Origin of the sequence: Treponema putidum (assembly GCF_024401155.1) — a bacterium.
GTDB classification, from domain to species: domain Bacteria; phylum Spirochaetota; class Spirochaetia; order Treponematales; family Treponemataceae; genus Treponema_B; species Treponema_B putidum.
Map to the genome: position 1 here is coordinate 1,498,797 of NZ_CP038804.1, position 115,343 is coordinate 1,614,139.

Below are 115,343 nucleotides of genomic sequence, written 5' to 3' on the forward strand. Positions count from 1 at the left end.
GAGCTTTGTTTTACTCCGCTTGTCATACCGCTGACATCCTTAATCATTCCCCAAATAGCCTTTCCGTTTTGCTCTTGTTCTTCCATAGCGTGGACGACGCTTTCAATCGAATCGGTTACATCGGTTGAATACTTGGAAATAAAATTGAATTTTTCAACTGCGCTTGATGCGGAATTTGCAAGCATTTCGATTTCACCGGTTAAATCCTTAAGCGTTACTGAAATTTTCTTTCCCTGAGTGCTTGACTCTTCGGCGAGTTTTCTGATCTCGGAAGCAACTACGGCAAAACCTTTTCCGGTTTCACCGGCATGGGCTGCCTCTATTGCCGCATTCATCGCAAGCAAGTTTGTTTGGCTTGCAATATTTTGTATAACAGATCCGGTTTCAATCAATCCGCCTGAAGCTTCTGAAATTCTTTGCGAGATTTCGTTTGCTTTTATCAGCGTTGCACGCCCGTCATCGGTAGCCGAAGAAAGATTCATAATCGCTTCGCGTGTTTCTTTTACACTTCCACCTACGCTGCCTATACTTAGCGTCATCTTGTCAAACGATGAAAAAGATTGCTCAACGATTGTTGCCTGCCGCACAATGCTTTCATTCAGCTCTTTTAAAGCCGTAATTATCCGGTTGATAGCGGTATCGGTTTCTGCAATACTTTTTTCCTGCTCGGTAAAGCTGGCTTGCAAACCGTCAATACCGCCCGTAATTTCCGTAACGAATTCGCTTACCGAAATCATATTACTTTCAAGATCGGAACCTACTGCCTTCATTTCTTTGGAATCGGAACCGACTTTTTGAATTGAGTTTTTTAATTTCAAAATAGTTTCGTTAAAATACGAAGACAAAACGCTCGTTTCATCGCCGCCGTCCGTAGGAAGTTTAATTGTCAAATCGCCTTCTCCCTGCGAAATATTTTTAAGAGCAAAAATTATCATGTTAATCGGTTTTACAATTCTATGTGCAACAAAAAAACCTACGGCAACGGCCATTATTAAACCGGCTAAAGCAATCACAATAAAAATACGTATTAAACTTAAAACGTTTTCCGAAATAAATTCCGATGAAGGAGCGGTAATCAGCAGCGTCCATCCGGAATAGCGCATAGGAGCCGCTGCCGAAATATACTGTACTCCGTCTATATTTGAAACATTAACCGACGTACTTTCGGAAGCGAGAGCATCTTTTAAAAAAGAGGTAAAGCCGCTTTTTTCATCTCCGGCGATTTCGGTAAAAATACTTTTATATAAAATTTCCGGCCTGCGGTTCCCTATTATAAGACCTTCGGGACTGATAAGATAGGCGGTACCCGTTTCGCCTATAATAATATCGCTTATTAAATTGGAAAGAGAATCGCTTAAAATATAAGAACTTATAACGCCCACTATTTTTCCTTGTAAGTCGCGCATCGGAATCGCCGCTATAGAAATATATTTATTTTCTTCGGCGGACATCTTAGGTTCCGTAATTACATATTTTCCTTTTAGTGCGGTTTTAAACCATTCGGTGCCGAGTACGTTTTCAACTTTATTATCGGTTCGGTATAAAAGACCGTCGGTACCGCTTATGCCGAAATGAATCCATCCGTACAATTTTTGCATTTGTATTTCGTTTTTAAAGAGGTTTATTTTTTCTTTATAGGAAATATCATCTTCCTGCATTGTAGGAGTATTTGAAAAAGCTTCAAGTTTTCCGAAAATGGAAGATGCCCGCTCATTTAAGATTTTTGAAGAACCGGAAACCAGTTCCCGTAAAAAATATTCGGTATTGCGCATTAAAAAATATGACGCAAGGTTTATCGAAACTATACACAAGACAGTTAAAATCGAAACTGAAAAAAGGGCAAAAGCCACTATCATTTTATTCTTTATAGAAAATAATTTTAGTTTTTTGTCTGTAGATAAGGTTTTATTTTTCATTCTATCTCCATGATTAAATGTACTTTAGTTTTTCAATGTATTGTCGGAATTGCGTACAAAATTATTCAATACATCCTGAACATTTTTGCCTGAAGCGGCTTCTTTTAAGGCGGAGTTCCAATATCCCCGCATTTTTGAAAAACCGGTTATATTATTATAATATTGTCCGAAAAACCGTTGTAAAACGGAATTATAAAGTATTTCATCATCATTTATTTCAAGTTCTATTTTTGAGCTTGCAGGAAAACCTCCGGTAGCCGCAACCAAACGCGGTGCCCACACTTTATCGACAGCCGCAAAATGTAAGAATTTTTTTGCGGCTTTTACTTTATCGGGATTTCCGTTTTTAAAAATACAGACACCGCCTACAAGAAATTCCAAAGAAGGAGAGCCCGCATCATTCGGAAAAGGCATATAAATCGGCGTAAAATTTTTTCCCTTATAGCTGCGCTTTCCGTTATTCATTTTATCCAGTTGAGGTGAATACAAAATTGTGTGAGCCGCATCGGATTCTACAAACATTTTAATGGCATCGTTTGATGTCAGCTCCGCTCCGTCGGCAAGAAGGCCTTCTTTTATAGCCGCCATTGTCCATTCAAGGTTTTTTACGGCATTCGGAGAATTATAAATATATTTTGAATAATCCCCGTTTAAAAGGTTTGCGTCCCCGTAAAGGTTTACCAAAAATGCACGGGTACCTTGGTCTCCGCCTTGAGTTTTATAATAAAAAACGCCGGGAGTTTTTCCGGCCGGCAGTTTTTCTTTCAATGCTTTAAGAAGTTTTTCATACTCGGCTACCGTCCAGCTTCGGTCACGGCGTTTGTACGGCAGTAAATCTATAAGATTTAAATCTTCAAGCATTTCTTTATTAAACGCCATCGAAAAAGGAACTTGGTGCATCGGATACATATATGTCCGCCTGTCTTTTCCTGCCGAAACAGCCAAAAGTCCCGTTGTTATATACGGTTTTTCGGTTGCAAGAACATCATCTAAAGGCTCAAGCAAATTATTATCAGCCCACACGATAATGCGGCCGGGTGCATCATAAATAATATCGGGAGGATTTCCCTCTGCGATAGCTTTTTCAATTAAAGCAGGGCCTTCTGTAAAATCGATAAGAGTGAAATTTATTTTTATTGAAGGGTTTTCCTTTTGAAAAGCATCGATAAGGCTTTTTTCGAAGCCGCCGTCGGTACCCTTTTCCGAAGAAAAATTGGGAAATGACCAAAATTCAATTTCAGTCTCGGCACTTTTGGAATTTTTACCGGAACAGCCGATAAAAATTAGCAGAATTAAAAGCAAAATTACCGTTTTTTTCAAACCGTAAAAAAAAGCGTTTTTCATAAAAAATTTTTCCTTTGTTCATATCAAATCTTTATCATTAAGAGGCTGGCATTTTCACGCACTTAGCAACCGGCATAGTAGAGAAATGCTATCCGCCATACATAAAGGGGATAAAGCGGATGATGGGAGTCGAACCCACGTCACGAGCTTGGGAAGCTCGGGTAATAGCCGTTATACGACATCCGCAATAACAAAACTATTATAGTAAAAAAACAAAAAAAAAGCAAGCGATTGTTATTGACAGCGATTCTTATTGACATCGATTGATATGGGCCGGGAATACCGAAATATACAGGGGCCTTGCATTAAATATAAAAAAAGAATATACTCTGTCTCATTGGAAAATAGTTTCCTTAAAATTAAACAACCGAATTCGCATTAAGGTTCGGCGTAATTGCCGATTAAAAAGGAAATAGGTGAAAATCCTATGCAGTCCCGCTGCCGTAACTGAAGAGTTCTTTTCAATATGCCACTGATTTTTTGGGAAGGCGAAAAGAATGAAGACTCATAAGCCGGAAGACTTGCCTTAATGATTTTAGCTTTTGCTCCTTGCGAGAGACGGGGAGGATTGCAGATACTTATCGGCATTGTAATGTGCTTCATTGTATTTACAAATCCTCTTGCGGGTTTTTCCTGTGAGAGGATTTTTTGCATTAAAGCGGATATCGGTAACATTAATCAATTTTTGGAGGAGTTATGAAAAACTCATTTTTTAAAATTTTGTCGGCTGCATTTGCAGCTCTTGTTCTGTCCGCCGCTTGTTCAAAAGCCGATTTAAGCCAGCAAACTCAAAAAGGCGGGCACGTCGAAAACCTTGTTATCGGTACTAATTTAGTTCAGCAAAACGATTTTAGCACGCAAAGGCAGAGACCGGATGCCTTACAGTACAACGCTTTAACACAGGCAAATTTCGTATATACCGACAAAAACGGAAAAATCCAACCGTATTTTTTTAGGTCCTTTACCATTTCGAAAGATGCAAAACAATTGGTTTTTACTTTTCCTTTGACGGCAGTCTGGCATGACGGAAAGCCGGTTACAAAAGACGACATTCTTTTTACATTCGATTTTATGAAGAACGTAAGAAAAACGGGCTCTTTAAAAAACTTGGAAAAATGGGAAATTACCGGAGAAAACGAGTGTACACTCACCTTTTCGGAACCCGATGCTTATTATTGGATTAACAGTGCTGTTTTAAGCTCTTTTGTTCTCCCTAAACATGTTTGGGAAGGTGTTGAAGATTATCGGCAATATAACGGAAAGGATGCTACACTAGGCTGCGGACCTTACCGTCTTGTTTCTCATGATAAAGATTCCCAAACTTCCGTTTATGAAGCGGTTCCTCAAAATGCCTTTTTGGGTGAGCTTACCATTGACAAAATTACCGTACAGACTTATTCGGGCGAAGATACGCTTATGTTCGCAATGGCAAACGGAGAAATCGATGCAATGTTCAATTATGCAAATTCCATTGACGTTACCGTAATCGATTCTTTTAAAGGAACCGAGGGTATAAATCTCGGTGAAAGCGACTATGCCGGAAACTATCAGGTTACATACGGAATGGAAAGAAAACCTTGCACGGATATTGCTTTCCGCAAGGCTTGCAGGCTTGCATTCGATTACGGTAAACTTGCAGCAGTTATCAACGGACAGTACGGCACGGCACCGGGTGCGGGCATTATACCGCCTTCCTGTAAAGGCTTTGACCCATCCCTCCCCATTCTTAAAACCGACATAAAAGAAGCTGCTCGGCTTTTGGATGAGGCAGGCTACAAGGATATTAACGGGGACGGATTTAGAGAATATCCTGACGGCTCAGAATTAAAAGTTATGGTAACGCAGCAATTTTCAACTAGAAATAAGGAACTGTTTAACCGGATGTCCGATGTAATTATGGCTTCTTTAAAAAACATAGGTGTTAAGACCTATGTCGATGAAGAGAGTTTACGGAATGCTGAAGTTTGGGAACAAAATATAATCGACGGAAATTATGATATTTCAATCGGGTACACCACTTCAGGAATAGCTCAGTACACAAGTGCTTTTAGGTATTTTTTAGCCGATCCCAGATTTGAAGGCGAAAATACATGGATATGGGGGACCTTTCATAATGACGAATTTAAAGACACCTTTTTTGCCATGCAGCGAGCATCCGATGATGAGACCTACATTAAAAATGTAAGAAAACTTCAAGCTATGGCAAACGATGTAGCCTTTGCCCAAGCACTCTGTTGGGAAAAATGTTTTTTCCCGTATCGAACGGATAAGTATGAGGGCTGGGATAACTATCCTTCTTGGGGCGTCATCCATCCTACAACATGGTTTGAGCTTAGAACAATAAAAAAATAAACTTCCAAAGAAAAAATGAGATCGACGGGAAAAAAATTTCTGTACGCAGTCTGTACGGTTTATATGATAATATCGCTCAGCTTTTTGCTCATTCATATTATGCCGGGGAAACCAATTATGTATTTGGTCGGGCAAGAAGAATATTATTATCTTTTGGATCAATACCCTGCCGAACTTGAAGCATTAAAAATGAAATTCGGACTTGATGATTCGCTGTGGGTGCAATATAAAAAATATTTAAAATGTATTGCGACGCTCGATTTCGGGCGGGCCTATTCGAATCATCAGCCCGTTTCAGAAAATGTTTTGCGGGCGGCAAAAAGCACTTTACTGCTTTCGATACCTACGTGGATTTTAGGCGGAATTTTAGGGGCGGTTTTGGGAACTCTTGCAGGCTGGCGGCCGAAAGGAATTTTTGACCGCATTACAACTCCGTTTTTTTTGTTTGTAAACACAATTCCATCAAACTGTATAGGCTTAATTTTTCTTATTATATTTTCTTATAAACTTAAAATATTTCCTATAAACGGGATGGTAGGCCCCGAACTTTCGGGGGCTGAACGGTTTTGGAGTTTATTAAACCATATGGCATTACCTCTTATCATTTTAATTCTTTCGCGTACGTCAGGAAATTTTATGCTTATGAAAAGCTCCGTCTCTCAAATCCGTAACGAGGATTATTTAATAACAGCGGAGTCAAAAGGATTGGAAGATAAAAAAGTGTTATTCCGTCACGTTTTATGTAATGCATTGCTTCCTTATTCAACATCGATTTCAATTCAGCTGGGCTGGTTATTATCGGGATCGATGATAGTTGAAGTTATTTTCGGCTGGAAAGGGATGGGCTCTCTTATGTTCGATGCGGTAAGCAGGAGGGATTTTCCGACAGCGCAACTGTGTTTTTTAATTTCGGCAGTAAGCGTTGTAGCCGCAAACTGGATCAGCGACATTGTAAATATCATAATAGACCCGCGTGTAAGGAGTGAGCAATGATACAATTTTCCGATATAAAAAAAATGCCCTCTTCTTTTAAAGCGGGGCTGATTATTGTTTTGACGGCGGTGATTATTGCAATTTTTGCGCCGGTTATCGCTCCATATGATCCGTATGAAATGGGAAATATTTATGAAAAGCCCGGCTTTAATCACCTTTTGGGAACTAATGATGTCGGACAGGATATTTTAAGCGAGCTGGTGTACGGTGCACGTGTTTCTCTTTTTGTCGGCTTTTTTGCGGCAATTATTATTACCGGCATCGGCGTTGTCTTTGCCCTGCTTTCAGGATATTACGGGGGGCTTATCGATAGACTTATAACAGTACTTACCAATATTGCAATGTCAGTTCCGGGACTGCCGTTAACGGCCTTATTGGTGGCGTTTATGAAGCCCGGAAAATGGAATCTGATTATAGCTATGAGCATTACTGCGTGGACGGGAACCGCACGGATACTGCGTGCAAAAACAAAAGAAATTGCAGAACAGCCCTTTATAAAAATAGAAAAAGCCTTGGGAGTTTCAAATCTTATCATTATGTTTAAACACATATTGCCGAACCTTAAAGATATAATACTTATACGGGGTGTGCTTTCCGTTTCGGCAGCGATGGTAACGGAATCGGGCTTAAGTTTTTTAGGACTAGGAACCTATGGAGAAAAATCATGGGGTGCAATTTTGCGCTACGCTTTTTTTAGGCACAGCATTTTGCGCGGACAAATATGGTGGTACCTGCCTCCTATTATATGCATCTCGGTTACCGTTTTAGGTTTTATGCTTATAGGATATTACGGCACAAAAAATGAATAATATTGAAATAAACTTAACAGAGGCTCCTATTCTCAAAATAGAAAATTTAAGCGTTTCATTCGGTGCAAAAAATGCTCCGCAAGTTCTTCAAGATTTTAATTTAGATATTTTTGAAAGAGACAAAATTGCGGTTATAGGTGAAACGGGGAGCGGAAAAAGCGTTATGCTTTTAGCGGTATTAAAACTTTTACCTAAAAATGCAGCAGTACAGGGTTCCGCTTTTTTTAAGGATCGGAACCTTTTAAATCTTGACCGCAAAACTTTAAATTCCATTAGAGGTAAAGAAATATCCTACATTCCCCAAGGCAGCGGAAACTCTTTAAACCCTCTTCTTAAAGTGGGCTATCAAGTCGGAGAACCTCTTATAATTCATTACGGGTATTCTAAAAAAAATGCGGAGGCAGAAGCAGTAAACCTTTTGCGCAAATTCAATTTAGGCAATGAACAAGAACGGGCAGTTCAGTATCCTCACACTTACAGCGGAGGAATGAAGCAGCGGGCTATGATTGCGATGGGCATTTCAGCCGGAGCGCATTTAATATTTGCCGATGAGCCTACAAAGGGCTTGGATTCAAGACGGCTTAAAATGGTTGAACAAGCATTTAAACTCCTAAAAGAAGAAACCTATCTTTGTGTTACTCACGACCTTAATTTTGCAAAAAACATAAGCAAAAAATTATGCGTTATGCATTCTTCATACAGTGTAGAAATAGGACTTACCGAAGAAGTATTTGCAAAACCTTATCACCCGTATACCGAGGATATAATAAGGGCGATGCCCGAAAACGGACTACAGTATAAGGCAAAAAGTATGCAGCGTCCCGTTTATGAAACAGGATGCAGATATGCACCTAACTGTGAATACGCCTTTGACAAATGCAAACAAACCCCTCCCATGATCGAGATCGAAAAAAATAGAAAAGTAAGGTGCTGGAAATATGCTTGAACTTAAAAACATTTCTAAAACATATAAAAATACCCGTAAAAAAGATTTTGAAGCAGTTAAAAATATCAGTTTTTGCATAAATAAAAAAGAAACACTCGGTTTGATTGGGGACAGCGGAAGCGGCAAAACAACTATCGGACAAATTATAACCGGCTTAATAATGCCGTCAAAAGGAGAAATGTTTTTTGAAAACGCCCCTCTCAAATATCCCGTTAATAGGGAAACAAGACGCAAAATTCAAATCCTTTTTCAGCATCCCGAAATATCTTTTAATCCCAAGCTGCACATCATAGATAGCTTAAAAGAACCCTACCGTATTTATTTAAAAGAAAAAGGAATGGAGAAAATTATTCGGGATATAAAAGGATTGGGTTTAAGAGAAGAACATCTTTACCGCTACCCGCGGGAATTGAGCGGAGGAGAATTGCAGCGTTTGGCTTTGGCAAGAATTCTTTCCATTACGCCTCAACTGATTGTCTTGGATGAGCCGACGGGAATGTTGGACAGCGTAAGCCAAGCACAGATTATCCGCTTGTTAAAAGAATATCAAAATACACATCAATCAAGTTATCTTTTTATAAGCCACGATATAGTTTTAGCGGAACAATTTTGTGACAGGCTTCTTTATATAAAAGAAGGACAGCTGGATTTTCAATGACCGGACAAGCTGCAATTTTCAACCTAGACTAAACTGAAATAGGAATGATTGCCGCAAGGCACTTGCCGTAAGGTACTTGCCGTAAGGTACTTGCTTCTATATTGACTCAAGAAACTATTTAAGCTAGAATAAGTCATATGAAAAAGCGTATTTTTTTAGATAATGCGGCCGGCGCTTTTCCTAAGGCACCCGGCCTTGAGCAAGCTCTTGCAATGGCAGTCAACATAGGCACTGGAAACATTAACCGCAGTACTTATAGTGAAACCGAAGAAGCCGGTCTTGATATCATAGAAACAAGGGAACTCTTATGTAAACTCTTTAATTTTAAGCCCGCCACTCACGTTATTTTTACATCAGGGGTTACGGCAAGTCTAAACTATATTATAAAAGGTTTTCTCAAATCAGGCGACAGAGTTTTAACAAGCTCCTTTGAGCATAATGCCGTAATGCGTCCTTTGGTTCAAATGGAAAAATTAGGCGTAAAGATTGACCGTGTTCCTTCAATCGTAAAAAACGGAGGAGCTTTTGTAAACACCTCCTTAATCGAATCTATGATAAGACCTGAAACCCGCCTTGCCGTTTTTTCACATGCTTCAAATGTAACGGGCTTTATTCAACCTATCGAAGAAATTGCCTCAATTCTAAAAAAACACAATATTCCTCTGGTAATAGACGGAGCTCAAAGTGCAGGCCACATTCCCGTCGACCTTGCACAATTAAAACCGGCAGCATTTTGCTTTACAGGCCATAAGGGCTTACTCGGCCCGCAAGGCACCGGAGGCATCTTATTCGATAAGGATTTTGCAAAAGAGGTTGAACCTCTTATCACAGGCGGAACCGGAAGTGCATCCGATTCGGAAGTAACGCCCTCCTTTATGCCGGATAAATTTGAAGCCGGGACTCAAAACATAATAGGAATTGCAGGTCTTCACCACAGCCTAAAATGGCTGGATAGTTTCGGGATTCAAAACATTCATAGCCGTGAACAAAAATTGCTTAAACTCTTTTTGGACGGAATAAAGGACATCCCTGTAAAAATAGCGGGAGGAGATTCAGCGGAAAACAGGGTCGGAATTATTTCGATAGATTTTTCCGAATTTATGGACAATGCGGAAGCCGGTGCAGCTCTCGAAGAAGAATACGGAATTCTTACCCGCTGCGGCCTCCATTGTTCACCTGCTGCTCATAAATCGATAGGAACCTTTCCGCAAGGAGCGGTAAGATTTTCGACAGGCCCCTTCACAATAGAAGAAGAAATTGAAACGGCAATAAGGGCAGTAAAGGAGCTTTGCTCAAGAGCTTAACTCACCCTAAGAATTTTTTCTTCCCGCTTGGTAACAAGGCCTATAATGGCAGGCTTTCCGCAAGGCGTATTTTCCAAAGCTTGGGACAGTTCTTCGTAAAGAGCGGCAGCATCTTCCTTGTCTACCGAAATCAAAAGTCCTCCCGAAGTTTGAGGATCGAACATCAGGTCTTGGTAGGCAAGGGGAACATTTTCAAAGACAACATTATCTCCCACAAAATTTCTATTGGAGTAAACTCCTGCCGGCATCAAACCCATTTGGGCGCTTTCAATTACGGATTTATAAATAGGAACGGATTTATAATCGACTTCAATGCTCATGCCGCTTCCCTTTCCCATCTCGTAAAGATGACCGAGTAGGCCGAAACCGGTAATATCGGTACAGGCGTTTATCTTGTATTTTACCATGATGTTACGAGCCTTCGCATTTAAAAAAGCCATAGCTTTATAACAGCGGTCAAGCTCTTCCGGCGGCGACATGTCGGCTTTTGAAGCCGTAAGTAAAGTACCCGTACCGATGGGCTTCGTCAAAATTAAAACATCGCCTTCCTTTGCGGTAGAATTTTCTAAAATCTTTTTAGGATGAACAAAGCCGTTTACAGCCAAACCGTACTTGGGCGAATCATCATAAATAGTATGGCCGCCGCAGACTATAGCACCGGCCTCATAAACCTTATCAAAACCGCCTCGTAAAATTTCTTTTATCATATCTTCAGGCATATCCTTGGTAATACAAAAAAGATTTAGGGCGAGCTTAGGCTCCCCGCCCATCGCATAAATGTCGCTTAAAGAATTTGCGGCGGCAACTTGCCCGAATATATAGGGATCGCCTGAAACGGGCGGGAAAAAATCTATAGTAGATATAAGAGCCGTTTCATCGTTTATCTTATAAACGGCCGCATCATCCGAAGTATTAAAACCTACGAGTAAGTTATCGTCATTCCTTACGGAAAAGTTTTTTAAAAGTTTATCGAGTGCACCCGCACTCAGCTTTGCACCTCAGCCGGGATTCTTTGCAGCTTTTAATAAATCGAAATTTTCGTTAATAAATGAACAGCCCATATCAACCCTCCTTAAACCTATTTGCGATGTTTAAAATTGAGTCATCGAAATATAAGGCCTTAATTTTAAACTCACCGGCCATCTTTAAAAATCCGGCAAGATTTTTAAAGATGGTCATAGTATCTCATAATTTTAGATTATAGTCAAGCCAAGAAAAAAGGTATTGAAAATTCAATTTAATAATAGTATACTCTTTCTAACAAAATTTTATTTACGGAGAAAGATTATGAAAATAAGTAAAAAGATAAAAGCTATAGGGTTCTTTATAACGGCTCTTTTAGTATTTGCTTTTGCTAGTGAACCGGAGCTGCTTTATGGTACTTCAAAAGTAGCAGGCTCATCCTCTACCGGTTCTAATTATGAGTACGGATATTCGGTATGTATTGATGTAGCCATTGATGAACAAGGTAAAGTTATAAAAGTAAGCGATGACGAAAAAAACACGGAGGCATCTATCGAAGCCGATGTTATAGGAACTGCAGCAAGCAACAAAGTTTACTGGAAAAAATATTTATCAGGAAAAGGCTTTGAAAAGTATAAAAACTTGACATTAAAAGACATAAAAAAAATGGATGTAGGCTTTCCAGGCAGCCCGGGAGCCGATGCAGTAGGAGGAGCGACGGCTTCTTCTCTAGCGGTAAAAGAGGCTGTTCTTCAAGCATTGGCCTTAGATGCTTCAATTAAGGAGCTTGAAAACTACAAAAATCCCGACAACTATAAAAAGGGAGAACAAAAAAAATTGGAAAAAATAGTTAAAGAAGGAAAAGCGCATCTGGAAACTTTAGAAACTTATGAAGAAATAGAAAATGCCCTTGCAGAATTAAAACAAAAATTGGATGCGTTAAAAACAAAATAGACTTTTAGACAATACAACGACGCACGAATAAAAAAGCGGCGGCAGTATTTATAGAAATGCTCCAAACCGGAAGGTTTCCGTAACACTGCCGCCTTTAATCGCACTATTGGAAGCCTCTAAAAACATCAGTTTTTAGAGGCTTTCCTCAAATTTAATTTACGATGTTTTTCATAAGTCATTGATATATAAAGACTTATGAAAAACTCGTTGGTCATCTCTAAAATCCAACAAGATTTTTAGAGATGACCGATCACACTTCAACATACTTACCGTTTTCACTTAAAGAATAAAAAGCGTCGTAATCAAATTGACTAAAATAATCTTTATCGAAGATAACCCCTTCTTTAAAAACTAATTTTAATGCAGTGCCGCAGCTTGAACTTACCGAGCGTGGCACAGGAATTAATTTTGCAGTCAATTCTCCTACCGCAGCATTATCCGTTTTGTTCACGGCTCTCATGCAGACAAGAGAATCATAATGAGTATGAAAGGTAATTAAATACTCTTTCATTACTTTGATACGGCAATTTTCCAGCCGTCATCACTGGGCTCAATTTTTGTTTGTGCTTTTGAGTTATCGCAAAAGCGTTTTACATTTTCTTTTGCAGTTTCGTTATCTACCAACACAACAAACGCAGAATTTACTGCAAGAGCTTTTTTAGTTAAAACCACAGGCTCAGGACAAGCAAGCCCTCGAGCATCTACAATAATATCAGACATAATCTTCTCCTAATCGATAAATAGCGAAGCAGTATTTCTGCTGAGCTATTTATCGCTTCTCCTAATAAAACCTTATTTATTTTTCAGCGAATAATAAATACTTACAAAGGCCGTAAAAGCAAAACCTACAACAACAGCTATCATTCCGGCACTTGTCGGCCCATTACCGGAAGAAGCTAGACCGAAGTTATGAGCGAAAGCAGCACCGGCTATAAGGCCTGCAACGGTAACTGCGGAATCACTGTTTCCTTCGCCCGTCAAAATAAGCTGTCTTAAAGGACATCCTCCCAAAAGAACACTTGCCCATCCGACTAAAACCATTCCGAGAGCGTTCCATAAGCCGTCTGTGTGGGCTACGGGCTGACCTGCAAAAGCAGGATTGAATTTTCCCAAAATCAAAGAACCGATCAATACCGTAACAAGAATTGTAAGGCTTCCCCATAATAGGTGGAAATCTTTAAGCATAATTGCATCTCGAATACCGCCGGCTGTACATATCCTGCTCCTTTGTGCAAAGCCGCCTACAACAAGGCCTATACCAAGAGCCAAGAAAATCGGAGCCTTCATAGAACCGGGACCTTTTTCACTAAAGGCAAGAACTGAGGGGAAGGCAACCAAAAGTATAAAGAAAACAACCATAAATATGATGGGGATGATTCCTTCTTGTTTGGATTGATTATAAGCCCTGCTAAGAGAAAAGTTTTTATTTAAGAAGAAGATACCTATTACAATTCCTGCAACAAAGCCTACCAAACCGAAAATTGCATTTAAATCGCCAGCCCCTAACCTCAAAAACATTCTTAAAGGGCAGCCCAAGAAAACCAAAGCTCCTATCATTACAAAAAAGCCGAGTGTAAACCTTGTAAAGGCAGCCGAACCTCCTCTTGGTTTAAATTCCTTTTTTGCAAATGCCATAAAAAAGGCTCCGATTATAAGACCGATTATCTCAGGTCTCATATACTGCACAACACCTGCGTTATGCAGTTTTAAGGCCCCTGCAATGTCCCGCAAAAAACATGCAATACAAAAACCCATGTTTCCCGGATTTCCGAACCTAACCAATACGAGAGCCGCAATACCGATCACGGCACCTGTAACAATAACCATGAGATGTTTTTTCATAAACTCTCCTCCATAAAAAAAGATTTAGAGATAACGAGTTTTTTAAAATAAATTTACAAAAGGGCTAAAGAGAATCTTGGAAAGAATCAAAAAGAAGGAGCATGAAAAAACAAAATTCGTAAAAAGTCCTTCACTTTTGTTTCCGTATTATAAGCCGGAAGTAAAATTACTTCAAAGATATAAACTCATTTACGCATTTTGATCTCCAATAAACATTACAGTTTACTTGAGTATATTCTAGCAAAAAGAAAATAAAATGTCAACATATTAAAAAAAATTAAGATTTATTATTTAATTTTTAATTTAAAAAAGCGGCCAGAGCCGTACCCAAGGTAACGGATTCTTCATTTGTTTTTAGAACAAAGAAAATTCCTTTTTTTTCATTCAAAAAAGAGTGTAGACTGTTAAAGATTCTTTCCTTGATTAAAAAGCCTTTTAAGAACATAGAACCGTCCGCACTTATACAGATAGGTTTATCCGCTGATTTACCTTTGCCGGTTTTTATACAGGCTGCAGCTATAACAGCAGCTGAAAGCCTTCCTGCCCTCTCAAAAAAACATTTACAGATGGAATAGATTTTAACATAGTCTTCCGAAACCGAATGAGCTTCGATTATACCGGAAAAAATATTTTTATCGTGATTTTGCTCCTTTAAAAATAAAGAAATTTCTTCGCTTGAAAAATTACGCGAATTTAAAAGCATCTTATTTGACAGAGGCGAAAAAATTCCCTCGGCAGCACCCGTCCTTAGCGCAATAGAACAAAGCTCCCCCAAATAACGACCCGAACACATTCTTTCCAAAAAATATTCATTTTTTAGATTGGAATTTTCGGATAAAATTTTATCGAATTTACTTTGAAGAATTTTATTACATTTTCCGGACTCACAAACAATTATCTGAGGTTTATCGTAAAATTCGGTAGTTTTGAGTTTTTCAATTTTTCCGTATTCGATATATGCAGAATTTAGACCCGTTCCTAGAACAAAGCCTATGTGAGAGTCAAAGCTCTGATCGTCGGTTTCAGAAAAAATTCCGGACTGAAGAACTGCTGCGGTATCGTTTACCATTATAATTTTTTTTACTTTTTTCCAACCCTTACGAGATAAGGCTTGCAAAAGCCCCTCATTTATTTTACAGTCGCCGATATAGGGCAGCTTTATCTCTTTTGAAAGCTTAATAGCCTGCCCTCCTCCATCGGGAAAAATCTTTATGGCATAGGAAAAACAAAAAGAAATCACATCAGCCTCATCCTTTAAAGGCTCTAAGTATTCTGCGATGTTGTCAAAAAATTCTTCATTAGTCATTTCCCTGTCAAGGGCAGGCATAGGGTGCTTAAAAAAAGAAAGAATTTCAGCCATTCCTTTTTTGTCAAAATAAACAAGTCCCGCTCTAAAATTAGTACCTCCGGCATCGATTATGATTACTCTTTTATCCTTAGGAAGACTGTCGGGAAGGTTTTTCCATAAGGGAATCATATCCATAGAAGAAACAGACTCAACTTCGCTTTCCAATCCTTTTTTCATATCTTCCAAAAGGATTGAAGCTGCATATTCGATATCAATTTTATAATCAAAATTATTTCTTTCAAAAAAATCATCTATCTCTTTCACTTAAATAATTCCCTTAAAATCAATACAAAAACCTGAAATCTTTATTTTATAGCTTTCTTTAAGGCTTCAGTTTTGTCGGTTTTTTCCCATGAGAATTCGGGGCGGCCGAAGTGTCCGTAGGCTGCCGTTTCTTTATAGATAGGGCGTTTTAAATCGAGGGCCTTTATAATGCCTGCCGGGGACATATCAAAAACTTCTTTTATTGCCTTTTCTATTTTTTCCTCAGGAACTTCACCTGTACCGAAGGTATCTACCCTGACGGCAACAGGGAATGGAACACCGATTGCGTAGGCTAACTGAAGCTCACAGCGGCGTGCAAGGTCTGCGGCTACTACGTTTTTTGCAATATATCGAGCCATGTAGGCAGCAGAGCGGTCAACCTTTGACGGATCTTTACCCGAAAAAGCTCCTCCCCCATGTCTTCCCATTCCGCCGTAGGTGTCTACGATTATTTTCCTGCCGGTAAGCCCCGTATCTCCGAAAGGGCCTCCTATAACAAAGCGGCCTGTAGGATTGATAAAATACTTGGTATCATCGGCCAAAAGTCCGGTCGGTCCCAAAACAGGCTTAATAACCCGATTGATTAGAGTATCTTTTAATTCGTCATATTGAACATCGGGATAATGCTGATGAGAAAGCACAACCGTATCTATCTTAATAGGTTTAAAACCTTCATATTTTACGGTAATCTGTGTCTTTGAATCGGGGCGAAGCCAAGGGATAACCTTTTCTTTTCTGAGTTTTGCAGCATACCTCAATACAGAATGAGAAAACATAATGGGAGCAGGCATCAGTTCAGGAGTTTCCTTGCAGGCAAAACCGAACATCATACCCTGATCTCCTGCCCCCTGCTGGCCCTTATATTCATCAAGTCCCGTACCGTCTACCCCTTGCGAAATATCGGGGGACTGTGAGTGAATCATATTCATAACGGCCATAGAATGACAATCCAAGCCGAAATCGGTATTTGTATACCCTATTTCTTCAGCTATAGTACGTGCAATGTCTTGTATATCGACATAGGTATCGGTGGTTATTTCTCCGCCAACAAGGACCAAGGCAGTCGATGCAAAGGTTTCGCAGGCTACATGACTTTCAGGGTCATCCCTTAAACATGCATCTAAAACGGCATCCGAAATCTGATCGCATAGCTTATCGGGATGTCCCTCGCTTACCGACTCTGATGTAAAATAACTTATATTATTTTTCATATTAACCTCTCCTAAAAATTGTAAGAATACAACAGGTTATTATATATACAATCATAGAATATTTCAAGATATAGATAGGCAGAATATCAATGATAATTTAGATTACGATCCGAGTTTTTTTATAAATGAAGAAATACGTGAATTTTCTCCTAAAGAAAACATACTTTGAGGAGAAGAATCTTTTATTATAGTTCCATCATCAATAAAAATAATTCTATCAGCCACTTCTTTTGCAAACTGCATTTCATGAGTTACAATAAGCATAGTTGATTGATGATTTTTTGCAAGAGCCAGAATGATTTCCAATACTTCATTAACAAGCTCGGGATCCAAAGAAGATGTCGGTTCATCAAACAAAAGAACACTTGGGTTTACAGCCAAAGCTCTAGCTATTCCAACACGCTGTTGTTGGCCTCCCGATAGTTTTGATGGATAAACGTTTTTTTTATCGGATAAACCAATTTGATTCAGTAAATCCAGTGCACGTAATTCAGCCTCTTTTTTGGTATTTTTTTTGGCTGATATCATTGGGAGCATAATATTCTGAATTACGGTCTTATTTTTAAAAAGATTATAATTTTGAAAGACCATAGCAGTTTTTGCACGCAGGTCTCTAATAGTCTGATGTTTTTTTTCACCGGCAGTAAATTTTACACCGTCAATTTCAATACTTCCGGAATCAGGTTCTTCAAGTAAGTTAATACATCTCAAGAGAGTTGATTTTCCCATGCCGGAAGGACCGATAATTGCAATAACTTCTCCTTTATCTGCAGAAAAACTTATTCCGTTTAAAACTTTCAGAGAACCAAAACTTTTATAAATATTTTCAACTTTCAACATATTTTATTCCGTTTTTATTCCGTATTTCAGTTTATCATATTCTGACGGACGAACATATTCCTTCCCCATCTTACCATAGTGAAGGTTATCATCGATAACTATACCTAATTCATCAGGAGAATTAAGCCTAATACGAATTTCTTTTTTATGTTCAGGATATTCAATATAATTAAGTGTATTTATTACGCCATCAACAAGCGGTGCAAACATCTGTATGGGTACACCGACTCCCATTTCTTCTACACCCCATTTGCACATTTTCCTTGTACCTGCACAAAGAACGGAAAAATTCATATCGTTTTTTTCAAATGGAGCAGCACATAAATCGGCGCAAACCCCTTGATTCCCGGCCATTGTAATATTTTGAGGTGTACCGAATTTGTATGAGTAGCCTTGAACTATGCGCATAAGTTGGTATGCGTTTGTCATAAAAATAACAACATCAGCTTTGTCCATATTTTCCAAGGGACCCAGTACAACTCCGAAAGCATGTTGTTTAATACGGCAGATCATTTTGGTAACTGCCTTTGCAACAGCACGTGATTCGTATAGTCCAATACTAAAATAACGCTGTCCGGATTCTACACATTCCATTTCTTCTTCAATACCTAAGGCTTCTATAGCACATTTACAACCGAAATTATTTGCAGAAGCCTTAAATACATCGCCATCCATAGCCGCTTTTACCATCATACAAAAACTAGTTTTTTTATTATAATCAGGAATATCTAAAGCTTCATACTCCGACTTAAAATATACAAATTGAACACCAATAATATGCCTTTTAAGCCCAAGAGATTTTTCTAATTTACTTACATTTAAGTTTTCCATAAAAATATACCGTCCTTTAAATTTCTACATTATCATAAGTATTTGTATACTCGTTTTTCTAATATTTTTTGAAGATGATCAATTACAATAATAATTAACCAATAAACTATACCTGCCGCAACATAAGATTCAAAAAAATTAAAAGATGCTGCCCCCATAATTTTAGCCTGTGATAAAAGCTCAACAACTCCTATGGTAAAACCTACAGCCGTACTTTTTATCATTCCGACAAAAGCATTTCCTAAAGACGGCAGTGAAGCAACAAAAGCCTGAGGTAAAATAATTTCTTTCATCATATCAAAAGAACTCATTCCAATAGACAAAGCAGCTTCTTTTTGTCCTTTATCTACCGATAAAAGGCCGCCTCGGATTGTTTCTGCGATAAAAGCAGAAGAATTCATCGCTATTGTAATAACCAATGCACTTTCTGCAGAAACTGCCCGCAAGGGAATAATTACTTGCGGTAATCCATAATAAAAAATAAACAGCTGAGTAACATATGGTGTTGAGCGAAAAAACGATATATATACCGATGTAAGATGCTTTATTACTTTTATTTTTGAGTTGCGTAATATTTCAAGTAATAAACCTAAGACAAAGGCACACAAAAAAGCAATACACCCCAAAAAAAGAGTAAAGGGTATTTTTAAAAATAGACGAGGGAAACAAAAGAAAAAAAAGTCAAAATCAAACCGCATAATTAATATAACACAAAAAGCGGTAAGCTATAAATTAAATTTTATAGCATAACCGCTTTTAATTAAAAATCGAATCTACTATTCAGCTTTTGTTGCATCACATTTAAAATATTTTTGAGATAATGCGCTTAATGTACCGTCCTTATGCATCTCTCTAATTGTTTTGTTAAAAGCTTCAACCATTTTAGGATCTGCATTTTTTGAAAAAGGATATGCTATTGGGCCTATAACGATCGGCTCTCCAACCATTTTAATATTATATTTTTTTCTTTCCATCAATCTATTAAATGATAACACCGATAAAGGGTAAGCATCAAAGCGGCCCAATTCCAAATTTTCACGAGGAGACCCTTCTATCGTTATAGTTTTAATTTTTTTATCTTCAGGTAAATTTTTATTGTATTCATCAAAGAAAGGCTGATTTATACCTCCCAATTCAACACAAACTTTCTTACCTTGAAAATCATCAATCCCCTTTGCAGGATTATCAGCAAGTGTAACTAAGCGATTTTTATCGTAAAGATAAATTTCCGAAAATGTATATACTTTTTTTCTTGCTTCACTCACAGAAATTGAAAGAGCAATCGTATCGGCTTTTCCGGCATCAATACTTCCGAACATAGCAGCAGGGTCTCCGGCAAATAACCACTTTGTTTTATAACCTGTCCTTTTTGCTATTTCTTCTATAACCTCATATTCAAATCCGGTTAAATTGCCGCTAGAAGTGTCTCTATAAATATAGGGATAGAAACTCTCAGCAGTTATGACACGCAATATTTTTTCTTGGCTGTCTCCGGATTTTTCTGCACTACCTGCTGCGAAACAGAAAAAAGGAACTGCAAATAGCAGCAACAGAACAACGAATACTCGTCTTTTCATACAATAAATCTCCTTAATTTTAAATCACGCAAAAGCATGATTTATTATAATATATTTATATATATTATAATTTTTTAAAAATGTCAATACCCTGTACGGCAGCATAAACGGAGAAATTAAATTATCAATTTATTAAAATAATTTAGTTAGGTTCTAGGCTTTTTCTTTTTTTAAAAATGAAAGCTTTGTTTCCGAAATTATTATGGCTATAAAGATTAAAATAAAACCGAAAACCGAATAAACATCAAGACTTTCACCCTTAAATATAACCGAAAAGATAATTCCGAAAATTGATTCAAGCCCTAAGATAATGGCGGCACTCGAAGCATCGGTGTGCTTTTGTCCTATATTTTGTAAAAGAAGAGCCAGGCCCGTACAAATTGCAGCAAGGTACAGCACAGAGCCGATAGATGAATAAGACCAAATTATTGTACTATTATCTTCAAAAATAAGGGTTACAAGCCATGAAAGTATTGCAGCCGTTCCGAACTGAATAATCGTCATAAGAATCGGATCCATTCTTTTGCTTAATCGGGTAATACTTATAATGTGGCTTGCAAAAAGAAGCCCGCTTAAAAGAGCATAAAAATCGCCCATGGTTATGCCTACTCCCGATGAAAGCACCAGATCCTTAAATGAAACAAAGCCTATACCCAAAATGCACAAAATTGCAGCTGAAGCATTGTACCTATCGGGACGAACTTTGTTTACAAGCCACCCCAAAAAAGGAACTATTACACAATAAGAAGCCGATAAAAAGGCACTTCGTCCGGGAAGGCCTCCTGCGGTTGTAACACCGAAAGTTTGGCTGGAATAAGCTATATAAAGGAAGAAACCTACAATTCCTCCGTTTATGAGATAATCTTTGTCTATGAGTTTTAATTTTTTATAAAAAATAAGACAAAGCAAGATACAAGCAATAGAAAACCTTAAACCCAACAAAAAATTAGGTTTAAAAAAATCCGTAGTTCCGCTTACAACAACAAGAGAACTACCCCATACTACGGCGACAATTAAAAGAGCCATGCGTGATAAAAAATTAATCTTGGTATTAGTCAAAATAAATTCCTTTGCATCGTCAGTAAAACGGCAAATGCAAAATGCCTCAAAAAATCCGGAAACGAGCTTTTCTTTTTGAAAAAGATTTGTTACATACTAAGGCCGGAATTATACAGTAAAACAAAAAAAAAGGCAAGCCGGCGACAGCCGGCTATTGACAACAGGCGGCGACAGCCGGCGAATTGCACAGGTGCATTGCACAGCCGGAGCATTGCCGGCAATGTTCCGGAATTTTTCGTATTGATTTATGTGAGGTGTAAATTGCTTTTTACATACTTAAACTTAGGGATAAAACGCTTTGCTCCATATCGAAATTTTACCGGATATTTTTTTACTTCTTTCAAAAATAATTCCGTTCGTTGTTCAATAAAAATTTGCTCCGGGGTTTTATCCTCATTCAAATTTTTATCCCCAACGGCCTTTCGGTTAGACTTAAATTCGGTATACATGCTTGACCTACAACTTTTTGTTTATGTACAGTAATTAGCTTGGAGATTTTGCATCATTTTTTGGTTGGAAGGGTTTTATTGTACAAACTTAAATACACTTACTTTTAATTATAGTACAATATCGGCAGTAAAAGAGTTTTTTTTAGTCTTTTTACAAAATTCTTGACAATTTTTCGTCTTAACCTTTACACTTTTATCATTTTATGATATAATCACCCTCTGGTAATTCTTTATTACCAACTAAAATACTTGGAGGACACTATGAAAAAAATCGTGGTGCTAATTGTAACACTGGTGCTGGCTTTTTCCGTAATAGCATGCGGCGGAAACAATACGGCAACAACTACTACCAACGAAAAACCATTCGTTGTAGCTTCAGCTGAGTTTAACGGAGATTTTTACTCAGGCTGGACAAATTCAACTTATGACAACGATATCCGAAAGTTGGTTTGGGCATTCGGTCTTATGAATGAAAATTCCAAAGGCCAAGTTGAAGATTCTCTTCTCGTTGCAGAAAAAAAGGTAAGCGATGACCTTAAAACGTGGACATTTAAGCTTGTAAAAGGTGCAAAATTCCACAACGGCGAAGCCCTTACTGCAAAGGACGTAAAGTTTACCTATGACTTTTACATGGACACAAAGGCTTTAAGCGATACGGGAGGATCGTCAACACTCAACGACTATGTTAAAAGTATTGAAATTGATGAAGCTGCAAATACCGTAACTTTCCATCTTAAAAAAGTCAGCTATACCATTGACACAGCCGTATTCAGTACTTATTACCTCTTCCCCGAAGAAACCTTCACAAAGGGAGCAAAGGAAGAAGGCCTTACCGTACAGCAATATGTAAAAAAACATATTTCAAACCCGATCGGCTACGGCCCCTACAAGATGACCGAGTACAAGGAAGGCGAATATGTTAAGTTGGAAGCTTACAAAGATTACCTCGGCAAAGTACCTGCCATCAAGGAAGTAATCGTTAAAGTTGTTCCCAGCGAAACCGAACTTGACCAGCTAATCCAAGGCGAAGTAGATATGCTTACAGGCCAAGGTCAAGCCGAAAAAATCGATCCTATTAAAGATAAGCCCGGTTTTTCATACACAAACTACTACAGGCACGGAGGAGGAACCATAGCCCTTCACTGTAACTTCGGTCCCACTTCTCTTACGGAAGTAAGACAAGCCTTTGCCTATGTTCTTAACAGACCGAAAATCATTGAACTTTTCTTAGGTCAATACGGTATTTCTTCTAACGGCCCCTACTCCAAAAACGACTGGACATTGTGGGATGATGATGAAGCAAACCTTATCGGTACTTCTGCCGTTGGTAGATTCGAAAAAACCTTAACAAGCTATGATATCTTGGATGCCAACGGAAAATTCGATGAAGCTGCAAATATTGCAAAAGCTCAGGAGCTTCTTGATGCAGCAGCCAAGAGAACAGACGGAAACTATGCAAAACTTACAGGTAATGCAAAATCAGGCTACCTTTGGGAAGGAAAACCACTTGAAATCAAGATTACTTACACACCTTTCTGGTCGGATACATATAACCTAGTATTCAATGATGCTTATGTTTCAAAGCTCGGCTTCAAAGTAACTTTGACAGGTCTTGATTGGCCCGTAATGTACAGCCACTGGACAGGGGATACTCAAGAAGAAAGAACATACCATGCCTTCGTAGGCGGTGTAGGCTATGTACTTAAAGCCAACCCCAAAGCCGACTATGCAACTAACCTCATTATGCCTTGGGGACAGCCCTCAAGCAATAATGTAATGTTCTCTGGAGGTTCTACCTATACACCTGCAGAATGGGATCAACTGCTTGATGACATCGAAAATGCTCACCCTGTAACGGGAAGAGAAGAGTACAGAAAAAACTGGAGAAAGTTCGTAACCGTTATGAATAAAGAAGTTCCCGTTATCCCTGTTTACTCAAATAATTACTTTGACCTGTTTACTGATAAATTGGAAAACTTCCATACCACAGCTTTGTGGAACTGGGCAAGAGCTTTACCTGAAGCAAATTGGAAAAAATAATCGGCATGACGCTGATTGTTTAAGTTAATTTTTAAGACCTCTTGTTTATTTAACCGGAGGTCTTAATTTTTTGTGATTATGTGATTAAAGGAGATTTTATGGCAGATAATAGTGTCAGCGGTTCAAAATCGCTGTTTGAAATCCTTTTTCCCTATATTCGGTATATCTTCAAGCGTTTAGTGTCTATGATACCCGTACTAATAATTATGTCGATTGCCATCTACATTCTTATTAACATGATGCCGGGAGACCCGATACTTGCGATGCTCGATCCTGAAAAGACAAAAGCTATGACACCTGAAGAAAAAAGTCTTTATATCGAGAATATGAGAAGATTTTTGGGATACGATAAAGGCCCTGTAGAAAGGTATTTTTTATGGATGGGAGATACTTTTAGGGGAGAATTCGGTTATTCCGTAAAATACAATAAACCCGTAAACGAGTTTATAGGAACATATATCGGACGATCTTTTAAGATAAATATTTGGGGTTTTCTTTTAGCCTTTTTAATTTCAATTCCTTTAGGGATTACGGCGGCGGTAAAAAAGAACAGCCTTTTTGATAAAACCGTAACGGTACTGACAATAATAGGAATATCGCTGCCCTCATTTTTCTTGGCATTGCTTTTAATAATGGTATTTGTTATCTTTATGAAAATTCTGCCTTTTTCCGGCATGTCGGATCCGAGAGGTATATTACCTGACTGGCATTATATCATATTACCTGTTACGGTAGTTGTCCTTACCTCTCTTGTAGGCCTTATCCGGTATGTAAGATCTGCTATGATAGATATCTTAAAAGCAGATTATATAAGAACGGCAAGAGCTAAAGGTCTTTCAGAAAAGGTAGTTATATACCGCCATGCTTTCCAAAACGCTTTGATACCGGTTGTAACCCTCATCGGTTTATACATACCGGGACTATTCGGCGGTTCCATCGTTGTAGAAAAAATATTCGCTTATCCCGGAATGGGATTATTGATGAATTATTCATACAATTTTAAAGACAGGGCTGTCTTACAGACTGTACTTTTGTTTTTCGGGCTTCTTACATTATTAGGTAATATATTTATAGATGTAGGATATATGGTTGTAGATCCGAGGATTCGGGAAGGAAAGGTTTAAATGGCTAAAGAAGAAGATAAAAATTTCAGTGAAAAAGATGAAGTTATTCTATCCCCGACACAACAGATAAGGATCAAATTCAAAAATAACAGACTGGCTATGATAGGCTTTTATATGTTTGTTACGATAGTTCTCCTTGTTGTAGTAACTCATTTCTATACCAAGTTCACAGGTTATGATTTTGCAAAAACAGATCCTACAATAAGAAATAATCCGCCCTCTTGGGCTCACCCTTTTGGAACGGACAAGTACGGACGGGACACTTTTATGAGAGTTCTCGAAGGAGGATGGATTTCTTTACAAGTAGGCTTTTTATCCACATTTATGGCAATAACCATAGGCTTAACTATGGGTGCAATCGCAGGTTTTTTTAGCGGACGGGTAGATAACATCATTATGAGACTTATCGAAATACTTTCCTCATTCCCCTTCTTGGCGATTGCCTATACAATTTCCGCTATATTTAGGGAAGAAGCGCCTGAATTTAGGCTCTATGTAATAGTTATAATTCTAGGCTTTTTAAGCTGGACAGGTTTAGCCCGCTTGATAAGGGGGCAAATCTTAGCTCTAAGAGAACAGGAATTTATTGTAGCTACAAGAGCTCTTGGCATAAAAAGAAGAAACCAAATTTTACGCCATCTGGTTCCCAATGTATTACCTACCGTTGTAGTATCTGCAACTCTCACTTTTGCATCCGCAATTTTAAGTGAAGCTTTCTTGTCATTCTTAAACCTATCGGTAACTGAACCTATCCCGACATGGGGAGCTCTTTTGTCAAAGGCGGCCGAAAACAGTACCAGCCTTAGAGCCTTTTGGTGGATTTGGATATTCCCCGGCACAATGCTCTTTTTGTTTATAATGAGTGTCAACCTCATAGGCGAGGGGCTTAGGGATTCTATAGATCCGAAAGCCGAATATACTACCAAAAAACAGCGAAAAGAGGCAAGGGCAAGACGAAAAGAAGAAAAAATTCTTGCAAAACAGGCTAAGCAAGCAGCAAAGGAGGCGGCTGTATGAACAACCCTCTACTTGAAGTTAAAAATTTGCATACATACTTTTTTACAAATAAGGGTACGGTAAAGGCTGTCCAAGGTGTAGATTTTACAATCGAAGCCGGTAAAACTTTGGGAATAGTAGGAGAATCAGGTTCCGGTAAGTCCATTACTGCTTTTAGTATTCTTAATTTATTGGAATACCCGGGCCGCATTGTTGAAGGCGAAATAATTTTCGGCGGCAAAAATATTGTAAATTTAAACCGGCACGAAATAAGAAAGATCAGGGGTAACGATATATCTATGATATTCCAAGAACCCATGACATCTCTTAATCCGGTGCACAGGGTAGGCAGACAACTAAGCGAGCCTCTTATTCTTCATCAGCACATGTCAAAAAAAGAAGCATGGACTGCTGCTATCGAACTTTTGCGCGAAGTAAAGATTCCTAATCCAGAAAATGTAGTTTATAACTATCCCTTTCAGCTTTCGGGAGGAATGAGACAGCGTGTAATGATTGCTATGGCCTTGGCTTGTGAGCCACGTCTTTTAATAGCCGATGAACCTACAACGGCCCTTGACGTTACAATACAGGCACAGATATTTAAATTGATGAACGATTTAAAGAAAAAACACAACACTGCTATCATGTTCATAACCCATGACTTAGGTGCCATTGCGGAATTGGCCGATGATGTTGCCGTAATGTACACAGGCGAAATCGTAGAAAGAGCCTCGGTAGACGTTATCTTTGACAGAAATACACAATTTTCTCATCCCTACAAGGAAGGCTTACTTGAATCAATCCCTCTCTTAGATCAAGAAGTAGAATATTTAGCTCAAATTCAAGGAAGTGTGCCTCACCCTCTTAAACTTCCCAAGGGCTGCAGATTTTCGACAAGGTGCGAGTATGCAACCGAAAAATGCCGAAATGAAAAACCCGAATTGGTTGAAGTTGAAGAAGGACACTTGATCAGATGCTTTTATCCTAAATCAGGAGGTAGACATGAGTAATATATTATTGGAAACTCGTGGCCTTAAACAGTATTTTCCTACGGGAAAGAAACGTAATGAAAAGAAAAGACTTAAAAGAATTGCCGATGAAGCTATTAAACTTTACTCAGGAATGTCTGATACTAAGGTTGACATAAATCAGCTATTGGATGTGTATAAAAGCGGTAAAGACCTCAGCAAGGAGCTTAAGGATATGCTTTTTGAGTATGAAACATATTCTGCCTTGCACGGTCAAAACTTGTACGTAATAGCCAATGACGGTATAGACCTCGCTATCCATGAAGGAGAAACCGTAGGCCTTGTAGGAGAGTCCGGCTGCGGAAAATCAACTTTAGGCCGCACGATCTTAAAACTTTACAAGCCCACTGCAGGCGAAATCTTTTTTGAAGGAAAAAACATAACGAATTATACTGTGCCTCAAATGATGCCTTTAAGAAAAAAGATGCAGATTATCTTCCAAGACCCCTACTCCTCTCTTAATCCTAAGATGACTGTAGGACAGATCATAGGCGAGGCCTTGCTTGAACATGGAATGTTCAATAAAAAAGACCCCGCATATGAAAAGTATGTAAAAGAGATAATGAATACCTGCGGATTGGCAGACTATATGATTTACAGATACCCTCATGAATTTTCAGGCGGTCAAAGGCAGCGAATCGGTATAGCACGAGCCCTTGCCTTAAAACCTAAATTCATAGTATGCGATGAAGCCGTTTCGGCCTTGGACGTATCGATTCAGTCCCAGATCATCAACCTCCTCAATGACTTGCAAAAAGAATTTCACCTGTCGTACCTGTTTATTTCGCATGACCTTTCGGTTGTAAAACACATAAGCGATAGAATTGGTGTTATGTATTTGGGAAATATGGTTGAATTTACCGATAAACACGAAATGTATGCTAATCCTCTTCATCCTTATACAAAGGTTCTTCTTTCAGCCATCCCTGAAACGGACTTACAGAAGATGAGGACAAAGAGGCGAATCTTATTGGAAGGAGATATTCCGTCCAACATCATTACGCCCACAGGCTGTAAATTCCATACACGATGCCCAATTGCAAAGGATATATGCAAACGCGAAATTCCTCAATTTAAGGAAGAAAAGCCGGGGCATTTTGTAGCCTGTCACTTTAGCGGAGCGGAGCTGTAATGTTTTTTAGAAACGATGAAGATAGTTTAAAATCCGGTAAACAGAAAGCTATAGAAGAAATGGAAGAATTGAATGAGCTTAGGGAAAATCAGCCTCTCGAAAAAGGGGATGTTCCGGCCTTGATAATAGCGGCTATTACAACCTTGCTGCCTATCGGAGCCATAATTGTATTAGCCTATTATCTGATATCAATGTTCATCTTCGGCTAGACACTTAAACAAAAGGGATGTTCCTTTATGGATCATCCCTTTTTTAATTTAATGACATAAGGATTATAAAATATAATTTTCTGAACCTTGAAAAAATATATAAAAAGTACTAGAATTGTTGAAAGGTTTTGCATAACTGATTGAAATAGACAAAATCATGTTTATTTTAGGAGTAGATGGCAATGAAACTTATTATAACCGACATTGAAAATTTTAATATTCCGATAAAAGGCGAATACAAGATCATACAACCTAATAAAAAAATCCACCACTGTATCGGCTGTTTCGGGTGCTGGATAAAAACTCCGGGGAAATGTGTCATCCATGACGGTTATGAAAAAACAGGTATCGACATGGGAAACTGCTCGGAATTAATTTTAGTCAGCCGCTGTTATTACGGCAGCATAAGTCCTTTTGTAAAAAAGGTACAAGATCGGGCACTTTCTTACATCCATCCGGACTTTGTTATTCGGAAAGGAAAAATGCATCATAAAAGAAGATATAACAATATCATTACAATGTCATCCCACCTTTATGGTGAAAATATTACCGATATAGAAAAGAAAACTGCCGAAGAACTGTTAAAAGCCAACGCAGATAATTACGATGCTTTAGTAAAAGGAGTTTACTTCTATAAAGATGCAAAAGAATTGGAAGGTGTTTTTTTATGAAAATTGCGTTAATCAATGGGAGCCCGAAAACAAAAAATAGTGCGAGCGGAATCCTTTTAGAAGATTTAAAAAAATATTTGGAAAAAAATGCATAAGTAGTAAATTTCGAACTTCATTTATCGGAGATTCCCAAAGAAGTAATTGAAGAATTAAAAAAGATAGATACATGGGTATTTGCCTACCCTCTTTATGTGGATGGAATTCCGGGACATCTCCTGTCTTGCTTAATTCAATTGGAAGAAGCATCTATACACAAGTCTGATCTACATATTTACGGAATAGTGAATTGCGGTTTTTATGAAAGGATACATGGAAAATTAGCATTACAAATTTTAGAAAATTGGTGCTTAAAAGCCGGTTTTATATGAGGCGGAGGTATCGTAGTCGGATGCGGAGGTGCCTTGGTAGGGATGCCTAAAACAGCTGCAGGGCATGGTCCAAAAGCAGCAATTGACAAGGCTATTGCAAAACTTTCGGATATCATTATAAAGGGAGAAATACAAAAAAATAATTATGTATCCCTTGCCTTTCCGCGTTTTTTATATAAAATTGTCGGGCAGATGAGATGGAGAAAGTTGATTAAGGCAAATGGCGGAAAAGCAAAGGACTTAGGGAAAAAATATAGTGAGTAAAACAAACGGCTATTTTAAGCAAGTACCATACCAATCTTTACCGTTGTTAAAAACAACAGTAAAGATTTTATTCTGAAAAACCTGTAATCGGCCTAGCCTGCTTCTCCGGTTTTTACCTTTTCAAGCTTCATTTCTTTTCCGGCAACCAAGAGCTTTTTACCCTCAATTTTTGGAATATAATCTTCTATTAATATGGGAGCGGCAAAGAAAGTATCTGCATCTATCGCTGCCGGTTTTTGTGCGTAAAAGGCTTTTACGGCCTCAGGGTCGAAAGAATCGGCATCGCCTTCAAGGATTACGGGCGTTCCGGGAGCAGCCCACGGAGCTTGAAGAAGCTCAACATGTTCTTTTTCTTCTTCATCATACCAGCTTGCCGCCAAAAGCATACCTTTCGATTCGATTCCGCGCATTTTCCTAGGTTTTAGGTTGTCTGCAATTATGACGGTTTTTCCCAATATTTCATCTTCCTTCAAAAATGGCACAAGACCTGAAAGGATTGTTCTTTCTTCGCCGGAGCCGTCATCAAGCTTTTCGATGTAAAGCTTGTCGGCATCGGGATGTCTTTCGACGGATATAATCTTGGCGGTTTTTAAGGCAATCTTTTTTGAAAAAAGCTCGGCCGGGGAGAGTTTAACTTCCGGCTTTGCAGAAGAAGCTGCTGCATCGGACTTTGAAGAACCGCCGTCCTTACAAGCTAAACAGCCTTTTTCCGATTTTTTTCTGTCCTTTTGACTTCCCGAATAACGTTCACGATAGGCATCGATGACCTTGTTGTCGAGGGTCTTAAAGATTATTACGGGGTTTTCTACCGTTTTAAGCCCTTCCCTTTCGCCTAAATTTTTCCATGAAAAGAAGTAGCCTTCCGGTTTATTAAATTGCGGGGCATTACCGTCAAAGATATTTCCCGACCAAATCTTTTGTCCGAAAAAGCCTGCGGCCTGATCGGCGTATTGGGGCATGTAGGGATGAATTAAAATTAAAATATCCTTTATAAGATAGCAAAGCTCGGACATAAGGGCTTCGGCATATTCAGGATCGGTTTCGCGCCTCTTCCAAGGCTCTCCATCTTGAAAGGCCTTGTTTGCAACTGAGGAAAGGGCAAAGGCTTCATGGAAGGAATCTCTAAGCTCGGCCCAGTCGGAAAGCTCCGTTATCTTTTTGAAGCTTGCAGAGGCGGCATCTCTTAAAGATTTTACCATGCTCTTTATGTCTTCACGATCTGATTTTGCCCCGTCAACTTGAGGTATTTTACCATCATAATAGCGGTGAATAAAGGTGGCAGTCCTGTTTACAAGATTGCAGAGGTTTCCGATAAGCTCGCTGTTTACCCTCTCCTGAAAATCCTTCCATGTAAACTGGGTGTCATTTTTTTCGGGGCGGTTATAAAAGATGTAGAATCTCCACATATCGGCAGGGATACCCGATTCTTTGGCATCGTTTCCGAAAACGCCAACTCCCTTCGACTTTGAAAATTTTCCGTTCTCGTAATTAAGGTACTCGGTGCCTGACATATGAAAGAGTTTTGTCCAATTTTTTCCGGAACCTATGAGAGAACAGGGGAAGATTACCGTATGGAATGGAATATTATCTTTTCCGATAAACTGAAAAAGCTCTACATCATTTTGGTCAAGCCACCATGCCTTCCAATCCTTTCCGGCAAGGTCTGCCCAGCACTTTGTTATCGAAATATAGCCTATTGGAGCATCGAACCATACATAAAAAACCTTGTCTTCAAAGCCTTTTTTGGGCACGGGGATTCCCCATTTAAGGTCCCTTGTGATAGCCCTTTCTTGAAGGCCGTCCCTAAGCCAGCTTTTTGACATTTGCAGGGCATTGTTTGACCATCTTCCCTCCTCTGCTGTCTTAGGCATCCACTTTTCATACTCAGGTACGATTTTGGGGAGGTTTATATAAAGATGGGTTGTAGAGCGCACTTCGGGAGAAGCCCCGCAAGAAGAACAACGAGGTTCTTTTAAATCGGTAGGATCTAAAAGTTTTCCGCAATGCTCGCACTGGTCGCCCCTTGCTCCGTCATAGGAACATGAAGGACAGGTACCCAATACATAGCGGTCAGCCAAAAAACGCTTACAGGATGGGCAGTAAAGCTGTTCTACAGTATGCTCGGTAATGTAGCCGTTTTTATCGAGGTCATTAAAAATACCCTGAGTTATTTCGCTCTGCTGCGGTGTAGAAGTTCTTCCAAAATAGTCGAAGGCAATATTAAACCAATTGTAAATTTCAGCATGAATTGCATGATAGAATGAGCATAGCTCTTCGGGGCTCTTTTTTTCTTCGAGAGCCTTTGTCTCGGTAGCGGTTCCGTATTCATCGGTGCCGCAAATATAAAGAGTTTCATATTCTTTTAAGCGGCAAAAGCGCGCAAATACATCAGCGGATAATACTTGAATTAAGTTTCCCAAATGGGGAAAATTGTTTACATATGGCAAAGCCGAGGTTACTAATTTTCGTTTCATAGAAATGATTATGAATTATTATTAAAAAAAAATCAACTACCCGCATTAGCTTGCAAGCTTAGTTTTATCTATAAGGAGGTACGGAAGAGGCAGGAATCGAACCTGCCATTGCGAATTATGCAACCTACGGTTTTGAAGACCGCGGGAGCCACCAGACCCCATCTGCTTCCGCAAGGACTATACACAAAATCGGAGTTTTTGTCTAGGGGTGATTTTGATAATACTGTGCTTGGGCGTTCCACAATTTACTGTAAAGGCCGGCTTCCGCTAAAAGTTCTTCGTGGCTGCCTTCTTGGACTATGCTACCGGCGTCAAAAACCAAAATATGGGAACAAAACCTACAGGAAGAAAGGCGGTGCGAAATATAAAGGGAAGTTTTGTTCTTTACAAGGCTATCGAATTTGGAGTAGATTTCGGCTTCGGCAATTGGGTCGAGGGCGGCTGTAGGTTCGTCCAAGATTATAAAAGGAGAATCCTTATAAAGAGCTCTGGCTATTGCAATCTTTTGCCCTTCCCCGCCTGAAATGTTTACGCCATCATCATCGAAGTTTTTATAAAGATAAGTTTTTTCCGCATTTTTAAATTTAGAAAGATCGAGACCGGTATTTTTTAAAACTTCCAAGACCTTGAGTTTATCGTAAGCCTCTCCGCCCGAAATGTTTTGGGCAAGAGGGAGGGCAAGGAGTTTAAAATCCTGAAAAACTACGGAAAAAAGATTTAGGTATTCTTTATAGTCATATTCTTTTATGTTCTTTCCGTTAAAAAGGATTTCGCCTTCAACAGGGTCATAGAGGCGGCAGAGGAGTTTTACAAATGTAGTCTTACCGCTCCCGTTTTTACCGACTACGGCAAGCCGCTCGCCCTGCCTTAAAGTAAGGTTTAAATTCTTTAAAACGGTTTTTTCGGAATCGGGATAAGCAAAGGAAACGTTTTTAAATTCTATTAACGGCTCTTTAAGAGCCGGAGCATCATTTTTTTGATAGCTGACCTGAGCCTTGTTCATGCACATTCCGTTTTTTATATCCAAGAAGTCAAACACATCCTTTAAAAATTCCCTATTGTTTTTTGCCTCTCCTGCAATCGTAAAAATTTCGGTGAGGGCGGAAGAAAGGGCTGTGATGCTTGCCGCATATTGCATTAGGTTTCCAGCAGGGAAGGCACCTCCCAAGGCCTTCAGCCCAACAAAACCGTAAATGACTATTAAAAGAGAGGTAGAAATAAAGGCCGATAAAAAAGCAAAAAAGCCCATCTCTTTTTTAGCATATTGCGAAACCCTTCCGCCCGGCATAAAAATATTATTGGAAGACCTTATTGTGCTGCCCTCCCCCTGCTGGCCGTAGATACGCACATCCATTGCACGATTTTTTTCGTTAAAGAGCCTAAAGAAAAAACTAAACACTCTGTTTCCCTCTGTGGCATCCTCCGAAACAATTGCCCAATAGGAATCGGACATTGTTTGAAGTTTTGCAGGAATAAGGATTAAAAGCACGATGCTAAAAAGAATTACAAAGATAAACAAAGGATTATTTAAAAAGGCCAATTCAGCGCTTTGAACCTTAAAGCTAAAAAGGCTTATGCTCAATGCGGCCGAAGTAATAACGGAAGTAATATGGGTAGAACATCTTGTATAAACCCAAATGATTTTTTCCAAGCCCCAGCCCCCGTAATTTGTATTTTGCCATATCCTTGTATAAACCTCATTTGTTTTTGCGGATTCAACATCTTGAAAGTCCATGCTTAAAAACTTTTGAACATAGATATTCTGTATTTTGTAATTTATGCTGCAGCCTTCATAGTTTGCCCACCTTTTAAATAAAGAAGAGACAAGCATACAGACAGCCGTTAAAATAAGGGAGAGCAGCACCAAGTCCTTGATTTTTGATAAATCTCCTTCACCGGAATAAATTAAAACAAGCTCGTTTATAATTCTTGCCGAAAAGAAAATACCTATAAAGGGCAAGAGGCTTGTAAAAACTTTTTCTCCAAGCACTGAAATAAAAAATAAAGGAGCCTTTTTAAAGAGGAGTAAAAGAGCACACCGATTCAAGCCGTTGTTATATCTTTTTTGATTATATCCTTTTTCAGTTTTCATCAGATTTCTCCCAAACCTTCAAGCAATTCTTCATCCTGTTTCTTATAATATTTGCTTTGTACTTCAAAAAGATGAGCGTACTCCCCACCCTTTTTTAAAAGAGAATCATGAGTGCCTTCTTCGATTATCTTTCCGTCTTTTATAAAAATAATCCTGTCACAAAAACGGGTAGAAGCGAGCCGGTGCGAAATAAAGATAGAAGTTTTGTCCTTCGATAAATCGTTATATTTAGTGTAAAGCTCATGTTCAGCGATAGGGTCCAAGGCCGCCGTAGGTTCATCCAATATTAAAAAGGGCCTGTCATTGTAAAGAGCCCTTGCAAGTAAGAGCTTTTGAGTTTCGCCGCCTGAAAGTTCTACTGCATCAAAGAAAATATCCTTGCAAAGACGGGTTTCTTCTTTTTGGGGAAGAGCCTGAACCTTATCATAGAGTCCCGAAAGTTTTAGCACTTCTTCAATTTTTTTCTTGTCAATGACCTCTCGGCTTTGTGCAATGTTTACTGCAATACTGGTAGGCAAAATCGAAAACTCCTGAAAGACAGCACTAAAGCACTTATAGTATTTGCTCCGGTTAAATTCTTTTATATTTTTTCCGTTAAATAAAACCTCTCCTTCTGTAGGATCATAAAGGCCGGTAATAAGTTTTACAAGGCTTGTTTTCCCTGCCCCGTTTAAGCCGACAATGGCGAGTTTTTCTTTAGGCTTCAAAGTCAAATTAAACCTATCCAAAACAGGAGTTCCGCCTTCCGAATATAAAAGGCTGACATCTTTTAGCTCGATGAGGTTTTCTTTTTGTAGAGGAACTTCTTCACCTTTTTCAAATAGGTAGTTCTCCTTGAATTCAAAAAATTCTCTAAGGCGGGAAATATCCAGACTTTGCTTATGCAGAACTGAAAACTTATTTAAAATACCGCTTACCCATTGGGTAAAGGTTCCCGCTGCTGCAAAATAAAGGATAAATTGCGGAACGCTTATATTTTTTTGTAAGACAAGACTTATCAGCCAATAGTAAATAAGGCCGTTCCGCAAAAAGGTTAAAACAAGGTCTGCAAGGTCGGCAAAAAAATAACGCTTTTCTCCTTGAAGATAAAAATTGCTGTAAAGCCTTAGATGCTTTTCATATAATTCTTTAAGCCAAGCCTCCATTCCAAAAAGACGGATATCCTTTGCAAGATTTTTATTCTTACCGGTTTGGGTTATGTAGCGCAAATGATTTACATGTTTATTTTCTTCATCACGCCTCTTATACATCCAAGAGCTTACACTGTTGGTAATAAAAAAACTCACACAGGTTGTCAAAATGGTAATTAAAATTATGTTAAGGTTTAAGGAAGCAAGGATAATCAAATATATAATAAAGCAAAGAAGGTATTGAAAGAGCTCCTGCAAGGTAGTCCAAATAGCTTCGGATGATTCCGAATTACTGTCGGTAACATTCATCGCCTTATTTTTCTTAGCCTCAAAATCCTTATTATCCAAGTTATTATAGGAAGTGTTCATTGCCTTACTGCCTATCATAAAAATAAGCTCGCTCCTAACTCCAATGCGCCCGAATAGATGGTTCGTTTGCAGATAAGATAGGGCACCACGTAAAAGCATTAAAGAAAAAGCAAAAACAAAAATAGTTATTAAAAGATTTTTAATGGGAGCATTGCTTTGAATTAGGGTTAAAACAGCAGGCGCAAAAAATATCGAAATTAAATTATCTCCCGTATATAAAAGAGATTCCAACAAAATCAAAACAGGCACCGACTTATAAGTTCTAAAAGATGTTTTAAGCATAAATAGAACATTGCTTAAAATGCCGTATTTTATAGGCTCTTCTTTTTTTTCCTCTTTTTCCATAAGGAAAGGAGTATAACACAAAGAGGAGAAAGAGTCAAAGGCGTGTTTAATTTAACCGCGGGGAGCGCAAATAGCGCTAAGATTTTTTTTAATGCATTGATTACAAAAATCTTTTTATAATTTACTAATTTTTTCAAATAATAACTATAAATATCTTTGCGTAGACAACATTTAAATTTCGCTCAGAACCTTTGTTTCCTAACTCAACCAAAGAATTGACCAGAAACTTTATAACAATGCGGGATTCCAAAGGGCGGCAAGTCCTTTGGCAGCGCGAGAAAAAGAGGGGGTATAGGGGGAGAGAAAACCCTGCTCTGAACGGGGTGTTCTCTCCCCCTATATATACAAGCAAGACAAGAATATAGATTAATGTCCACTTTTGAGATGGATGCTAGGTATAAGGGCTTTTCCGAAGGCTTAAAGCAAAAATCGATAGAAACAGCAAAACTTATGAAAAACAGAGGCTATCCGATTTCCGAGATTTTGTTAATAACAGGCCTTCCCGAATCCGAAATTGAGGAACTGTAAATTAGGGGAGAGGCGTAAACCTGACGGGGAGGCCTTGTCTCTACTTAAAATTGTTTCGCTAATCTTCAATATGTGGAAAGTGTTTATAAGTTCTAACTACCGCTATCCATAGCGGAATTTTAATACTTATTTGATTTTCAAAACCGCCCAATGGGCGGTTTTGAAAAGTTAAATTGATAATATTAATTGGTACAATTCTTCTCTTTCATTTTAGTGAAAGCTAATATTACAGCAGAAAGAAATCTATCAAATTTTTTCTTACGATCAATATTTAAAATATTTTCAAATTCTTCCAAAATTTTATACATATTATTTTGAAATTCGGATGCAGCCATCTCGATAGATTTTAATGTTTCATCGTTAATAGTAGTAAATTCTTCAAACTCAAAATGAACTTTTCCAATTTTTTTATCTAATCTGTCAACAAATTTAAATTCATATATTGTTGACAGGGCATTTGAAGATTTTTCCGTAATAATAACAGATAAATTATCATCAAAATTAAATCTTTTATTTTCCATATTTTATTTCTCCTTAAATCATTTTCTTCAAAACCGCCCAATGGACGGTTTAGAAAAGTTAATAGTTAATCCACCACCGCCACGGATGGCGGTGGTTACAGCTTCGAGAGTTTTGCTGTCAGGCAAAACTCTAAGATAAAAAATGTACAGGATATACATTTTTTATCGACTTATGGCCGGCACGCCACACGAAAACCAATAGAGCTGACGCGAAGGTCCGATTTGTAGTCGCCCCGCCAGGCACGAGCGACGAAGTTAGCGTCAAAGATGTGATAGGCGCCGCCGCGTTCGACGCGGTCAGAACCGTATACAGCACCCGTAGGATCCTGCCCGCCTGTAGGCGTATTCACATACACGTTCCAGCACCATTCGGATACTTTACGGGGATTAAATTTTCAAACGAACTGTTTGAATAAAAATATTTATCGATTACTACAACCGTATGATAAATCGATCTTTGATGTTGCCAATTATCCATATTTTTTGCAAAACACAATGGTTCAAGGCAGATATCGGTACTCATGTCATGTAAAACCTCCTCTCGGCACAATAAACCGCATATATAAAAATTTGCAAAGACGATTAATACAGTTATGTATATGCGTTTTAAACTCTAGAAATAAAGAAAAAATAATTATGAACAAAATTTGTGTATAAAATGCAGAAAACCATAAAATAAAGTGAAAAACACTGTTTTGTTTTTGCAGCCTTAACATATTTGACAAACTATTTTTGATTATAGATTGAGAAAAAATTTTATTTATAACCTTTGCGCAACTCAAGCAAGAGCTTGAGCAAAAACTTGAGCATCTTTGCGTCCCTTGTGGTTTATTTTCAAAAAAGAATTGACCTATATGAGAAAAATAAGTATTACTAGCTTTAATTAGAGATATTTTACTTAATAGAGAAATTGGGGGGGGGGGTAAACCTAGGCTAACATTTTTCAAGTCATTTTTATTCCGTAAATATCGGGAAAGAGAAAATTGTAAATAGCCGAAAAATTTTCATTACCATAATTTAATTATAGCATAAAATATAGAAAAATTCAAGGGGTCGGAATATCAATTTTATCAAATTTGTAATATCCTAAAATTTAAAAAAACGGTTTTGACAAAACGGTTTTCTTTCGTTGACAAGCTATAATTTTATCTCTATTATATAGCACAAGATTTTGAAGGGAACCTCAAAACGGAAAAAGCTATGTACAAAAAAGACTTGAATCTTACCGAAGGCGTAATTTGGAAAACTTTGATAATATTTACTTTTCCCATTTTGGCAGGAAATTTTTTTCAGCACTTATACACGGCGGCCGATGCCGTCATTGTCGGGAAGTTTACAGGCAAGGAAGGACTTGCAGCCATCGACTCCGTTTTAAGTTTATTAAAACTGCCGATAAATCTTTTCAGCGGACTTTCGGCCGGGGCAACGATTATTATCTCTCAATTATTCGGTGCAAAAAAAACTAAAGAGCTCTTTGATGCAATTCATACTTCGATAGGTCTTACTCTCATTCTGGGCATAAGTCTTTCGATAATCGGAGTTCTTATTTCGCCCCTGCTTCTTTTTATGATGGGCGTTCCTAAAGATATTTTTGAGATGACATTGGGCTATGTCAGAATTTATTTTGCAGGAATGGGAGTCTCCCTTTTTTATAATATCGGCTCTGGAATTTTGCGTGCAATGGGAAATTCCAAAACTCCTTTTTATGCACTTATAATTTCTTCAATATCAAATGTAATTTTGGACTTAATCTTTATAGGAATTTTTAATTGGGGAATAGGAGGGGCAGCTCTTGCAACGGTTATTTCACAGCTTATAAGTGCTGTAATAATCCTTTTTGTTCTCACAAAAAAAACGGGATGCTGTCCCTTGCTCCTTAGCAAGATAAAAATTGACAGGCTCTCTTCTATCAAGATTGCAAGGCTCGGACTTCCTATCGGTATACAGTCGGCTTTTTTTCCTATAGCAAATATGATAATTCAGGCGACGGTAAACGGTACGGGCACGGCCAACATTGCGGCTTGGGCAGTTTGCGGCAAGTTGGACTTTTTAGTTTGGATTTTGCTTGAAGCTATTACCTCTTCAGTTGCAACCTTTGTTGCTCAAAATTACGGTGCAAAAAAATATGACCGCATTACCGGAGTTGTACGATTAAGTCTTATTATGTCCGGAATTATAATAGGAAGTGTTTGTGTAATTCTTTATTTTTGGAATGTTCCCTTGGGAAAACTTTTTATTAACTCAAAGGATTACGGCGTTCTTACAATAAGCGAAAGGCTTATGCACATTCTCGCACCATTTTATACGGTTTTTATATTCACGGAAGTTTTTTCGGCAGCCATCCACGCAACCGGAGAAACTTTTAAGCCCATGTTAATAATCCTCCTCGGAGTTTGTGCCTCCCGCATTGCGTGGATATTTTTATTTGTTCCTATAAACCCTGTAATTGAAATGATTGTTCTAGCCTTTCCTATCTCATGGACTTTGACAAGCATTATATTTATAATTTATTATCCAATATACAGAAGAAAATTATACTTAGAAAAATAATTTTTCTCAACTTAAACCTTAAACTTTGAAATTTCAGAGGCAACGCCGGAAGCCGTCTCTTTATTCAGTCTTGCAGTATCGTTTACCTCTTGGATATTTTTATTTACCTTCCCTACACCGACGGCCATTTCTGCCATACTTTGGGTTATTTTTTCCGAAAGAAGAGACAGTTTTTTAAACTCTTGAGAAATCTTTTCCGTTCTGACAAGCATTTCATCTGAACTTTTTTTTACGGCTTGACTTAATTCTCCCATTCCGTTTATCTCATGCAAAACCGCCTCTGCATCTTTAAGCTGCTCATTCATAGTTCTTATCATTCCGTCTTCATGCCTGTAAATAAAGTCCATCATAGAGCTTATCTTTTCAAATTGCTCGGAAACACGAGGACCGACACCGTTTAAATTTTCGATCTTGCTTTTTAATTCTTCCAAAACCTTTGTAATATTTTTACCCTGCTCACCGGATTCTTCGGCAAGTTTTCTTATTTCATCTGCAACAACGGCAAAACCTTTTCCTGATTCTCCTGCATGAGCTGCCTCGATTGCGGCATTCATTGCAAGAAGGTTTGTTTGACTCGCAGTATTTTGGATAACTGAAATTGCATCTAAAAGTCCCTCAGACTGTTCGGTTACAATACGTGTAATATCCACAACAGACTTTACCGTTTCCTTTCCTTGATGAGTCGTTTGCTCAAGCTCTTTAATGGCTTTTAAGTTGTCTTGAGCCTTTCCTCTCACTCCCTCAATATTAGAAACTATTTCTCCTACAGCTTTAGTAGAAGATATAAAACTTTCAGCTTGACTGTCAATACATTCATCAAGTTCAGATATCGTATTAGAAATCTCATTTACAGTTTGTACTGCATCTTCAACACTTGAGTTTTGAATCATTACTTGATTTTTAACACCGTCAATATTTGCAGTAATTTCGTTCAAAGAAGCTGCAGACTCTATCATACTGACCGATAAACTTTCGCCTATACTTTGCATTTTATTTGTATGCTCTCCTATATTCGAAAGTGCATCTCTAATTTTTTCGATTGCATTATTTAAAACCGCAGTTATGCGTCCGACTTCATCATTTGAAATTTCTGCCCTTATCGTAAAATCTCCTTCGGCAATTTTATTAAATACCTTATTCATTTTAGCAAAACGGCCGAATAAAAATCCCAATAAAAATCTGCTTGACAAAATTACAATAAGAAGAATCGCTGCCGACCAGATTATGGGAAGTCTTAAAATTGAGAGCATCGGCGGAATAAATTCATTTATAGGAGAAGCAAGTACAATATAATACGGAAGCCCCTCAATTTGTTTTTTTGCAATTATAACCTTTCCTAAATATTTATCTATGTAATATTCAAGCCCGGAAAAATCTTCGACGGGCAAGCTTTTTCCCGTAATATCCGTAACTTTTTTTCCTGCCATATCTCCATTTGAAGAAATTAAAAATTCATTATTGGAATCTATAAATCCAAGCCATGAGTTTATGCTTGGAATTGAGCTCTTCATATTTTCGATTGAACTATCCAAATTGACGGCAAGTCCGGCAAATCCCAAAGCCTCTCCTCTGTTATTAAAAATTTTGCAATCAAACCAAAAATTTGTAATTCCCAAGGTTTTATTATAATCAACATTATAAAACATATCTTCTTTTTCTTTTAAAAGAGAATAAAACCATGAATCAGCCGGATCCGTTTCTGATAAACTGTCCCGTATAATATTATTTTTATCAACTACGTAATAAGAGCCCGTTAATTTGGAAGCGGCAAAACAGGTACTGAATTTTTCTTCATTTGACAGTTTTAAAAGCATAGCCCTTATATCCTCACCGTCTTGCTCATTTTTTTCATAAGACTCGAACCAGCGGATAAGGTTTTCTTGATTTGCAAAGCTCCTTGACAGCATTAAGCCGCTTTCAAGATCTCTTTGCAATTTGGAACATGACGAATCTAAAAGATAATACATATTACGGTAAAAAGTTTTTTCTACGTATGACCTGACATAATAAATAGTCGAAACTAAAGCTCCGCATATAGCAATAATCAAAGTAAATGCTAAAAACAAATTAACTGATGTCCGAATTTTCATTATTACCTCGAATTTAATATGTCATTTTAATACATTTTCTTTAAATTGTCTAGTGAGATATTATTAAAAAATAAAAACCCGTCTTTAAAGAGTTAAATCTCTAAAAACGGGATAAATTTTAAGTAAGATCCGGTTCCGGTAAACCTCAGTTTTGGTATCTATAATTTTTTTTAAAGATAACCTTAAATCGCTGCCTTTTCCTCTTTAGTCCGCAAGAGGCCGAATTGAACAGTTACAACGGCTGCAATTATCAAGGCAAAAATATAGTACGAATGAGCTAGGACTGCCGTCGGAGCTACACCGGATAAGCCTGTAACAATCAGCATACCGCCGTCATGCGGACAGAGTGCCAAGAAAGCACATGCAAATATATCCAGTAAACTTGCCAGCCGTTTAGGCGAAATGTTATATTTAAACCCGATTTCTTTTGCGATCGGTGCTGAAATGATAATAGCTATCGTATTGTTTACCAAGGCGATTGAAAGGAGTCCTGATAATAAACCGATACCGTACTCGGCGCCCTTTCTGTTTTTAATTCTGGAAGTTATTTTATTTATAAGCCAATCAATACCGCCGTAATATTTAATTAAGCCTATTAGACCGGAGATTAAGATGGCAACTATAGTAATGCTCATCATATCTTCCATGCCCTCTCCTAAAGATTGAACAAATGTCATAAAGGTTAATGTACCTTGTAAAAGACCTATGATACCTGACATAATAATGCCTATAAAAAGAACGGCGACAACATTCAACCCTGTTAAAGCGGTTATTAAAACGACAATGTACGGAATTATTCTGATTAAATGGAATTCAAGGTCACCGGTAATTGTTCCCTTTCCGCCCATAATTGCGTATAAAATAAATGCAACTAAAGCTGCGGGAAGAGCAATCAGCAGGTTCATTCTAAACTTATCTTTCATTTCGCAGCCGACACCCTTTGTTGCTGAAATTGTCGTATCCGATATGATTGAAAGATTGTCACCGAAATAAGCGCCGCCTATTACTGCACTACAGGCGACGGCTAAATTAAGATTTGATTTTGCCGCAACGCCTATTGCAATGGGAGCCATAGCCGCTATTGTCCCCATTGAAGTTCCGATTGCTGTAGAAATAAAACAGCTCATTAAAAACACGCCGGGAATTAAGAGAGTACTCGGAATATACGTAAGACCTAAATTAACGATACTGTCTACTCCGCCCATGGCTTTTGCAGCTCCTTGAAATCCTCCGGCCAATAGGTAAATTAAACCTATGAGCATTACTCCTTCGTTGCCGGCATTTTTTGAAAACACTTCAATCTTTGTATCTAATTTTTCCTTGCGGTTCATAAGCACCGCAATAAAGATACCGATTAAAAGTGCTACGTGCCGAGGAAATTGTTTAAAGGCTTTTGGAACACCTTGAGCCGTAAAAAACAAACCGAATCCGATATACAAGGCTAAAAAAACCAGTAACGGAACAAAGGCTATAAAGCCGTACCTCTTTGAACTCCTACTTTCATCCATAACTTCCCCCTATCATACTCCTATAAAAATTTTTTGCAGCAAATATCAATTTGCGAAAAAAAATTTTTTCAAGTAGTTTTGCTTTATGCAAAACTACATACAATAATGCGATGTTTGCCGAAAGGCAAACTCGGCAGATAAACATGGAGGCTTGTATTTCAAGCCGGAATGTTTATCATACTCCTATAAAAATTTTTTTATTGCAGCATCAAGCTGCATAAGAGCCTTTTCAATTACCCGTCTTGAAGCGGCAGCATTTAAACGGACAAAACCGCTTCCGCCTTTACCGAAATCACTTCCCTTACTAAAAGCAACACCCGCTTTTTCTACAAAAAATTGTTGTAAAGCATCGTCATTCATTTTTAGAGCACTTGCATCTATCCAGCAAAGATAGGTAGCTTCAGGTATATTCGGTTTTAAAACGGGAATTTTATTTTTACAATATTCGTATATAAATTCCATATTGCCGTGAATATATTCGATTACTTGATTAAGCCAATCTTCTCCTTTTCTGTAGGCGGCAATAGTTGCAACAAGACTAAAACAATTATTGCGCGCTATATCCATTTCTTTTAGATTAAAAACATATTGATTTTTTTCTTCCTCATTGGGAAAAATAATTGTAGAGGCTTGTAAACCTGCAAGATTAAAAGTTTTACTTGGAGCTATCATCGTATAGGTAATTTTTTCAACCTCTTTCGAAATAGAAGCGATCGGGATATGCTTATAACCTGAAAATATCAAATCGGAATGGATTTCATCCGAAATTATTTTTACCCTGTATTTTAAACAAAGAGAAGTTAAAGTTTTAAGTTCTTCTTTTGTCCAAACACGGCCGACGGGATTATGAGGATTACAAAATATAAAAAACTTAATCCCCTTTTTAAACTCAGCTTCAATATCTTCAAAGTTCATTTTGTAAATACCTTTTTCATTTACGAGAGGAACATTTACAAGAGTTCTTTTTGTATTTAAAACTATGTCGGTAAAAGGATGATAGACAGGAGTCGTTATCATAATTCTATCATTTTCCGCGCTGAACATTTGAAGAATAAAACGCATGCCGGGAACAACTCCCGGAGCAAAAGCCATAAGTGCAGTGTCCGGTTTATAATTGTTTCTTTTAATCTGCCAATCGGCAATGGAATTAAAATATTCATCCGGCCTAAAAGTATAGCCGAAAATCCCCTGCTTAGCTCTGTCAATAATTGCATCTATTATTGGCTGAGCTGTTTTAAAATCCATATCGGCTATCCATAATGGAATCACATCATTAGTACCGTAATGTAAATAAGATTCTTCAACCTTTGCCGAAAAGTTTGAAGAACGATCAATTATCTCGTCAAAATCATACTTCATATAACTTTACTCCAAAATGATAGTTTATATTGTATTAAGCAAAAAACATACCAAGATAAGGGCCATTGGAAAACTTTACGGTTTAGTGAAAAATAAGATATTTTTATAACATTTTATAGAAACAAATAAATCAATAAATGGGATGCTTAACCCAATTAACCCATTTCAATCCCATTAAATATTAAGGACATCTCTATTCCGAAGGATTCTAAGCAAACCCAAAAAGTTTTTTTAAAAATGACAATAAAAATGCGTTTACTAGACAATTTATAAAAAAACTACTAAAATAAAAAAAATATGAAGGAACAGAGTCCTAAATCATCACTATCAAAAGTCTAAACTCCTAAGATACTTGATACCCCTATCGGTTATTTTTGTGCCGCAGCGGCCATCATTTACATATATAAAGCCTTTTTTTTCAAGAGATGAAAGAATTTTTCGTATCATATTTTCTGAAATACATAAATCATCAGCCCTGCATTTTTCTAAAATTTTTCTTCTTCCGAAACCTAAAGGGAGAGCCGCTTCCAAAAGTTTAAGAATGTAAATTTCTTTTTCCTTGCATGACAAATCTCTTAACAAACCTAACGGTTCAAAATCTCTGATATATTTAGGCAAGTGTTCAATTTCAATTTCTTTTTCATCCAAATATTTTAAATATTCAAGAACATTATAAAGCTCCCTTATGTTTCCTTCCCATCGGTATTTTAAAAAAAACTCTTTAACGCGCGGCGACAGTGTAAAATCGGCTTTTATTTTATCCATAATGGTATAAGCTATAAGTAAAACGTCCTCTTCTCTTTCTCTAAGAGGCGGCACCTCGATAGGTATCGTATTCAATCGGTAATATAAATCTTTTCTAAATTTATTCTGAAAGGTGAGTTCTCTAATATTTTCATTGGAGGCAGCGATTATCCTTACATCTATTTTTATTATACGGTTCCCGCCTACTCTCATTATCTCTTTTTCTTGAAGAACCCGTAAAAGTTTTATCTGAAGATTAGCACTCATTCCTTCTATTTCATCAAGAAAAAGAGTTCCTCCGTGAGCATATTCAAAGAGCCCCAGCTTTCCGCCCTTTCTGGCTCCCGTAAAAGAACCTTCAACATAACCGAAAAGCTCGCTTTCCAAAAGGCTGTCCTGAAAGGCAGCACAGTTCAAAGCAATAAACGGCATAGAAGCCCTTTTTGATGCTTTATGAATGGAATGGGCAAAAAGCTCTTTCCCCGTACCGCTTTCGCCGGTTAAAAGGATTGAAGCATCGGAGAGGGCGGCTTTCTTTGCAATCTCTTTTATTTTGGTAATGGACGCACAGTTTCCGATTATGTCTTGAAAAGAGTATTTTGCGGTATGTCCTTTTTTCATAAGCTGCATCCTAAGGCGGTGCTGCGTTTTTTCCGTTTCACTGAACAGTTGGAGCAAAATATATTTTCCGGCATATTCGTTTTCCCAAAAAAAAGGGATAACGGTTAGAACAAAGTTAGAATTATGAATGCGGATAATCTTTGAGATTTTCTTTGTAGTATTTTCTTCTTTTAAGTGTTCAAAGATACCGGTTAAGGCCATTTTAAAATTGCCGTTTATAAGTTCAAAACGGTCAATGTTCATTATTTTAGAAAAAGCATTGTTACATACGAAAATCTTTCCTTCCGCATCGATTCCTATAACGGCGACATCAAGGGATTCTATAAGCATTTGATACGTATTTTCGATACTTAAATTTTTGTTTGTGAGCGTTTCGATACTGTAGCTCCGTTCGGCCAACTGCGATATATAATTTTCATATTTTTCGCTTTTTAAAATTTCCCGCCTGCCGAGTTTAAGAATTGTTTCGGTAACCGTATTTGCGTTTAAATACCTGTTCCCCAAATCGATTACGGTTTCAATATTTTTAGGAACAAACCTCTGCTCGCCCGGCGTTACAGCCAAAGCCGCTTCCGGTATATTCTTTTGCCCGGGATAACATGGGTAAAAGTTGATGTTTGTAACATCCAAACGGTACAAATCGGAAATAGTTTCCAGAGCCATTTTTTTACTTAAATTTACAAGTAAGGCCTTTGTTCCGGCAGTTAAGGCTTTTAAACGCTCAATGTCTTGTTGTTTAAAAGTAAGCCTCACCAGCACAGCCTTGTCTTTGTCGATATTCGACATAACATAATCAAAATATTTACTGGAAGTTGTGGCGACAAGGTACACATCCGCTTTTTCGGGTAATACAAAATTATCGGATTCGACGCTTTTTGTTTTAATAAATACCGAATCTCCGAATATTTCAAACAGACAGTTTTTGTAGAATTTCGCCACAAGAGACGATATGGTAAGAATAAGAATTTTTTGCATTTTTCCTCCAATCACTAAAATAATGCTATCATAGCTTAAAAAAATTTGCAATGAAAATTCTCAATTAAGATTGCTAAAAGATATTGGCAATCTTATTAAAATATATTATAATAAAAGCGTGAGCTTTTACTTAAAAAAAACAACAGTCAAATTTTGTTCTCTACTGTATTTTACGATTCTAATATGCTGTATTACCTTTTTTTCGTGTGTAAGTACAAAATCGGCAGCTGATGACAGCAAAATAGCTACAATAGAACAAAACGGGAGTAATTTAAAACCCATAGGAGAAGGAACAATTCTCTCCCTTCCCGGAAAAAATGAGCTCGCCGAAAAGAGGCTTGACGCTAATCTTGCTGCCCTAATAGAAAAAGGAAGCCCGGCAAGTTTAAAGGAAGCAGTCCTTTATATCCAAAATGACAGCAAAGGCCTCACAAACGAAAATAAGCTTTATCTTAAAGTCATCGCCGATATTATGTATCTAGTTTATCCCCTTGAAACAAACGGTATAAAACCGCCGGTATCCAATGAAGATGACCCCTATTTAAAAGCTCTAAGAGATGTAAAGACCGGAACTTATCCGTCCGGAACCAAAAAAGACGGGTTTTTAAGTCTTATAATACCGGCTCTTATTTTAACCTATGAAGATTTTTCCGATGCGGCGCTAAAACCCTATGCGGATGACATAGAGGCAAGACTCCGTTCAGCCCAAGAATTAAGACCGGAATCCGTATTGCCCTATTACCTTTTAGCCTTACTAAAAGAGAAAACAAACAGCCTTACAGAAGCCGTCAATTTATATCAAAGGGCATGGAAGATTGACTCTTCATGCTACCCTGCGGGGTTTAAATACGGAAATTTTGCAGCAGAATCGGGTAACGGAAACGAAGCCCTAAAAATAGCCGATACTCTCAACTCCTCATACAATGACAACACGGAAGTTAAGCTCTTATATGCTAAAGCCTATTTAGCAAAAAATGACTTTGACAAGGCTTCCGAAAATATTATATCCGTTCTAAAAAAAGAACCGGAAAACATTTCAGCATTGCTTTTGCGCGTAAAAATCTTAATAGAACAAAAAGAATACTTAAAGGCAAACGCCCTTTTAGATGCTTATTCCACAAAGAATAAAACATCAAAAGATTATCTTTTATACCGTGCACGGCTTACAAGGGAATGGAATAAAAATCTTATCCGTTCCTCAGAATTTTTAACTGAGGCTTATAAATACTATCCTGAAGATTTTAATGTTCTATTATCCTGTGCGGAAATTTGCTTTGAAGCCTCAATAAAAATCGATAATAAGACTGCCGATTTTTTTATCAAAAAGGTCTTAGACGGTTATCCCGAAAACACGGCAGCTCTTGCACTCTTGGTAAAAAACGATATAAATAACGGAAGATGGAATCAAGCTGTAAATTCGGCTGAAGATTTAGTCAACAAATATCCTACAGACTCTAACAAGGAACTTTTATTAACAGCATATCTAGGGGCAGGTCAATCTACACAAGCCTTAAACCTTGCAAAACAGCTTTATACAAATACAAAAACTCCTTCAAATGCCTTTATAAACCTTTATATTAATTCTTTATACGCTGCAAAAGATTACCAAAGCATAAATCAAATCATAAATCAAAAACTTAAAGGAGCCGATTCGGAGCTAAAATCAATCTTATATTATTATAATGCAAAATTGGTGCAAAGTAATGATACGGAGTACTTAAACTTTTTACAATCAAGTCTTTTATCCAATCCAAGAAACAAAGATTCTCTTTTTGCGATGTATGAATGGTATTTAAAAACTAAAGATTATAAAAAGGCAAAATATTATCTTGGCCAAGTCGTTGCTTTAGATCCTTCAAACAAGAATATAATCAATTTATCCGAGAATCTAAATAAATTACTTGCCGATTAAGTAAAAATATTGTATTATGTATAAAGCAATATGGTAAATCATAAAGACATAACTTAAGGAGTATGATTATGGACAAATATGTATGCGATTTGTGCGGATATGTGTATGATCCGGCTGTCGGCGATCCTGATGGAGGAATTGCACCCGGAACGGCATTTGAAGATATACCTGATGATTGGGTATGCCCACTTTGCGGAGTAGGAAAAGAAAGCTTTACAAAGGTATAATGCCGATAAAATCCAAAACGGAGCCGGTCTTTAAAATAAGATCGGCTTTATTTTATACTTGGAGATGTTATGGAAATAAACGATTTTATAAATACAATAGGATATGACGGAAATTCAGCCATAGTAGATAAGGCAAGACTTTCTAAAAATTCAAACAAGGACATTGATAAACTATTGGAAAGCGGAGCATTCCGTGCAGCTGCGGCCTATGCGGTTTATACCGAATCGGACGAAGACCTCCAAAAAGTAGCGGATGAATATAACAAACTTTCCAATTCAAATTATAAGAAAGAACAAATTAAAAGGCTTTTCGGTGTATCAAAGGTTGAAGTAAAAAGGAAATTAGTCTGGTAAACCTGCTCTTATACTCTTTATAATCAACAGAAAATAAAAAAGCCGTGCAGGGCAAACCCTTCACGGCTTTTTGTATAGACACTCTAGTCTTATAAAATCCAGTAGATGACTTATTTTTCGCTCAAAAGCATGGTTCTGGCATCAAAAGAAGAACCTGTATCTGAAGCTCCATTTCCATGCTCTTTTAAGGCCCTTATCCTTATAAAATCTCCGTCATTTTCAAGATATAAAAGTACGTCAATATCGTCAATATATTTTTTCAAGCTCTCATCAACTTCAAATGAAGTAACATCTGCCGCAGCCGTATACCAAACGGCAATACCCATTTCTTTAGCGAAGGCCTTCATTTCCTTCATTGCCTCAGGCAGGGCTTTGGCAAAGTTAAAGTCATCAATCATAACTACTGACGGCTTTGAACCACCCTCAGACAAAGCTCTGATTGTCTTTAAAATCTGAGTAGTTCTCACAGTGTCTTGATTAAAGTTTAAGACAATCCTCTTTGCAAAGGACTGAGCCTTTATTTCCTGAGCATTACCTAGGTTCTTTTTCTTTGCAAGCTCGTTAAACATATCGTTATACCAAGTTATGGCATAATCTACATGCTGACTGAACGATATATGAACAACGGGCTTGTCCTGTAAGAGTTTATCCAAACCGAACTGAACCAAAATAGATGTTTTTCCTACACCTTTTTTAGATGTAACAACACCTACTTCACCTGCTGCCAAGCCGCCGCCGAGGGCTTTTTCAAGTTTCCTCATCGGGCTTTTTTCAATCAAATCTTCTTTAAGCATTACAGAGCCTCCTTATTTTTTTTCTGCAAGCCGTTTAGCTTCGTATTCTTTTATCAGTTCTTCCGAAATACTTGCCGGAGCCTTGCCGTATTTGGCAAATTCCATAGAATATTCCGCCTTTCCCTGTGTTGAAGAACGCAGGATGGTAGAAAACCCGAACATTTCGCTTAACGGAACTTCGGCATCTACACGGGTAAAATTATCATCCTCCGTTGATGAAACAATAATTCCGCGTCTTTGATTTATAAGACCGAAGATATTACCTTGGAATTCCTGAGGTCCCTCTATGGAAACCTTCATAATGGGCTCAAGGATGGCCGGTTTTGCAGCCTTATAAGCCTCACGGAAGGCACCGATTGCAGCAGCTTGGAAGGCCATATCCGAGGAGTCTACAGGGTGGGACTGTCCGTCATTTATGGTAATTTTAGTTCCTACAATGGGGAATCCGATTAGGGTTCCTTTCTTAACGGCCTCTTTAAAGCCCTTATCGCAAGAAGGTATGAATTCCGAAGGAATTGCGCCTCCCTTTATCTGATTGTCAAACTCGTAATCTTTTTCGGTAATGGGTTCAATAAAGCCCGCAACACGGCCGAACTGACCTGAACCGCCGGTCTGCTTTTTATGCGTATAGTTAAAGTCTGCCCTCTGGGTAATAGCTTCACGGTAAGCAACCTGAGGCATACCGGTTTCAACATCACACTTGTATTCCCTCTTCATTCGTTCAATATAAACTTCCAAGTGAAGCTCACCCATACCCTGAATAATGGTCTGGTTCGATTCCTTGTCTACATAGCTTCTAAAAGTGGGGTCTTCTTTTGTAAAACGGTTAAGAGCCTTAGACATTTGATCGGCAGCCTGCTTGTCTTTCGGTGTAAGAGAAAGAGATATAACGGGATCAGGAACGTACATGGAACTCATTGCATAGTTTAGGTTTCCTCCGCAGAAAGTATCACCTGAAGCGCAATCAATACCGAAGAGAGCTACAATGTCGCCGGGCCCGCCTTCGTTGATGTCTTCCATGGCTGCCGAGTTCATTCTAACTAAGCGTCCAACCTTAAACTTTTTTCTGGATCGGGTATTAAAGAGCTCTTCACCTTTTTTCAAAGTTCCCTGATAAACTCTGACATAGGTAAGCTGGCCGTATTTTCCGTCTTCAAGTTTAAAGCCCAATGCAACTACGGGAGCATTTTCATCCGTACCAAGAACTACGGGCTTTTCATTATCGTCTAAATTTAAAGCAGTATTTTCGATTTCAGTCGGATCGGGGAGGTAATAACCTACAGCATCTAAAAGAGGCTGGATACCCTTATTTTTATAGGCTGAACCGAGGAAGACAGGTACAAACTGCTCTGCGAGAGTTCCCTTTCTGACGGCAGCTCTGATCATTTCTTCGGTTTCGGTACCCTCCAAAAAGGCTTCAGCCAATTCATCCGAGAACATTGTTGCGGCATCAACCATTTCTTCCCTATATTTTTGAGCATCGGCTAGAAGATGCTGAGGGATTTCAGCCATTCGGATTTGCGTACCGTTTTCACCTTCAAAATACATAGCCTTCATTGTAACAAGGTCTACAACACCTTCAAGTTTGTCTTCCAAACCTATGGGAATCTGCATCATGTAGGCATTAAGCCCGAGCTTCTCCCTAAGCTGCATTCTAACCTTAAAGGGATTAGCACCCGTTCTGTCGCACTTATTTACAAAAGCAATACGGGGAACATGGTAGCGTTTTAACTGCCTATCAACAGTGATAGATTGGGACTGAACGCCTCCAACCGAACAAAGCACCAAAATAGCTCCGTCCAAAACACGCAAGGAACGCTCAACTTCAATTGTGAAATCTACGTGCCCGGGAGTGTCAATTACGTTTACCGTATAATCCTTCCATTTAACTTGAGTTGAAGCTGACTGAATCGTGATACCGCGTTCCTTTTCAAGCTCCATATTATCCATCGTAGCACCCACACCGTCTTTTCCGCGTACTTCATGTAAAGCATGAATTCTATCACAATAAAAAAGAATTCGTTCAGAAAGAGTAGTTTTACCGGAGTCGATGTGTGCACTAATACCGATATTTCTCATCTTAGAAATATCATTACCCATAATCAATACCTCATCTTTATAGATTTTTAGGAGGAAACAGGCAGTTCCTCCTAAATTTTTTTACAAAAACCGAAAAGTTTTTCATACTTTTCAAAATATAAGACATTCGAGTATAATAAAAAAAACAATAATATACAAGAGGGTCGATTAAAAATGTACATCCTGAGTCCATTTATGAATGTACATCCTGAGTATATTTTTCATCCGCCGTCCATGCGGATATAAAATATTTACAAAAAAAGGGAGTCCGTAGTATGAACTCCCCTTTGTACTACCATCTGAAGTGAGCAAAAGCCTTATTTGCTTCGGCCATTCTGTGAACTTCTTCCTTCTTTTTAAAAGCGGTTCCCGTATTGTTGTAGGCATCGATCAGCTCTGAAGCTAATCTTTCCGACATTTCATGACCGCTTCGCTTTCTGGCAGCTCCGATGATCCAGCGCATAGCCAAGGCTTCCCTTCTTCCTTCCGGAATGTCCATAGGTACCTGATATGTGGCACCTCCGACTCTGCGGGATTTTACTTCAACAACGGGTTTTACGTTGTCCAAAGCCTTTGAAAAAACGGCCAATGGTTCTTCACCGGTTTTTTCCTTGATTTTATCAAAAGAGTCATACATAATTTTTGTAGTAATACTCTTTTTTCCTGAAAGCATCATCCGTCCGATAAAGCGGGTAACTACCACGCTATTATATTTTGTATCAGGCGCTATAGGACGTCTTGTAGTAATTTTTCCTCTACCCATTTTCTACCCCTAGGCCTTAGGCTTTTTAGCCCCATACTTGGAGCGGCCTCGTTTTCTGTCTTCTACACCGAGAGCGTCTTTAGTACCGCGTATAATGTGATAACGTACACCCGGGAGGTCCTTAACACGTCCGCCTCTTACGAGAACAACAGAGTGTTCCTGCAAGTTGTGTCCGATACCCGGAATATAGGCGGTTACTTCGATTCCGTTGCTTAAACGGATACGGGCAACCTTTCTTAAGGCCGAGTTCGGTTTTTTCGGCGTAATGGTCTTAACGCTGGTGCAAACACCGCGTTTTTGGGGGCAAGACTGCAAAGCAGGACTCTTTGTCTTAACCGCTGCCGATTTTCGCCCCTTCTTTATCAATTGATTAATTGTAGGCATAAGCCTTATCTCCTTAATTTATCCGCCAGCACTACGGAATATCAGTGAAAGCATATTATAACATAAATTTTAAAAAAATGTCAATGCCGTAAAAAAGATGTAAAAAAACTCCTAAAGCGGATGACTGACTCAGGCTGCTTTTATTGCCGTTTTAAACCGGAGGCTTTGGAGGATGTTTTTTTGCATAGATTGTATGAAAAAGATGCTTTAAGCTTAAAATAGGCCGTTTAAATAAAAGCCTCGGCCCTGCATACCGCATTACTTTTTTTATTTTTTCACGCATATCGCTTTTGTAACAATGAATAGGACAGACATTACAAAAAGGTTTTTTTTGGGCTTTTTTTCTGTAAAGACAGGTTTCAATTCTTTTAGATGCATATAAAAAAAGCTCATCAAGCTCATCATCATTCATTTCTCTTCCTTCAAAAGAGCGGTACATATCTATCATAATACCAATGAGCTTTTTTTCTTGTTCTGTTTTATCTTTTTTCAACACAGCCTGAATCTGCTTTTACTGCCGATTTTTCTTCAGCAGGAAGAGTTTTTATTTTAAAGATAAAAACATAATATTTAGCCAAAAAAACGCAGGCTATTAAAATTCGGGCGTATGGTTTAGCCGAAAAATAAAAGGCGGTAGCAAGCATGATTGAAGCAAAAGATAAAATAATAATCTTATTTTTTAAGCTGATGCCTTTTTTTTCATAAAAACTTTGAATGTATTTTTTATGAAAAGACGTGCCCATAAACCATTTTTTTAACCTTTCCGAGCCCTTTGCAAAGCACACAAGGGTTACCATAAAAAACGGCGTTGTCGGTAAAATAGGCATGATAATACCTATAATTCCCAGAACAAAACAAATGAAGCCTAAAATAATCCAAATGATATTTATCACTTTCATAGTATAAACCTTTAGTAAGAGATAATTTACATTTTTTTTAATTTTTATTCAAGAGGCACGTAATTGCCCGCCTCCTGTAGGCTAATTTTTAAATATGCGAGGCGAGTACTAGGAGCCGATAAAAATTAACCGGACGCTTGACAAAGAATGCACATCCTGTACATTCTTTGTCTGCGAGTTTATTACATAAACTCGCTTTTGTTTGGAACCGGCAGCATCCGTGCCGCTTTTGATACGTCGAGGATTAATTTTTATTCGAGCGACAACGTAATCGCCCGCATATTTAAAAATTAATTACTCAGCCATATGCTTATACCTATTATACCGATCCTTAGCATCTTCCTCGGCACGCTTAAATAGGACTTCGGCAACATCGGGGAAGGTCTTTTTAAGCGAGGTGTAGCGGACTTCGGAGTTGATAAAGTCTTGGAATGAAGCTGTCGGCTCCTTGCTGTCAAGCTGGAAGGGATTTTTACTTTCAGCTCTTAAGCGGGGATCAAAGCGGTATAGATGCCAATAACCGGCCTCAACAGCTTTTTTCTCCTGTTCAACACTTCTGCTCATTCCGGAGCGAAGTCCGTGATTGATACATGGGGCGTAACAGATAACAATAGAAGGTCCGTCATAGCTTTCAGCTTCTTTTACAGCCTTTACAAACTGGCTCATATTGGAACCTAAGGCAACTTGAGCTACATAGACATAGCCGTAGGTCATAAGCATTGCACCCAAATCCTTTTTGCGGATACGTTTTCCGCCTGCCGCAAATTTGGCAACAGCTGCCGTCGGAGTCGACTTTGAGGACTGACCTCCGGTATTGGAATAAACTTCCGTATCGAATACGAGGATGTTAAAGTCCTCGCCCGAAGCCATCGTGTGATCAAGACCGCCGTAACCGATATCGTAGGCCCATCCGTCTCCTCCGAATGACCAGACGCTCTTTTTGACTATAAAATCCTTCAGCTTGTAGATATATTCCAAGAGCCTGTCCGCTTCAATATTTCCCGTATTATATTTGAAGGTATGGCTTTCGGGAACCGGAAGATAGTCGGCAGCATCCGTATTCTTTACAGCCGTATTTCTAGGAGGCTGATGAGCATCGAAGAGAGCCTTAATCTTATCGCAGGTTGCGGTATTGGCTTCAACATCTTTTTTATTTTCAATCCATTCTTTAAAGAGAGGAGTAAAATCGGTTCCGACATTGAGCTCGATGAATTTTTTCATATAGTCTTCAGCCTGTTCCCTCAACTTGCGCGTACCTAGGGCCATTCCATAGCCGTAGTTTGCGTTATCCTCAAAAAGGGAGCTTGCCCAAGTAGGACCCTTTCCTTTTTCGTTATAGGTAAAGCCGGCAGTAGGATAAGAGCCGCCCCATATTGAAGAACAACCTGAAGCGTTTGCTATCATCATGCGGTCTCCGAAAAGACGGGTAACAAGGGTTGCATAGGCAGTCTCACCGCAGCCTGCACATGCTCCGTGGAATTCCAAGAGAGGCTGTTTAAACTGGCTTCCCTTAACGGAGAACTGATCCATAAGACCGTGCTTTGTAGAAACATTATCAACTGCATAATCCCAGTTTTTGCTTTGAGCTTCTTCTTCGGCCAAGGGCTTCATAACAAGGGCCTTATTCTTTGCAGGACAAATATTTGCACAGTTTGAACAGCCCGTACAATCCATAACCGAAACCTGCATCCTGTACTCAAGCCCTTCAAGGCCTTTTCCGTTGGCCTTTATAGTTTCAAAGCCTTCAGGTTTAGCAGCCCTTTCTTTTTCATTAAGAAGGAAGGGGCGGATTGTAGCATGAGGACATACAAAAGAACACTGGTTACACTGAATACAATTTTCTTTTATCCAATGCGGAACTTCAACTGCAACACCACGCTTTTCGTATCGGCTGGTACAGTTAGGCATTCTTCCGTCTTCAACACCTTTAAAAGTACTTACTTTTAGAGCATCGCCTTCCTGTCTATTGATAGGAATCAAAACATTGCGTACATAGGGCGGCAGGTGAGCATTAGAGATGCGTGAATCCTCTGCATTTGCCCAAGCAGCAGGAACGGCAACCTTGTGAAGAGAGTTTACACCCTTTTCTACTGCGGCATAGTTCATATTTACGATGTCTTCACCCTTTTTGCCGTAATCCCTGACTATGGATTTTTTTAAGCTGTCAACGGCTTCTTCAATAGGAATAATTTCTGCAAGTTTAAAAAAGGCAGACTGCATAATCATATTGATTCTTCCGCCGAGGCCTATCTCCTGAGCAATACCTGTAGCATTGATTGTATAAAATTTTATCTCATTTTTTGCAATAAAACGCTTCATTTCTCCCGGAAGGTTGTCTTCCAATTCTTCGTCAGACCAAAGACAATTAAGAAGGAAAGTACCGCCTTTTTTTAAGCCCTTCAATAAATCATATTGATGAACATAGGACTGCTTTGAGCAGGAAATAAAATCGGCATCGCTTATAAGGTATGTGGATTTTATCGGCTGTTTTCCGAAGCGGAGGTGAGAAATGGTTACGCCTCCGGACTTTTTACTGTCATAAGCAAAATAGGCTTGGGCATACATACCTGTGCTGTCGCCTATAATCTTGATAGCGCTCTTATTTGCTCCGACCGTTCCGTCCGAGCCGAATCCCCAGAATTTACATCTGATTGTTCCTGAAGGTTCGGTCTTAATTTCATCTAAAATAGGAAGACTTAAATTGGTTATATCATCTTCAATTCCTACGGTAAAATTGTTTTTAGGAGCATCGGCTTTAAGATTGTCGAACACGGCCTTTACCATTGACGGCGTAGTATCTTTAGAAGCAAGTCCGTATCTTCCGCCTACTATTAAAGGTTTATTGGGCACATCAATGTAAGCACCGAGTATGTCCAAATGAAGGGGTTCGTAAAGGGCCCCCTTCTCTTTTGTTCGGTCAAGAACGGCAATCTTTTTAACCGTCTTGGGCATTACATCAAAAAGGTATTTGGGCGAGAAAGGACGGTAAAGTCTTACCTTTATAAGGCCGACCTTTTCTCCCTTGGAAACAAGGTAGTCAACCGTTTCTTCGGCTGTCTCGGTTATAGACCCCATAGCAATGATTACACGTTCTGCATCGGGTGCTCCATGATAGTCGAAGGGGCGATATGTTCTTCCCGTCAATGCCGAAATTTGCTTCATATAATCGGCAACTATTTCTACAACATCGGTATAGAATTTATTGGAGGCTTCTGCAGCCTGAAAATAAACATCGGGGTTTTGGGCGGTACCCTTGGTAAATGGGTGTTCAGGATTCATTGCCGTGGTGCGCCAATCGTTTAGAGCCTTCCAATCAAGCATCTTTGCAAAGTCTTCATAGTCGATGAGCTCAACATTTTGAAGTTCATGACTTGTTCTAAAACCGTCAAAGAAGTGCAGGAAAGGGACTCTTCCCTTTATTGCGGCAAGGTGGGCAATACCGCCGAGGTCGATAATTTCCTGTACCGAACCGGAGGCGAGCATACCGAAACCTGTTTGGCGGCAGGCCATAACGTCTTGATGATCGCCGAAAATAGAAAGGGCGTGGGCCGAAAGGGCTCTAGCCGATACATGTAAGACTCCCGGTAAAAGCTCACCTGACATCTTGTACATGTTGGGTATCATAAGTAAAAGCCCTTGACTGGCCGTAAAACTTGAAGCTAAGGCTCCGGCAGAAAGGGCACCGTGCATTGAGCCGGCGGCTCCTGCCTCGGATTCCAATTCCGAAACAAGAACAGTCTGACCGAAAATGTTTTTTCTTCCGTTGGCAGCCCATGAGTCAACCAACTCGGCCATATCTGAGGATGGCGTAATCGGATAAATGGCAGCTACATCGGTAAAGGCGTAGGCTACATAAGAAGCCGCATTATTACCGGTCATTGTTTGAGTTTTCTTTTGCATACTCTTTTTTCTCCTTGGTATGTAATATTGTTTCCAGCATTTTTTCTGCCGGGTCTATAATTCTAATTGAAGTATGTTTTTGAAGTTCATTTTTTATATATGGAAAATGGGTGCAGCCTAATATCAGGCTGTCTATTTTATAATCGTTTATCTCGATATTTTCAAGGTAGGATAAAAGGCCTTTAAGGTTTAAAAGCCTTACTATTTCAGCCGGAATAAGCCCCTTTTCAATGAGCTGTACTATACTCATATTCCCTATAGGAATGGTATTTTTTTCTCGGTTATATTTTTGAATAATTTTATCGATTGTGTATGCGGCTAATCCGTTTGCAGCTAAAATAGCTATGTTTTTACAATCTTTAGGAAGATTTTTATATGTATCAAGCGGGCTAAAAATTTGAATGTTTAAAAGTTTTTGTATTTTTTCGTAATCTATGGCAGAGCTTAAAGAATTGCAATATATGACAATAACATCAATGCCCTTTTTTATAGCCTCATTTGATTTTGTGATAAAAAAATTTTCAAGGGCTTCTTGCGAGAAATATTGTAATTGTGACTGTTCCTCACAGGTACTCGACATAGGAACCGCAAAAGCTTCTATGCCTCTTCTTTCCAGAAGTTCAACTCCCATTCGGGTATCTACTGCAGTTCCGGCAAATACGGCTGCTTTCAAAAAACAAGATCCTCCATAATCTTTACAGAATGAACACCTCTAAAACCCAACAAAATTTTAGAGGTGTTTTTGAGATTTATTTAACAAGTTTATCTAAGGCTTGTTTTAAATCGGCAATAATGTCTTCCGCATCTTCAAGACCTACAGAAAGGCGTACCAAACCTTCGGCAATATCCGAAGCAGCTCTTTCTTCAGGGGTATACGGAGAGTGAGTCATACTTGCAGGATGCTGAATAAGAGTTTCGGCATCGCCTAAGCTTACTGCAATGGTTGCAAATTTAACCGAGTTTATAAGAGTTTTACCGGCTTCTAAGCCGCCCTTAACGGTAAAGGCAATCATAGCTCCGCAAAGTTTCATCTGTTTTTTTGCAAGTTCATATTGCGGGAAGGATTTAAGGCCCGGGAAAGCGATGGATTCAACAGCCGGGTGTTTTTCCAAGAACTCTGCAACTTTTTGAGCGTTGGCGCAGTGCTTTTCCATGCGGATATCGAGTGTTTTCATACCTCGGCCTATCAAGTAGGCTTCAAAGGGCCCCAATGTAGAACCAGTCATATCTTTAACACCTACAAAACGTACCTGATCGATGAATTCTTTTTTTCCGACAACAAAACCTGCAATAACATCTCCATGTCCGTTTAGGTATTTTGTTGCAGAATGTAGAACGACGTCTGCACCTAAATCAAGAGGGCGCTGAAGATAGGGCGTCATATAGGTATTATCTACTATTACCTTACATTCGGGATTATGAGCATGAGCAATTTTGCTTATTTCTGCGATGTCACTAAGATACATGTTAGGATTAGCCGGTGTTTCCAAATAAACGATTTTTGTATTCGGTTTTAAAGCTTTTTTTACGTTTTCAGGATTTCTAGTATCGACAAAGCTTACCTCAACACCGAAGCGTGTTAGACCATGATTTAAAAATGCAAAGGTACAGCCGTAAAGAGTCTTTCCGGCAACAATATGATCACCTGCATTTACAATTGACCAAATACATGAGGTAACGGCACCTATACCGGAACTTGCAGACATACAAGCTTCCCCGTTCTCAAGGCAGGCAAGTTTTTCTTCAACAACCGTAGTCGTAGGGTTACCCAATCGAGTGTAAATATAACCCTCTTCCTCTAAGGCAAATCTGCGGCCTCCCTGTTCAGCCGAATCAAACGCAAATGTTGAAGTTTGATAAATAGGTGTAGCTAAAGCACCGTACTTGTTCTTAATGCTTCCTGCATGAATCTGTTTTGAAGCAAATCCCAATTTGTCCAATTCTTTTCTGTTCATATATCTTCCTCCAAATGAAATATACGCTATGGAAGTATTATAAGCCATTTATTATATTATTGCAAGTAAAAAAAATTGAAAAATTGAAATTTTTTAGGAAACAAATATATGACACTCATACTTGATTTCATTACTATCTTAGTATATCATAATATTAAAAAAAAATCCATGTTAAAGATTAGGAAGGGATTATGTCTAATAAACTGAAATCATATTTATATGCTATTGCCGCCATTATTTTTTTCGGCTCCTCTTTTCCGTTTTCAAGATTTTCCTTAACGCATTTCGGGCCGGAAGCCTTGGGTTTTTTAAGATGCTTTTTGGCAAGTCTTGTTCTTTTAATTATGGGAAGGTTTAATAAAATTAGAGCTCCTTTTAAACTTAAGCACATAGGATTATTCTTTTTGGCGGGAGCGCTTGGGTTTGACCTATATCTTATCTTTTTTAATATGGGTATTAGAACAATCACAGCTGCAACCTCAAGCATAATAATCGCTACAACCCCTATAATGACCGCTGCAGCGGCTTCGGTTATTTATGGCGAAAAGATAAGTAAGATCGGAATCATCTCCATTTTGACGGCTTTTTGCGGAGTTTTAGTTATTATATTATGGGAAGGAATTTTGTCGGTAGACATAGGTATTTTGTGGACTGTGGCGGCAGCAGTTTCTTTTTGCGGATATAATATTTTAAGCCGAAAACTTACAAAAATGGGCTATACTTCAATAGAAATTGTAACCTATAGTATGATTTGTGCGTCTATTATTTTATCTCCTTTTTGTATTGACGGTTATAAAGAACTCATTTCTGCCGATTTTAGGTATATAGGAAGTCTTTTATACTTAGGGATTTTTACAAGTGCATTAGGTTATTTTTTCTTTAATAAGGGAATAGAATTTGCCGAAAAAACAAGCGATGTTACAAATTTTATTTTTTTTAATCCCTTGATTGCAAGTATTTTAAGCTATCTAGCCTTAGGCGAAACCTTAAATAAAGGAACGGCAATAGGCGGAACAATAATCATAGCAAGCATCATAATATTTGCTATGAAAGGCACCCCTAAGGGACGCCCCTAAGGGGCCCCCTTAGAAACACCCGTAATGGACACCAGTAATGAGACTTCAAAGTGAATAAAAGAAGAAACCTGCCGATAAATCAACAACCCCGACGCGAGCGTCGGGGTTGTTGTTCTCATAAGGTGGTTGCAGTCGGCTTTAATACCCTTTGTTACGACGCAGAGCGTACGTTGCACAGCAACAGGGTATTAAACCCTCCGCACGAATAAAAAATCCCAAGGCTCTAAGTTTTACCCGAACCTTGGGAAAAATATTTTAAGTTATAAAACTTATTTTGCTTTAACAGCCTTCCATTCTTCAAAATTCCAAGGATGTTTTTTAATATATCCGTCGGCAAATGGGAAGAATATAGAGAGAACCAAGAAAACGCCCAGTAAAAGCTGGTACCACAATAGAGGAATAACACCTACAGGATTTACAAGACCATTTGTAAAGGAGCAGGCTATTAAAAGCTGAGCACCGTAGGGAATTAATCCTTGCATTACACAAGAAAAGGCATCAAGAAGTGAGGCAGATCTTCGAGGATCAACCTTGAATTCTTCACACATTTCTTTTGCAATAGGGCCGTCGATAATAATTGAAACTGTATTGTTTGCCGTTGCAGCATCGGTAAGAAGGGTTAGAGCACCGATACCCAGCTCTGCGGATTTTTTTCCCTTTACCATACCCTTTATTTTTTGTAAAAGCCATTCCATACCGCCTGCCTGACTTACCATATAAGCAAGTCCTCCGGTTAGCATAGAAAGCAAGAATATTTCAAACATTCCGTTAAAGCCGTCATAGATATGGTTTGTCCACTCTAATGGATTAAAAGCTCCGTAAGCCATTCCTATAATACCGGAAAAAATAATTCCGCCTAAAAGAACGGCAAATACGTTAAGACCTGCAATAGCTGCGACCAATACGAAGATATAGGGCAAGACTTTTACGATATTAAATTCCAAAGATTCAATTTGCGGAGGAACGGATGGCCTGCCGAAAATCAATAGGAGGATGATAGTTAAAATTGCGGCCGGTAAGGCTAATGCCATATTAACCCTGAATTTATCCCTCATGTCGACATCTTGTGTTCTTGTAGCTGCAATTGTAGTATCCGAAATAATCGAAAGGTTATCACCGAACATTGCTCCGCCTACCATTGAGGCTATCATAAGAGGCATAGAAATACCTGCTTTTTCTGCAAAACCGACGGCTATAGGACCTACGGCAGCAATAGTACCGACACTTGTTCCTGTTGCAATAGACAAAAAACAGCAGATAATAAAAAGTCCTGCCGTAACAAAATTCGGCGGTATTAGGGTTAAACCTAAATTTACTGTAGAATCAACACCGCCCATCTGCTTTGAAACAACCGAAAAAGCTCCTGCCAAAATATAGATGATGCACATAGTAATGATGTTTGCATCTCCGCAGCCTTTGACCAAAGCGTCGAATTTTTCATTGACTGAACCTTTGTGCATTAAAAAGGCTGCTATAATACCTACAATTACGGCAATAGGGCCCTTAAAGCCGTAAAATCCCATAGGATCGCCTTTTGCTACAAGAGTTACACCGATTCCCAGATAAACGACAACAAAGATAAGAAAGGGAACAAGAGCAACACCATTCGGTTTGAACTTAGATTTTTCCATAAAAATCTCCTCCACAAAATAAAAATTACTTTAAGCTATAAGCACAATATGTATTTATAGCTCAAGTATCCACTAGATTATCTCATAATTTTTTTGACTTGTCAATAAAAAAAAAAAAATATAAATTATAAAAAAAATTATTTATTTATTATTTTTTTTAAACTAAAATAAATCCTTATAGCCGAATTCGGCTGCTTCCATAACAGCCGTAAAGCCGTCCTTATCCCTTGTGTTAATATCAAAGCCGTTTTGTAAATAAGTTGTTATAAGTTTAACATCATTCTTTTTTGCGGCTTTTATAAATTCGGCTATATTCATACTAATCAAACGCCTTTACCCTTGTGCCGGGGAGGACTGCCCTATAAGCATAATCGTACATAGCCTCGACAAAGATTGCCGGTATATAGTATTCTCCTCCGTATGTTACGGTTCCCGTAAACTCAAAGTTCTTTGTGCCGTAGCCGCCTAAGGCAAAATGAGTATAAATATGAGTATCCTTCAAATCTTGAAAGTCATATAGGCGGTTTGTGCTGCGCCTGTCTTCCGAATCCGTATCATCGTCGCCTCCGAGCCTTGTGTTTGTAATTTCCCAGCCTGTCGGAATGGGGATTGAAAGGGTAAGGTTTTCAAGAGTACTTTGGGTCTTATTGTCGACTCTTACCCTCATCTTAAACCTCTGTCCTTTTTTTAGGGTCTCAGGCGAGACTTCTTGATCATCCTCGTTTTGATAGATGACCGAAAGTTTTAAGTTTTCTTCGATGCGGGTTTCGCTTCCCGGATTAAGCCTTCCTGCCGTGTTTATAGCAGCGAAGATAGGTGTATTTCCCGTATTCTTAATTTCCATCTTTTTTGCCGTTTCGGTATTTACCGGAATATTATGGAGTTTTGATGTATTGTTCAATTTGTCCTTGATTACATTTCCTTCGGTTACAATCTCATAGTTTGCACTCTTATTTTTGTCAAAGGCATAGTGAGGGGCAAGGGCTAAAAGAATCCAAGCCGTTTCCTGTGTCGAAAGCCACTCATTGCTTGACGAAATTTTAGCAAGCTTTGAAATAAGGTTTGATGTCCTTGCAGTTTCTCCGACAGTGGTATAAGCATTTAAGATTAAAGCCAAGTCTCTGATATTGGACGAAAAGTTTCCGCCCGTGCTCCTATAAACGGTGGTCGGTTCATACAGTTTTTCGAGCATTGCCTTGGCCGTACTGCTGTGGCCTGCAAGACTATAAGCATTTGCAAGGAAAGCCTTCGATACGGAGTTAAGGTTTTGTTCCATATTTTTTAAACGGTTCATTGCTCCTATATCACTCTTTCCTGCAAGGGCAAGGGTGTATAGGCGGTAGGCCTGAGTTTCCATACCGTCCGCATAGGTGCCTGCCCAATTTTTCGCCATTTCTATCTGATGAGAAAGCCAGCTTTGATAAATGCTGTCATTTACTTCATAACCGGCTTTTTTTGCTTCAACCATAAAGTGGCCTGCATAGTTTGTAGCCCAAGAGCTTTCATATCCGCCGTCAGGCCAATAGCTGAATCCTCCCGATCTAAGCTGATAGTTTATATAGCGGTTTAGAACCGAGTTTACATTACTCTTTGCCTTATCAATCTCGGTTTGGTCTAGGGCCGTTATCGTATTTAGGTATAATTGGGGGAAGGCCTTGGAAGTTATCTGCTCTATACAGCCGTAAGGATAACCCAAAAGATAGGCCAGGCGGTTTTCAAGTCCGAGGGCGGGCATTTGAGAAATTTCTACGCTTAAACTCTTTGTTCCGTTTTCGCCCCTTAGCGGAACGGTTTTAGCAAAGGTTTTTCCGGCTTCAATATTTATAAGCTCGACTGTAGAGTATGGCGTTCCTCTGGAAAGCACATCTATTTCGGTAAAGGCCTTTGCCGTTTTTGAAATGCCTGAGGCCGAGGCTTCCGCCGTGAATTTTGCGATGCCTCCCTTATCAGTTTTTAACCTAAAAAAGACGGAAGAGTCGGAATTTGCCGGGATAGTCAACTCTTTTGTTTCGCTTGAGTTTACGGCTCCCTCGCTTTTTAAAACCACCTTTGCTTTTTTTTCGGAAGAGGTTCCGTTAAAGACTGTTACGGGAACCTCGATTGTTTCTCCTATGCCCATGGTTCGGGGGAGAGTCGGCATTACGATAAGATCGCTTTTTACCTTTACTGTTTCTTCTTTTATACCGTAGGCTCCGTCCTTTCCTGCAACTGCCATAATGCGCAAAGCTCCGATGTACTGCGGAAGATCGAATTCGATTGTCTTCTTTTCCTTTGCTTTGATTTCAAAGGGGCCGAAAAAGTAAACAACGGGTTTAAAACGTTCCGCATTTTTTGAGGTCTTATTGTCTATAAAGCCTCCTCCTCCTACCGAAAGAATCGATTCTATCTTTCCGCTGTAGGCCCCGATTACGTACTTGTAAATATCCCAAGAGGTAATTTGCGAGGACTCTTTTTTATAGAAGCTGTCCCATGGGTTACCGGTATGGAAGGCTGTAAGGCCTAATAGCCCCTCGTCTACTACGGCAACGGTAAAGGTCATGGGTCTTCCCTTTTCTTCGCTTACCGTAAACGAAACCTTGCTGTTAGGTTCAAAACTTTGTTCCGTATTTATGACCGGGTTGAGTCTTGATAATTTGTTTTCTATCATTACAGGAGTTATTCCGTACATTCTTATGGGCAGACTGTTTTTTGTCTGGCTGTGTTCCTGTATTAAACTTACGTGAGCGTAGATGTTCGGAGCCATAGAAGAATCAAGTTTTAATTTGTACGAGAAAATTTTCCCCTTGGATTTTATCCATTCTTGTTTTAAGACTCTGCCGTTTTTTTCGATTGTGATTAGGGCCTTTGCACCCTCATAACCGGGGAAGGTGATTTCGGCAGTATCATCGGCATAGTATTTTGCTTTGTCGGTTGTCAGCATGATGATTGAATCGCTTGACTCATCACTTGTTCTTCGGCTGGCCCATCCTTCCCAGTCAAAGTATACTACCTGAGCTGAGCTGTGCCCTCCGTTCGGATCTGAAACCGTAATCAAATACCTGCCCCAGTCTCCATTTGAAACTTTCATCTTAAGTTCGGCCTTTCCGCCCTTTGCCGAAATATTCCAGTTTTTTATGTGTTGAGTGTATCTTGAATTCGTATAGTTGGCACTTTCTTCGTCTGTTTCCCACCACCAATACCATTCCAGCTTATAGAGGTTTACGGTTAAGTTTACGCCTTCTTTTACGGGATTTCCCTCAGGATCTAAAACCACAAAATTTAGGGTTTGATCCTTATTGGTGTAAAGCATATCTCTATACTCATCATCGCTTTTAGGAATCTGCATTCCGACATAGCGTGAATAGGGCGAATAATCAAAGACCTTGTTTTCCGTAGAAAAGGCACCTGAAGGCTCGTATATTCTTGTTTCAAAAATTGCCCGTAGTTTTCCGGGGGCTCTTGCTTCGGATGAAAGATAAAGATTTATGTCGGCTTTTCCCGAATCATCCAAAGTACCTTCCCAAATTTTATTTGAATCTTGTTGTACGCTAAGCTCGGGATTTATAAAATTGTAGTTTTTATAGTTTTCAAAAGGTGTCCGGTTTAAAACATAGCGGGCTGAAATTTCAGCCTTTAGGCCTGAAGCCTTTGCCCCGTGGAGCCATTCTCCTCCCAGCACGGCCGGATTATAGCCTTCGGAAAAATATTTTGCTTTAGGATCGAGGTTTACAAATAGGCGGTTGGGTACAATGGTCTCAACCTTTATGCTCTTAGACCATGTCTTTCCTCCGGCTGTAACCCTTGCGTACCATGTGCCGGTTTTGTCTTGAACATTGGTTTTAGTGTCAATTCTGTAAAAGCCGTCCACAGAAGAAGTAAAAACCTTAGAATCCGCTTTTTTCCCTAAAGGATCTTCAAGATGGAATTTAACAGGAAAATCTTTTGGGAGGCTTTTTTCCAAATCCTGTAAAATAAATACAAGATGAATATCGTCCCCCGGCCGCCAAACCCCGCGTTCTCCATAAATATAGCCCTTAACTCCTTTTTTTGAAGACTCTCCTTCTACCTGAAAATGACTTGTGGAAAGAATCTCAGAATTAAGGGGAAGCCAGTTTACGTCTCCGCTTTTTTCGGCCCTTATAAGAAAGGCATCGTTTTCGTTTTTGAGCATTAAAAGCCCGTCGCCGTCGGTTTTACCTGATTCCAATTCTTTTTGAGCAAAGTTGAATAAACTTATATTTACACCGCTCATAGGTTCGGCTGTCAATAGATCTGCTGCGCATATATATATATTTCCTTCTCTATCTTTTTTTGCCGATAAGCCTATGTTTGAAACCAAAATTCTTTTTATTGCCATACAGTAATTGCTGTAGGACGGAAGGTAAAAAGCGGGATGATTCGGGTTTTCCCTGTTTGACCAAAATTTATAACGGTCTTCATCTTCTATATCCGAATTATTCCAATAATCGGTTTCGATGTTTGTAAAGTTTTCTATTTCACTTATATCCTTTGGAAACGGAAGATGAGAAAACTCGTTGGTTTTGGAAGGGGATTCATACATGCTGTGCTTTTTTGTAAAACTTGCACGAAGCTGGAACATACCGCCGGGGAATTTTTTTACCAGCTTGCTTATATCGAGGGAGTGTTGAATATAGCGGTTTTTCATCGAACTGTTCCATTCAAAGTCGAAGCTCTGCCGCCAAACGGGTTCTCCTACTCGGTTTAGCTCATAGTCTCCATCTATGTTATTTACCTGAAAAAACTGTGTCATATTTTTATCGTAAATTTGAAAGGCTTCAAGCATGAGGCCGCTGATATTTTTGGTAGAAACAAGGACGGACATTTCCTTTGCCGGAATTATGTTTCCGGCCTTTGTAAAGCTTATTGAGGGTTTTTCCCAAGCAACCGTTACGGAAAAGTCAGCTTCGGTTTCAAGTTTTTTCCCTCTTGAATTTTTTATGCCGGGCAGTACCGATAAGCGCGTATTGTCGGGAAAAGCTCCATTTTGAGCAAAGATTTTAAGCTTGTACCCGTCAATGCCGTATCTAAAGGGAGTTTCAGGAGACGATTCAAGTTTTATAAAACCTCGTAAATCTTGCGAAGGATCAAGGGCATCCGAAAAGTTTACCTGTATTTCGCCTCCCGTTTCTTGCGAAAAAGAAGTTACCTGAAAAACCGACAGGGCTGCCACTGTAAAACTCGTAGAATTTGAGCCTTCTCCTCCGAGAGCTTCCAAATTCCATGATAGGCTCAATTCTTGAACCTGCTTTTTTCTGTTTATTTCTCTTATGCTTATCTTATATTGGTTGGGAGCGGCTCCTTGGCTAACCTTTACGGCAGGGTTTGACTTTGCATTTCCCATCTTTAAATCGGCTGTAAACATTTTTTCTATTGAGTCAAGCGTTTCAGGTATATCGGTTTCGCCTATACCTTCAAATCTAAAAACATCCTCTTTTTTTTCGTCGGGGATTAGTTCACCCGATATAAGTTTAAACTCAGGCTGAGCTATGCTGAATGTAATACTGACTCCCTTTTTCTTTTCGGTGTTTTCGAGAAGGAGTCCTACATCCAATTCCAAGTTAAGATCGGTTTTAAAGCTGTAAGCTGATGAGGGGGTAAAGGTGATTTGATTTTTACCCGCTATCGTCCATTCTCCGGAAGGCTTAGGCGTTAAAATACAAGCCTTTTCAAGATTTTCAGGGTACTTTATTTCTTCCTTAAAAATTACATTGATGGGCTCAAGCCGGTTTAAGGCTCCGTAGCTTATACTTTCAATATCATCCATTGCGTTTTGCAAGGCTTGATCATTTTTTTTACAACCGGTCATAAAAACCGATACCGACAAAACAAGAAATACAGCAGTTAAAAGCTGTTTTGATAATGAGTTTAAACTTTTCATAAACATATATTAGCACAAAATGCAAAAATTTTCAATTGAGGAAAATAGAAAAGGCAAAATTGATTAGGGGAAAAAGGACAACCCGACAGAACAGGTTTGCCTTGAAGCTGCGCCGGCTGTACCTTTCCTCCCCTAAAACAACTCCTTCCTTTACCTCGAAGCTATGCTGGTTGTTCCCGTCTGCCAAAGGGGATACCCCTTTGGAAACCCCGAACTGTTACAAAGGTTCTTAAAAAATTCCTTTGCGGTCGCTGCGGTTAAATTATCTGCCTAAATGCGATATCTTGACATTTTAAAGGTTTTAGCCTATACTCATTTTTATGGTTAAACAGCTTTTTTGCATAACATTAAATTTTTCTCTTTCCCTTATCCTGGCTTGTAATGCGTTAAAAAATGTTAGCCTAAGTTTACCTCCCCATTTTCTCTATTAAGTAAAATATCTCTAATTAAAGCTAGTAATATTTATTTTTCTCAATTTATAAACCGCAGGGCTGAATTTATTCGGCTTTGCGGTTTTTTGTATAAATTTATCCTATCTAAAAGGAGGGAGACTGCTATGATTTGGAAATAAAGGGATTAAGGTGCAAGATAAATTGAAAAAACGGGAGCTCTTATCCTTTGGGATAAGTGTGGAATAATAAAATTTAAATTAAACATACCGTAAAGTACGGGAAAGGAGACTTTGATGAAGCATGTAAAAATATACTGGGAAGAAATCGATTCGTTTAGTATAGATGAGCTGGACAATTATTCTAACTTAGAAGAAAAATTAAAAGAAATTGTTGATGATAGTGATAGAGAAATTCTCGATAAAAACGGTTTATATGCAATTATTGCAGATAATAAGCAAATACTATACATAGGTGAAACCCATGAGCAAACAATAGGAGCAAGATTGGTTGGAGATCATTCTAGTTATGAAGATATACTTAATAATTTAGATGACTATGAGTATATATCTGTATTTGCAGGTGAAGTTATTTCTGTTTCAGGAGATGATGATATGGAAACACTAATTAAAGATGCCGAAGCCTGTTTGATTTATAAAATACAACCTGAGTTTAATGAGAAAAATAAAGATACTTGTAAAAATGAGATTGAGATCATAAATAGGGGATATTTCCCTTGGAGGAATATCTATAGTTGTGATGGCGATGAAGATGATTAACAGATAAAATTATATATGTTGATATTTCAAGGTAGTAAATAAGCCTTTGGATATACAAAAATTAAATTATTTAAAGGAGAAGTTAGCTATGAAAAAAACTAATTTCAAACTTAAGACTAAGGTCTTAAATCGGGCAGTATCAATTACTGCATTGTTGTTGGCTGCGGGAGTCTTATTAACAGGCTGTCCGCAAAAAGTAAAGGAAAAGCCCAAGCCTGTTCCTCCTATTGATAAGTCTTACACTGTAAGTTCAGTCGAATTTACCATGAAAGGTATAGCCGCTGTGGATGCCCAGTTGGGCGATAATGCTTACAGTGATAACAAGCCTCATACCGTAAGTTTAAGTGCCTATCTTATAGGGGAGACTGAGGTAACGCAGGAGCTGTGGGAAAAGGTGATGGGCACTAATCCGAGCTACTTTGATGGGAGTTCCGGCAAAAAACCTGATGAAGGCGAAGAACAGGGAAAGCGTCCTGTAGAGCAGGTAAACTGGTATGAGTGTATAGCGTTCTGCAATGAGCTTACCAAAAAGGTAGCGGAATTGGGAGAAAGCCAGTGCGTGTATACGGTTGAAGGGCATACCTACGGCACAGCTGACGCAGAGGCAAAAAAAGTACCTGACATGGATATGAACAAAAAAGGATTCCGTTTGCCGACTGAAGCGGAATGGGAATGGGCAGCGAAAGGAGAAACTGATTATAAATGGGCAGGAGCAAATACCGAGACTGAACTTAAAAACTATGCTTGGTACAGTTCAAACAGCGGAAGTAAAACCCATGAGGTAAAGAAAAAGTCTCCTAACGGCTACGGTTTATATGACATGAGCGGGAACATCTTTGAATGGTGCTGGGATTGGTATGTCACTTTGCCGGCTTCGCCGGGGGCGGACTATGCGGGGCCCACGTCAGGCACTCGCCGTGTTTGGCGCGGCGGCTGGAACAATGGCGCGGGGAACTGCGCTGTGGGCCTACGGAGCCACAAAAGTCCTGTCGACAGGGGCAGCATTGTTGGCTTCCGCTTGGCTTGCCGGCCTTGAGTCGATAAAAAATGTACATCCTGTACATTTTTTATCTTAGAGTTTTGCCTGACAGCAAAACTCTCGAAGCTGTAACCACCGCCATGCGTGGCGGTGGTGGATTAACTATTTAAGTTTTCTAAACCGTCCATTGGGCGGTTTTGAAAAACAATTAAGTATTAAAATTCCGCTATGGATGGTGATAGTTAGCTCTTAGAACAGCACACTTTCCACATATTGAAGATTAGCGAAACAATTTTAAGTAGAGACAAGGCCGCCCCGTCAGGTTTACGCCTATCCCCTAATCTACAGTTTCTCAATCTCTGATTCGGGAAGGCCTGTTATTTCTTTAATTAAAGCTATATCGAAGTTTTTTTGTTTCATAAGTTTTGCTGTCTCCCGCTTAACACTATCTTTAATATCCATCTCAAAAGTTGACATTAATCTATATTCTTGCCTTGCTTGTTCATTTTGTTTTACTGTTTGTATCATAGCCTCTATCTCCCTTGTAAATTCACTCTTTACTTTACCTGTTTTAAGGTATTCTAAAAATTCCTTTAATTCTTTGTCTTCGGCATTTTCAAAAGCCTCTGAGTTTATTATAATCTTTTTTGTTCCATCTTGTAAAGATGTGTTTTTATCTTCAATACAGATGTTTTCAAAGGTATAAACAGATTTGTTTTTACCGATAGCATCAAAAGTGCAAATAAAAATTATAAAGCTGTCATTTAAATTATTATAGGAATTTCCCTTATCCAAGAACGAGATATCAATAGCTGCTTGGTAAAACCTCATTCTTTTGGGTATATTCTTCTCGTTGCTTACCTGCATTTCGACATCGTAAAATTTACCGTTTTCTGTCTGTACCAGAACATCAAATCTTATCGATTTAGCCTGTTCATAAGTGCTAATACTGTGCTGTACCGAAATATATGCAATTTTGCCTATTGTATCAGATAATATCATTTCAATAAGTGCTTTACATAAACTTTCATTTTGCATAACTTTACAAAACATAAAATCGTCGATAAATGTTAAATCTTCAAACTTCTTAATCATTTTTTTTATTTTCTTCCTCCTCATTATATTTATAGAAAATATTTAAAAGAAATAGTAAAATATAAAAAGGTTTTTATAAATTGGATTAAATTGTGAAAATCAGACTCTGGATGTACATTTTTAATCGCCCCCCTTGTCTTTCTCCTCTAAAAGTGCTATAAAATAAGGACTCAAGCCAAGGTTATACGATTATGGAAAGGTTAAAAAAAGCACCTCACATAACTTTATATATTCTTTTCTTTTCTTTTTTTTATTCTATCTTTCGAGCATTAAGCACATAGAAGTTTTGATAGTCTGGGTTTTTGTTGTTATTTCCGTGATCTTGATTTTTTCACCTGAAAAAATTAAAAACCTTAAATCGATTCTCGGTGTTTTACCCTTTGTGATAATGGTGCTGCTTCCCTTCGTAATCAGGGGTTTTTACAATGTTCCATAGAACAAAGATATTTTTCGGCAAAGCTCATCTTGCGGCTAATGTGTGCGATGATGACAATTTCATTTATTTCTTCAAAATATTCTTACCTTTACTTGGTTGAAGGCGTTATGAAGCTAGGTCTTCCCAATTTTTTAAATCAGATTATTTCCCTTACATTTAGATACTTTTTTATGGTAAGGACGGATATAGACAAGACTGCAAAGGCTATGAGTGCCCGCTGCTTTGACAATGCCCGCACCTTTGCAAAGGTTTCAACCTACGGGGAAATGATAGGCGGCTTTTTTTTGAAGACGGCGGATCACGGCGACAAGGTTTATAATGCGATGAGAGCACGGGGTTTTACCTCCGAAACCAAATTTAAACCCGAAAAAATTACCTCGTCTTTTTACATAGGCCTTCTTGTTTTCTTTGTTTTGCTTTTTATAGGCCTCACAATAATAGAAAGATTTATGGAGATTCCATGGCTGTTTTAATAGAAAATTTATCCTACACCTATCCTGATGGAAGGAATGCAATCAAGAATACAAATGCTCATTTTGAAAAAGGAAAGAAGACGGCAGTAGTCGGTCTAAACGGTTCGGGAAAGTCGACCCTCCTTTATCATCTTAACGGAACAATTTTGCCTCAAACCGGAAAGGTGAATATTTTGGGTGAAGAGGTTTCTAAAAAGACCTTAAATTCCGTAAGAAAAAAATCCGGTTTCCTCTTTGATTATCCCGACCATCAGCTTTTTTTGACAAGCGTTTATGAGGACATCGGCTTCGGTTTAAAGAATTTGGGTATGAGCAGGGGAGAAATAGAAGCTGCCGTTGACCGCATCTTAAAAAAATTGAATATCGAACACTTAAAGGATTACTCGCCCTATCAGCTCAGTTTGGGACAAAAGAAGATATGTGCCATAGCCGGTGTCCTTGTAATGGAGCCTGAAATCATCGTATGCGATGAGCCTTTTTCGGGTCTTGACAGCAAGGTAAAGGCGGCCTTTAAAGATATCTTGGACGATTTTTCCAAAGAAGGAAAGACGATTATTTTTTCGACCCATGATCAAGATTTTTGTTATGAGTGGGCCGATAATGTTTATGTTATGAACGAGGGAGAATTGATTGCCGGAGGAGATGCCGTGAGCATTTTTAATAATGCGGAAGTCCTGCAAAGGGCCGGTATAGTTATGCCTAAACTGGCAAGGCTTTTCGGCCATAAAAAACCTGCACCCCGTTCTGTTGAAGATGCCCTAAATTTATTGTAAATAAAAGGAGGAATTTATGCATATATCCGATGGAGGATTATCGACGGCGGTTTGTGCCGTAGGTTATGCGGCGAGTGCGGTAGGAATTGCATTTGCCGTCAAAGGAACAAAAGAAGAAGATATCCCGAAAATAAGTCTTATGGCGGGAACTTTTTTTGCTATTTCGTTTATTATGATTCCGATACCGCCTAGCTCGGTTCATCCGCTCATGTGCGGACTGATAGGAATTATTGTCGGGCGTAAGGCGCCCCTTGCGTTTTTTCCCGCTCTGCTGCTGCAAGCTCTTTTGTTTCAGCACGGCGGGATTACAACTCTCGGAGCCAATACCTTGATGCTTTCTATTTCTTCAATATTATCGGCAATTATTTTTTATAATTGGAAAAGCGATAATGTGCTTTTAAAGGGAATGGTTGTAGGAGCTTTGTCTGTTATCTTTGTAGTTTTGGTTTTATCGGTTCTTCTTATGACGGGCGGAAGTTTTGCAAAAGAAACCTTTATAGCTATCTTTGTTTCCCACTCCGTTGTAATGGCGGTCGAGGCCGTAATTACCGGTTTTGCCGTCAAACTCATAATGAAGGCAAGGCCCGATTGGTTTAAACGGAATTTATAGGAAAATCAATATTTTTGATAGAAGGTAAAATTATGAAAAAATATGCTTTAACATTATTGTTTTTGTTTGTTGTAAGCTTTGCAGCTTTTTCTCATGCAATGTTTTTGGAGCTAGTAGAACCGGGAGTTTTTCAGGTACAATATGACGGCGGAGGTTTTACCCCAGGACAAAGGTAATTCTTTATTCCGACGGAGGCTTTGATGTCATTCAAGAAGGTGTTATAGATGATAATGGCTTTTACCGCTTTGATCCCTCGCTTAAAGTAATGTCGGCCGAAGCTGCGGATGGCGCAGGCCATGTTGCCTATTGGGAAGCAAGCGAAGAAGAAAGCTCAGACGAAGGCGGCTCTACCGAATCCGCTTCCGGCGATTCTTCTGTAAAATCTAAAAAAATCGGGAAAACAAAAAGACCTAGTAAGCTCCCCACAATTTTAACCGTTTTAAATACCTGCGCAATTATTTTTCTCTTTTTTGAATTTAGAACATTTAAAAAAAAGGTCTTAGATAAAAAAGCTTAAAACAAGTATCTAAAATATCGCCGCTCATTTTAACTTGAGTTCTGCTTATAATGAGCGGCAAATTCTATTTTTACATTTAAAAAAATTGTTATAAAACATAAAATACTGCCGGCAAAAAGAAAGACGGGATAAAAAATGCCTATTGCAGCGATACTGCTTCCGATAAGCATTCCTATCGGAGAAGATATTTGAATCAACACGGTATTAAAGGCAAAAAATCTTCCTAAGAATTCGGGTTGCACTTTTTTTTGGTAAAGGCTTGTTACATAGACATTAAAAACTCCCATGCTGAAACCTGCAAGCAGGGCGGATAAGCTGATAATACCGCCGAGTAAGATTATATTAAATAAAAAGTTATTTTCTTTTAAAAACCAAAAGTAAAAGCCTAAAATCAAAAAAGAAAAGGCCGGCAAAATCAAAGCAAAAAAATGTATATTTTTACCGGAAACTTTTCGAGCAGCAAGACTGCCCAGTATATTTCCTATTCCTAAGCCGAAAAAACAATTGCTGAAAGAAGAGTTAAAAAAGACTTTTCATCTTTTAAAAAATTATTTATTACAGAAAAAGCCGATTGCCAATTAAATATAAAAACAGTTTTAAACTGATAGGTCAATATATTCGAAAAAATAGGTGTACAAAAAAAGTTTAAGCATGAAGCCAATAATGCAAATCTTAAAAGTTCTTTTTCACTTAAAACATAGCGGTACCCATCGAAAATCTTTTTTAACTTTGACTCCGCTTTATTTTGTTCATCTTTCTTTTTAAAAACGTAGCGGATAAAAATCTCGGATAGGGCGGATATAAAAAAAGTTAGAGCATTGATCAAAATACAGACTTCACAGCCTAAGAGCATCACTAGCCCTGCTGCAAAGATTACGGCCGACATCGAAATTAAGCTCTTACTCATTTCTAAAACCGAATTAGCTTTTTTTAAATTTTCTTTATTTATTATTTCGGGTAAAATTGCTCTGCTTGTGGGTTTAAAGATGGACAGGCAAAAACCTTGCAAAACACTTATAAGACAAAACAAAAATACTTTTAACTTAAAATCCGAATTTAAAAGAATCAAAAATAGAATAAAAATATTTAAAACAAATTGAGCCGAGTCGCTTAAATATAAAAGCTTTTTTTTGTTAAAGCTGTCTACGATTGAACCTGAAAAAAGAGAAAAAACAATTCTTGAAAATTTGGCAGCAGAATAAACAAGGCCAAAATTTATAGGATTATCCGTTTGAAGGGCAACCCAGATAGAAATAGCTATGCTTCCTATCTCATCGCCTATCAGCGAAGTTATTGTCCCGAAATAAATTAAAAATAAATTACGCTTTTCCGTTCTTTTTTGAATTTGCATACAAACATTTTAACCTTTGAGGACTCACTTTTCAACCCAATTTTCGAGTTTTAGGGTCTTTATCCTTTTAAATTCTTTTGTATTATTTGTTACCAAGGTTCCGTTATTATATAAAACTATTGATGCTATAAGTAAGTCATTAGGCCCGATAAGGGTTCTGCTTTTTTCCAGCTTTGAACGTATATCTGCATATGTGTATGCCGTTTGATCCGAAAATGGCTCTACTTCAAATTCTTTAAAAAACACTTCAAGCCGTTTTAGATTGTCTTTCTTTTTGCTGCTTTTATATGCACCCAATAAAAGCTCTGCCTTTACAATTGAAGGAAGCCTTATCTTAGAAGGCGGAATAGATAAAATTTTATTTTTGAGGGATTGATACTTTCCGTTTATAAAATAAATACAGATATTTGTGTCCAAATAATACATTATAGGAACTCCCTAGGGCTGTCATCTTCCCATTTCGGCTGTTCCGGTCTTTTAAAGGTTTTATCATCTACCGATCCGAAAAGATTTATAAATTCTTTGGAGTAAGAAGGCTCAATTTGAGGAAGAATTTTTTCCAAAACCCAGCCTGAAATGGATTTGTTTGCATTTTTAGCGGCTTTTTCAATTTTTTCAAAATGACTTTCTTTTACATATAAAGATATTTGCGGCATCGCTCCATCCTCCCCTATAGATAACCTCTAAAAACTTCAGTTTTTTAGAGGTTTACCTTAAGCTTACTATAAGTATACAGCTTTTTTATTTATCCGTCAAGTATACTTGCAAGTATACTTGTCATATAAAAATCGGGAATTCAAAATCCCAAGATACCTGCTTCTCAGCATCTTAAAGCCGCCGAAGCGTTTTATGTTTTCGGAAGGGAATTTGGGCATCTATTAAAATGCCCTGTGTGTTTTTTATATCTTTGAGACTGCTTAATTTTACATAAACTATCCGGTAGACATAAAGTTAGAAAGGGCTTATAATGCACTCTAAATTATAGGAGAAATAAATTGAAACAATCAGATTTTGAAAAGCCGCCTATTGCGGAAATAAAAGAAACACGTTTTGAAAAGTTTGGGAAAACAAGAATCGATAATTATTATTGGTTAAAAGACAAGACCGATAAAAAAGTTATCGATTACCTAAATGCCGAAAATGCTTATACTGATAAGATAATGGCTTCTTCAAAAGATTTGCAAAAATCTATTTATGATGAAATTGTAGGCCGCATAAAAGAAGATGATGAAACCTATCCTGTTTTTGAAAACGGCTATTATTATTATAACCGTGTCGAAAAGGGAAAGCAGTACAGAACCTATTGCAGAAAAAAAGCGTCTCTTGATTCAGCCGAAGAAATCATTTTCGATGTAAACAAAATGGCCGAAGGAAAGCAAGCCTTTATTTTCGACGACTATGTTGTAAGTCCCGACAATAAAAAAGCTTGCTATTTTTATAACGAAACAGGTTCCTTTGCAGAATTTATTTTAAAGATACGCGATTTGGAGACCGGAAAAGATATAGGCTTCAGCTACAACGGAGCCGTTACCGCAGCTTGGGCATCAGACAGTCAAACTCTTTTTTACAGTGCAATCGACAGCACCTTGCGTTCAAGTAAGATCCTAAGGCAAAAACTTGATGAAGAAAAAGGAACCCTTGTCTACGAAGAAAAAGATGTAAAGTTTTCCTGCTATGTGCAGGGCACAAAGACAAAGGAATTTATTTTTATTTCAAGCTCAAGTTCTACCACCTCGGAAGAACGCTTTATTTATGCCGATAAACCTGAAGAAGAATTTAAAATCTTTCTTCCCCGCGTTAAGGATACCGAATACTCCGTTTACCCGCACAAGGAAAAGTTTTTTATCCGCTATAAGGACAAACAAAACTTAAACGGCAAAATCTATTCCGCTCCACGTTCCTCCTATTCAGATAAATCTACATGGAAGGAAGAAAGAGCTCACGACAAAAATGTCCGCATTGAAGATGTATCCGTATTTGAATCCTACCTCGTATTGGAGCTTCGTAAAAACGGACTCATCGAGATTGAAATTAAGTCTCTTAAAAACGGAGAGGTAAAAAATATTTCTTTCCCCGAACCCGTTTATACGGCTTATTTAGGTGCAAACCCGGAATACGCTTGCGATAAGGTACGCTATATTTACACTTCATTAAACCGTCCAAGCAGCGTATATGATTACGATATGCTTACGGGAAAATCGGTCTTGTTAAAACAGCAGGAAGTTCCATCAGGTTTTAATCCGGATAATTACATTGTAGAAAGGCTTTGGGCAACGGCTGCTGACGGAGTGAAGGTTCCTATGGCCGCCGTTTATAAAAAAGGTTTTGTAAAGAATGGTTCAGCGCCTGCACTTCTTTATTCTTATGGAAGTTACGGCTACAGCTCCGATGTATATTTCAGTCCTAGCGTTTACAGTCTTGTTGAGCGGGGCTTTGTTTATATCATTGCTCAAATCAGGGGCGGAAGCGACATGGGAGAACAGTGGTATGAGGACGGTAAGCTCTTAAAAAAGAAAAACACTTTTACCGATTTTATAGCCTGTGCCGAATACCTTATTTCTCAAAAATATACTTCTTCCGATAAACTTGCAATAATGGGCGGAAGTGCGGGCGGTCTTCTCATGGGTGCAGTTACAAATATGAGGCCGAATCTTTTCCATTCTGTTGTTGCTGCCGTTCCCTTTATAGATGTCGTTACTACTATGCTCGATGATTCTTTGCCCCTTACAACAGGCGAATACGAAGAGTGGGGAAACCCTAACGAAGAGGAATATTATAATTACATGCTTTCTTATTCTCCTTATGACAATATCGAAGCAAAAAATTATCCGCACATGCTTGTAACCGGAGGTTTAAACGATTCTCAAGTGCTTTTCCATGAGCCTGCAAAATATACTGCAAAGCTGCGTGCAAAGAAAACCGGAGATAATATCTTAATCCTACACATGAACATGGATTCAGGACACGGCGGAGCTACAGGCCGCTATGACATGATTAAAGATACTGCTTTTGAATATGCCTTTATCCTTAACATGGCAGGAATCAATAAGTAAGCCTTAGCCTTAGCCTTAGAGAGTTTTATTATTGCAAGTTAAATTCTAAGGAAAGCCTCGAAAAACTTAAGTTTTTGAGGCTTTCTTAATATTAAATCACAATTTATTAAGCAAACTAAATTCCGGCAGCTAATCTTTGCGCAGCACGAGTTGCTTCCAAAACCTTTCCCGAACAAGAGCTGTCTCCGATATTATAAATTTCGGGAGCTATGTTTTTAGTTTGGGCTGCAAAATAAAGGTCGTCATCGGTTTTGTTTCCAACGGCAAAGACTATTAAGTCGGCCTCCAGTTCAATCTTTTGAGTTTCGGTGCCTATTTTTTTCGCAAGCGGGTTAGGTATGTTTTCAGGCAAGATGGGCTGCCAAGTATTATATGGATTAGGCACACCTTTCGAAATGTTTTTTTCTACAATAGCTTTTCCCGAATCAAGCCCTATAAGTTTTGCGCAATTTAAAAGTTTAACACCGGCTTTTTTCATATAGTAGATAAGGTAACCCCTGTTAGCAGTACAAACTCCTTTCATAAAATACGGAAGCATTTCCAGTACCGTAACATCTTTTTTGTGCTCATATTTTAGCCAATAGGCTGTTTCACATCCTACAACACCTCCGCCTATTATAACAATCTTTTTAGCACCTTCCGCCTCCTTAGGATTTAAAAGAAGGTCTACAGCCTGGATTGTCTTTATCTTTTCCATTCCCGGAACGGAAAGAGAAATAGGTTTACCTCCGTATGCAAAAACCAAGACATCGAATTTTTTGTTTTTTAGAAAATTGAGATCAACTTCAGTGTTTAAAGAAAGTTTAAAATTAGGCATAGACTTAGCCTTTTCTACCTTTGCTTGAAGATAGGTTAAATAATTTTCAAAATCATATTTAATCTTAGGCACACTTCCAGTAATTACGCTGCCGCCGACTCTGTCCGTTTTTTCAAAAAGTTCTACATTATGTCCCCTCTTTGCTGCCTTAACTGCAAATAAAATGCCGGCAGGCCCGGCACCTATAACACCGATATTCTTTTTTACCTCTGCTGAAGGAGCATCAAAGGGAAGAACATCTTCAAAACCTGTTCTGGGATTTACGGCACATTGAGGATGCCCTCCTAAAACAAATTCGTTGATACAGCCTTCCTGGCATCCGATACATGGCCTAATATCTTCTACCCTGCCTGCGTAAGCTTTATTGCACCACTCGGCATCGGCCAATAAGGGGCGGGCAAGCATTACCATATCGCATTCGCCGTTTCTCAATGCAGTTTCAGCAACATCGGGATAGCCCAACTTGCCGACAGCAACTACAGGAACGGGGATTCCGGCATTAGATATAATATTATTGGAAGCAAAATAATCTTTTACTATTTTGGAAACTTCAAGAAAGCAGCCTGCGGGCATTCCGCCCGGAGGATGAGGAAGCCACCAGTTATCATAGCATCCGAGGTCTACGTCAAAAATATCTACGCCGCATTTTACAAGATTTTTCATATAGTCAAGGGTTTCTTTTATTGTTCTTCCGTTTTTAAATTTTTTAAGCTGCCGAACTTTCATGCCTTCTTCTCCGTAGGTCTCATTAAGGGCAAGAGAAAGGTCTATGCGATACATTATAGGATAGTCGGCGCCGGCCCTTTTCCTTATCTCTTTTACAATATCAAGCCCGAATCTTTGCCAGTCGGCATATTTTCCGATCTTACGGCGGTTAAAGGCCGGATTGGTCAATTGTTCAAGAAGATAGCCTTCATGGCCGTGAAGATATACTCCGTCAAGCCCGCACTCCTTGGCATCGGCGGCAGCCTGCCCTGCATTTTTTATAATTTTTCCTAAGGCTCTGCCTGAAAGACGCAAGCTGGGAATTTCGGAAATATAAAAGTTGGGATTATTTGAAGCAGACACGGGAAATCTAAACTTGGTTAAAAGACATTGAGGATTTCCTACACGTCCCAGTCCCGGGGTTAATTGAATAAAGATCTTACTTCCGAAAGCATGACAGCCCTGAGCCAGATCCCTCCAGCCTGCAAGATTGGTTCTCGTTCCGTCGATACGCGGAAAATAAGAATAATTATGAGGCTCCGTTACCGAGTGATCTATTCCATGACTTATTGGAATAAGGCCGGTTGTCAATAAACCTACACCGCCTTCAGCTCTGGCAAAAAAATATTCAAGCATTTTTTTGTTTGGCCGTCCCGATTCTTCACACATATTTATGTTTCCCATAGGTCCCATGACAACACGGTTTTTAATTTTTGTTTTGTTAATTAAAATAGGCGAAAAAAGACGGGTATAGGGATAAAGGGCCTTAGTCATGCGGCCTGTCCCCCCTGCCCTGTTTTCAAAATCGCCTTCCATCCATCCGCCGTAAGCGTCCACCATTTTTTTTACTTCAGCATCAAATTTCATTCTTTTCCTCCAAAATAATTTTTATACTCTATAATTTTAATTTTTAGGAACCCTCAAAAAACTTCAGTTTTTAGAGATTCCCTTTAGTCTTCTACTATGACTTCACCGTTTTCTTTAACTTCAACCCTGTTTCCGCTTTTAACCGCTTCTAAAAATTCTTTTCCTAAATTATCGATTGTAGGAATACGGTTATCGGTAAAGTTTGCTGCAAGGATTACGCCTGCAGCAGCCAATGAATCTATCGGCTCCGAAAAAAGCATACATGCAGGCTGACGGCCCATAGAAGCTGCACAGAATATAACCATTCCGCCCGTAGTTGAACCTATAGTCTGCGGGAGGCACAGAGCCTTTCCTGCTATTTCCTTTTTGTATATGTCAGGATTATTTTGATCGGAACAATGAGCCTTTTTATCGCCGAACATCAAAGCTTTTTGAAAGCTTGCAAGGGTATTAAATCCTTTAGAACTTACAAGAGCTTCTGCCGATACTGTGCCCGGAACAATTACTCTTCCCTTAAATATTTTCATGTTAAATCCCTCCCGTAATTAGATCGGCTATTTCATCGTCCTTATAATAGACGGCCGTAGTATAGGTTCTAAGTTTATTGGAATTCGTGATAACCGATTTTTTTGCACAAAGCGGGTTATTCATATACATTAAGGGACAGGTTTCCGAAAAAATAAGGCCGAAAGATTTTAATTTTTTATATTCCTCGGTTTTAGAAAATTCCTTTAAAACACCCCGCGGCGAAGTCATAACCGTCGGTATCGAAATTTTTGATTTTTTATTTTGTTTTAACTTTTGTTCTATAATGCCTGTCCATTTAATAAGCTGTTCTTTAGACAGGTGAGGACAGCCTATAAAGCAAAGTTCAGTAGGGGCATTTTTGTTTTTTCTAATATCCGGATATGAAGACCTTATCCTCAAAAGCTCGGATTCGGTGATTGTATAGACTTCTGCACTTTTACGGATTAAAGAAGTCCCCGATTCTTTTGCTTCAGGTGTAAGATTTTCGACATGGTATAAACCGACGGCTCCGTTTGATGCCATCGCAGCGCCCATATCCTTAAAATAGGCCTTTACCTCATCATTCAGCTCACGGCCTAAAAACCTGTCCAAACCTTTGATATAGGGTACGTTTTCAACAGCCTTGATTCCTATTGCACTTCCCAAAAGTTGGGCTTCTGGCAGGCTTTCGGTTTTGACCTCTACAATTAAATCGGCTTTACGCCCATCATCGGTCAATAGGCCGAACTCCGGCACCCAGCCTGCAATCAGCCCGAACATTTCGATTATACCCGAATTGCGGTTACACCTCGCTCCCAATACCGAGTTTGCATAATTAACGGCAGAAGATTCTGCCCAGCTTAAGATTTCTCCTTTTTTAGGTGTGTTCCCTACCTCGTCAAAATAGCAGGTACAAGTATAAGCGTCATCCGATAAAAGCCCCATAGCTTTAAGCTGTTTTTCATATTCTTCCTGTTTGCTGTACATAAAATGAAAAACAAGGCGTTCTAAAAAACTTTTAGGCACCGCATCATCAAGCGGACGAGGGTCTACCGTAAAGGGAATCCCTGAAACAGCTTCGGATTGGAGAAGTTCATCCATCAATTTATAGACCGGCTTCATAACTCCTATACCGAAACTTGTAACAAGGTGACCGTATTTCCCTGTAACCTTAACAAGCCTTTGGGCACCAAAAGCTTCACCATACATGACCAAGGTTTTTAAAACCTTAGCCTGCATTTCTCCTTGAGAACCGTTTAGAATTTCTTCTTGTTCCCGTGTCAGTTGCATACTCAACCTCCTTACTAACGTAGACAATTATATCATAATTTTTGCGGAAGGTGAATTTATTTTTTAAAATATAGAACGCCCTTGAATTCAAAAAGAATCTAAAGTATAATCAGCAAAAACGATGAGGATATAAACTATGAAACTAAAAGACCTCGACCTTTATTTTACCGAATTATTAAACATAGATGCCTTTGCGGCTCAAGACTTGTCGCAAAACGGTGTTCAGGTACAAAACAGCGGAAAAGAAATAAAAAAGGTTGCTTTCGCGGTGGATGCCTGCCTTCAATCCATAAAAGAAGCCGCCGAGCAGAAGGCCGACATGCTTTTTGTACACCACGGCCTTTTTTGGAGCCGCTCCTTACGGATTATGGGAAATCATTACCATAGAATAAAGGCTCTTTTGGATAATGACATAGTGCTCTATGCCGTTCACCTTCCCCTCGATGCCCATCCCCTTTACGGGAACAACATCGGTCTTGCCGGCCGCCTTTCCCTTGAAAACTTAAAAGAGTTCGGCATGTACAGGGGTGTAAACATAGGTTTTTACGGCAGTCTTCCTTTAAAAGGAGTATCCGAAGAAGGTTTGGAAATAGACGAAATTGTAAATAAGCTTTTCCCTCAAAGGGAAAAAACGGCAAACATTCTTCCCTTCGGGCCTAAAAAAATTAAAACCATCGGAGTGATTTCCGGCGGAGCCGCTTCGGAAATAGATGATGCAATAGCCTTAGGACTTGACCTATACATAACAGGAGAGATTGAACACATTACCTATCACAATGCCCTCGAAAACAGGATAAACGTAATTGCCGGAGGTCATTATCAAACGGAAACTGTAGGCATTCAGTTGGTTGCAAAAAAGCTGGAACTTGATAAAAACATAGAAACCTGTTTTATAGATATTCCGACAGGCTTTTAAATTTTTAGATTAAGATGAGTTTAACCGGAATATGAAAGAAAATAAAAAGCGTATTTTAATTTTAGGAGCGGGACTTATGCAGGGGCCGGCAATAAGGGCAGCAAAAGAATTGGGCTGCGAGGTCATCGCAGTAGATGGAAACCCGAATGCGGTTTGTGCAAAAGAAGCCGACAAGTTTTTTCCGATAGACTTAAAGGATATTCCAGCCCTCATCGGCCTTGCAAAAAGTTTAAAAGAAAACGGCTTACACGGAGTTTTTACCGCAGCTACGGACTTTTCCGTATCGGTTGCAGCTATTGCAGAAAGCTGTTCTCTTCCCGGTCACAGTTTGGAAGCAGCCCGCCGTGCAAGCGACAAGGTTTTAATGAGAGAGTGCTTTGAAAAGCACGGCGTCCCTTCTCCAAGGTTCACCCACATTTTTAAAAGTGAAATAGATGAGGCCCTTCAAATTTTAAAACAAAAAGCCATTCAATTTCCTCTTACGGTAAAGCCTGCCGACAACATGGGAGCACGCGGCTGCCGTTTGGTCTATTCCCAAGATGAATTAAGACCGGCCTTAGAAGATGCTGTAAACTTTTCGCGGAGCGGCAAGGCCATTGCAGAGGAGTTCATCGACGGTGAAGAGTTTTCGCTTGAAGCCCTCGTTATAAACGGAAAGATTTTTTTAAACGCCCTCGCAGACAGGCATATTTTTTTCCCGCCCTACTTTGTAGAGATGGGACACACGATTCCATCGATTAAGAGCAAGGAAGAATGTGATGAGCTTATAAGAGTTTTTTTTCTTGGTATAAAGGCTCTGGGGCTTACAAATGGGGCAGCCAAGGGGGATATTTTTTTACGAAAAGCCGATCCGCAGAAAGACGGCAAAAGGGAGGCCTGTGTGGGAGAAATCGCCGCCCGTCTTTCAGGGGGCTACATGTCGGGCTGGACGGTTCCCTATTCTTCCGGCTTTGATGTAACTAAGGCCGCCGTCAAAATAGCCTTAGGCGAACCCTTAGATGAGCTTCCGCCTCAAGCTATGTTCAGTTCGGAACGAGCCGCTCGCTTTAGTGCTGAACGAGCGTGGATTTCGGTGCCGGGCATCATAAAAAAAATATACGGGCTTGAAGAAGCAAGGAACACAAAAAACGTAAAAGATGTTTTACCCCGCCTTTTTGAAAAAGATGAAACCGTTTTCCCTAAAAACAATGTAGAAAAATGCGGCAATGTCCTAAGCTCTGCGGAAAGCTATGATGAAGCAGTTAAGGCGAGCATGGAAGCCGTACAAAAAATATTTTTGAGGCTTGAAAGAGCAAACGACAAAACAAATCTTTTTTTTGAAAATACAAATCTTTCGATAGCCGTGCAAGGAAATTATCCTCCTAACTTTTTTAAATTCCCTGAAGATAACAGCACAGAGGGAATTAAAAATAAGACTTTTGATGAGCTATTAAAAAATTCCATTTTAGCGGAAGAAGATGGAATTCTTTATCCTTCGTTTTTTAAAGATTTTTTAGATAAAGCCTTTGATGTGCACGGACTTTCCATTCGGGAAGCAATAAAACACGCCTTTTCCCTTGAACCTAGGTTAAAAGAAAAGATGCTCAGCCTCCAAAATATAGGCGAGCCTTTAAACTCTGATCTTGTTCTGTGGTGGAAGTATTTTATACGCGGCAGCCTCCAAGGACTCATCTATTATCTTGATACCGAGTTTAAACTATAGACACTCCGTCTGAGGCTTGACAGGCAAAAAATGAAGCGGTAAAGCCGGTTTGTTCCGTGTAGGCCTTCCCTACCCTTTCGGCAAATTCTTCAAAGCCGTCCTTGTGCACAATGGCGATAGCACAGCCCGAAAAGCCCGCCCCTGTCATTCTTGCACCGATGCAGCTTTTTTCTTTTGTAGCTGCAAAGAAAAGAGCATCCAGTTCTTTTCCGGTAACTTCGTAATCGTCTTTTAGTGAAAGATGGGATTGGTTTAAGTAACCGCCTAAAAGTTTTAGGTCCTTATTTTTTAAGGCTTCGGCACTCCGCCTTACCCTGTCCATTTCGGTAACACAATGCCTTACTCTGCGGAAAATTTTTTCTCCCAAATTGGAAGTCAAGTCATCTTTTAAGTTTTCAAAATCGGAAACGCTTAGATCGCATAAAAAATCTATGTTTCTTTCTTTTTGTAAAAAGGCAAGGGCTTTTTCACATTCTTCCTTTCTTTCGTTATATTTTGATTCAGTTAATTTACGGGGCTTATTGGAATTCATAATTACAATCCTGTAAGGCTCGGTTTCAAGAGGAATGTACTCATAGTTCAAGGAGGAGGTGTCTAAAAGAATGGCTTGATTTTTTTTACCCATTGCTATAGCAAACTGATCCATAATCCCGGATTTGAGGCCTAAAAATTCATTTTCGACCCGCCGGCCTGTCTTTGCAAGCTCAATGCCGTCAAGTTTAAAACCGAAGGCATGAGAAATAATTTTACCGAAACAAAGTTCCAAGGCCGCCGAAGAAGAAATGCCGCTGCCTTGCGGAATATTGCTCATTATTAAAAGCTCAAATCCCGTATCAGCCTTTAAGCCCCTTTCTTTTAAAAACAAAAACATACCGTTTAAATAGTTTGAAAAATCATTTTCTTTATCAAAGTTCAAATTTCCGTCAAGCTCAAATTCAAAAACTTTTTTAGACTTCATCGAACGGTAAAGTATTTTTTTATCCTTTCTTTTTCGCAGGGCAATTCTTAAATATAAATTAACGGCAGCGGGCAGCACGAGGCCTCCGTTATAATCTATGTGTTCACCTATTATATTTATCCGCGCAGGAGAGGCTGCAAAAATAATTTTTTCTTCCGAATTACCGTAAAGAGAAATAAAGGCATCTTTCAATTCCTGTATATCATTTGTTAGGTTCAAAATTTTTTCCCCCTCAAAACTCAAAAATCATCAAAATAATTTTATAATTCTAAGAACCTTAAGCTCTATAGCCCTTAAGCCAGCGTTTAACCGGAACGGTCCAATCATCTTCGCTTGAGCCTTCCAAAAGCAGACGTTCAAACATAAAATGAATGTGAGCACTGACATCTTTTTTATCTTGTTCGGAAAGCGTTTCGTCATCAATAAACAAACTGTTAATAATATCAACTCCAGCGCTTATCGTAAATCGGTCTTTGAGCACATATAACATCATATACATCGCTGAAGGAATACAGTTTACACTGTGCTGTTTTACATACAATACACTTTCTATAATGCGCCGTGCCCCTTCTCTTAATTCAGCGGTATAGGCTTGGCGCTCATCTTCGGTGAAATCGCCTTTTTTAAAAACTTCAGCATAATACACTGAAGCAAGAATAACGATAGAAACGTGCAGACTAGGAACGCACAGTAAATGCGGATCGAGGGCGTGAATCATTCTAAACGCTTTATCCGCCTTATAATCGGGACGCTTTGTCGTTGTCATACAAAAACGGTACACCCTTGCAGCATCGGAATACGCCTCTTCGATGAGGGAAAGATATTCGATACAGTACGGCAGAGCTTTTTTTACGCCTATTCTGCGGAACAAAAAAGTCATAGGCCGAATCCAAAAATTGGTAAAATTCAAATAGATTTGCACTTTGCCGGGTGTAAACGGAATCAGCTCGTCCAAGGGGTGCGAGACATCCAAAACGGGAATGGTTTTGAAGCGCCACTTTACCGAAAACTGAAGCCAAAAAAAATCGCGCACAACCGTACGCAAAAAACGGAAAAGCACTTTCGCACTTTTAAGCCGGAACGGAATTACCAAATACGGAAGAAGTATACCGTAAGATTCTATCGGCCTTATGACCTGATCTTTTCTCTCTGCACAACTGTTTGCCATAAAGCCTATTATATCGAAAACGGAAATTCTTTACAATATACCGCATTGCGATTGTATTGAGATTGCCGGCGATTGAAATTGCGGCAATTGAAATTGCCGGCAATGCGATTGCTGGACAAAAGGCTTATTTTTATGTAAAATGAAAAGAAAGAAATGCGCTTTAAGGAGCAATAAATAGATGTACAAAAAAGACTTTCCCTTGCTTATGCAAAATCCTAACATTCATTATTTGGATTCTGCGGCAACAGCACAAAGACCTCTACCGGTTATAGAAGGCATAAAAGAATATTTTTTACACTCAAACGGAAATGCGGGCAGAGGGTCTCATTCCCTTGCAATAGCTTCTTCTATTTTGGTTGAGGAAACACGGAAAAAGACTGCCGAATTTATCGGAGCCGATAAAATTGAAAGCATTATCTTTACAAAAAATTCTACCGAAGCCCTCAATATAATTGCCTATTGTTACGGCTTATCAAACCTCAAACATGGCGATGAAATACTTCTTGCTGTCTCAAACCATCATGCCAACCTTGTTCCTTGGCAGTTTGTTGCAAAACAAACAGGGGCTGCCTTAAAATTTATCTATCTTAATAAAAACGGCGCCTTGGACATAAATGATTTTAAGGCTAAACTTTCTTCAAAAACAAAGATAGTAGCCCTATCAAGCGTAGTAAATGCAACAGGACTCATAAACCCTGTAGAAGAAGTAATTAAGCTAAGCCATGAAAGCGGAGCCGTCGTTGTAGTCGATGCAGCTCAAGCCGTTGCCCACTTTAAACAGGATGTATCGGCTATTGACTGCGACTTTTTAGCTTTTTCAGGGCACAAGATTTTTTCGGACTTCGGAGCCGGAGTTCTTTACGGAAAAAAAGAGCTATTGGATAAGATGCCTCCTTTTTTATACGGGGGAGATATGATCAATTTTGTTACAGAAGAGTCAAGCGAGTTTAAGGAAGCCCCCTATAAATACGAGGGCGGCACCCACGATACTGCTGCAATAGTTTCTCTTAAAATTGCAATAGAATATATCGAAAAAATCGGTTATGACAATATAGAAAAAACCGTAAAAGAATTGGACTCTTACGCTCTTTCGGAATTAAAAAAACTTGACTTTGTAGAAACCTACGGCACCGATGTTAAGGAGCGGGCGGGTATAATCGCTTTCAACGTGAAAGGCGTTCACTCACATGACACATCTTACATATTAAACGAATACGGTGTTATGGTAAGAAGCGGACATCATTGTACACAGCCCCTGATGACTTACCTAAACATAAATTCCTGCTGCCGTGCAAGTTTTTCTATTTTTAACACAAAGGAAGACATTGATGTTATGGTCACTGCCTTAAAAAAAGTAAAAAGCGTTTTTTTAAAGAATTAAAAAAACTTAAAAATAATATTGATAAGGAATATAAATGGACATAGATACGATTTATCAGGAAATGATTTTAGAATACTCTCGAAAAAAAGAAAACTGCCGCGAGCTTTCAGGTGAAGGGGTAAAGATAGAAAGAGGCCATAATCCTTCATGCGGTGATGACCTTACCCTCCTTATCCGGGAAAAAGATGGGATTATAGAAGATGCTTCCTTTTTAGGGAGAGGCTGTGCCATTTCTACGGCTTCTACAAATATGCTGATTGAGCTGATAAAAGGAAAGCCCTCAGAAGAAGGCAAACGTAAGATAGAAATATTTTTTAAGATGATGAACGGAAATGAGGTTTCAGAAGAAGAAAAGGAAGAATTGGAAGATGCTCAAATCTTGGAATACTTTGCCGAAATGCCTGCCCGTATAAAATGCGCAACCTTAAGCTGGCACAGTGCCGATGTTCTTTTAAACGAAAAAAAAGGAGGTGTATTTTAATCGTTGTTCTTGCACCGATGAAAATACACCCAAATAAAACTTATTTTTTAATCTGGTTTGATTTTAGTTTTACAACATGGCCTTCACCTGCATCAAAAATAATCAAAAAATCTTTGATCTTGATGTCGGCATACTTAATTATAGCTTCTCCGTTTTTATCAAGCGTAGTCTTAAGTATAATCTTTTTTTTCGAATCCTTTTCTTTGGGATTTTCGATTCGAATCTCTACACCTTCAGCAGATGCACCGTTCGAAAAACTGCCTTGGCAAAGGAATGTCCCGTCACCGTTATCATAGCAATTAAAGATAACACTATGAGCAAACAAAAGAGCTGCTCCCAGCACTAAAAAACAAATAAAGATAGCTGTTCTTTTTTTCATTTCTCTTTCTCCTATAAAAAGTCAATGAGAAAATATCAATTTTCGATTTGACTTTTTACGCCGTTTCGCAATACCTGTAAGAAACGGCAATCAATAATGCGATGTTTTGTGCAAAGCACAAAACTCGTCAGATAAACAGTGAGGCACTATTTCTGCCGAACTGTTTATCACACCTCCCATAAAAATTTTTTGAAGGAAGCCTCAGAGCCTTTTGGCTCTGTTCTGTAAGGAAATTTTTCATCGTATCCGCTAAAGCGGATAGCGAATCAGCTTCCGAAAAAGTATTAAAATTTGAGAACCTCAAATAGGTTCCCAATAAAATTTATTTTTTAACCTTAGTTAATCTCTCTAAAAGATTTCTTGCCTCTTTTTCTACACTTGCGGCAATTTCAGCGTCTGTAAGGGCCGCTCTGTAGCAGGTGGGAGTTCCTTCAAAGTCTTCAAGTTCTTTTTCATTATTACCATACCACAAGTGAAAATGCAGCATAGGAGCAGTACCATGTACAGCTACAAATGAAATCAAAGAATACATACCGGCATCCTTTCTTTCAGCCTTCATCGTCATATATGGTCTTGAAGGACTTGCACCGACACGGACATAGCTTGATCTAAAGACTTCTTTATCCCCTTTATAAAAGACCAGCTCATTTTTTCCGTCTTTTACAATAAATTCCAAGTGAGAGTAATCTTTAACGGATTTATCTCTTTTTTGTAATTCTGCAATAATTTCAGCCTTTGTAAAATCTCCACCCTTGGGATTTTTGCCTGCAAATTCTTTTACAACCTTTGCATAGGCGGCTTCGACCTCTTTACTTGTATTTTCAAAAATAGATAATGCATTAATCCATTTGCCGTGAACTGCATAAGATTCAAAGGGAGAAACATGGCAACACTTAGGCATATTTTGGATTGAAGATTCAAACATTTTAACAAGGTCTGCCTCAGATGTGAATGCAGAATAGTATGTAGGCCATTTTCCTGCACCGGTTATAAGACGGTCAATACTTCGGCTTCCAAAACGGGCATGCCAGTGGATAGGGCTGTTTCCGTGAGCACTGGGAGGCATTGATATAAAATACTTAAAGTTTGCATTTTCAAGTTTATCTTCTACAGCCTCAAATGTTTCCCAAATAGTATCAGGAGACTCGCCGTCAGCTTTTTGTCCCATATATTTGTATTTGACGGAAATTTGCTTTTCGTTACCGGCTTTATCCAAGTATGTAAAAAGCACAGTGTTTGTACCGTCAAACTTTGCCTTTGCCGCCGGAGCTTTGTACATATCCAAGGCAGCGGCTTCAAGGCCTTCAGGTGTATAAAAGGGCATATCTGCTGCTGTTTTTTTATAAGCTGCTTTTAAAGATGGATTATCTTTTATGATATCTGCAGAAACCCATTCGCCCTTCCAGGCGGCCAATTCCATTCCGGCTGTAAATTTATCATTCATTTTTACAGCAGGCATTGACTTACAGGCAGTAAAAATAACTGCGAGTGTAACCCAGTATAAGTGCAATCTTTGCACCCATTTTTTTATTAACCATAATAAACTCCTTTAAGTTAATATAAATTATCTATAAGCTAAATAAGGATATTCCTTATTTTAGCGGCATTGCCTCAATCCAGAGCACGGCATCCTGCGAAAATTCTTTACCCTCAAATTCTTTTACATTACCTGCACCAAGGGCAGCAAAACCCCAGTACCCGGCCTTGTGAGGAATAAAGGAGAAGTTTCCGTTTGCATCGGCTAAAATAACGGCAGCGGCATTTTTTGTTTTTGCCTTCTTCTCAAATTTGCTTTTTTTCATGTTTACATCAAAGTTTATGTATTCAACTTCAATTTCCGCATTGGAAACCGGTTTCCCTTTTGAATCGACAACAGTACCGCGGAAAACACCGCCGACCCAAACGTCATAGGGCTTTACCAAGGGTAAAATTTCGGGATAACCGTCGGCACATCTTTTTTCCCAATCTGTCGGACGCTCGTCCTTATTGATAAAGACCTTAGTAATCTGCTGAATATATTTATCTTCACTACCTTCATAATAAGGATGGGGAACTGCTACCAAGACCCAGTCTCCGCCCCCTTTAAAGCCGTTATCCCTGTTTAAGGTCAGATCATAGGCCAAAGCCGTATTTTCGGCAGTAGTAAATTCCGTTTTCTTTAATGAAGGTAGAAGATCTTGAATTTTTTCGTCATGAACCGAAAAGAATTTTTCAAAAACTTTGACTTCTCCGGCCTCGTTTTTACCGATATCCATTACTAGTCCTGATTCGGCAGGATGAGTAAAAACAATCTTGAACTCAACAGAATTGCCTTCAACAATTGAAGTCGGGGTATAAATCATTTGGAAGTGTGCAAATGAAACCATAGATACCAAGAATAAAAATAAAAATATTCCTGTCAATTTTTTCATAGAAAAACTCCTATAATATTTTTAGTCTAAAGACTTATAATCTAAGCGCAAACTCAACTGTAAACAAATGTTTACAATATACCTTATTTAAAAATAAAACGGAGATAAAATAATGAAAAAGCGAAAAACATAGTCTACAGCTTTGCTTTATTTAGAAGAGACCGACAGTAAAATATAGCTGTACAATAGTTAGTTTTCCGATTTTCCCTCCCTCCGAAGGATTCGAAATACAAATAGGCAGGTCTCCTGACTTATGATTTAAAGTTTATCGCCTTCCCATATTAACAGTGGCTTATGCTTCCAATAATGACAAATATTAGAAATACAATGATAAACAAACTCAATTACAGTAGCGGGGGCTGTGCCGGTTTTTCACCGGTTTCCCTTTTAATCTTAAAAAATAATTTAAGAACCTTATTTGTCTATAACCTTTTAGTAATTATAAATATTTTCAAAAAAAAGCAAGGCCCCCATCGGGTGCATTCTACACGGAAATCAAGTCGACTAAAAACAGCCGATAATAAAAGTATGGAAAAGCTAATCAGCATTTATTAAAAAGGAATATTGAAGAGTATATTAAAATGGTACCAATATCAAAGCCCTCTCATAAAATGTTATAAGGAGCATACATTATTTTTATATTTTAGTCAAGAAATAAATAAAATTTAAGGCCTTTTAATTCTACAATCTCCTGAAACGGTCTTTATAAAAAGCCTCGGGCTATCCGTTTTATAGGATTTACTTAGTTTATATCGAATTGTTCTTCTTTTAACACGAGAATATACTCACTAAATTTTCCGTTTATAATACCGAATCTCAGCTGCATTAGGCAATAATGATTTTTATATCAGTTTTTTCTTTTTAAACCAGCAAAGTCCTAAAACGACAATGACAATACTCAATATTATAACAGTAAGATAGCCGTACTTCCATGAAAGTTCGGGCATGTAGCTAAAGTTCATACCGTACCAGCCTGCTACAAGGGTCAACGGAAGAAAGATTGTAGTTACAACAGTAAAGATTTTCATAATCTTATTTAAGTGGAGATCCAGCTGAGCTTGATAAGATTCCCGCAACTGATTCGAATACTCTCTTAAAATACGGATATTTGCTCCATAACGCTCTACCCTCTTTGAAAGAAGGTTTATAATGGTCAACTCTTCTTCGGTAAAAATTTCGTTTTCATTTTCGGCCAGGTCTTGGCAAAAATCTTCCAACTGATCATAATAGCTAAAGAGGGTCAAAAGTTCGTTGTTTATATTCGAAAGCTCCGCTTCAAAGTGAGTGTCTTCTTCTATTTTTTCCCAAACCCTCATTTCCAGTTCAGATATTTTTTTTCTAAAACGGTAATAGACGCCGGCATGCGACTTGATAAGCTCTTTAAAAAAACGGTTAAGAATACGCGGAATATTTCTTTCGCGAACTATAGTTTGCTGTAAAGCAGTTTCAAAAGCTTTTTGAGTAGAATAGTCCTTGTCTATAATTTCTATGGCCAAAAAAAGATTTTTAGATATATAAAGGCCTATTGTATCGCGGTCTTTAAAAATATTTTCCATTTCGATTATATTTATAACGCCGAAACTGTAGTCTTCCCAAACGCCGAGGGTATTTTGTTGGGAAAAATCGCTGCATTGCTCGATAAAAAGAGGGTCAAGGCCTAAAAGCCCTTGAAGCTCAATGAGCTCCTTAAATTTTATATATCCTGCAACATGTCCAGTTATTTTTTCAGTCCGGGGATCAATCGGTGTCAATTCTGCATCTAATTTTACAAACATAGCTTAACCTATCATATTTTTTATATTATATCAATAATTTTATATCAATAATTTAGCTTAAATTGGAATTTATTGCCTCCGCAATTTTTAAAAGTTGGGCCTTAGTATTTTGCGAAGGGTCTTCAAGGACAGCTTCAAATAACTTTTGTAAGATTATGCCGAGCTTAGGACCTGCAGGAATTCCGATTTCAATCAGCTCTCTGCCTCCGACAGCAAGATCTTTTAAGCTGAGGGCAGAGTCTTCTGCTATGACTTTTTCAAGCCTCTTTTTAAATGCAGTCAAATTGCTTAAATCGGGAGCCTTTCCCGTCATACCGAAACCGTCGGCTCTTCTCAATTCAAAGAGATTCGGAATATTTTCTACCCCGGCTCTGACTATAAAGCGGCGGACGGCAGCATCGCTCCAATCCTCCGTATAATGAAACATGTGAAGCCCCACCAAATGACAAACTTCTTCAATTTCCTTATTCGGAAATTTTAAACGCTGCATTATATTTTTGGTGAGTTTTTCCGAAACCGCCTCATGCTTATAAAAGGTGTAATCGCTGTACTCATTTTTTTCTCTGGTACTTACCTTTCCTATATCGTGGAAAAGAGCAGCCAAGCGCACAATAAGATTATCTTGCGGAGCGGCATCGCAGCTTAAAAAGCTGTGGTCAAGCACATCGAATGAGTGCATTCCTTTTTGCTCGACCCCGCGGCAATCAGAAAGTTCGGGCAAAAATACTTTTAAAAGTCCCGTATCTTCCAAGAGTCTTAAAGAAATTATAGGATGCTCACTTAAAAGTATTTTAACGAATTCATCCCGAAACCTCTCTATCGAAACTTTTTTGCAAGTCTCAATACTTAAAGGAATAGCCTTTAAAGTTTCTTCTTCTATCTTAAAGCCCAACTGCGAAGAAAAGCGGATTGCTCTTATCGGCCTCAAACCGTCTTCCCCAAAACGGGCAAGGGGAGAGCCGACGGTTTTAATAATTTTTGATTTTATCGATTTTACGCCGTCAAAGGGGTCGACAATGGAGCCGTCTTTTAAAGAAACGGCTATTGCATTCATAGTAAAGTCTCTGCGGCTCAAATCCTCTTCGATTGAACGGACATAGCTAATACTCTGCGGCCGCCTGCCGTCGGAATAATCAGCCTCGCAGCGGAAAGTGGTACATTCTATTTTTTCGCCCTTGTAAAGAATAGTAACCGTACCGTGGGCTATCCCCGTAGGAATCGTCTTGCGGAAAAGAGCTTGAACTTCCTTCGGTTCGGCATCGGTTGCTATATCATAATCCTTACACAGTTTCCCTAAAAACCAGTCTCTAACAGCTCCGCCGACAAGGTAGGCCGAAAAATCGGCATTAAAAAAAATAGAAGCGATTTCTTTCATTTTTTTTGAAACAGGATAGCGCATAGAAATTCGAGTTTACACAAAAATTTACGGCCTGTCTATACGTAGGCCGCATTTTTAATACCGCATTTTAAATTATAAGGCTTCTATTTTTTTACGACTAAGGCCTGTACCTTCAACTATTTTATCAATATCAACTCCGAGCCTTTTAAAAGACGCTGCCATTTCCAGCTTTGCTTGATATGAGCCTTCAGCTCGTCCTTCGGTTAATCCTATACTTTTTCCTTCGGCTCTGCCCTCAGCCAAGCCTTCTCTTCTAGCTTCACTGCGCTCATCTTCCACATACATCCGGTATTTTTCGTCAGAGAGTTCTATTGCCATTCGCCTCTCTTCATCAGTTACCCTAAAGAGTGTTGCTTCTGCCATTTTTATACCCTCCTCTAAGCTGCACAATTTTTCCAACATTCCGCTTTTTTTGTCTTCTTCATAGTTGGCTAAAAACCTTATCCAAAAGTCTTTTAAGTTATACTCTTCCAATCTCTTTTTCATAGTATAACCTATTAGCTCATTTAATTCAACATAAAGATATTGAATTATAGAGCTCTCAGGCATTTTTACCGGCTCTGCGTTTTTAGGAACATCGCAGCCGAAAACTGAAAGGCTTATAGCGTATAAAAAATCGTCTTCTTTAGGCTCAGTCTTTAAAAAGCGGGAAGCGAGGCGCATAAGGTACATTTGACTTCTGCGAGGATAGTTTGTTTTCCAAAACTGCTGCATTTCAAGGTCGACAAGAAGGCCGTTGTCGGTTCTAATCAAAAAATCGAGGCGGTAAGTTTCTCCCGAAGGCCTATCCCGAATAAGTTCGGTGTTTATGATTTCGGCCTTTGTGATTTTACCGTAAGAATCTTCTAAAAAAGCGTTTAAAAAGCTTATTAGGGCCTTGTTTCCTTCTTCTCCTTTTGAAAACATCAGCTTAAAAACCCAATCCGTTTTGGGGTTTAAAATAGGCTGTTCATTTGACATAATGTTTCTCCTTAGAATAGCAAATAAGTCTTGCCGTCCTACTATTATTATTCAAATTTTTTACAAGAGATAGTAAAATTCTATAAAAATTTTTCATTTGGCTAAAGATAAGACAAAAAAGTTTTATTCTTGCGGTTTAATATCCGCCGTTTCTCGGTAACGCTTGCATCGTGGGGTTGATTAAATACTTCGGTTTTTAGAGATACCCGTCACTCATACATTGAAGGTACTAAAAGATTGAAGAGCAAAATTTCTTGAGAACCGGTAATTGTAATTTCATACACACCGCGTTTTAATCTTTTAATAAAATTTACTTTTGAAAGATTTATGTTTTTTATGCAAAAGACATCGTCTATATAGATTTTTTTTCCTCCGTATTCCGGAAGAATTTGAATAAATCTTTTTTGAAAAACATCCTTATCTATTTTTTTGACCTGAAAAACCGGAATAGATAGGATTAGATTTTCCTTTTGAAATAACAATATGTTTACATCCAAATTCGCAGCAGAATATTTGCGTATCTCGGAAGCCTCATTTAAAAGGCTCCGAGCCTTATGCTTTAAGCACTGCTCTAAAAGGCCGCCTTTTTTATTTTCTAAAATAAGAGCTTTATGCTCAATAAAAAGAGATATTAAAAGATGGTTTGATTCTGAATTTGTTCCTAATGGCGAAAAAAATGGGATGGGCTTTTTTGCCAGCGCTTCTTCAGAAGCCGATTCCAAATATCCTTCGGCCTGAGTTTTATAAAACTCTTCGATAACCGCATTCGGGAGGATATTTTTTACGGCTTCAGAAAAAATTTGAGGGGATAAAATTGATGAACACAAAACGAAAAGATATGATAGATTCCCGTCGGTTTGAATGTAAGCATCGATTACCACTGCTTCGGCTTCTACACAGGCTAAGGAAATTCTCATACGCAATACGGCTCCTTGCTCACTCATAAAATTTTCTTGAACGGCAAAAAATTTTAAGCCGTAAAGAAATTCCTTACGCAAAAGTGAATTAGCTAAAACAGAGTAGTTGGAATTTTCATATTGTCTATATACAGAAACCATCAATACAGTTATCGGTCTTTTTTATAAAAAGCATTATTACTTAATTACCAAACGCATATAAAAAAACTGCGCCCTGCCCTAAGGCAAGACGCAGTCCTATAGTGAATAGCAGCGAATTCTCTTATACCGTTTTAATCTCGATCTGTTTAGGCTGAGTATCCGGTTTTCTCGGAATATTTACAACCAAAACACCGTTTTCAAATTTTGCAGAAACTTCATCGGCATTTATATCCTCAGGCAATGTAAACCGCCTCATAAAATGTCTTGAGCTTCGTTCCTTTATGATGTATTCTGCACTCTTATCTTCCTTTTCTTCCTTCTTAGAAGATGAGATTGTCATAAGCCTATCTTTTAAGCTAATTTCAACATCTTTTTCGCTATAACCCGGAAGATCTACTTCCATTACATAGGCTTTTTCCGTTTCGCGGATATCTACACTAGGCATTCCGCAGCTTGCATTCTTGATCGGAGCAAAAACTCCAAAATTGGGTCCCAAGCTCCTATCAAGGGCATCAAATACGCTGTCCGTAAAAGACGGACTAAAAAGACTTAAACTATTCATAAAGCACCTCCTGCTTATAAGTTTTTCTTTCAAACTCTTCACTTAAATACAAGCAATTTTTATGCCAAATTAAAACAAAAGGATAAAAAATTTATTAAATACCATAAGTCTATATTCAATATAGAGTTACACAATTATAAAAGAAATGTAAATTTATGTCTATTAAAAAATGATAGAGCTTAAAAGGGACAAAAAATACTATTGTGCCAAATTTTCATCTTAAATAGAGCTATTTTGACACAGCAGCCTCAGCATAGAGGTTCTCATAGGCCACTTTTGCTACAGCCTGCTCCGCTTCTTTTTTTGTTTTACCGGAAAGGGGGCCGTAACCCTTACCGTTTATTGAAACCGAGAACCAAAAGGTGCGGTCATGGTCTGGACCGCTCATCTTTTTAAGCTCATATTTCGGAACTGTTTTAAATTTCTTTTGTACAAATTCTTGAAGGAGGGATTTATAATCGCTTATAAATTTTTTTTCTAAAACCGAAGTGATAGTTTTTTCTAAAAGGTTAAGCACAAATTTTTGAGCCGTCTTAAAGCCGGAATCAAGGTAGTAAGCCCCTATGACAGCTTCAAGAGCATCGGCAAGAATAGCCTTTTTTTCCCGCCCGCCGGACATTTCTTCTCCCTTACCCAAAACCAAATATTTACTTATGTTTAGCTCATGAGCGGTTTTAGATAGAGCTTCTTCCGAAACAGCGGATGCCTTTATTTTTGCCAACTCCCCTTCAGGCCTATCTTGAAAGGATTTATAAAGATAAGAAGCCGCAATAAGCCCCAGTACGGAATCACCTAGAAATTCCAGTCTTTCGTTATTCGCGTGAAAACTATTATTTTCATTAGAAAAAGATCTGTGATGGAAAGCAAGATCCAGCAAGCGTAAATCTTTAAATTTCAATCCCGCTTGCTTTTGAAATTCAAGGAGCTCCTGCTTCCTTTTGGGCTCAAGACCGCATTTTATAGGAAACAAAGAACTCCTCCTAAAAACAAAACTTATTTTTGCTGCGTTTTGATAAATTCATAAGCATCTCGGACAGTTTCAAACTCATTTGCCTTTTCGTCCGGGATCTTAATACCCATATCCTCTTCGAGGGCATAAACGAGTTCATAGGTGTCAAGACTGTCGGCACCTAAGTCCTGCCGGAATGAAGAATCTAAAGTAACTTTATCTTCATCAATTTCCAACTTTGCTGCAATTAATTGCTGAATTTTTTTGAATAAATCATCCATAAAACCATCTCCTCTAGTCTAATTTATCGGGGTTAACAACCTGTTTGCCTTTATAAAACCCGCACTTGGGGCATACATGATGAGGCATAATCAAGTTACCGCATCCGGAACACTCAACAAGATTAGGCGCTTGTAAACGCATATTTATACCGCGTCGGCGTCTTGTTCTAGCCTTTGAAGTATTTGCTCTTGGTACAGCCATACTCAATCCTCCACTACAAAATATCTAAAATTAAAAAACGTATTTGCCGCACCTTTTTGCGGCTATTCACATAATTAAGTGCCTATTCTACACTAAAACCCGCAAAAAGTCAAGCCAAAATCCAAAATTGATTTCCGTGCAAAATTCCAAAATCCAGAGGATAAAATCCATAGGATAAATCCAAAGGATTGGTTTACACCAGATATTTTTTCATTATCCTTATTGCCATATCGGGTTCTTCGGTGGCCAAAAGCCCCATGGCCGATAAAATATACTCCTTATCAAGGAGGAACTGGGGATTTTTAGGTTTTAAGCTAAAAGGATCATCCTCACGGAATTTGCAAGCTTCCATAATTTCTTTATAATGGGAATTATAAACCAAAATACCGCCTGTCCCTATTACGTAACGCAGCTGGGTTAAATCCTTTCCTTCTTGCTGAAAACTGGCTCCGCAGCCGGTATAAACAGGAGTCAAAACTCCTACATGACGGCTCATAGAAACATCGGCACATACCTTGGCAACGGCACAATCAAAGGCCAAATCCTTTTCGTTTTCAGAAATAAAATCGGTGTGCTCATTCCGTTTTTTGACTTCTTCTTCAATATTGTACTTATATTCTTTTGGAAGATAGTGTCTAAGCCCGTGAGGCCCTTGCACCGAGGCTACGGTCGGAAGTGAGTAACGCATACCGAGGTCGCCTTCCACTGTGCGTTTTAAAAAGGCTTCAGGAAGACCGTACAAAAAGACAGAGCCTTGGGTCGGATCTCCTTCCGCAGCAGAATGAACATCGGTTGTAGCCCCGCCTATATCCAAGACAATAAGGTCTCCTAAACCCGCTTCATTGTCAGTACCCTCAGACAGGGTTTGGGCTGCCTTTAGGACGGCAGCAGGAGTCGGCATAAGGATATTATCTATATTGCTTTCGACATGGGTCATGCCCTTTGCATGCACGATATTATTCATAAAGATGCTGCGGATTGTTTCGCGGGCACTTTCAACATTGAGCTTGTTTATCTTCGGCATTACGTTTTCAGCCAGATGATAGTCTACCTTGTCTTTAAAGATTTCGATTATTTCATCTTCGGCACTCTTGTTGCCTGCAACTACAACAGGAACCTTAATACCGTAATCTGCAAGCATTTTTGCATTGTGTATTATACAGAGCGAATCGCCTCCATTGGTTCCGCCAGCTAAGAGGATTATATCCGCATTTGAGTTTACTATCTCCTCAGCTTCACCTTTGTTAAGATTGTGGCTGTAAGTGTGAATTACCTTGGCTCCCGCCCCCAGAGCAGCCCGTTTTGCCGCCTCGCTTGTAAGTTCAGGTACAAGGCCTATGGCTATAATCTTCAAGCCTCCTGCGGCCGAAGAACAAGCAAGGCTTTTTACTACCTTATAATCCGTTCCGGTTTTTTTGTGCAAGATTTCAAGGGCATTATTATAGCCGGTCATAACATCGGTTTCAACGGTAGTATAAGCTTTCGCCGTGCCGATTATGTCTTCTTTTTCGATATCCACAAGAGTTATCTTCGTGTTGGTACTTCCGAAGTCAACAAATAAATAGCAGTTCATTTTGAGTAAATTTTAAATTCAAGTTAAGTTCTATGCATGATCGGGAAAATCCGCATATAAATCTTTAATAGTCGTTTCAACCGGAGTTCCCGGAGGATAAACATGATCAAATCCCATATCGGTAAAACGTTTGTGAACATCGTCAAAATCCTGTTTACCTACAACTATGTTTCCGCCTACAAAAAGTTTAATACCCTTTAAGCCAGCTTCATCGCATTTTTCGCGCAAGCCCTTGCAGTCAAGCTCGCCTTGTCCGTAAAGGGAAGATACCAAAATCGCATCCGCATTCGTTTCAAGGGCTGCATTTATAAAGTCCTCTTGGGGACTTAAAACGCCTATGTTGTTTACCTCAAAACCGGCTTCAGTCAAAGAGTAATCCAAAATTTTATTACCGACAGCATGACAATCAGAGCCTATTACACCCAATACAAGTTTAATCTTTCTTGCCATATTCCGCCTCCTCAAATTCATCGTGTTTAAAATCAGTCTATTATTAAAAGAAAGATATGTCAAGTACGCTAAAAAGACAAAGAAGTACTTCTTGTAAAAAATATTAAAATTGAGTATATTACTCAAATATGCCGGAAACCACAGACTGGGAAACAAAAAAATTTGACGAACTATTTGATGACGAAATAAGGGTTTTAACAAGAAGACGGGAGCACGATAAAGACTGCTCGATAGATGATCTTCAAGGCACCCTAGAGGCTCTTTATGTACTTGAAGGAAACAATATTAACGGACGCAGCAAGGTTCATGAAATAGCCCTTTCAGCTTCAATATCAGCCTATGAAAAATTTATAGAGGACTGGAAAAATGAAAAAACTACAAAAAAATAATGGATTTATAATGTTCATAGGGTTATTTTTTACCTTAACTCTTCTTGGTTTTTCTTCATGTTCAATAAAAAAAATGGCCTATAATTCGGCAGCAAATGCCATGGCTCCCCTTCCCGAAAAAAAAATAAAGCCTGATCCCGATGCTCCGAATCCCATTACAGCCTTAACCGAAGAGGATGATATAGAACTCGTAGGAGAGGTTTTTCCAGTCATTTTGAAACTCTATGAGGGGATGCACATTGCAAACCCCGCACATAGGGGGCTTGCAATAATGACGGGCGAGCTTTACATAATGTATGCAAACGTATTTGTAGAAGGTCCTGCCAATTATCTTTCGGATGACGAATACGATAAAAAAGATGAGGCTTTTAATAGAGCAAAAAAGTTTTATAAAAGAGGATATAACAAAATCCTTTCGGCCCTCGATATAGCCTATCCCGGATTTACCGAAGCTATAAATTCCGATAATACGGAAAAAATAGAGGCAATGCTCAAAAATTGTAAACCCTATGATACGGAAGCCTTACATTGGGCAGGAGCCGGCATTTTGGCAGCCTTTTCCCTTGATCCCTTAGATATTCAAAGTTTACAAGCCGTTCAAGGGGCTAGGCTGATGCTTGAAAAAGTTTGCAGCCTTGATCCTGATTATTCTGAAGGAGCAGTGTGGGAAATTTTGGCTAAATTTTACGCCTCAGCACCGGACAGTCTGGGCGGAAATATTGAAAAGGCCGAGATAGCCTATAAAAATGCCCTTGAGCTAGCCGGAGGGAAAAGTCCTTCAATTTATGTAACCTATGCCCTCTCTTTTTGTGTACCTAGGCAGGACGGCAAGGGATTTGATGAAGCAATCGAAAAAGCCTTAGCAATCAATCCCGAATCGGATCCGGCTAATAAGCTGGCCATAAGCATTTCGCAAAGATATGCAAAATGGCTAAAAGAAAATAAGGAAATGTTTATATTGGGAGATATGGAATGAAGAAAAAATTATTGTTTGCTTTTTTTGTACTTGTAATGATTTCAGGCGTTTTTGCTCAACAGAAAATCGTTTTAAAGATTGCAAGCAGTGCTCCGGCAAGAACCCCTTGGGACATTGAATTAAAAAAACTAGCCCAAGAATGGAACAAAATAACAAAGGGTCTTGTAAGCGTTAGGTTTATGGATATGACAGTCCTTGGAGGAGAAAAGGCAGGCATTGTAAAGATGAAACCGCCCCGCCCGGGACAAAGACCTCAAATTGACGGGGCTATCTTAAGTCCGGTCGGCCTAAATGAGCTTGCACCGAATGCAAAAATTTTTACCCTGTCTCTTCCATTTTTAATACAAAATCAAGAAGAACTTGATTTTGTATTAAGTAAGTACGGATATGCCTTTGGAAATGAAATTCAAAAAAACGGGTGTAAACTTATAACATGGTCAAATGTTGGGTGGCTCTCATTTTATACAAAGGATTCCTATTCAAGCCTTGCTGAATTAAAAAAGATAAAAATGATATGCTCAAACGATACAAAAGACTTTGCAGATGTTCTAAAAATATCAGGCTTTAATGTATCACCCGTAGCTCCCGCAAAATTCAATCAAGAACTAAAAGCTGTGACAGGGGCAAGGAGTTTCACATCGATTTCAATTCTTGCTTATACACTGAGACTGCACAAAGACGTATCTTACATACTTGATGCCCGCTTATGTCCTATAATGGCAGGCTTCGTAATTGCCGACGAATCTTGGGCACTTATCCCTGATGAGTATAAACCGGCAATGCTGGAAGCAATGGATAAAACAACAAAAAAATTAAATGCAGCTCTTGAAGATATGGAAAAAGACTATGTAAAAAAAATGAGGCAGGACGGTTTAAAAATAATAAGTCTGAATCCTCAGCAAAGAAAGGAATGGACAAAAGAGTTCAACTCCGATATGCAACGGGTACAAAAAACTATTCCGGGTTTAATAAATGCTGAAATATATGAAAAGATTTCTGCAGAGCTTGAAGCATACCGCAAATAAGTATATTATTACAAAATGAGAAAGATAGTTAATGGTTTTATTCTAGCTCTTACGGCAGTGCTGGTTGTGCTGCCGTTTGTTATCCACATAACCGTAGGTTTTGGGAAAAATAGTTTAGAATCGGAAAGATTGATTGTTCAACTTGTGTTTGTATTTGCATGCCTTGCAGGTATTATAACAACAGCAGATAAAAAACAACTAAATATAGAAATTTTTACATCCAAATTCAATCAAAAAATTCAAAACATAATTTATAAGGTTCTTGCATGCATCAATATAGCAGTCCTTACAGCCGTATTTTTTTCGGTATTTCCAAACTATAATATGATTTCTTCCGAAGATCATGTTTTATATATCCCAATAAAAATTTTCTTTTCTGCACTCCCTCCAATGTACTTGGCAATGCTTGTATTGGAAATAAAAAGAAGCAAGAGTGTCTTCACAAGCATAGGCGGTATTTTATTGGGTTTTTTAATAAGTACGGGCTCTATTTTAGGGCTTTTAAATTTAATATTCGGTTCATGGTACCCTGAAATAAACAATTCAGGTATCGCATCTATTTTAAGCGGTATTTCCATATCCGTACAAAATTTTTCAGGAAATGTCATTTGGCTAATTGTTTTAGTGTTTACCGTTCTCAGCCTTTTCGGAATACCGCTTTACATTGCACTTTTAGGTTTAGCATATTTTGCGTTTATGACTACAGGAGGATATGTTGAAAGCATCCCCATGGAAACCTATAACATTTTAACGGATACCTCCATAGCGGCAATTCCTCTATTTACGGTTGCAGGCTACCTTTTGGCAGGCGGGAGTGCAGGAAAAAGGCTCTTGGACTTTGTAAAAAGCTCTGTCGGATGTATAAGGGGCGGTGTTGTAATTTCAGCAGTATTGGTCGCAACATTTTTTACAACCTTTACAGGAGCTTCAGGCGTAACAATATTGGCCCTGGGAGGAATTTTAAGCGTAATTTTGACCGGTTCGGGTTATACCGAAGATGATTCGGAAGCTCTTATAACAGCCTCCGGTTCTATAGGCCTTTTATTGCCTCCTAGTTTGGCCGTTATAGTTTATGGAGCAACTAATTTTATGACCGTAAACATATTTGACCTTTTTAAGGGTGCTGTCCTTCCGGGAGCACTCTTAGCCTTGTCGATGATGGCCATAGGAATCATAAAGGATAAAAACTCAAAAAGAATTAGGTTTTCAAAAGAGGCTCTTTTTAAAAGTTTTAAGGCGGGATTTTTCGAGCTTCTTCTTCCCATATTGATAGTAATTGTATATTTTGGAGGCTATTTCAGCCTGTTTGAAACCGCAGCCTTTACGGTTCTATATTCGTTTGTGCTTGAAGTTTTTATAAGAAAAGATTTTAGCGTAAAAAAAGCTTTTGACGTTATTTTGCAAAGTATACCGGTTGCAGGAGGAGTGCTCGTAATAATAGGAGCCGCAAAAGGGCTTGCCTTCTTTTTAGTCTATGCAGGTATCCCCCAAATGCTTTCGGAACTTGCAATTACTTTTGTCGGTTCAAAAGTTTTATTTCTGCTGCTATTAAACATTCTGCTGTTGATAGTAGGCTGTATTATGGACTTATACTCTGCCATATTGGTAGTTTCGCCCCTTATAATTCCTGTTGCTGAAAGTTTCGGTATACATCCTGTGCACATGGGAGTAATCTTTTTAACTAACCTAGCCCTCGGTTTTTTGACCCCGCCCATCGGAATGAATCTTTTTATAGCAAGCTACACCTTCAAAAAGCCGGTAATCAAAATAGTAAAAACCATACTGCCATATCTGGCTGTCCAATTTGTCATTTTGCTTTTAATTACATATATTCCATGGTTCAGTATGGTTTTTATCAAATAAGAACTTAAACTCGGCTTTTATCCTTTACTGCAATAATAGCACCTAGAATCATTAGGTGCCTTGAAAGCTGAGAAAGATAATTTAATACGGACATTGTACTTGTAAAGATATTACCGTTTATCGGGCCAATAATATCTATTAATACAATATTTACAATCCATAAAATCATAAAAACTATTAGAATTATACCGGTCAAGCGAATTTCGCCAGAAAAAAATTCTACAATCAAAAACACGCCTGCAATCAGTTCGGCTACTGCCAAGGTTATTATAATGACCGTTGTTATTGTCCGGCTTTTAAAAACAACATCCAAAAGAGATATAGCCTGTCCCAATTCCCCTGCAGAGGAGCGGATAAGCCCCAATATTCCCGCAACAATCAAAAAGAAAGCTAATGCAATCTGCAATACTACAAGACCTACAGTTCTTTTCATAAAAACCTCCATAATTTAAAATCAACGCCTTTTAAAATCAGCTCTTTTTATTGTATCGGAATAAGAATGCTCTTGCTGTAGAGATAAATTGAGTTTTAACTCATTGCTCTTTTTACCTCTGCCTCTATTATTCCTTTTGAAGGCTTAATTAAAATGCTTTCGCCATCTTTAACTTGAGAAAAGGAGCGGATAGTTTTTCCTGTTTGGGCATTACGGACAATGGAGTAGCCCCTGTCCAAAATAGTTTGAGGATTTGCCCCTTCCAAAATTTTGTTTAAAATTAAAAGCCTTTGCCTAAGTTCCTTACATTTTTCCTGCATGCCGGATAGAATTTCTTCCTTTGCATTATCAAATCTTGCAAGAAGGGGCTGCTGAATATTTCTAAACCTAAGCTCCAAGGAATCGGGCTTAAAATTATTAAGCATGAGCCTTATCCTTTCGATGCGGTTTTCAATATTTTGTGTAAGGTCTTCCCGATTTACGGCTATGGAGTACATAATATCATTTAAAATGGGAGCGGCCAGCTCTGCGGCGGCAGAAGGAGTGGGAGCCCTCATGTCGGCTGCAAAATCGGAGAGTGCCCAGTCTATTTCGTGACCTACCGCAGAAATAACAGGGGTTTTGCAGGCAGCTATTGCCCTGACAAGATCTTCATCCGAAAATGGAAGGAGGTCTTCCAAAGAGCCGCCTCCCCGCCCTATTATGATAACATCGCCTAATTTTTTATCATCGGCAATTTTTAGCTGCTTAATCAAGGCAGGGGCAGCCTCATCACCTTGAACGATTGCAGGAAGAACAACTATGTCAATTTTTTCGTTCCTTCTTTTTACTACATTTATAATATCCCGAACGGCGGCTCCCGTGGGGCTTGTAATTACGGCAATGCGTTTCGGGAAATAAGGCAAGGGCTTCTTTTTTTCGGAATCAAAAATGCCCTCTGAAGCAAGTTTTTTCTTGCGTTCTTCCAGCATTTTTAAGATATTTCCCTCGCCTGCGAGGCTCATAGCTTCTATGATAATTTGATAAGAACCGCGCTGCTCATATACCGAAATTGATCCTTCAGCTTTTACAGTCAGACCGTCTTTTGGTTCAAAGCCGAGGGAGCGGCTTTTTCCCTTAAACATAACAGCCTGAATTGAAGCCTTTTCATCTTTTAACGTAAAATAAAGATGCCCCGCTGCCGATGGCCGGAAGTTTGAAATTTCTCCTTCAATCGAAACATATCCGAAACCGGATTCCAAAAGCTCTTTTATCTGTAAAGTAATTTCATAGACGGAATAAGTTTGTGGCATCTTAATTTTTCCTCAAAGAAATTTCATTGACCTTTTTATAAAACTCTTCAAGCCTTTGAGAAATCATCCACGTATACATTTCTTCTTGAAGACCGGATAGAAGTTTTATTCCTTCGTCTATTGTCTTTATTGTCCAAATATTAAACTTACCTTCTTTTACGGCTTTTTGAACATCCTTAGATAAAAACAAGTTGTTTTTATTGCTGACCGGAATCATAACCCCTTGGGTGCCGGTAAAGCCCAATATTTTACACGTGTTAAAAAAGCCTTCTATTTTTTCGGTTATGCCTCCTACGGGCTGAACCATACCATGCTGGTTTAGACTGCCTGTAACGGCTATGTCCTGCCTCATCTCAAAACCGCCTATTGCAGAAATAAGAGCCAAGAATTCGGCACATGAGGCCGAATCTCCGTCAATGTAGCTGTAGGACTGCTCAAAACAAATACTGGCAGAAATTGAAAGAGGTATATCTTTCGAGAATTTTTCTCTCAAAAGCGAGGTTATTATAAGATGAGCTTTATCATAGATTTCTCCCGAAAGCCCGGCTTCTCTTTCTATATTGATAATGCCTCCCGTACCTGGCGAGGCTTGAGCCGTAACCGAAACGGGTACGCCGAAAGAATGATAGCCTCGCTCCTCTACAGCGAGACCGTTTATTTTTGCAAGTTTTGTACCGGAAACATCTATCAGAATTTCGCCCAACTGAACCATCTCGGCAAATTTTTCTTCCGGCAAGGCATGAAGATAGCGTCTCTTTTCGATTGTATCGTTTAATACGCCTGCACAAATGGTATCCTTTTTTTGCTGCTTTGCATTAAAATCGGCTTCGATTATAAGGTCGGAAATTTTAGTGAATTGAGCCGTAAGTAAATGGCGGGAGCCTGCAAGCTCCGAAGCATAGGAAATTAAGCGGCTGTATCCCGAATCATCAAAGTTAAGAGCTTTTTTTTCTTTACAAAGGTGTTCGGTCAAATGAATTAGGGAAGCGATATTTTTATCGTTTTTTTGCATGACAGAATCGAATTCCGCACAAACTTTAAAGAGTTTATAAAAGTCCGGATCTTCTTGATAAAGAATATCATAAGTGTATTCTCCTCCTATTATAATTATCTTAAAATTTGCAGGAAGAGCCTCAGGTTTAAAAACGCTTGGAGTATGGTTGCCCGAAGGAGGCATCTGTATTTCGATTTTTCCCGACTGCAAAACTCTTTTTAAATAAGACCATGAATCGTCTTCTTCAAGTAAATCGTGCAAACGCACTATAAGATAGCCGCCGAAGGCTCTGTGGACTGCACCCTCTCTTATGCGTAAATGTCCGTTAATTTCCGGAGCATCCGAATCGGAATGAGATTCTATCGTGCCGAATAAATTTGTAAAACTCGGCAGGTTCTCATTTATTACATAATTTTTATCCTTATTATTTTCACAAATAAGATTTATAAGGTAACGCCCGAAAAAATTTTTCTTTACCCTCGAAGATTTAAATTCGGAACTATAGATATTCATTCTGCTGATTAGATCGTCTTCGGCTTTTTTTAAAAATAGAAGTATTTTTTTATTATCTTCTATTTGTTTCGGGTTACCGGATTTTGTTTTGTAGGACTCAACTAACATCTTTAAAGGCTCGAGCGCTTCTTTAATTATCGGCATAATGGAATCTTTTTGATGCTTTATCAGCTTTTCATCCATTTCAATTCTTTTATCCCGTAGAATAGAAAAAAGCTCAGACATCTCATCGAGGGAAGCATAGTATTTTTCGCGCAAGGCCGCAAGTTCTTGTTCGCTGAATTTTTTTCGGGCAGCTTTGGATTGAAGCTCGCTAAAAGATATTTCTTTTCCCTTTATGATAGGAATTAAGTCTAAGGATTGATTGTTTTCATCCTTTATCTGCAATACCTTAAACCCAATATGAAGCATCTTGGATTCAAATTCCATCAAAAGAAGATTTTCTTCATTATCGGTTTTAGTAACGATTTTTTTCTGCTCGGCTAAAAAGACCTCAGACTTTAAGAGGGCAAGAGTTTGAGTATGAATCTTCCCCACGGCTTTTTTTATCTTTTTGCGGAACAGGTTCCCTTCACCTGGAGGAAAAAATAAAGCGATGGGCTCAATCGGGCGGCCGAAGTTGTAAGCATAGGCTATATCTTGAAGTTTTGTAGAATTTGGTTTATAATTCTGCAAGAGAGATGATATAACGGTTCTTCGGCCTGTTCCGGGCGCACCCATAACAAAGATGTTATAGCCTTCGCCCTCTATACCGAGACCCAGTTCTATTGCCTTAAGAGCACGGTTCTGACCAACTATAGTTGAGCCGGTTCCGTTATTTTTTAACTCCCTAATCTTAGATTCGGGAAAAGAAAATTCCAGTTCGTTGAGGTCTAATTTTTCTGCAGCACCGTCTGTCATATAAGCTCCTTAAATTGTATTTGTGAGGGTTCTATGTCTGATTTTTTTGTCGGCGAAATACTTGTTTTAATTTTGTTGATTTTACCTTTGATTCGTCCGTTTTCAAAAGCTCTTAAAACAGCCAACGCAATTCCGCTTTTACCCTTTGTCTCTTTAATAGTTTTAATATTTACAATTATAGGACAGGGCTTAATCTTCTCACTAATTCCCACAGCACTAATAGTCATAATCTGTATTATAACAGAATTTGCAAGATTTGTAATGTTTTTAAGGCAAGTTCCTAATAATTTTTACACAATTCCTTCGATTTTGTTAAGAATTTTTGTGCTGCTCCTTCTAGGGGCCTCATTTTTTTCAGCTTTTTATTTTTCGCCTGAAAGGGAGTATCCCATTGTAAGTTCCGTTATCGAGGCAAAAAAAATTTCTTTTATTGCCGATGACAATGAAGTGGCAGCCGGATTTTATTACAAACCCGAACCTTGCCGTAACGAAAAAGAAGCAATTATCATAGTTCCGCCCTTCCCCATTTCGGAAAGCATAGGAACCTTTGACCGCTATCTTTTAGATGAAGGCTATAAAATTGCAAGTCTATCCCTGCCTAAAAAGACCGGATATAAATACCGGATCAAACATTCGGAGCTTTTTTTTACGGTATTAAATTCCATTTTAAAAAATAAAGATATGTCTGACGGAAATTCTCAAGATAAGGAATTATTACAAACTTTGTCTAAACTTACCGGCTTTTTTGAAAAAACCGAAATATTTTTGATTGCAGAAGGCCCGTATGTTCAAACTCTTTGTGACTATTACAATAAAAATCCTAACGCTTTTTCGGGTGCCTTTTTTGTCATTTCAGAAGAGATGCCTCTACCTACGGGATTAAAGGAAGGTACATACACCGTATTAAATGAAAAGGATTTAAAGTTTTCGGAAAACATAGCTCTTTTCCCGATATGTTTTTTTATTCAGTCAAAAGAGAATTTAGCCGGTTTCGGCGATATAAGAGGAAACGACATTCTCGCAAGTCTTTTGCTGGGCGCAGAACGTGATTTGGGAAGACAAGACAGAATAAAAACCGTTAAGACTTTTGAAAAGTGGCTTAATCTGAGGTCAAGTCTTACGATAAAGTAAATAAATATAATGCCGATAATTATGTTTGAGGTTAGTTTTTATGGATGATTTTGTTGTCTGGGATGCCAGCTATGATTTAGGAATAGAACAAGTAGATAAACAGCACAGAAGATTGGTAGAGCTTATAAACGAGTTGTATCATGCCTGCCTAGGCGAAAAAGGGGCATTAGAAGAAAAATTTAAACAGGTGATGAAGGAACTTGTAGAATATGTAATGATTCATTTTAAAGATGAAGAAAAAATAATGGAAGAAATAAATTATCCGAACATTAAAGAACATAAACAAAATCACGAAGATTTTGTAAAAGAGATTTTGCAATCAGTCAATGATTACCGCAACGGAAAACCATTTGTTCCAAATACTTTTGTACGTTTTTTGCGGGATTGGCTTTTTAATCATATCTTAATTACGGATAAAGAAATGGCAAGGTTCTATTTTGCACATAAAAAATAAACCGCCTAAGCAAACGGACTTCGGCGGTTATTTAAGAAAACCCTCTAAAGAATCATGTTTTTAGAGGATCCTCTTTAATTTATTTTTTACCCTGTAATAAGATTGCAAAGGGATTGTATTTAGTACCGTCATCATCTTTGCGGGAGCGGGGTTCACCGACCTTTCTTTCACCCCTATGAGCAGGATTTCTTTCTCCCCTTGCAGCCGGACTTCTTTCACCTCTTTCGGCAAGCTCTTTTCCCTCCTGTAAAGCCGGTTTACCGGCAGAGGTTTTAACGGTAAGAGTTTTTCCATCTTTTGTTTTTACGACAAGTTTTTTTACCTCAGCCTTTTGCTTTGCAGTAAGGCGGGCTGCTCCATGGGCTTTGCCGCCGGCACTTCCATCTCCTGTTTTTCGGCTTAAAGAAATTCGGCGGCGGTCTTCGTCAAGTGAAATAATTTTACACTCTACAATATCGCCGACCTTTACAGCCTCAAGCGGATCCGAAATAAAAGAATCGCTCATTTCAGAGATATGCAAAAGGGCTGTTTCTTTAATTCCCAAATCGACAAAAGCACCGAAGTCCACTACGTTTTTGATTTTTCCCTTTACGGTCATTCCGACTTTTAAGTCTTCAAATTGAAGAACACCTTGCTGCATGATGGGTTTAGGACAATCTTCACGCGGATCACGATTAGGCTTTTTTAGTTCTTCGATAATATCGTTTATAGTCTGATCTCCTATATTGTACTTTGTTTTTATTTCGTTCCGGAGCTCGCCTGAAACTTCTTCATTTTTATGAATTACATCATAGATGATTTTTCCGGTCTCGTAGTTTTCGGGGTGAACCCAAGAATTATCCAAAGGATTAGAGCTTTCAGGAATTTTTAAAAAGCCCGCACACTGCTCAAAGGACTTAGGTCCCATTCCGCTCACATTTTTTAATTGTTCTCTATCCGTAAAAATCCCCTCGGCTTCACGGCGGGCAACAATTTTTTTTGCAAGAGAAGAACTTACACCCGAAACATATTTTAACAAAGAAGCACTTGCAGTGTTTAAGTTTACTCCTACATTATTTACTACGGAACCTACAACTGCATCAAGCTCTTCGCTTAATTTTTTTTGGTTTAAGTCGTGCTGGTATAAGCCGACACCTATGGACTTGGGATCAATCTTTACAAGCTCTGCAAGAGGATCCTGTAATCTTCTTCCGATAGAAATTGCCCCTCTTATCGTTAAGTCCAAATCGGGAAATTCTTCGCGGGCGACATCACCTGCAGAATAAACGGAAGCGCCGTCTTCATCGACTACAGTGAATAAAACATCGGGACAAGATTCTTTGATAACAGCAGAAACTATTTCCTGCACCTCGTGAGAACCCGTGCCGTTACCGACAGCTATGAGCTGAACATTGTATTTTTTAACGGCTTCCAATAGCAAGTACTTAGCCTCATCTGCCTTATGTTGGTAAAGCACAAAGGAGCCTAGATATTTTCCCGTCTCATCGAGAGCCGCACATTTAGTACCAGTCCTTATGCCGGGATCAACACCTAAAACCCTTGTTCCCTTGATGGGCTGAGTCATCAAAAGATGCTTTAAGTTTTCGCTGAAAATATTTATGCCGTGTTCGTCAGCCGTGTCTGCGAGGTCGCTTCGGATTTCACGTAAAACGGCGGGAGCAAGTAAACGCACAAGACCGTCGGCTATGGCTTCTTTATGGTAATCATTATTTATGGTGTACTTATTTTGTAAAAGAGAAATTGCATCTTCTATGCTGACATCTATCTTTACTTCCAAAACGCCTTCCCGTTCTCCTCGGTTAATCGCAAGAACTCGGTGCGGTTTTATTTCGTTTAAGTTTTCAGTATAGTCCCAGTACATTTGATACACGGAAGTTTTAGCAGCATCCTCATCGCCGAGTCCCTTAACTTGAAATTTTCCCGTCTTTATAAAATAATCGTGTACGGCTTTACGGTTTTCGGTATCCTGAGAAATTTCTTCCGCAATTATATCGGCAGCGCCTTGAAGAGCATCTTCGGCTGTGGGCACGTTAAGCTCTTCAGTTTCGGCATCGGTTACAATAAATTCTTTAGCCCTTTCTTCAAGGGGAGCGGCTTCAAGCTCTTTCATTAAATCAGCTAAGGCCTGTAAGCCTCTTTCAACGGCAAGCATACCGCGGGTCTTCTTTTTCTTTTTAAAGGGAAGCCAAATATCTTCAAGCTCGGTGAGGGTACCGGCCTTCATTATATTTTCATAAAGAGCATCGGTTAATTTTCCGGCAGCAAAAATACCCCGCACTATTTCGAGGCGGCGGGTTTCCAAATTTGTATAAGATTTAAACAGGCGGTCTGAATCCCTGACTTGAACTTCATCAAGAGAACCGTGCATTTCTTTTCGATAACGGGAAATAAATGGGATGGTGCACCCCTCATTGACCAAACTTATAACTGCAGAAACTTGAGTAAGTTTTATACCTAATTCTTCCGCAATCTTCTTCATAATATCGGCCTCGTTTACACTGAGGCCTTCGATAAATTCATTTGTAAATTCCATAATGCTGTGAGTATATACCATAAAAAAAAGAAAATCAAGGGCATAGAAATCAAGTGTTTATTTTAAACCTCTATTTTATCTCTCCGCTTGTTACCGAAAAAACATCGTTTTCTTTTTTTGTTTGTACTTTAACATCTCCTATCGGATTCCACTGAACTAAAAAGGTTATTGTAGGTTTAAGCTCATAATATTTTTTTCCTGAAGTTTCACGAAGAATAGGTTTTACCGAATAAGAAAATTTCATTATCCAATCTTTTAAATAGTGAGTCAAATCAAAGTTAAGAGACTTTAATTTAAAACCTGATTGTCTTCTCATTCTTTCATCCCAAAAATAAAAAGAGTAGACTAAATCTTTAAACATATTTTTTTCACCCGGGATAACAATAGGAAGATTAAGTGAATCTTGAAAGTATCTTGCAATAACATCATTACGGGAAGAGGCACTAAAACTTATATCTAAAAATTCATGTATTTTAAAAACGAGTTTAGGAGAAAATGAAAATGAAGAATCCGTTACCCTTATCAAATTAAAATTAAGCGACGAATTAAATAGAAACTGTAATTTAATTCTGTTTTTCCAAGCATAAATTTCAATGGGCTGTGATGAGTTGGAAAAATTTATATCCAAAGATCTCGGAATAAATTTTTTATAAGGCAGCGCTTTCCATCCCAAATTAGGAATTAATTCATAAGGATTGTCATAACTCATTGAATAAACTGCCGACATATATTTCCATGAAAAAGAAGCTGCATACTTCTCACTTCTTTTTTCTTCAATATTATAAACATAGGATTGACTTAACGAAATATTATAAGGAAAAGAAAAAGTTAAGTTGGTAGTAAAAGGATCCCAATACCATTTTTTTGCAGTATTTTCTTTTTCAAATAATTTTATAGTCATATTAAGTTTTCCATTCGGAAAGGCAAAACTTCCTGAAAAGGAA

Annotated in this window: 98 protein-coding genes, 2 tRNA genes, 3 pseudogenes and 2 riboswitches (2 of these 105 cut by a window edge); of the genes and pseudogenes, 38 read left to right on the forward strand and 65 right to left on the reverse strand. The window is 38.5% G+C overall.

The features are described 5' to 3' along the window. The 3 genes from E4N74_RS07060 to E4N74_RS07070 form a co-directional block, all read right to left on the reverse strand. On the reverse strand, nucleotides 1-1,916 hold the 5' portion of the coding sequence (locus E4N74_RS07060; RefSeq protein WP_044977275.1) for a methyl-accepting chemotaxis protein. It extends 211 nt beyond the left edge of the window; the window shows 1,916 of its 2,127 coding nt (coding positions 1-1,916); the start codon lies at nucleotides 1,914-1,916; the stop codon falls past the left edge of the window. A gap of 24 nt (nucleotides 1,917-1,940) precedes the next feature. Beyond that, nucleotides 1,941-3,260, reverse strand: coding sequence for an ABC transporter substrate-binding protein (locus E4N74_RS07065; protein WP_255817111.1), 1,320 nt, complete (start codon nucleotides 3,258-3,260; stop codon nucleotides 1,941-1,943). Between the two features lie 114 nt (nucleotides 3,261-3,374). Then, nucleotides 3,375-3,446: transfer RNA gene (locus E4N74_RS07070), tRNA-Gly, on the reverse strand. Nucleotides 3,447-3,624: 178 nt separating this feature from the next. Further along, nucleotides 3,625-3,803, forward strand: a riboswitch (cobalamin riboswitch). 153 nt (nucleotides 3,804-3,956) lie between these two features. Here E4N74_RS07070 and E4N74_RS07075 point away from each other — a divergent pair. From E4N74_RS07075 to E4N74_RS07100, 6 genes are all read left to right on the forward strand, one after another. Continuing rightward, on the forward strand, nucleotides 3,957-5,612 hold the full coding sequence (locus tag E4N74_RS07075) for an ABC transporter substrate-binding protein (RefSeq protein WP_255817112.1): 1,656 nt from the start codon (nucleotides 3,957-3,959) through the stop codon (nucleotides 5,610-5,612). A gap of 15 nt (nucleotides 5,613-5,627) precedes the next feature. Continuing rightward, nucleotides 5,628-6,605 (forward strand): ABC transporter permease, encoded by a 978-nt coding sequence (locus E4N74_RS07080; RefSeq protein WP_420832857.1) that lies wholly within the window; start codon nucleotides 5,628-5,630, stop codon nucleotides 6,603-6,605. After that, nucleotides 6,602-7,414, forward strand: coding sequence for an ABC transporter permease (locus E4N74_RS07085; protein WP_245608926.1), 813 nt, complete (start codon nucleotides 6,602-6,604; stop codon nucleotides 7,412-7,414). Before E4N74_RS07080 ends, E4N74_RS07085 begins: the two co-directional genes overlap by 4 nt. After that, complete coding sequence (locus E4N74_RS07090; RefSeq protein ID WP_255804772.1) at nucleotides 7,407-8,360, forward strand: ABC transporter ATP-binding protein; 954 nt, start codon at nucleotides 7,407-7,409, stop codon at nucleotides 8,358-8,360. The genes E4N74_RS07085 and E4N74_RS07090 overlap by 8 nt, the downstream gene beginning before the upstream one ends. Further along, on the forward strand, nucleotides 8,353-9,018 hold the full coding sequence (locus E4N74_RS07095) for an ABC transporter ATP-binding protein (protein ID WP_255817113.1): 666 nt from the start codon (nucleotides 8,353-8,355) through the stop codon (nucleotides 9,016-9,018). Before E4N74_RS07090 ends, E4N74_RS07095 begins: the two co-directional genes overlap by 8 nt. A 137-nt stretch (nucleotides 9,019-9,155) precedes the next feature. Next, nucleotides 9,156-10,322 carry an aminotransferase class V-fold PLP-dependent enzyme gene (locus tag E4N74_RS07100; protein ID WP_255817114.1) on the forward strand — a complete coding sequence of 389 codons (1,167 nt, stop codon included), beginning with the start codon at nucleotides 9,156-9,158 and terminating at the stop codon, nucleotides 10,320-10,322. Here the strand turns inward: E4N74_RS07100 and selD are convergent. Then, nucleotides 10,319-11,383 carry a selenide, water dikinase SelD gene (selD, locus tag E4N74_RS07105; RefSeq protein ID WP_084224499.1) on the reverse strand — a complete coding sequence of 355 codons (1,065 nt, stop codon included), beginning with the start codon at nucleotides 11,381-11,383 and terminating at the stop codon, nucleotides 10,319-10,321. The genes E4N74_RS07100 and selD overlap by 4 nt on opposite strands. 232 nt (nucleotides 11,384-11,615) lie before the next feature. On the opposite strand from selD, the gene E4N74_RS07110 reads away from it, so the two are divergent. After that, on the forward strand, nucleotides 11,616-12,239 hold the full coding sequence (locus E4N74_RS07110; RefSeq protein WP_044979636.1) for an FMN-binding protein: 624 nt from the start codon (nucleotides 11,616-11,618) through the stop codon (nucleotides 12,237-12,239). A 250-nt stretch (nucleotides 12,240-12,489) separates the two neighbouring features. Here E4N74_RS07110 and E4N74_RS07115 read toward each other — a convergent pair whose 3' ends face one another. The 10 genes and pseudogenes from E4N74_RS07115 to E4N74_RS07160 form a co-directional block, all read right to left on the reverse strand. Beyond that, entirely contained in the window at nucleotides 12,490-12,750 is a 261-nt protein-coding gene (locus tag E4N74_RS07115; protein WP_255817115.1) for a putative Se/S carrier protein, read from the reverse strand. Then, complete coding sequence (locus E4N74_RS07120) at nucleotides 12,750-12,959, reverse strand: sulfurtransferase TusA family protein (protein WP_044977284.1); 210 nt, start codon at nucleotides 12,957-12,959, stop codon at nucleotides 12,750-12,752. The genes E4N74_RS07115 and E4N74_RS07120 overlap by 1 nt, the downstream gene beginning before the upstream one ends. A 72-nt stretch (nucleotides 12,960-13,031) precedes the next feature. Next, entirely contained in the window at nucleotides 13,032-14,081 is a 1,050-nt protein-coding gene (yedE, locus tag E4N74_RS07125) for a YedE family putative selenium transporter (RefSeq protein WP_044977285.1), read from the reverse strand. Nucleotides 14,082-14,379: 298 nt separating this feature from the next. Further along, on the reverse strand, nucleotides 14,380-15,693 hold the full coding sequence (locus E4N74_RS07130) for a hexokinase family protein (protein WP_255817116.1): 1,314 nt from the start codon (nucleotides 15,691-15,693) through the stop codon (nucleotides 14,380-14,382). A 41-nt stretch (nucleotides 15,694-15,734) separates the two neighbouring features. Next, nucleotides 15,735-16,904, reverse strand: coding sequence for a methionine adenosyltransferase (gene metK / locus E4N74_RS07135; protein WP_255817117.1), 1,170 nt, complete (start codon nucleotides 16,902-16,904; stop codon nucleotides 15,735-15,737). A gap of 102 nt (nucleotides 16,905-17,006) precedes the next feature. Continuing rightward, a complete protein-coding gene (locus E4N74_RS07140) occupies nucleotides 17,007-17,744 on the reverse strand; it encodes an amino acid ABC transporter ATP-binding protein (protein WP_253702857.1) in 738 nt (245 codons plus the stop codon). A gap of 3 nt (nucleotides 17,745-17,747) precedes the next feature. Beyond that, nucleotides 17,748-18,575, reverse strand: a complete 828-nt coding sequence (locus E4N74_RS07145; protein ID WP_255804779.1) for a DUF169 domain-containing protein — start codon at nucleotides 18,573-18,575, stop codon at nucleotides 17,748-17,750. Between the two features lie 32 nt (nucleotides 18,576-18,607). After that, nucleotides 18,608-19,273 (reverse strand): amino acid ABC transporter permease, encoded by a 666-nt coding sequence (locus tag E4N74_RS07150; RefSeq protein ID WP_255817118.1) that lies wholly within the window; start codon nucleotides 19,271-19,273, stop codon nucleotides 18,608-18,610. A 78-nt stretch (nucleotides 19,274-19,351) separates the two neighbouring features. Next, nucleotides 19,352-20,152 carry a transporter substrate-binding domain-containing protein gene (locus E4N74_RS07155; RefSeq protein ID WP_255804781.1) on the reverse strand — a complete coding sequence of 267 codons (801 nt, stop codon included), beginning with the start codon at nucleotides 20,150-20,152 and terminating at the stop codon, nucleotides 19,352-19,354. Between the two features lie 153 nt (nucleotides 20,153-20,305). Further along, nucleotides 20,306-21,366, reverse strand: a pseudogene (locus tag E4N74_RS07160) (DMT family transporter). 555 nt (nucleotides 21,367-21,921) lie between these two features. On the opposite strand from E4N74_RS07160, the gene E4N74_RS07165 reads away from it, so the two are divergent. The 8 genes from E4N74_RS07165 (at nucleotide 21,922) to E4N74_RS07200 (ending at nucleotide 29,492) form a co-directional block, all read left to right on the forward strand. Further along, nucleotides 21,922-23,700, forward strand: a complete 1,779-nt coding sequence (locus E4N74_RS07165) for an ABC transporter substrate-binding protein (RefSeq protein ID WP_255804783.1) — start codon at nucleotides 21,922-21,924, stop codon at nucleotides 23,698-23,700. A 98-nt stretch (nucleotides 23,701-23,798) separates the two neighbouring features. Further along, entirely contained in the window at nucleotides 23,799-24,824 is a 1,026-nt protein-coding gene (locus tag E4N74_RS07170) for an ABC transporter permease (RefSeq protein WP_044977289.1), read from the forward strand. After that, complete coding sequence (locus tag E4N74_RS07175) at nucleotides 24,825-25,841, forward strand: ABC transporter permease (RefSeq protein WP_044977290.1); 1,017 nt, start codon at nucleotides 24,825-24,827, stop codon at nucleotides 25,839-25,841. Beyond that, a complete protein-coding gene (locus tag E4N74_RS07180; protein WP_044977291.1) occupies nucleotides 25,838-26,830 on the forward strand; it encodes an ABC transporter ATP-binding protein in 993 nt (330 codons plus the stop codon). Before E4N74_RS07175 ends, E4N74_RS07180 begins: the two co-directional genes overlap by 4 nt. Beyond that, the gene (locus E4N74_RS07185) at nucleotides 26,823-27,980 is read left to right on the forward strand and encodes an ABC transporter ATP-binding protein (RefSeq protein ID WP_255817120.1); all 1,158 of its coding nucleotides are present in this window, start codon (nucleotides 26,823-26,825) and stop codon (nucleotides 27,978-27,980) included. Before E4N74_RS07180 ends, E4N74_RS07185 begins: the two co-directional genes overlap by 8 nt. After that, nucleotides 27,980-28,189, forward strand: a complete 210-nt coding sequence (locus tag E4N74_RS07190) for a hypothetical protein (protein WP_255817121.1) — start codon at nucleotides 27,980-27,982, stop codon at nucleotides 28,187-28,189. Before E4N74_RS07185 ends, E4N74_RS07190 begins: the two co-directional genes overlap by 1 nt. Nucleotides 28,190-28,371: 182 nt before the next feature. Beyond that, nucleotides 28,372-28,860 (forward strand): flavodoxin family protein, encoded by a 489-nt coding sequence (locus tag E4N74_RS07195; RefSeq protein ID WP_044977294.1) that lies wholly within the window; start codon nucleotides 28,372-28,374, stop codon nucleotides 28,858-28,860. Between the two features lie 410 nt (nucleotides 28,861-29,270). Next, nucleotides 29,271-29,492: a hypothetical protein gene (locus E4N74_RS07200; protein ID WP_255817122.1), complete on the forward strand. Its 222-nt coding sequence runs from the start codon at nucleotides 29,271-29,273 to the stop codon at nucleotides 29,490-29,492. 92 nt (nucleotides 29,493-29,584) lie between these two features. Here the strand turns inward: E4N74_RS07200 and metG are convergent, their stop codons facing one another. The 4 genes from metG to E4N74_RS07220 form a co-directional block, all read right to left on the reverse strand. After that, nucleotides 29,585-31,966, reverse strand: a complete 2,382-nt coding sequence (gene metG / locus E4N74_RS07205; protein ID WP_255817123.1) for a methionine--tRNA ligase — start codon at nucleotides 31,964-31,966, stop codon at nucleotides 29,585-29,587. Between the two features lie 81 nt (nucleotides 31,967-32,047). After that, nucleotides 32,048-32,136 (reverse strand) — tRNA-Sec (locus E4N74_RS07210). Nucleotides 32,137-32,168: 32 nt separating this feature from the next. Continuing rightward, complete coding sequence (locus tag E4N74_RS07215; protein ID WP_255817124.1) at nucleotides 32,169-34,058, reverse strand: ABC transporter ATP-binding protein; 1,890 nt, start codon at nucleotides 34,056-34,058, stop codon at nucleotides 32,169-32,171. After that, entirely contained in the window at nucleotides 34,058-35,902 is a 1,845-nt protein-coding gene (locus E4N74_RS07220; RefSeq protein WP_255817125.1) for an ABC transporter ATP-binding protein, read from the reverse strand. The genes E4N74_RS07215 and E4N74_RS07220 overlap by 1 nt, the downstream gene beginning before the upstream one ends. A gap of 345 nt (nucleotides 35,903-36,247) precedes the next feature. Between E4N74_RS07220 and E4N74_RS07225 the strand changes: the two are divergent. Beyond that, a pseudogene (locus E4N74_RS07225) lies at nucleotides 36,248-36,430 on the forward strand (hypothetical protein); the annotation flags it as partial. Nucleotides 36,431-36,612: 182 nt separating this feature from the next. Here E4N74_RS07225 and E4N74_RS07230 read toward each other — a convergent pair. The 3 genes from E4N74_RS07230 to E4N74_RS07240 form a co-directional block, all read right to left on the reverse strand. Then, entirely contained in the window at nucleotides 36,613-36,951 is a 339-nt protein-coding gene (locus E4N74_RS07230) for a hypothetical protein (RefSeq protein WP_044977298.1), read from the reverse strand. Between the two features lie 170 nt (nucleotides 36,952-37,121). Next, on the reverse strand, nucleotides 37,122-37,307 hold the full coding sequence (locus tag E4N74_RS07235) for a hypothetical protein (protein WP_144242213.1): 186 nt from the start codon (nucleotides 37,305-37,307) through the stop codon (nucleotides 37,122-37,124). After that, a complete protein-coding gene (locus E4N74_RS07240; RefSeq protein WP_255804790.1) occupies nucleotides 37,298-37,474 on the reverse strand; it encodes a hypothetical protein in 177 nt (58 codons plus the stop codon). Before E4N74_RS07240 ends, E4N74_RS07235 begins: the two co-directional genes overlap by 10 nt. Before the next feature lie 677 nt (nucleotides 37,475-38,151). Between E4N74_RS07240 and E4N74_RS07245 the strand changes: the two genes are divergently transcribed. After that, complete coding sequence (locus E4N74_RS07245; RefSeq protein ID WP_255817127.1) at nucleotides 38,152-39,501, forward strand: MATE family efflux transporter; 1,350 nt, start codon at nucleotides 38,152-38,154, stop codon at nucleotides 39,499-39,501. Between the two features lie 11 nt (nucleotides 39,502-39,512). Here E4N74_RS07245 and E4N74_RS07250 read toward each other — a convergent pair whose 3' ends face one another. From E4N74_RS07250 to E4N74_RS07265, 4 genes are all read right to left on the reverse strand, one after another. Next, nucleotides 39,513-41,591 (reverse strand): methyl-accepting chemotaxis protein, encoded by a 2,079-nt coding sequence (locus E4N74_RS07250; RefSeq protein WP_255817128.1) that lies wholly within the window; start codon nucleotides 41,589-41,591, stop codon nucleotides 39,513-39,515. A 182-nt stretch (nucleotides 41,592-41,773) separates the two neighbouring features. Then, nucleotides 41,774-43,099 carry a Na+/H+ antiporter NhaC family protein gene (locus E4N74_RS07255; protein WP_255804792.1) on the reverse strand — a complete coding sequence of 442 codons (1,326 nt, stop codon included), beginning with the start codon at nucleotides 43,097-43,099 and terminating at the stop codon, nucleotides 41,774-41,776. Nucleotides 43,100-43,282: 183 nt separating this feature from the next. Continuing rightward, nucleotides 43,283-44,458 (reverse strand): MalY/PatB family protein, encoded by a 1,176-nt coding sequence (locus tag E4N74_RS07260; protein WP_255817129.1) that lies wholly within the window; start codon nucleotides 44,456-44,458, stop codon nucleotides 43,283-43,285. Nucleotides 44,459-44,785: 327 nt separating this feature from the next. Next, nucleotides 44,786-46,798 carry a sigma-54 interaction domain-containing protein gene (locus E4N74_RS07265; protein WP_255817130.1) on the reverse strand — a complete coding sequence of 671 codons (2,013 nt, stop codon included), beginning with the start codon at nucleotides 46,796-46,798 and terminating at the stop codon, nucleotides 44,786-44,788. 118 nt (nucleotides 46,799-46,916) lie between these two features. Here E4N74_RS07265 and E4N74_RS07270 point away from each other — a divergent pair, with 118 nt between their 5' ends. From E4N74_RS07270 to E4N74_RS07280, 3 genes are all read left to right on the forward strand, one after another. After that, nucleotides 46,917-48,710, forward strand: coding sequence for a tetratricopeptide repeat protein (locus E4N74_RS07270; protein WP_255804794.1), 1,794 nt, complete (start codon nucleotides 46,917-46,919; stop codon nucleotides 48,708-48,710). A gap of 68 nt (nucleotides 48,711-48,778) precedes the next feature. After that, complete coding sequence (rd, locus tag E4N74_RS07275) at nucleotides 48,779-48,937, forward strand: rubredoxin (protein WP_044977304.1); 159 nt, start codon at nucleotides 48,779-48,781, stop codon at nucleotides 48,935-48,937. Nucleotides 48,938-49,006: 69 nt separating this feature from the next. Continuing rightward, a complete protein-coding gene (locus E4N74_RS07280) occupies nucleotides 49,007-49,291 on the forward strand; it encodes a hypothetical protein (RefSeq protein WP_044977305.1) in 285 nt (94 codons plus the stop codon). 110 nt (nucleotides 49,292-49,401) lie between these two features. Here the strand turns inward: E4N74_RS07280 and E4N74_RS07285 are convergent, their stop codons facing one another. The 9 genes from E4N74_RS07285 to megL all read right to left on the reverse strand — a co-directional run bounded on the left by E4N74_RS07285 (nucleotide 49,402) and on the right by megL (nucleotide 60,065). After that, nucleotides 49,402-50,085: a P-loop NTPase family protein gene (locus E4N74_RS07285; protein WP_255804795.1), complete on the reverse strand. Its 684-nt coding sequence runs from the start codon at nucleotides 50,083-50,085 to the stop codon at nucleotides 49,402-49,404. Nucleotides 50,086-50,097: 12 nt separating this feature from the next. Beyond that, on the reverse strand, nucleotides 50,098-52,185 hold the full coding sequence (gene fusA, locus E4N74_RS07290) for an elongation factor G (RefSeq protein ID WP_044977307.1): 2,088 nt from the start codon (nucleotides 52,183-52,185) through the stop codon (nucleotides 50,098-50,100). Between the two features lie 271 nt (nucleotides 52,186-52,456). Next, nucleotides 52,457-52,927 (reverse strand): 30S ribosomal protein S7, encoded by a 471-nt coding sequence (gene rpsG / locus E4N74_RS07295; protein WP_044977308.1) that lies wholly within the window; start codon nucleotides 52,925-52,927, stop codon nucleotides 52,457-52,459. Nucleotides 52,928-52,936: 9 nt separating this feature from the next. Continuing rightward, nucleotides 52,937-53,311, reverse strand: a complete 375-nt coding sequence (gene rpsL / locus E4N74_RS07300; RefSeq protein WP_044977309.1) for a 30S ribosomal protein S12 — start codon at nucleotides 53,309-53,311, stop codon at nucleotides 52,937-52,939. Between the two features lie 151 nt (nucleotides 53,312-53,462). Continuing rightward, nucleotides 53,463-53,816, reverse strand: a complete 354-nt coding sequence (locus E4N74_RS07305) for a nitrous oxide-stimulated promoter family protein (RefSeq protein ID WP_044977310.1) — start codon at nucleotides 53,814-53,816, stop codon at nucleotides 53,463-53,465. Beyond that, nucleotides 53,791-54,210, reverse strand: a complete 420-nt coding sequence (locus tag E4N74_RS07310; RefSeq protein WP_255817131.1) for a YbaN family protein — start codon at nucleotides 54,208-54,210, stop codon at nucleotides 53,791-53,793. Before E4N74_RS07310 ends, E4N74_RS07305 begins: the two co-directional genes overlap by 26 nt. Before the next feature lie 294 nt (nucleotides 54,211-54,504). Then, nucleotides 54,505-58,110, reverse strand: a complete 3,606-nt coding sequence (gene nifJ, locus E4N74_RS07315) for a pyruvate:ferredoxin (flavodoxin) oxidoreductase (RefSeq protein ID WP_255817132.1) — start codon at nucleotides 58,108-58,110, stop codon at nucleotides 54,505-54,507. After that, nucleotides 58,079-58,783 carry an aspartate/glutamate racemase family protein gene (locus tag E4N74_RS07320; RefSeq protein WP_044977314.1) on the reverse strand — a complete coding sequence of 235 codons (705 nt, stop codon included), beginning with the start codon at nucleotides 58,781-58,783 and terminating at the stop codon, nucleotides 58,079-58,081. Before E4N74_RS07320 ends, nifJ begins: the two co-directional genes overlap by 32 nt. A 76-nt stretch (nucleotides 58,784-58,859) precedes the next feature. Further along, a complete protein-coding gene (megL, locus tag E4N74_RS07325; protein WP_044977315.1) occupies nucleotides 58,860-60,065 on the reverse strand; it encodes a methionine gamma-lyase in 1,206 nt (401 codons plus the stop codon). A gap of 191 nt (nucleotides 60,066-60,256) precedes the next feature. On the opposite strand from megL, the gene E4N74_RS07330 reads away from it, so the two are divergent. Continuing rightward, the gene (locus E4N74_RS07330; protein WP_044977316.1) at nucleotides 60,257-61,141 is read left to right on the forward strand and encodes a DMT family transporter; all 885 of its coding nucleotides are present in this window, start codon (nucleotides 60,257-60,259) and stop codon (nucleotides 61,139-61,141) included. Between the two features lie 269 nt (nucleotides 61,142-61,410). On the opposite strand, the gene E4N74_RS07335 is transcribed toward E4N74_RS07330, so the two are convergent. The 3 genes from E4N74_RS07335 to E4N74_RS07345 all read right to left on the reverse strand — a co-directional run bounded on the left by E4N74_RS07335 (nucleotide 61,411) and on the right by E4N74_RS07345 (nucleotide 68,650). Continuing rightward, entirely contained in the window at nucleotides 61,411-62,772 is a 1,362-nt protein-coding gene (locus E4N74_RS07335; RefSeq protein WP_044977317.1) for a Na+/H+ antiporter NhaC family protein, read from the reverse strand. A 162-nt stretch (nucleotides 62,773-62,934) separates the two neighbouring features. After that, the gene (locus E4N74_RS07340; RefSeq protein WP_044979639.1) at nucleotides 62,935-63,090 is read right to left on the reverse strand and encodes an ankyrin repeat domain-containing protein; all 156 of its coding nucleotides are present in this window, start codon (nucleotides 63,088-63,090) and stop codon (nucleotides 62,935-62,937) included. Between the two features lies 1 nt (nucleotide 63,091). Beyond that, entirely contained in the window at nucleotides 63,092-68,650 is a 5,559-nt protein-coding gene (locus tag E4N74_RS07345) for an alpha-2-macroglobulin family protein (protein WP_255817133.1), read from the reverse strand. Between the two features lie 685 nt (nucleotides 68,651-69,335). Between E4N74_RS07345 and E4N74_RS07350 the strand changes: the two genes are divergently transcribed. Next, nucleotides 69,336-69,818 carry a hypothetical protein gene (locus tag E4N74_RS07350; protein ID WP_044977319.1) on the forward strand — a complete coding sequence of 161 codons (483 nt, stop codon included), beginning with the start codon at nucleotides 69,336-69,338 and terminating at the stop codon, nucleotides 69,816-69,818. Nucleotides 69,819-69,906: 88 nt separating this feature from the next. After that, a complete protein-coding gene (locus E4N74_RS07355; RefSeq protein WP_255804802.1) occupies nucleotides 69,907-70,854 on the forward strand; it encodes a formylglycine-generating enzyme family protein in 948 nt (315 codons plus the stop codon). A 285-nt stretch (nucleotides 70,855-71,139) separates the two neighbouring features. Here the strand turns inward: E4N74_RS07355 and E4N74_RS07360 are convergent, their stop codons facing one another. Next, complete coding sequence (locus tag E4N74_RS07360) at nucleotides 71,140-71,892, reverse strand: Rpn family recombination-promoting nuclease/putative transposase (protein ID WP_044977323.1); 753 nt, start codon at nucleotides 71,890-71,892, stop codon at nucleotides 71,140-71,142. 483 nt (nucleotides 71,893-72,375) lie between these two features. Between E4N74_RS07360 and E4N74_RS07365 the strand changes: the two genes are divergently transcribed. The 4 genes and pseudogenes from E4N74_RS07365 to E4N74_RS12825 all read left to right on the forward strand — a co-directional run bounded on the left by E4N74_RS07365 (nucleotide 72,376) and on the right by E4N74_RS12825 (nucleotide 74,701). Then, the gene (locus tag E4N74_RS07365) at nucleotides 72,376-72,801 is read left to right on the forward strand and encodes an energy-coupling factor transporter transmembrane component T family protein (RefSeq protein WP_255817134.1); all 426 of its coding nucleotides are present in this window, start codon (nucleotides 72,376-72,378) and stop codon (nucleotides 72,799-72,801) included. Next, nucleotides 72,789-73,574 carry an energy-coupling factor ABC transporter ATP-binding protein gene (locus E4N74_RS07370; protein WP_255817135.1) on the forward strand — a complete coding sequence of 262 codons (786 nt, stop codon included), beginning with the start codon at nucleotides 72,789-72,791 and terminating at the stop codon, nucleotides 73,572-73,574. The genes E4N74_RS07365 and E4N74_RS07370 overlap by 13 nt, the downstream gene beginning before the upstream one ends. 16 nt (nucleotides 73,575-73,590) lie before the next feature. Beyond that, nucleotides 73,591-74,184 carry a CbiM family transporter gene (locus tag E4N74_RS07375; RefSeq protein ID WP_255817136.1) on the forward strand — a complete coding sequence of 198 codons (594 nt, stop codon included), beginning with the start codon at nucleotides 73,591-73,593 and terminating at the stop codon, nucleotides 74,182-74,184. A gap of 32 nt (nucleotides 74,185-74,216) precedes the next feature. Beyond that, a pseudogene (locus E4N74_RS12825) lies at nucleotides 74,217-74,701 on the forward strand (hypothetical protein). Nucleotides 74,702-74,730: 29 nt separating this feature from the next. On the opposite strand, the gene E4N74_RS07390 reads toward E4N74_RS12825, so the two are convergent. The 4 genes from E4N74_RS07390 to E4N74_RS07405 all read right to left on the reverse strand — a co-directional run bounded on the left by E4N74_RS07390 (nucleotide 74,731) and on the right by E4N74_RS07405 (nucleotide 76,708). After that, the gene (locus tag E4N74_RS07390; protein ID WP_255817137.1) at nucleotides 74,731-75,096 is read right to left on the reverse strand and encodes an MFS transporter; all 366 of its coding nucleotides are present in this window, start codon (nucleotides 75,094-75,096) and stop codon (nucleotides 74,731-74,733) included. Nucleotides 75,097-75,188: 92 nt separating this feature from the next. Then, nucleotides 75,189-76,052 (reverse strand): MFS transporter, encoded by an 864-nt coding sequence (locus E4N74_RS07395; RefSeq protein ID WP_255817138.1) that lies wholly within the window; start codon nucleotides 76,050-76,052, stop codon nucleotides 75,189-75,191. Between the two features lie 24 nt (nucleotides 76,053-76,076). Then, nucleotides 76,077-76,478 carry a type II toxin-antitoxin system tRNA(fMet)-specific endonuclease VapC gene (gene vapC, locus E4N74_RS07400; protein WP_044977328.1) on the reverse strand — a complete coding sequence of 134 codons (402 nt, stop codon included), beginning with the start codon at nucleotides 76,476-76,478 and terminating at the stop codon, nucleotides 76,077-76,079. Further along, nucleotides 76,478-76,708, reverse strand: a complete 231-nt coding sequence (locus E4N74_RS07405; protein ID WP_002668190.1) for a hypothetical protein — start codon at nucleotides 76,706-76,708, stop codon at nucleotides 76,478-76,480. The genes vapC and E4N74_RS07405 overlap by 1 nt, the downstream gene beginning before the upstream one ends. Nucleotides 76,709-77,047: 339 nt before the next feature. Here E4N74_RS07405 and E4N74_RS07410 point away from each other — a divergent pair, with 339 nt between their 5' ends. Beyond that, nucleotides 77,048-79,105 (forward strand): S9 family peptidase, encoded by a 2,058-nt coding sequence (locus E4N74_RS07410; RefSeq protein ID WP_145475354.1) that lies wholly within the window; start codon nucleotides 77,048-77,050, stop codon nucleotides 79,103-79,105. Nucleotides 79,106-79,220: 115 nt separating this feature from the next. On the opposite strand, the gene E4N74_RS07415 is transcribed toward E4N74_RS07410, so the two are convergent. From E4N74_RS07415 to E4N74_RS07425, 3 genes are all read right to left on the reverse strand, one after another. Further along, nucleotides 79,221-81,494 (reverse strand): oxidoreductase, encoded by a 2,274-nt coding sequence (locus E4N74_RS07415; protein WP_255817139.1) that lies wholly within the window; start codon nucleotides 81,492-81,494, stop codon nucleotides 79,221-79,223. An 83-nt stretch (nucleotides 81,495-81,577) separates the two neighbouring features. Next, nucleotides 81,578-82,021 carry an aconitase X swivel domain-containing protein gene (locus E4N74_RS07420; protein WP_044977331.1) on the reverse strand — a complete coding sequence of 148 codons (444 nt, stop codon included), beginning with the start codon at nucleotides 82,019-82,021 and terminating at the stop codon, nucleotides 81,578-81,580. Nucleotide 82,022: 1 nt separating this feature from the next. Beyond that, a complete protein-coding gene (locus E4N74_RS07425; RefSeq protein WP_255817140.1) occupies nucleotides 82,023-83,291 on the reverse strand; it encodes an aconitase X in 1,269 nt (422 codons plus the stop codon). A 136-nt stretch (nucleotides 83,292-83,427) separates the two neighbouring features. Between E4N74_RS07425 and E4N74_RS07430 the strand changes: the two genes are divergently transcribed. Together E4N74_RS07430 and E4N74_RS07435 are read left to right on the forward strand one after the other, a co-directional pair. Continuing rightward, nucleotides 83,428-84,207 (forward strand): Nif3-like dinuclear metal center hexameric protein, encoded by a 780-nt coding sequence (locus E4N74_RS07430; RefSeq protein ID WP_255817141.1) that lies wholly within the window; start codon nucleotides 83,428-83,430, stop codon nucleotides 84,205-84,207. A gap of 31 nt (nucleotides 84,208-84,238) precedes the next feature. Beyond that, a complete protein-coding gene (locus tag E4N74_RS07435; protein ID WP_255817142.1) occupies nucleotides 84,239-85,909 on the forward strand; it encodes an ATP-binding protein in 1,671 nt (556 codons plus the stop codon). On the opposite strand, the gene E4N74_RS07440 is transcribed toward E4N74_RS07435, so the two are convergent. Both E4N74_RS07440 and E4N74_RS07445 read right to left on the reverse strand, forming a co-directional pair. Continuing rightward, nucleotides 85,899-87,086, reverse strand: a complete 1,188-nt coding sequence (locus tag E4N74_RS07440; RefSeq protein ID WP_044979642.1) for a galactokinase — start codon at nucleotides 87,084-87,086, stop codon at nucleotides 85,899-85,901. The two genes, E4N74_RS07435 and E4N74_RS07440, sit on opposite strands and share 11 nt — an antisense overlap. A gap of 58 nt (nucleotides 87,087-87,144) precedes the next feature. Then, nucleotides 87,145-88,035 carry a hypothetical protein gene (locus tag E4N74_RS07445; protein ID WP_255817143.1) on the reverse strand — a complete coding sequence of 297 codons (891 nt, stop codon included), beginning with the start codon at nucleotides 88,033-88,035 and terminating at the stop codon, nucleotides 87,145-87,147. A gap of 178 nt (nucleotides 88,036-88,213) precedes the next feature. Between E4N74_RS07445 and E4N74_RS07450 the strand changes: the two genes are divergently transcribed. Both E4N74_RS07450 and sufU read left to right on the forward strand, forming a co-directional pair. Then, the gene (locus E4N74_RS07450) at nucleotides 88,214-89,416 is read left to right on the forward strand and encodes a SufS family cysteine desulfurase (protein WP_044977339.1); all 1,203 of its coding nucleotides are present in this window, start codon (nucleotides 88,214-88,216) and stop codon (nucleotides 89,414-89,416) included. Between the two features lie 34 nt (nucleotides 89,417-89,450). Further along, nucleotides 89,451-89,897 carry a Fe-S cluster assembly sulfur transfer protein SufU gene (gene sufU / locus E4N74_RS07455; protein WP_145475353.1) on the forward strand — a complete coding sequence of 149 codons (447 nt, stop codon included), beginning with the start codon at nucleotides 89,451-89,453 and terminating at the stop codon, nucleotides 89,895-89,897. A 40-nt stretch (nucleotides 89,898-89,937) separates the two neighbouring features. Here sufU and E4N74_RS07460 read toward each other — a convergent pair whose 3' ends face one another. The 13 genes from E4N74_RS07460 to glmS all read right to left on the reverse strand — a co-directional run bounded on the left by E4N74_RS07460 (nucleotide 89,938) and on the right by glmS (nucleotide 101,896). Then, on the reverse strand, nucleotides 89,938-90,276 hold the full coding sequence (locus E4N74_RS07460) for a hypothetical protein (protein WP_044977342.1): 339 nt from the start codon (nucleotides 90,274-90,276) through the stop codon (nucleotides 89,938-89,940). Between the two features lie 322 nt (nucleotides 90,277-90,598). Further along, nucleotides 90,599-91,786 (reverse strand): ZinT/AdcA family metal-binding protein, encoded by a 1,188-nt coding sequence (locus tag E4N74_RS07465; protein ID WP_255817144.1) that lies wholly within the window; start codon nucleotides 91,784-91,786, stop codon nucleotides 90,599-90,601. Between the two features lie 82 nt (nucleotides 91,787-91,868). Continuing rightward, entirely contained in the window at nucleotides 91,869-92,687 is an 819-nt protein-coding gene (locus tag E4N74_RS07470) for a DUF4198 domain-containing protein (protein ID WP_255817145.1), read from the reverse strand. A 219-nt stretch (nucleotides 92,688-92,906) separates the two neighbouring features. Then, nucleotides 92,907-93,120, reverse strand: a riboswitch (cobalamin riboswitch). 409 nt (nucleotides 93,121-93,529) lie between these two features. Next, on the reverse strand, nucleotides 93,530-94,462 hold the full coding sequence (locus E4N74_RS07475; RefSeq protein ID WP_255804827.1) for a magnesium transporter CorA family protein: 933 nt from the start codon (nucleotides 94,460-94,462) through the stop codon (nucleotides 93,530-93,532). A 52-nt stretch (nucleotides 94,463-94,514) separates the two neighbouring features. Further along, nucleotides 94,515-95,861, reverse strand: a complete 1,347-nt coding sequence (locus E4N74_RS07480) for a CCA tRNA nucleotidyltransferase (RefSeq protein ID WP_255817146.1) — start codon at nucleotides 95,859-95,861, stop codon at nucleotides 94,515-94,517. A gap of 72 nt (nucleotides 95,862-95,933) precedes the next feature. Next, nucleotides 95,934-96,821, reverse strand: coding sequence for a PD-(D/E)XK nuclease family transposase (locus E4N74_RS07485; RefSeq protein WP_255804828.1), 888 nt, complete (start codon nucleotides 96,819-96,821; stop codon nucleotides 95,934-95,936). A gap of 209 nt (nucleotides 96,822-97,030) precedes the next feature. After that, nucleotides 97,031-97,879 carry a hypothetical protein gene (locus E4N74_RS07490; protein WP_044977353.1) on the reverse strand — a complete coding sequence of 283 codons (849 nt, stop codon included), beginning with the start codon at nucleotides 97,877-97,879 and terminating at the stop codon, nucleotides 97,031-97,033. A gap of 121 nt (nucleotides 97,880-98,000) precedes the next feature. Further along, the gene (locus E4N74_RS07495; protein ID WP_044977355.1) at nucleotides 98,001-98,441 is read right to left on the reverse strand and encodes an Hsp20/alpha crystallin family protein; all 441 of its coding nucleotides are present in this window, start codon (nucleotides 98,439-98,441) and stop codon (nucleotides 98,001-98,003) included. Between the two features lie 229 nt (nucleotides 98,442-98,670). Next, nucleotides 98,671-99,411, reverse strand: a complete 741-nt coding sequence (gene rnc / locus E4N74_RS07500; protein ID WP_145475332.1) for a ribonuclease III — start codon at nucleotides 99,409-99,411, stop codon at nucleotides 98,671-98,673. Between the two features lie 23 nt (nucleotides 99,412-99,434). After that, a complete protein-coding gene (gene acpP / locus E4N74_RS07505) occupies nucleotides 99,435-99,671 on the reverse strand; it encodes an acyl carrier protein (RefSeq protein WP_044977357.1) in 237 nt (78 codons plus the stop codon). Nucleotides 99,672-99,684: 13 nt separating this feature from the next. Beyond that, nucleotides 99,685-99,873, reverse strand: coding sequence for a 50S ribosomal protein L32 (gene rpmF / locus E4N74_RS07510; RefSeq protein ID WP_044977360.1), 189 nt, complete (start codon nucleotides 99,871-99,873; stop codon nucleotides 99,685-99,687). Nucleotides 99,874-100,066: 193 nt separating this feature from the next. Then, entirely contained in the window at nucleotides 100,067-101,446 is a 1,380-nt protein-coding gene (gene glmL / locus E4N74_RS07515; protein WP_255817147.1) for a methylaspartate mutase accessory protein GlmL, read from the reverse strand. A gap of 30 nt (nucleotides 101,447-101,476) precedes the next feature. Beyond that, entirely contained in the window at nucleotides 101,477-101,896 is a 420-nt protein-coding gene (gene glmS, locus E4N74_RS07520) for a methylaspartate mutase subunit S (protein ID WP_044977362.1), read from the reverse strand. A gap of 128 nt (nucleotides 101,897-102,024) precedes the next feature. On the opposite strand from glmS, the gene E4N74_RS07525 reads away from it, so the two are divergent. The 4 genes from E4N74_RS07525 to E4N74_RS07540 are packed head-to-tail and all read left to right on the forward strand — an operon-like array spanning nucleotide 102,025 to nucleotide 106,149. Continuing rightward, nucleotides 102,025-102,285 carry a hypothetical protein gene (locus E4N74_RS07525; protein WP_255817148.1) on the forward strand — a complete coding sequence of 87 codons (261 nt, stop codon included), beginning with the start codon at nucleotides 102,025-102,027 and terminating at the stop codon, nucleotides 102,283-102,285. Between the two features lie 10 nt (nucleotides 102,286-102,295). After that, entirely contained in the window at nucleotides 102,296-103,261 is a 966-nt protein-coding gene (locus E4N74_RS07530) for a TRAP transporter TatT component family protein (RefSeq protein ID WP_255819326.1), read from the forward strand. After that, complete coding sequence (gene dctP / locus E4N74_RS07535) at nucleotides 103,258-104,286, forward strand: TRAP transporter substrate-binding protein DctP (RefSeq protein WP_044977365.1); 1,029 nt, start codon at nucleotides 103,258-103,260, stop codon at nucleotides 104,284-104,286. The genes E4N74_RS07530 and dctP overlap by 4 nt, the downstream gene beginning before the upstream one ends. Before the next feature lie 15 nt (nucleotides 104,287-104,301). Then, nucleotides 104,302-106,149 (forward strand): TRAP transporter large permease subunit, encoded by a 1,848-nt coding sequence (locus E4N74_RS07540; RefSeq protein ID WP_044977366.1) that lies wholly within the window; start codon nucleotides 104,302-104,304, stop codon nucleotides 106,147-106,149. Nucleotides 106,150-106,153: 4 nt separating this feature from the next. On the opposite strand, the gene E4N74_RS07545 is transcribed toward E4N74_RS07540, so the two are convergent. The 3 genes from E4N74_RS07545 to E4N74_RS07555 all read right to left on the reverse strand — a co-directional run bounded on the left by E4N74_RS07545 (nucleotide 106,154) and on the right by E4N74_RS07555 (nucleotide 110,281). Next, on the reverse strand, nucleotides 106,154-106,582 hold the full coding sequence (locus E4N74_RS07545; protein ID WP_044977368.1) for a hypothetical protein: 429 nt from the start codon (nucleotides 106,580-106,582) through the stop codon (nucleotides 106,154-106,156). A 95-nt stretch (nucleotides 106,583-106,677) separates the two neighbouring features. After that, nucleotides 106,678-107,874, reverse strand: a complete 1,197-nt coding sequence (gene xseA, locus E4N74_RS07550; protein WP_255817149.1) for an exodeoxyribonuclease VII large subunit — start codon at nucleotides 107,872-107,874, stop codon at nucleotides 106,678-106,680. Between the two features lies 1 nt (nucleotide 107,875). Then, nucleotides 107,876-110,281, reverse strand: a complete 2,406-nt coding sequence (locus E4N74_RS07555) for a Lon protease family protein (protein WP_255804831.1) — start codon at nucleotides 110,279-110,281, stop codon at nucleotides 107,876-107,878. A gap of 33 nt (nucleotides 110,282-110,314) precedes the next feature. Here E4N74_RS07555 and E4N74_RS07560 point away from each other — a divergent pair, with 33 nt between their 5' ends. Together E4N74_RS07560 and E4N74_RS07565 are read left to right on the forward strand one after the other, a co-directional pair. Continuing rightward, the gene (locus tag E4N74_RS07560; RefSeq protein ID WP_044977372.1) at nucleotides 110,315-111,412 is read left to right on the forward strand and encodes a hypothetical protein; all 1,098 of its coding nucleotides are present in this window, start codon (nucleotides 110,315-110,317) and stop codon (nucleotides 111,410-111,412) included. Nucleotides 111,413-111,452: 40 nt separating this feature from the next. Continuing rightward, complete coding sequence (locus E4N74_RS07565; RefSeq protein WP_255804832.1) at nucleotides 111,453-111,866, forward strand: bacteriohemerythrin; 414 nt, start codon at nucleotides 111,453-111,455, stop codon at nucleotides 111,864-111,866. A 79-nt stretch (nucleotides 111,867-111,945) separates the two neighbouring features. Here the strand turns inward: E4N74_RS07565 and E4N74_RS07570 are convergent, their stop codons facing one another. Both E4N74_RS07570 and E4N74_RS07575 read right to left on the reverse strand, forming a co-directional pair. Beyond that, nucleotides 111,946-114,420: a helix-hairpin-helix domain-containing protein gene (locus E4N74_RS07570; RefSeq protein WP_255817150.1), complete on the reverse strand. Its 2,475-nt coding sequence runs from the start codon at nucleotides 114,418-114,420 to the stop codon at nucleotides 111,946-111,948. A 49-nt stretch (nucleotides 114,421-114,469) separates the two neighbouring features. After that, nucleotides 114,470-115,343, reverse strand: the 3' portion of a protein-coding gene (locus E4N74_RS07575; RefSeq protein ID WP_255817151.1) for an LPS-assembly protein LptD. Its footprint extends 2,348 nt past the window's final position; the window shows 874 of its 3,222 coding nt (coding positions 2,349-3,222); its start codon lies off the right edge, out of view; its stop codon occupies nucleotides 114,470-114,472.

Coding starts and splice junctions, on each gene's coding strand:
- E4N74_RS07065 (WP_255817111.1), bottom strand. CDS start 3,260: ATGAAAAACGCTTTTTTTTACGGTTTGAAAAAAACGGTAATTTTGCTT.
- E4N74_RS07075 (WP_255817112.1), top strand. CDS start 3,957: ATGAAAAACTCATTTTTTAAAATTTTGTCGGCTGCATTTGCAGCTCTT.
- E4N74_RS07080 (WP_420832857.1), top strand. CDS start 5,628: ATGAGATCGACGGGAAAAAAATTTCTGTACGCAGTCTGTACGGTTTAT.
- E4N74_RS07085 (WP_245608926.1), top strand. CDS start 6,602: ATGATACAATTTTCCGATATAAAAAAAATGCCCTCTTCTTTTAAAGCG.
- E4N74_RS07090 (WP_255804772.1), top strand. CDS start 7,407: ATGAATAATATTGAAATAAACTTAACAGAGGCTCCTATTCTCAAAATA.
- E4N74_RS07095 (WP_255817113.1), top strand. CDS start 8,353: ATGCTTGAACTTAAAAACATTTCTAAAACATATAAAAATACCCGTAAA.
- E4N74_RS07100 (WP_255817114.1), top strand. CDS start 9,156: ATGAAAAAGCGTATTTTTTTAGATAATGCGGCCGGCGCTTTTCCTAAG.
- E4N74_RS07115 (WP_255817115.1), bottom strand. CDS start 12,750: ATGAAAGAGTATTTAATTACCTTTCATACTCATTATGATTCTCTTGTC.
- E4N74_RS07120 (WP_044977284.1), bottom strand. CDS start 12,959: ATGTCTGATATTATTGTAGATGCTCGAGGGCTTGCTTGTCCTGAGCCT.
- yedE (WP_044977285.1), bottom strand. CDS start 14,081: ATGAAAAAACATCTCATGGTTATTGTTACAGGTGCCGTGATCGGTATT.
- metK (WP_255817117.1), bottom strand. CDS start 16,904: ATGAAAAATAATATAAGTTATTTTACATCAGAGTCGGTAAGCGAGGGA.
- E4N74_RS07140 (WP_253702857.1), bottom strand. CDS start 17,744: ATGTTGAAAGTTGAAAATATTTATAAAAGTTTTGGTTCTCTGAAAGTT.
- E4N74_RS07145 (WP_255804779.1), bottom strand. CDS start 18,575: ATGGAAAACTTAAATGTAAGTAAATTAGAAAAATCTCTTGGGCTTAAA.
- E4N74_RS07150 (WP_255817118.1), bottom strand. CDS start 19,273: ATGCGGTTTGATTTTGACTTTTTTTTCTTTTGTTTCCCTCGTCTATTT.
- E4N74_RS07155 (WP_255804781.1), bottom strand. CDS start 20,152: ATGAAAAGACGAGTATTCGTTGTTCTGTTGCTGCTATTTGCAGTTCCT.
- E4N74_RS07165 (WP_255804783.1), top strand. CDS start 21,922: ATGAAAAAAATCGTGGTGCTAATTGTAACACTGGTGCTGGCTTTTTCC.
- E4N74_RS07170 (WP_044977289.1), top strand. CDS start 23,799: ATGGCAGATAATAGTGTCAGCGGTTCAAAATCGCTGTTTGAAATCCTT.
- E4N74_RS07175 (WP_044977290.1), top strand. CDS start 24,825: ATGGCTAAAGAAGAAGATAAAAATTTCAGTGAAAAAGATGAAGTTATT.
- E4N74_RS07180 (WP_044977291.1), top strand. CDS start 25,838: ATGAACAACCCTCTACTTGAAGTTAAAAATTTGCATACATACTTTTTT.
- E4N74_RS07185 (WP_255817120.1), top strand. CDS start 26,823: ATGAGTAATATATTATTGGAAACTCGTGGCCTTAAACAGTATTTTCCT.
- E4N74_RS07190 (WP_255817121.1), top strand. CDS start 27,980: ATGTTTTTTAGAAACGATGAAGATAGTTTAAAATCCGGTAAACAGAAA.
- E4N74_RS07195 (WP_044977294.1), top strand. CDS start 28,372: ATGAAACTTATTATAACCGACATTGAAAATTTTAATATTCCGATAAAA.
- E4N74_RS07200 (WP_255817122.1), top strand. CDS start 29,271: ATGCCTAAAACAGCTGCAGGGCATGGTCCAAAAGCAGCAATTGACAAG.
- metG (WP_255817123.1), bottom strand. CDS start 31,966: ATGAAACGAAAATTAGTAACCTCGGCTTTGCCATATGTAAACAATTTT.
- E4N74_RS07215 (WP_255817124.1), bottom strand. CDS start 34,058: ATGAAAACTGAAAAAGGATATAATCAAAAAAGATATAACAACGGCTTG.
- E4N74_RS07220 (WP_255817125.1), bottom strand. CDS start 35,902: ATGGAAAAAGAGGAAAAAAAAGAAGAGCCTATAAAATACGGCATTTTA.
- E4N74_RS07230 (WP_044977298.1), bottom strand. CDS start 36,951: ATGGAAAATAAAAGATTTAATTTTGATGATAATTTATCTGTTATTATT.
- E4N74_RS07240 (WP_255804790.1), bottom strand. CDS start 37,474: ATGAGTACCGATATCTGCCTTGAACCATTGTGTTTTGCAAAAAATATG.
- E4N74_RS07245 (WP_255817127.1), top strand. CDS start 38,152: ATGTACAAAAAAGACTTGAATCTTACCGAAGGCGTAATTTGGAAAACT.
- E4N74_RS07250 (WP_255817128.1), bottom strand. CDS start 41,591: ATGAAAATTCGGACATCAGTTAATTTGTTTTTAGCATTTACTTTGATT.
- E4N74_RS07255 (WP_255804792.1), bottom strand. CDS start 43,099: ATGGATGAAAGTAGGAGTTCAAAGAGGTACGGCTTTATAGCCTTTGTT.
- E4N74_RS07260 (WP_255817129.1), bottom strand. CDS start 44,458: ATGAAGTATGATTTTGACGAGATAATTGATCGTTCTTCAAACTTTTCG.
- E4N74_RS07265 (WP_255817130.1), bottom strand. CDS start 46,798: ATGCAAAAAATTCTTATTCTTACCATATCGTCTCTTGTGGCGAAATTC.
- rd (WP_044977304.1), top strand. CDS start 48,779: ATGGACAAATATGTATGCGATTTGTGCGGATATGTGTATGATCCGGCT.
- E4N74_RS07280 (WP_044977305.1), top strand. CDS start 49,007: ATGGAAATAAACGATTTTATAAATACAATAGGATATGACGGAAATTCA.
- E4N74_RS07285 (WP_255804795.1), bottom strand. CDS start 50,085: ATGCTTAAAGAAGATTTGATTGAAAAAAGCCCGATGAGGAAACTTGAA.
- fusA (WP_044977307.1), bottom strand. CDS start 52,185: ATGGGTAATGATATTTCTAAGATGAGAAATATCGGTATTAGTGCACAC.
- rpsG (WP_044977308.1), bottom strand. CDS start 52,927: ATGGGTAGAGGAAAAATTACTACAAGACGTCCTATAGCGCCTGATACA.
- rpsL (WP_044977309.1), bottom strand. CDS start 53,311: ATGCCTACAATTAATCAATTGATAAAGAAGGGGCGAAAATCGGCAGCG.
- E4N74_RS07310 (WP_255817131.1), bottom strand. CDS start 54,210: ATGAAAGTGATAAATATCATTTGGATTATTTTAGGCTTCATTTGTTTT.
- nifJ (WP_255817132.1), bottom strand. CDS start 58,110: ATGCAAAAGAAAACTCAAACAATGACCGGTAATAATGCGGCTTCTTAT.
- megL (WP_044977315.1), bottom strand. CDS start 60,065: ATGAACAGAAAAGAATTGGACAAATTGGGATTTGCTTCAAAACAGATT.
- E4N74_RS07330 (WP_044977316.1), top strand. CDS start 60,257: ATGTCTAATAAACTGAAATCATATTTATATGCTATTGCCGCCATTATT.
- E4N74_RS07335 (WP_044977317.1), bottom strand. CDS start 62,772: ATGGAAAAATCTAAGTTCAAACCGAATGGTGTTGCTCTTGTTCCCTTT.
- E4N74_RS07340 (WP_044979639.1), bottom strand. CDS start 63,090: ATGAATATAGCCGAATTTATAAAAGCCGCAAAAAAGAATGATGTTAAA.
- E4N74_RS07345 (WP_255817133.1), bottom strand. CDS start 68,650: ATGAAAAGTTTAAACTCATTATCAAAACAGCTTTTAACTGCTGTATTT.
- E4N74_RS07350 (WP_044977319.1), top strand. CDS start 69,336: ATGAAGCATGTAAAAATATACTGGGAAGAAATCGATTCGTTTAGTATA.
- E4N74_RS07355 (WP_255804802.1), top strand. CDS start 69,907: ATGAAAAAAACTAATTTCAAACTTAAGACTAAGGTCTTAAATCGGGCA.
- E4N74_RS07360 (WP_044977323.1), bottom strand. CDS start 71,892: ATGATTAAGAAGTTTGAAGATTTAACATTTATCGACGATTTTATGTTT.
- E4N74_RS07365 (WP_255817134.1), top strand. CDS start 72,376: ATGATGACAATTTCATTTATTTCTTCAAAATATTCTTACCTTTACTTG.
- E4N74_RS07370 (WP_255817135.1), top strand. CDS start 72,789: ATGGCTGTTTTAATAGAAAATTTATCCTACACCTATCCTGATGGAAGG.
- E4N74_RS07375 (WP_255817136.1), top strand. CDS start 73,591: ATGCATATATCCGATGGAGGATTATCGACGGCGGTTTGTGCCGTAGGT.
- E4N74_RS07395 (WP_255817138.1), bottom strand. CDS start 76,052: ATGCAAATTCAAAAAAGAACGGAAAAGCGTAATTTATTTTTAATTTAT.
- vapC (WP_044977328.1), bottom strand. CDS start 76,478: ATGTATTATTTGGACACAAATATCTGTATTTATTTTATAAACGGAAAG.
- E4N74_RS07405 (WP_002668190.1), bottom strand. CDS start 76,708: ATGCCGCAAATATCTTTATATGTAAAAGAAAGTCATTTTGAAAAAATT.
- E4N74_RS07415 (WP_255817139.1), bottom strand. CDS start 81,494: ATGAAATTTGATGCTGAAGTAAAAAAAATGGTGGACGCTTACGGCGGA.
- E4N74_RS07420 (WP_044977331.1), bottom strand. CDS start 82,021: ATGAAAATATTTAAGGGAAGAGTAATTGTTCCGGGCACAGTATCGGCA.
- E4N74_RS07425 (WP_255817140.1), bottom strand. CDS start 83,291: ATGCAACTGACACGGGAACAAGAAGAAATTCTAAACGGTTCTCAAGGA.
- E4N74_RS07430 (WP_255817141.1), top strand. CDS start 83,428: ATGAAACTAAAAGACCTCGACCTTTATTTTACCGAATTATTAAACATA.
- E4N74_RS07435 (WP_255817142.1), top strand. CDS start 84,239: ATGAAAGAAAATAAAAAGCGTATTTTAATTTTAGGAGCGGGACTTATG.
- E4N74_RS07445 (WP_255817143.1), bottom strand. CDS start 88,035: ATGGCAAACAGTTGTGCAGAGAGAAAAGATCAGGTCATAAGGCCGATA.
- E4N74_RS07450 (WP_044977339.1), top strand. CDS start 88,214: ATGTACAAAAAAGACTTTCCCTTGCTTATGCAAAATCCTAACATTCAT.
- sufU (WP_145475353.1), top strand. CDS start 89,451: ATGGACATAGATACGATTTATCAGGAAATGATTTTAGAATACTCTCGA.
- E4N74_RS07460 (WP_044977342.1), bottom strand. CDS start 90,276: ATGAAAAAAAGAACAGCTATCTTTATTTGTTTTTTAGTGCTGGGAGCA.
- E4N74_RS07470 (WP_255817145.1), bottom strand. CDS start 92,687: ATGAAAAAATTGACAGGAATATTTTTATTTTTATTCTTGGTATCTATG.
- E4N74_RS07475 (WP_255804827.1), bottom strand. CDS start 94,462: ATGTTTGTAAAATTAGATGCAGAATTGACACCGATTGATCCCCGGACT.
- E4N74_RS07480 (WP_255817146.1), bottom strand. CDS start 95,861: ATGCGCTATCCTGTTTCAAAAAAAATGAAAGAAATCGCTTCTATTTTT.
- E4N74_RS07485 (WP_255804828.1), bottom strand. CDS start 96,821: ATGTCAAATGAACAGCCTATTTTAAACCCCAAAACGGATTGGGTTTTT.
- E4N74_RS07490 (WP_044977353.1), bottom strand. CDS start 97,879: ATGGTTTCTGTATATAGACAATATGAAAATTCCAACTACTCTGTTTTA.
- E4N74_RS07495 (WP_044977355.1), bottom strand. CDS start 98,441: ATGAATAGTTTAAGTCTTTTTAGTCCGTCTTTTACGGACAGCGTATTT.
- acpP (WP_044977357.1), bottom strand. CDS start 99,671: ATGGATGATTTATTCAAAAAAATTCAGCAATTAATTGCAGCAAAGTTG.
- rpmF (WP_044977360.1), bottom strand. CDS start 99,873: ATGGCTGTACCAAGAGCAAATACTTCAAAGGCTAGAACAAGACGCCGA.
- glmL (WP_255817147.1), bottom strand. CDS start 101,446: ATGAACTGCTATTTATTTGTTGACTTCGGAAGTACCAACACGAAGATA.
- glmS (WP_044977362.1), bottom strand. CDS start 101,896: ATGGCAAGAAAGATTAAACTTGTATTGGGTGTAATAGGCTCTGATTGT.
- E4N74_RS07525 (WP_255817148.1), top strand. CDS start 102,025: ATGCCGGAAACCACAGACTGGGAAACAAAAAAATTTGACGAACTATTT.
- E4N74_RS07530 (WP_255819326.1), top strand. CDS start 102,296: ATGTTCATAGGGTTATTTTTTACCTTAACTCTTCTTGGTTTTTCTTCA.
- dctP (WP_044977365.1), top strand. CDS start 103,258: ATGAAGAAAAAATTATTGTTTGCTTTTTTTGTACTTGTAATGATTTCA.
- E4N74_RS07540 (WP_044977366.1), top strand. CDS start 104,302: ATGAGAAAGATAGTTAATGGTTTTATTCTAGCTCTTACGGCAGTGCTG.
- E4N74_RS07545 (WP_044977368.1), bottom strand. CDS start 106,582: ATGAAAAGAACTGTAGGTCTTGTAGTATTGCAGATTGCATTAGCTTTC.
- xseA (WP_255817149.1), bottom strand. CDS start 107,874: ATGCCACAAACTTATTCCGTCTATGAAATTACTTTACAGATAAAAGAG.
- E4N74_RS07555 (WP_255804831.1), bottom strand. CDS start 110,281: ATGACAGACGGTGCTGCAGAAAAATTAGACCTCAACGAACTGGAATTT.
- E4N74_RS07560 (WP_044977372.1), top strand. CDS start 110,315: ATGTCTGATTTTTTTGTCGGCGAAATACTTGTTTTAATTTTGTTGATT.
- E4N74_RS07565 (WP_255804832.1), top strand. CDS start 111,453: ATGGATGATTTTGTTGTCTGGGATGCCAGCTATGATTTAGGAATAGAA.
- E4N74_RS07570 (WP_255817150.1), bottom strand. CDS start 114,420: ATGGTATATACTCACAGCATTATGGAATTTACAAATGAATTTATCGAA.